Raw genomic sequence first — 115,343 nt, forward strand, 5'->3', positions numbered from 1 at the left:
AGAAGATTTCAGTGAATTCGAAGGCATACCGAGTTGGTATGTTTAGAATTTAATGGACATCTTCTAATCAGAAGGATGCAGCAGAATATTTAATTTTCTATGAATAATCTGGGATTATATATAAATTATATTAATTAACTCTCAATACTATGTACATTTTTTAAATATAATTTTATATTATTTATTGAAAATTTAAGTAAGGTAAAATTAAAACCCCATCACACTGACAGGGTTTTAATTTTATGTTATTTGAAATAATCTACTAATGCTTTACCTACTACTTCTGCAACTTTTTTACGATAAGCATCTGTACAAATCTTTTTTGCTTCTTCATAGTTACTCAAAAATCCTAATTCTAATAAAACTGCATCCATTTTCGTTTCTCTTGTAACTACTAACCCCGGTCTTCTAACAATCTTCTTATCTTCTACATTTAATCCACTTAACAAATGGTTATGCATATACTCCGCAAAAGGATATTGATTGTTTTGCTTCACATCACTTTTATATGATGGACAATAGAGTGTCTGAATTCCTTTTATTGATTTATTGTCATTATAATTATAATGTATGCTTATAAAAACATCTCCATCATTTCTATTTGCAATGTAAGCTCTCTCGTATAAATTAACTAAAGTGTCTGTTTTCCTAGTCATTACAACATTAAATCCTAACTCTTTAAGTTTCTTTTCAAGCTCTAAAGCTGTTTTTAAATTCAAGTCCTTTTCTATAGCACCATTTATTGGCGATATAGCACCTGGATCTTTTCCACCATGACCAGCATCTATAACTACCGTATATTTATTATTTTTTGTTGAATCTTTTTTTTCAAAATTAACATCAATTTGTTTTGAATTTGAAATAACACTATAAATCATATTTTGTTTGAATTTAATATATAAAACTCTATTATTATCTATTGTATCTATTATTATATTGTCTATAAAAGCATCACTTAATATTAGCGCACTATTCTTTATATTACTGTTGTATTTAGACATCGTTATCTTTAGCATATTATTAGTTTCATCATATACAACGCTAGCTTTAGAATTAGAAGAACTATCAATTGATAATTTTCCGCCTTCTTTTCCTTTTTCATAATTAAGACCATTTATTAATTTATTATCCGCATAAAAGAATATTTTGTCTTTATTTTGCTCAACTATTAAATTCGATTCTTCTGTACTCATCAAATCAAACACAACCCTAACAATATTATCATTAACATTGTATAAATCATCAGGCTTAAATTGTGATACTCTAACTCCTTTAACATTATTTGTTTTATAGTTATATTTGTCTTTAGCTTGTCCTATAAATGAATCCATTATATCAAGTATCATTCTATCAGGATTATTTAACTTAAGTACATTGTACTTAGGAATATTAGTAGTTTCAATTATTATTGCTTCCCTATCGTTTATTTTGTCATTAGAAATGTTTTTAATAAGGTTTGTAAAAACTATTTCAAGAGATTTTTCATTTTCTCCTTGAATTATTGTATAACCAGCATTTCTATCCATATCTAACACTAATCTTGTTATGTAAGGATTTTTTGAAAACTGAGAAGCTCTAATCATTTTAACAGGATATGTGTTTACATCTAACTTAAAGACACCATTTTCATCTAATCTATCCTTGTCTAATTCTAAATTAGTATTAGGAATGTCTATAACTAATCTACAAGGATTATCCAAGTACATTTCCCTGTGATACACAATCCCTGAAGCTTTGATTTCAATTTTAGGTAAAACGTTATCTGTATTAACAACTATATCCAAAATATCTTGTTTTGCACTGCTAATAATTCCTTTTCTCATTTTACTATCCCAGTCAACCTTAAAACCTAGTTCCTCAGCAGCAAATCTTAAAGGAACCATAGTTCTATCATTCATAATTTTAGCAGGAACACCGTAAGGTAATGATTTTTGTTTACCATCAACAATAATATCCTTACTATCGATTTTTATAGTAATATTTTTATCATTACTATATATATGCACTTCTCGATTTTTACTATCCCAATCTATTTGTGCATTCAAATAATCTATTATAAATTTTACTGGAACTAAAGTTCTGGATTCATATAGAACTGGAGAAACATCAGATATTAAAGGTTCTCCATTGATAAGTATATTAATTTTTTCTAAATTAATATTTTTTCCATCAATATTCATTTCAACATACTGTGGACTATAATCAGCATATACAAAAATAGAAAAAGCAAAAAATATAACTATCGTTAATGTTATAAATAAAAATAGTCTTTTCATATTATCACCCATTCTGCAATTTTTTAAATTATAAGTTGTTATCCTATAACTTTTTATTAATTCATTATAAAATAAGCATGATTTGTTCTAAATTATACTATTATGGGATAATATGTTTGTCTCAATTATTCTCATCTTTCACTGTTACATCAACAAGTTAAACTGTTCTACTTATTTATAACATTTATAATTTTTACAGTCAACTAATATAGACCTTTTGTAACGCTAACTTAATCCTTTTAAAATATTTGTAATGTAAATTAACCCTGATTATTCCTATAACATTTTTTCTAAGTATATATTGTATTTTTCCATTGTTTAATGCTCATTATTCTATGATCTGATACTATAGCCAATGGTATTATATCTTTAGGTTTAATTGAATGAAAAATCATTATTTCACAATCATAACCAACTTTCAAATCATTTCTCACTCTTAAATTATATTCATAACTACATGAAGTATCCCAATACATTTTGGCTTTAATAATACATTTTTTTATAATATACTCTTTTTTTATTTCAAAACCTTTAACATCCATAAGCATAATAGGTTCATAACATTCATTAGCTAAATTTTCATTTGCAATCCAACATTTATGCGGATTAATTTTCAAAGATAATATAACACTATGAGAATGCCAACTTGTATGCTTGCTCAAATCTAAACTTCCAAACACTGCTTTTTTTCTAATAACCCATTCTGGTATTTCAGAAGGTTTGTAGTTATCAAAAAAATCGTGAAATTTTTTATATTTAACATAATATGTGATTTTATCATCGTAAGCTATTCCTTTTTCCAATATCATATCCAAATCATGTATTGGAGCAATATGATATACAATATTTTCATTCAGTTTTTCTTCAAACAAGATACTCACCTCATTTATTTATCTTTACATACTATTATATTTTTCTTCTTTTCTTACATAATATAAGTTGCCAATAAATTTATTTAAGCGCTCAGTAGAATATTTTGATAATGGTTAATAATTCAAAATATTAACCATTATCAATTTATTTTTTATAGTAAAGTTACTTCAAAAAGCTTGGAAAATAGACAAAATGTCAAATCCAAGCTTTATTATTTTTAGTATTATCCCTGATTTTTCATATAACTTTAAATAATATACTGTAAGCTTCTGAATTATAATATTTCAGTATATTCGAAGGCATATCGAATAGGTATGTCGAAAATAAATCTCCTATTCAGTTACTTCATAGGAATAAGCGTGAGTTGTACCTCCTATTCATTTTCTAATATGAAACTCACTCCTCATTTCATTACCAAGAGTAAGTGATTCACAAAAAATCGTAGATTTCTGTTCTCTACTCATGAGTAAGCGACTCACATAAAATCATAGATTTTAGTTTACTTCTCAAAATCAAGATTTGGGTTCACTGCTCATAATTTTCTATGAATAATCTGGGATTATATATATACTTATATACAATATAAATCTTGCTAATAATGCTAATTGAGGAAGCAATCAGTTTACCCTGTCATTTATCTCTCAATTTCTAATGCTTTAATATGTAGCACCATTTGTATTCATTATCACATCCAACTGCATATCTAACAAGATCTTTAACATATGGTTTCTCCAATATATCTTTTACAGGATGATAAACAGGATGTATCGGAAGATCTTTTACTAATAATTCTTCTGCTTTAAGCATTGCATCTATCCTTTCATCACCTGTACCATTTACAGCAATATCTATCAATTTATCGTACTCAGTATTACTATAGTAAGCATCATTGTTTCCACCATTTGTTATGAATAAATCCATAAATGTCATTGGATCATTATAGTCTGCACCCCAACCAGCTAAACTAAGGGTATAATCTTTTTTATTATATCTGTCTAATCTTATGGCGTAAGATACATTTTCAACAACTATGTCCAATCCTAAATTTTCTCTCCACATTTGTTGAAAAGCTTCAGTCATAAGCTTCCAAGCTGAACTATCACCTGCTAAAAATGTAACTTCATTTTGAAGTTGTTCCTTAGTTATACCTAATTCGTTAAGACCATCTTCTAAATGTTTAGCTGCTGCAGCTTTGTCAAAAGTTAATGATTTACTTGTTCTTACTGCATCAAAAGTTTTATCATCTTTACCTGGCATACCAGGCGGAGTTAAACCGTTAGCAACCATACCTACACCGTTTAATACATTATTTACAAAACTTTCAGAATCTAACGCCCTTGCGAATGCTGCTCTTATATTATAATTTTTCATTATATTGTTTGTTAAATTATATTGTAAATACCAAGTAGTACTATCAGGTACAATCTTATACTCATCAGTATCGCCATATTTATCAACAAATTCCATTGGAACTACTATCGTATCTAGTCCACCTGTGTCATATAGGTTAACAGCTGTGTTAGAATCAAGTATCATGTCTCCTTCAATAGTTTGAATCTTCACATTTTCAGCATCCCAATAATTAGGATTTTTTTCTAGTGTAAGTTTTTGATCATGAGTCCACTCCTTTATTATAAATGGACCACTATAAACTATCTTTTCTGCGTCCGCAGCATAGTCATTACCAAATTTCTCGACAGCTGCTTTCTGAACAGGTACTAATGTAGCAAATGAAGTAAGCTCTAAAAATTGAGCTGTAGGTCTAACCAATTCTACTTCAATAGTTTTTGGGTCTGGTGTTTTTATAGCTACATCTTCTCTACTACCTTCATTTTTATTGTACTCTTCTGCCCCCTTTATGTGATATAGCATAGCAGCATATTCAGCAGCTGTTTCTGGAGCTAAAGCTCTTAACCAAGAATATTTTATGTCTTCTGATGTAATATCTGTTCCATCAGACCATTTAGCATCTCTTAAAGTGAATTTATAATTAATTCCATCTTCACTCATTTCCCAATCTTCAGCTAATCCAGAACCTTTTTTAATAAAACCCTTCTGATCTGGTCTTACAAGACCTTCCATAGTAGCCCTTATTATCTCTATAGAAAGTGCAGCTGTTGTAGTTTGTGGATCCAATCCTGGAGGCTCTGCTGCCCAATTAACTCTTAATATTTGTTCATCAGCTAACTCTTCACTAATATCGCCATTAGGTGTCTCATTTATCTCTCCTTTGCAGCCTGATAAGGCAATAGTAAATACCATAACAAATATTATCACTAAAACCATGAATTTGTTTTTTGTCATAATAATATTCCTCCTATAATTATTTTTAATTGTTACAACTTTGTAACTTTATTATATTGCATATTTGTAATATATGAGCTATTCACCCCCTCTATCTATTATTTGTTATTATTATTAATAATATAGGTAACTACTGCGGTTTTATCCTCAAAATCTCAATTTTTTCTATGTTATTATATGTCGAATTTTGTACTAGTATAAGAGCATATAGAATTATTTTGTAACAGTGTCGATATGCCACTTCATTTTTTGAAATTATCAAAATATTCGTTTTAATTAACTATTGATATATGCCCGTTTATATGGTATAAATATATTGTATCTATTTATTGAAATAATTATGAACTTAATATTTGAATTATTGAGTTTCGCTCTTGCAATATTGGACATTATTTCATTTTGTTAATAATTTATAATAAAATAGACAAGTTTTATTATAATTCTGTCTCAATAATTTTTTATTACATTTTGTTAATAATTAAATTGATTAAGAATTTATTGATATAAATTCACAATACATGTATGAATTCGTTTATCTTTTATTATTTACTATGCCCCTTAATTTAACAAGTTATATATACAAAATTTGTTAAAGTATTTCATACTCTTAAACACAAAAAAGATTCCAACTGCACATTGGAATCTTTTTTGCGTATTTTGGGAATATTGCATGTTGATATTAATGACCTCTTAACTTAGAGTAGAAATCCCTACTATAGCTTAAATGAAAACATTTATGTTAAAACATAAAACAAAATACACATAAATTTTGATATGCGTAAAAAAAGATCCCAACTTCACATTGGAATCTTTTCTACATTTCTTATAATTCTAAAATGGAAAATAAAATATTAATTTCCGTTTTATATTTCAGCAAAATCTACATTTCAATAATTAAAAATCAAAGATTTTGTTTTATTAGTGTTTTAATATATAAGCCCATTTATAGTCATTATCAGCACCACATAAAGGTCTTACAATATCTTTAACATATGGCTTAACAACAACGTCTCTAACAGGGTGATATACTGGATGAACTGGAAGTTCTTTAACTAATAATTCTTCAGCTATAAGCATAGCATCAATTCTTTCATCTCCCATTCCATTTACAGCTGTATTAATACAATCATCATATTCCTGACTGCTATAGTAAGCATCATTGTTTCCGCCATTTGTAATGAATAAATCCATAAATGTCATAGGGTCATTATAATCTCCACCCCAACCAGCTAAACTAATTGTATAGTCTTTTTTGTTATATCTATCTAATCTTATAGCATATGATGCATTTTCAACAAATATCTCTAGTCCTAAGTTTTCTTTCCACATTTGTTGGAAAGCTTGAGTCATATTTACCCAACCAGAGGTATCTCCTGCTAAGAAAGTTACTTCTTTCTCTAACTCTTCTTTAGTCATTCCTAATTCTTTAAGACCTTCTTCTAAATGCTTTTTAGCAGCTTCTACGTTAAAAGGAAGAGATTTGCTAGTTCTTAATTCATCAAATGCTTTACCATCTTTTCCTGGCATTCCTGGAGGTGTTAAACCTTCAGCAACTAAACCAACACCATTTAATACACTTTTTACAAAGCTTTCTGAATCTAATGCTTGTGAAAATGCTGCTCTTATATGATAATTACTCATAATTTTATTTGTGAAGTTGAATTGTAAATACCAAGTAGTTGCATTAGGTACTATTATATATTCATCAGTTTTTCCATATCTCTCAACAAACTCAGAAGGAACAGCAATTGTATCTAATCCATCAGTATCATATAAGTTTACTGCTGCGTTGGCATCAAGAATCATATCTCCTTCTATACGTTCAAGCTTAACAACTTCTGCATCCCAGTAATTTGGATTTTTTTCTAATATAAGGTTTTGGTCATGGTTCCATTCACTAATTACAAATGGTCCACTATAAACTATCTTATCAGCATCTGCTGCATATTCTTCGCCTAATTTTTCTACCGCTGCCTTTTGAGCTGGTATAAGTGTTGCAAATGAAGTAAGCTCTAAGAATTGAGCTGTAGGTCTTACTAAATCAACCTCTATTGTTTTTTCATCTGGTGTTCTTATTGCTACATCTTCTCTAGATCCTTCACCTTTATTATATGCTTCAGCTCCTTCAACAGCATATAACATTCCTGCATATTCAGCTGCTGTATCTGGATCCAATGCTCTTAACCAAGAAAATTTGATATCTTCAGTTGTAATAGGTGTTCCATCTGACCACTTAGCATCTCTTAAATAAAATTTGTAATGTAATCCGTCGTCACTTATTTCCCAATCTTTTGCTAATCCAGAACCTTTTTTAATGAAACCATTTTGATCTGGTCTTACAAGACCTTCCATAGTAGCTCTTATTATTTCTATAGAAAGTGCAGCTGTTGTAGTTTGAGTATCCATTCCTGGAGGTTCTGCTGCCCAGTTAAGTCTCAATATTTGCTCTTCTGCTAGTTCCTTACCATCATCAGTAGAACTAGGAGTATCACTAGAACTTGGAGTATCGCCAGAGCCTTGATTATCACTTGAACTTGGAGTATCTGTTGGTTCATCTCCTGTACATCCAGTGAAAGCAACAGTAAACAACATAATAAATATTAGCATCAATACCATAAGTTTGCTTTTCGTCATAATAAAATCCCCCTATAATTATTTTAAAATTTGTTACAACTTTGCAATTAAATTATGTTACAACTTTGTAATTTGAATTAATTTATTCACCTCCTAGCTTATTATTTGCTTTATTCATAAGAGTAGGTAATTACTGCGTTCATATCACTTTAGTCATATTATAGTATATTTTCTTACTTTATCTATTTATGTTTAATTATACGCTTATATATAAATATTATAGAAATATTTCGTAATGATGTCAAGCTTATGTTTCATTTTTTGCAATAATAAAAATATTTATCAAATCATATGGCATATAAATATACTGATATTTAGCTGTTTACAAGCCATTTTAATAATAGATATATTTTTGATGGTTCTCTATTTGAAGGATTCTATGGCATTCTTGCAATTTCAACAAATTATTGCATTTTTTTAACTATATCCACAGATTTATTTGAAAAATCTCTTATACATTATATTATATTACATTTTTTTAACAATTGCAAAGAACAATTTATTATTTTTATTTTATTAATTTTATAATAATGAAACTCCTACTTACTTTCCTAAGAGTAAATTAACAAATCCATTTTCAGGTTCATTCTTATAAGCATTTTTATTATAAAAATTCTTATCACTTTTTTAAATCACAAAAAAAAGATTCCAACTGCACATTGGAATCTTTTTTGTATTTCAATAAAATCTATATTTTCATTAATTTAAAATGAAAGATTGTTTTATTAGTGTTTTAGTAGATAAGCCCATTTATAGTCATTATCAGCACCACATAAAGGTCTTACAATACCTTTAACATATGATCTAGTAACCATATCTCTAACTGGATGGTATACTGGATGAGCTGGAAGATCCTTAACTAATATTTCTTCAGCTCTAAGCATAGCATCAATTCTTTCGTCTCCCATTCCATTTACAGCTGTATCAATACATGCATCATACTCAGCACTGCTATAGTATGCATCGTTGTTTCCACCATTTGTAATGAATAAATCCATAAATGTCATAGGGTCATTGTAATCTCCGCCCCAACCAGATAAACTTATTGTATAGTCTTTTTTGTTATATCTATCTAATCTAATAGCATAAGATACATTCTCTACAAATATTTCTAGTCCTAAGTTTTCTTTCCACATTTGTTGGAAAGCTTGAGTCATTAATACCCATCCTGAGCTATCTCCTGCTAAGAAAGTAACTTCTTCCTGTAATTCTTCTTTAGTCATTCCTAATTCTTTAAGACCTTCTTCTAAGTGCTTTTTAGCAGCTTCTGGGTCATAAGGAAGAGATTTGCTAGTTCTTAATTCATCAAATGCTTTACCATCTTTTCCTGGCATTCCTGGAGGTGTTAAACCTTCAGCAACTAAACCAACACCATTTAATACATTTTTAACAAAGCTATCAGAGTCTAACGCTTGTGCAAATGCTGCTCTTATATGATAATTACTCATAATTTTATTTGTAAAGTTATATTGTAAATACCAAGTAGTTGCATTTGGAATTATTGCATATTCATCAGTATCTCCATATTTCTCAACAAATTCAGAAGGAACAACAATTGTATCTAAACCATCAGTATCATATAAGTTTACTGCTGAGTTAGCATCAATAATCATATCTCCTTCAATACGCTCAAGCTTAACATTTTCAGCATCCCAATAATTAGGATTTTTTTCTAAATTAAGATTTTGATCATGGTTCCATTCGCTAATTACAAATGGTCCACTATAAACTATCTTATCAGCATCTGCTGCATATTCTTCACCAAATTTTTCTACTGCTGCCTTTTGAGCTGGTATAAGTGTTGCAAATGAAGTAAGCTCTAAAAATTGAGCTGTAGGTCTTACTAAATCAACTTCTATTGTTTTTTCATCTGGTGTTCTTATTGCTACATCTTCTTTAGATCCTTCGCCTTTGTTATATGCTTCTGCTCCCTCAATATGATATAACATTGAAGCATATTCAGCTGCTGTATCTGGATCTAATGCTCTTAACCAAGAAAATTTGATATCTTCTGTTGTAATAGGTGTTCCATCAGACCATTTAGCATCTCTTAAGTAAAATTTGTAATGTAATCCATCGTCACTTATTTCCCAATCTTTTGCTAGTCCAGAACCTTTTTTAATAAAACCATTTTGATCTGGTCTTACAAGACCTTCCATAGTAGCTCTTATTATCTCTATAGAAAGTGCAGCTGTTGTTATTTGTGTATCCATTCCTGGAGGTTCTGCTGCCCAGTTAACTCTTAATACTTGCTCCTCAGCTAATTCTTCCCCATTATCAGCTGGTTGATTTGAATCACCTTCTTGGTTTGAATCACCTGCTGGTTGCTTAGGCTCTTCAGGCTTATCTCCATCTGAACATCCTGCAAACGCAAATGAAAATACCATTACAAAACATAGCATTAAAACCATTAGCTTGCTTTTCTTCATAAAAAATTTCCCCCTTAATTTAATTTTTTTCTACTAATAGTCATACTCCCTCAATACTCTTTTTAAAGTCTAAATTTAAACTAAAAATGGACTTTACTTGCAAATATAATACCCTTTATATGTATTGTTGAACTATGTCTATTTTTGTATATAATTTTTATATTATATCAATATTATAGGTATTTTTTGTAATTATGTCAAGTCTATATTGCAACTTTCACAATTATCTAAATATTTAACATCTTAAGCATTACATTTTACGTATAAAATAACTATCATATGTAAATTATCGATAGATATTTTAAAATATTTTTGCATGTTATCGAAATACAGGTTGTAATAACCCTGTATTTCGATATTAATTATTTACTTTACCATATGACAAGCAACAAAATGTCCTTTTTCTACCTCTATTAATTCTGGTGCTTGTTTTTTACATATGTCACTACATAAACTACACCTTGCTTGAAACTTACATCCTGGTGGCGGATTGATAGGGCTCGGAACATCTCCCTGTAACATTATTCTATTTCTTGCTTTTGAAATTTTTGGATCTGGAATTGGTACAGCAGACAACAATGCTTTTGTATATGGATGCATAGGCTTATCATATAATGCATCACTGCTTGCTAATTCCATCATTGATCCAAGATACATAACCGCAATCCTATCAGAAATATGCTTAACCATACTTAAATCATGTGCTATAAATAAATACGTTAAACCAAGTTCTTTTTGTAGGTCTTCAAGTAAGTTAACTACTTGTGCCTGTATAGAAACATCTAGGGCTGATATAGGCTCATCACAAACTATAAATTTAGGTTCTATTGCTAAAGCTCTAGCTACGCCTATACGCTGTCTTTGTCCGCCACTAAATTCATGTGGGAACCTACTAGCATGTTCTCTACTCAATCCAACTAATTCAAGAAGTTCATAAATTCTTTTTTGTCTTTCCATTCCTGAATGTAAATTGTGAATATCAATACCTTCTCCAATTATATCAGTAACTGTCATTCTAGGATTTAATGATGCATATGGGTCTTGGAATATCATCTGTGCACTTCTGGTAAAATTTTTAAGCTGATCTTTATTAAGCTTACGAACATTCATATCATCAAAAATAATTTCGCCATCAGTTGCATCGTATAATCTGATAATAGTTCTTCCTGTTGTAGATTTTCCACATCCTGACTCTCCAACAAGACCTAATGTTTCTCCTTGTTTAATATCAAAAGATAGATTATCAACAGCTTTTAATTGCAATCCCCTTCCAACATTAAAATATTTTTTAAGGTTTCTAACTGTAACCAAAGTCTTTGCTTCTTTTTTATCTAAGTTAGCACTCATTATTTCGCCCCCTTACTAAATGGATTTTCAACATGTGGAGCCATATCATGCTTCAACCAACAACGAACATAATGAATATCTGTCAAATCAGTCTTTTCAGGCATTTGCTTGGAACAAATTGGCATTGCATAATCACATCTGGCAGCAAATGGACATCCCATTGGAGGTGCAAATAGATCTGGTGGTGTACCGTCTATAGGAACAAGTCTATGCTTTTCCATTTTATCTAGTCTTGGAACAGATTGAAGTAATCCCCATGTATATGGATGCTGAGGATTATAGAATATATCATCAGCTGTTCCTGTCTCTATTATTATACCAGCATACATAACTGCAATTCTATCTGCTATATCAGCAACAACACCCAAGTCATGTGTAATTATGATAATAGCTGTATCTAATCTTTTTTGTAAGTCCTGCATTAAATCTATAATCTGCGCTTGTATAGTAACATCAAGTGCTGTTGTAGGTTCATCAGCTATTAAAAGCTTTGGATTACATGCTAAGGCAATAGCTATCATTGCTCTCTGTCTCATACCACCACTATACTCATGTGGATATTGATTAATACGTTTTTCTGGCTTTGGAATACCAACAAGATGAAGCATCTCAACAGCCTTTTTAGCAGCTTCTGCTTTGCTCATTTTTTGGTGTTTTATTAAACCCTCCATTATTTGCTTACCAACTCTCATAGTAGGGTTTAAAGATGTCATAGGATCTTGGAAGATCATACTTATATCTCTTCCTCTTACAGCTTCCATTTGTCTATCACTAAACTTAACCAAATCTTTTCCATTAAAAATTGCTTTTCCTTCTTTTATTCTTCCTGGAGGCATAGGTATTAACTGCATTATTGTTTGAGCTGTAACTGATTTACCACAACCGGATTCACCAACTATAGCTAAAGTTTCAGCTACATCAACATGAAAGTCAACTCCTCTTACAGCCTGCACTTCTCCAGCGTAAGTATCAAATGATACCTTTAAATTTTCAACTTTTAATAATTCTCTACCTGTACTCATCTTTTATTCCCCCCTCCTTATTTTCTTAATCTTGGATCTAATGCATCTCTTAAACCATCACCGAACAAGTTAAACGAAAGCATTGTTACACAAATCAATAATGCAGGGAAAAATAATTGATATGGATGTATCAACAACATTTTAGTACCTTCATTTGCTAATGTACCCCAACTAGCCAATGGTACTGGTATACCAAGACCTAAATAACTTAGCATAGCTTCTGTAAAAATAGCACCTGGTACTTGGAATGTTAGATTTATGATTATAGGTCCCATAGCATTTGGTATTAAATGCCTTAATATTATCTTTGTAGAACTTGCTCCCAAAGTCTTTGAAGCTAATACAAATTCCATCTGTTTAATTTGGAGTACCTGACCTCTAACTATACGTGCCATTCCTCCCCAACCTGTTATTGAAATAGCTATAATTATTGTTTTTAAACCCGGCTTTAAAACAACCAACAGTAATATTACCCACAAAAGCTGTGGTATAGAATATATAATCTCTATAAAACGCATCATTATAATATCTGTGTATCCGCCAATATATCCTGAAATACCTCCATATAATACCCCGATAGTAACATTTAACACTGTTGAAATCAAGGCGATAAACAGAGATACTCTAGCACCTTCCCAACATCTTACCCAGATATCTCTACCAAGAACATCTGTACCAAAAAGGTGGTCAATAGAAGAACCTTCATTTTTGTGTGCAAAATCTTGATATGCATAGTCTACATCTGATACCATTGGTGCAATAAATGTAAATAATAATACTATTACTAATATAAGCATAGATATCATTGCCATTTTATTTTTCTTCAATCTTCTCCAAGCATCTTGCCAATATGTCATACTCGGACGAACTATTTTTTCTGCCTGATCAGCATCTTTACCAACTATCTTAAACATTTCACTAGTCAATTCAATTTTATCATTCATTCTAATAACCCCCCCTTTAATCCAATTTTATACGTGGATCTACTACACCGTAGAATACGTCTATCAAGAACATCATAACAACCAGTATAACTGCATAGAATATAGTTGTACCTAATATAACTGTATAATCATTTTGCTGTATAGACATAACAAGGTATTTACCCATACCAGGAACAGAGAATACTCTTTCAACAACAAACGATCCTACTAATATATTTGCAGCTAAAACCCCTACTATAGTTACTATAGGTAATATAGCATTTCTTATAGCATGTTTTGTAGTAACAACAAATTTTGATAAACCTTTAGCTCTTGCTGTTTTAATGTAATCTTGTCCAAGTACATCTAGCATACTAGTTCTCATCATTCTTGCCACATACGCTATTGATCTAAAACCAATCGCTAATACCGGTAAGACATAGTGCATATTTGTTCCCCATCTAGCAACTGGGAACCATTGTAGCTTAACTCCAAATGAATACTGGAATAAAGCTGCAAAAACAAAGTTTGGTACCGAAACACCAATTATAGCTAAGAAAATAACGAAAAAGTCAAAAAACTTTGCCCGATTGAGTCCTGCAATAATACCAAAAGTTACACCCAAGCCTACTCCTACGAGCAATGCCCAACCTCCTAATTTTGATGAAACAGAAAATCCATCAAACAACATCTCATTTACACTTCTAGTTTTATACTTTAATGAGTTTCCTAAATCTCCATGTAATAAATTCTTTAGATAAATACCATACTGTTGTATTAATGGTTTATCAAGTCCATATTTCGCTTTCATCAACTCCAATATTTCTGGTGCGATTTTTCTTTGATCTGTAAATGGATCACCAGGAATTGAATGCATCAAGAAAAACGTTATTGTTACTATAACCCAAATTGTTAAAATTGCAATAGCAGCCCTACGCAAAGTATACCTTAACATAACATATACACCCCTCCATTTTATTTTTATTTACTGCTAATTATAAAAATTCTGAATATTTTGCACATAATTTCCCTGATTATTTATATAATTCTGAAAAATATATCTTGAATCTCTGAATAGTATTTATTGGTATATCAAGAATATAATGAATTTGTTCATAAAAAACATTGATATAAATAAACTTTTTACACTAAACAAATATTTAGATTTATTTTTCATAATTTACTATGCCTAATCTGGGATTATTTATGTGTAAGCAAAATATTAGATTAAGATGATATATGTGACTGTATGCATTAAATAAAATAAGTATAAATAATACGAGAATTAGATATTTCAACTGTATATTTAATACCGAAACTATTTTTATTTACGAATAATACCATAAATTTCACATAATACAACTACCACATAATACATCTCCTATAAAATGTTATATTTAAATACATCTTTACATTAGAATACTTTATTTACAACTAATTTACAATGAAATAAATTTTAAAAAAGTATTAATTTTTCGTAATACATTCCAAGGCATTAAAAAATACTGTATTTATAGGTGGGTAAATACAGAGTTTCTAAAAAAATAATATTAAATATTTGTAATTTTTAACTTTTTAGTTTATTTATTAGCAATTTTTAACTTTGTTTGCTGTAAATAATATGATAAAATGGTTAATACAAAAAAACAAGCTTGAAGATAATTTATCTTGCAAGCTCATTTTTATATCATTTTCTATCTATATTTCTCATTATCCCAATAAAGTCATCAAAGTTGATGATTTTAATGCCTAGCTGTTCTGCTTTATCAAATTTGGAACCAGGATTGTCTCCTACTATGACATAGTCTGTTTTTTTACTTACGCTCCCAGTTACTTTTCCACCTAATTTTGTTACAATATTTTTAATTTCTTGCCTTGATATACCTTCGAGTGTTCCTGTAACAACTATTGTCTTACCTGAAAATATTGAATCTTGACTTTTTTGTAGTTCTTCATGCTTCGGCTCTACTCCTAATTGTAACAATTTATTAATATTATTGATTATTTTTTCATCGCTAAAAAATTCTAGTATGCTGTTCGCCACCTTATCTCCAATATCATTTATTGATATTAGCTCTTCGTAAGTAGCTTTTTTTATGTTATCTAATGTCTTATAGTATGCCGCCAAATCGCTAGCAGTCTTTTTACCTACATTTGGTATTCCTAATGAATAAATAAAAGCATCTAATGAACAATCTTTGCTTTTTTCTATAGCATTAACTAAATTCTGGGCTTTTTTTTCTCCAAAACGTTCTAAATTCACTAAATCTTCTAATTGTAATTCATATAATTGTGGTATATCTTTTAAATGTAATTCTTCGAATAATTGTTTTGCTGTTTTTTCACTAAAACCTTCAATATTCATAGCATCTCTGCTTGCAAAATGAACTAGTCTTGATATGAGTTGAGGTTTGCATGAAAGTGAATTTGGACAGAATATATGAACCCCTTCTTGAACTAATTCACTCCCACATGATGGGCACTCTTCTGGCTTTTCTATTTTTTTTATGTCTTCTTCATTTTCTTCAACTATTCCCATTATTTCAGGAATAACATCGTTAGATCTTCTAATCCATACACGTGACCCAAGCTTAACTTTTTTGCGTTGTATATCATCCCAATTATTTAGTGTAGCTCTCTTTACTGTAACTCCTCCTATGTCAACTGGCTCTAATAAAGCTGTTGGCGTCACTTTTCCTGTTCTACCAACATTCCAATTAATATCTAGAAGTTTTGTAGTTACTTCTTCAGCCTTGAACTTATAAGCTATTGCCCATCTAGGAAATTTTTGTGTATAACCAAGAACTTCTCTTGTCTTCATATCATTAATTTTAATAACTAATCCATCAGTTAATATATCTAGTTTTTTTCTTTCATCTTTTACATTTTCGATTTCTAATATTACATCTTCAATATTGTCAAACTCTTTAATATAATCACTGATTGGTAATCTGTTTTTTCTTAAAAAATCTATCATTTCAAGATGTGTTGAAAATTCTTTACCTTCAATATGTCCAACATTATAAAAAAATACACTTAATTTTCTTTTGGCTGTTACACTCGGATTTAGATTCCTTAAAGCACCTGCTGCTGCGTTTCTAGCATTCTTTAAGGGTTCATCTGCTGTTTGGTTATAAGCATCTAACACCGATAGAGGCATTACCCCTTCACCTCTTACTTCTATAGTGCCTTTAAAATCAATATTTAACGGAATTGATTTTATCGTTTTAATTTGAGGTAATATAGCTTCACCTATTACACCATTACCTCTAGTTGCTCCTTGAGAAAGTATCCCATCTTTATATGTTAAATTAACGGTCAATCCGTCAAATTTGTATTCCATTACATATTTGGGACGAGGAAGTTTATCTTCATTAGCCATATTATATTGATTTATAAGCTTATTTACCCTATTATCCCAATCTCTAAGCTCATTATAGCTTTTGCTCTTACCTAAGCTCCAAAGAGGCGATAAATGTCTATGTTTTTCAAATTTTTCAAGTACTTGACCTCCTATTCTCCCAGTAGGAGAATTAACCATTATATGACCTGTTTCTTTCTCTAATTCTGTTAGTTCATCATATAACGCGTCATATTCTTTATCACTAACCTTTGGATTATCTAATGTGTAATAATGATAACTCAATTCATTTAATTCTTTAACTAATTCATTTATTCTATCTAACTTATTAATATTCCTAACCTCCCTCTTTTATTAAACCCAGATTATTCATAGAAAATTATGAGCAGTGAACTAAATTCTATGACTTTAAGCAGAGAACTAAAATCTCTGATTTTATGTGAATCGCTTACTCCTAGGAAGAATGAGTAGGAGTTACATATCTTCACTTACTCTTATGAAGACACTGAGTAGGAGATTCATTATTAAGACTTCTGATTAGAAGATGTACATTAAATTCTCGATATACATAATATCTAATTTAAATGTACCTCAGACTCATTATTTCGTCTGAATAAGCGCTTTGCACTAGATTAAAATTTAGGTTCTCTGCTCATAATTCAGAAGCTTACAGCGTATTATTCAAAGTTATACGAATGATCAGGGTTAAATTATTTCTATCGGGGCAAAGGAAAGCATAAGTTTTTTTACACCCTTATTTTCAAAAGCTACCATGACTTCAGTTTTTTCTCCTTCACCTTTTACTTGAACAACCGTTCCTATGCCCCACGAACTGTGTTTAACTTTTGTTCCCACGCAGAGCTTCGTACTATTACTTACGGTATTAACCGGTTGTAATGGTTGAGGTTTATAAATATGCCCTCTAAATAGTTTATTTTCTTTTTTTTGCATATTTTCTCTTTTAGTTTTTCTCATCTTAGCCGCATTACCCATGTATTCTTCAATTAAATCTTTTGGAATTTCATTTATAAATCTCGATACTGAATTATATTGACTTTTACCATATAACATTCTTCTATCTGTATGGGTTAAAAATAGTTGTTTTTCAGCTCTTGTAATTCCTACATAGCATAGTCTTCTTTCCTCTTCTAGTTCATCTTCTTCAAACATCGCTCTTGATAATGGAAATACACTCTCTTCCATACCAGTCATAAACACTATAGGAAACTCTAAACCCTTAGCACTATGAATCGTCATTAACGAAACGGTATTTTGCATAGTTTCATCGGTTTTATCTACATCTGACAATAATGATATGCTTGCTAAAAAATCTTCTAATGAAGGCTCTTCATTTTTTTGTTCATAATTTACAGCTACTGATATAAATTCTTTTATATTTTCTATTCTGCTTTCTGCTTCTAAGGTCTGTTGTTCTTGAAGTTCTTTGATATATCCTATATCATTTATTATGGTTTCTATCAACTCTTTTACTCCCATTATTTCTTTCATAGCTATAAATTTACCAATTAACAGCGAGAAATTTTGTAACTTGGTAGCAACACCTTTTGATAATCCTGGAATATCCTCAGCATCCAATATAGCACTATACAATCTTTCACCTGTTATTTGACAAAAATTTTGAACCTTTTCTATGGTTTTTAACCCTATCCCTCTTTTAGGAGTATTAACTATTCTTCTAAAACTTACATTATCTAATGGATTCTGAATAAGCCTTAGATAAGCCACTATGTCTTTAATTTCTTTTCTATCGTAAAATTTCAATCCTCCTATGATTTTATATGGAATATCTCTTTTTATTAACGCTTCTTCAAGTACACGAGACTGAGCGTTTGTTCTATATAATATACAAAAATCATTAAAATCATAACCTTCAATATCACTAATATTTTGTATTCTGTCTGTCACAAAATAAGCTTCTTCAATTTCACTTTCAGCATTATATTTGCATAAAGATTTTCCTTCTTCTGCTTCAGTCCACAAGTCTTTTTTCTTTCTATTTAAATTATTCTCTATAACGCAATTAGCTGCTGCTAATATGTTTTTTGTAGATCTATAATTTTGTTCAAGTTTTATCAAAACAGTATTAGGATATTCCTTTTCAAATTCAAGTATATTTGTAATATCAGCACCTCTCCAACCGTAAATCGACTGATCTGCATCACCAACTACACATACATTTTTATTTTTCTGCCCTAATAACCTTATTAACTCATACTGAGCACCATTAGTATCCTGATATTCATCTACTAAAATATATTTAAATTTTTCTTGATAATAGCTTAAAATATCTTCATTATTTGAGAATAGTTCTATAGTTTTAATAATTAAATCATCAAAATCAAGAGCATTATTTGACTTTAATTTTTTTTGATATAATGCGTATAATTCACCTTTTTGTCTTTCTCTAAAATCACTATAAAAATCATTAATGTATTTATCAGGGCTGATAAGTTGATTTTTCTGGTTACTAATAAAACTAATCATTGCCTTCACTTCATAGTGCTTAGGATTTAAATTCATCTCTTTTATACAGTTGTTAACTACGGTTTTTTGATCAGAAGAATCAAATATTACAAAGTTTGTATTATAGCCTAATCTCTCAATATCTCTTCTCAATATTCGAACACATATAGAATGGAAAGTGCCTGCCCACAAACTACGTGTATCCATGTCCAACAATCTCTCAATTCTGTCTTTCATCTCAGTAGCAGCTTTATTTGTAAAGGTCAAGGCTAGAATATTACTGGGTCGTACTTTTTTTTCTTTTATCAAATATGCTATTTTATGTGTCAAAACTCTAGTTTTTCCCGAACCGGCCCCTGCGAGCACTAACACAGGACCCTCTGTTTTAGTCACTGCTTCAATTTGTTTATTATTTAGACCTTTTAAACAATCCATTATGATTCTCCTTCCTAACTCTTTGTTACTTTCTCAAATAAGTATATCATAACTATAGCTTAGAATTAATGATAAATTTTATGTTTTATCAAGTAAATATTTCTTATTTTAATCCCTGCTTATAGATAATTATTTTTTCACATTATACTATTATAATGAAACTCCTACTCGATTCTCTCCTAGCAGTAAACGATTCACTCCAAATTAAAATTTAGGTTCTCTGCTTAATGAAACTCCTACTCAATTCCCTCCTAGCAGTAAGCGATTCACTCCAAATTAAAATTTGGGTTCTCTGCTTAATGAAACTCCTACTCAATTCTCTCCTAGCAGTAAGCGATTTACACCAAATTAAAATTTGGATTCTCTGCTTAAAAAAACCTATAGACATGAATATATCGTCTATAGGTTGCATATTCCCGTCAATTTTTCACAATCCTTACCTTTTTCTTACTAAACGCTAATATACCACCAAGAGCTATTGAAAGACTTGCAGCAACTAAAATTCTGTATTCAGGTGGAAGTAAAAATGTTATTGTGTGTGCTGGAATCCAGAAAAATGGTATAGTTTTAAGTATAACAAAGGAAACAAATCCATTCCAATCTACTTTTGATACTACATCATTTAATGTGACTTTCCCTTTTTTTTCATATTTTAAGTCAATAAATGTATCAGTTATTCGATGAAAAGCCATCATAGTTGGTGCAAATGTTAGATTCATAATAGTACTTACCATGAATGCAAATATGAACTTCGACTCTCCACCAGGTAACATTCCTTTTACTATATTCCCTTGTACTCCTGTTGTAAATAAAGCAAACATTAAAACTATAATCATACCTAAAAATCCCCAAATTAGCGCCCTATATATCACTCCACGCGGAATTTTCCAATCTCCCGTTGTAATTCTTATAGCCAACAATTCTCCCATTGTTGAAAGTATTGAAAATTTTACGAATCCACCAATATACGCATGTTTGGTAGTAAGTGCTACAAATATCTCATGAGTTGCTGGCAATACCATAATTAATATAAATCCTACTAATGCTAAAAGCCATAAAAAATCCCCTTTTTTCATTAACAAATACCCCTTTCTTAATTAAGAAGTTATAAAAACTCCATCATAATATACCTGACACAGTTCAATATTTACATTATATAGGATTTTGATTTTGTTTTAAAGAACACTTTATTATATTTTTTAGTAACTATCCTTGATATCAAATAAATATAAACTAAAAAAATCACTATTTAAAAGTGACTTTTTATCTTGAATCTGTAAATTGATTTTTCTTTAATATTTTAGATATCGAAGCAACTATTATTATTCCCATAGAAATAGCACCTGCCATGGAAATTGTCTCTATTCCAACATCTAAAGCTTGATAATAATTTCCATTAATTAAATTGACCATAGACAGATACGTTCCATACCCTGGTACTATTGGAACAATTCCTGGTATAACAAATATAGTAACAGGTTTTTTATCAATTCTTGCAAACAATTCTCCTAATATACCAATCAGTACAGAAGCAACAAACGATGCAAATGTTGTATTGAATAATTCACTATAATAACTATATATTACCCATCCTATGCCACCTGTAATACCTGCATAAAAAATTGATTTCTTAGGTACATTGAAAAGTATAGAAAAACCTACAGTAGCAAAAACTGAAAATATAAATTCTTTGAAGAAGGTCATTAAACCACACCTCCCAATATATATACAGACAACTTAAGAATCGTACCAACGCCAACCGCTATCGATATAGCTATCATCAAAGCTTCTGCAACTCTAGTAACTCCAGCTACCAAATCCCCTGATATAAAATCTCTTAGACCATTAGTTAATGCTAATCCAGGCACAAGAGGCATTATTGCTCCAACTATTATCATATCAATGTTACTTACAATATTTAATCTTTTCGCTATTAATACTAAGCCTGCAATTGAAGCTCCGCTTATAATGTTTGCTATAAAATTAGTTTTACTTACTCCTTCAATTTTCCAATTTATAAGTATTCCCATCATACCTACTATAAAAGATACTATAAAATCTATTATATCTGCTCCATAAAGCAATGAAAAAAAAGCTGCTGCGAAACCTGTAAAAACCATCTTTGTTATATTAGGATATTTCTTTTCTTCATTAATTTCATCTAAAATCTTTATTGCATCATCTTGGTTTATTTCACCTGCAACAAATTTTCTAGAAAAATTATTTACTTTTGATATCTTGTCCAAATTTATAGTTCTATTTGTAACTCTTTTTATAAAACTAATTCCATCTAGTCTGTCATCAGATATAAATAAACCAGTAGGAGTCACAAATGAATTCACATGTTCCATATTTCTAGATTTACATATTAGATTTATAGTTTCTTCACTTCTATATGTCTCTCCACCATTTTTAAGTATGATTTCTCCTGCATATAATGCTATTCTTAATAAAGTCTTCTTCTCTTTTTCTGTCATTTTTAATATCCTCGTTTCTTTATACATTATTATGTTTTAGGGTATTTTTAAATAATTATATTTTATTAAGTATATTCTTTCATGTATTATTAATTCCAGATTATTCATAGAAGATTGTATGCTTTTTCTAAATGAACCTCATTCTTCAAATGAATAAGCGACAAATCAAAAACTCATTCCAAGAATGAGTAAGCGATTCGCACTAAATTAAAAATTTAGGTCCTCTGCTCATAGTTCAATTTTATATAGCATATCATTCAAAATTATATGAATAATCAGGGTTAAATACTATGAATTTATTCATTCTTAATTTGTATTCAAAGATATAATAACTTATTTTTTATATCTTGTATATAGTATTTTAGATATTTATTTTAGTATTTTAATGTATTAAAAATAATCTGAATTTTATAAGTATTATAAATATATTTTGTATAAACTTTTATCACGTACTATACATATATTTCTTTGGATTTTTATAACTATTATATGCTTTTTTAATAGGTTCAATTTATAGCAAATACCAATAATATTTTATTTATCATTACCTTTTGCTTTAAAAATAAAAATTTGCTTAACAATTTCGAAAAATTTATAGCATTTAACAATATAATATGATACTTTTTATATATGATTAATTTATTAGGGGGAATATATATGAATATTGCAATAGTTGGAGGAGGTAAAGGTGGTTGTTCTATATTACAATCTCTTTCCAAGTTAGATGATTTGAATATTTCTATTATTATCGATAAGAATTCAAATGCACCTGGATTTAAATGTGCAAAGGAACTAAATATTGCTCATTCAACAAATATAAATGATATAGATGGTCCTAATGTTGACATTATAATTGAAGCAACTGGCGTCGAATCAGTCGAACAAGAAATACATGATAATTTTGGTGCATCCTGTAAAATCATAAGCTCTAGTAGTGCATTTCTTATTATGAAAATGGTTGAAAATGATATACAAACGTTAAATAAACTTAATGCACAGATGAAAAAAGTTAGTGAAGCAACTTCCAGTATACAAAATCAACTATCTGAAATAACTACTTCGGTAAATAATGTGAGTAACGTAAGCAATCATTTAATAAGCACAGTTGAAATATCAAATAGATACATAGATGATACAGATAAAATAACTCAATATGTTAATAAAATTGCTCAACAAATTAAAATACTTGGATTAAATGCAAACATTGAGGCTGCACGTGCAGGCGAAAAAGGTAGGGGCTTTAGCGTTGTTGCAAAAGAAATCCAAAAACTAGCAAATGATAGTGAAAGTTTTGCAAAAGAAATAAACACTATACTCGTTAAACTTTCAGACGAAATAAAGAAAATTAACGCTGAAAGCGATACATTAAATGACCTTTCTAAGGTTCAAATTACTGCTTCAAAAGCTGTTGGAAAAGCTATCAATAAATTAAATGAAGAAACAAATATATAGTAAACTATTTTGATAAAATATAACACTTATAGCAGTAATATATTTCAAGATTTTGTCATCTAGAATCTAAAAAACTATTTTGAACAATTTTACAAATGAGAGTTTGAATCGTTAGTTTTTATGATTTGTTTTTTAAAGCTTGAAAAACAATGGATAACTTCGTTATTGTCATATATTTTGTCTAAATCAAATTATATGACCTATAATTATTGATAATTGAGCTATATTAAATTTTACATATTAGATATATAGGAGTACTATATAACTTAGTTTCAAAAACTATTATTTTTAAGACGCACCTACAGTTAGTATGATAAACACTTAGAATAACTAAGTGTTTATTATTTTGATAGATGTGCGTTATTTTTATTATTTAAATTAACGGTAAAAAAACAAAAGAGGTGGTATAAATGAATTCATTTTTATGCATTGGACTATCATTATTAATTGGTATTTTCATGGGACAACTTATGAATATGCTTAAAATACCCGCTGTTGCCGGTTATATAATAGCTGGTTTGATTACAGGAATATCAGGTTTAAAAATAATAGATAGCAATATGATTGAAAATTTATCTTTTTTAAGTAATATAGCTTTAAGTATAATAGCATTTAATATTGGTAGTGAACTTAAAGTTTCTACTCTAAAAAAATTAGGAAAATCTATTTTTATAATTGCTGTTTGTGAAGCTTTCGGTGCTTTTATACTAGTAACCGGTGTAATGCTTCTAATGAAATTAGACATATCTACAGCCATAATATTAGGAGCAGTATCTTCTGCAACAGCACCAGCGGCTACTGTAATGGTTATAAGACAGTACAAAGCAAAAGGACCACTTACTAGTACTCTATTAGGAGTTGTGGCTGTAGATGACGCAATATGCTTGATGATTTATGCAGTAGCGTCAGCTATTGCAAAAGTATTTATAAAACACCAAACAATAACTTTTTACAAGGTAGCTATTCACCCATTAATGGAAATTTCTTTTTCGTTAATTGCTGGAGCTATATGTGGTATTTTAATGGCCTACCTTATTAAAAAAGCAAAAACTGAAGCAGAATTATTAGCATTTATACTAAGTATAATATTATTGATTTCTGGTATAGCGCAAAAATTTGATCTATCAGCACTTCTTTGTTCAATGGCAATGGGAGTTATGGTGTCAAATGTATCTAGCAATAGTAGAAAAGCTTTCTCTATAGTAGATAATTTCTCTCCACCTATAATAACATTGTTTTTTATTTTAGCTGGCTCTAGATTAGATGTAAGCCTTCTTCCTCATATTGGTGTTATTGGTATAGCATATTTAGTATTTAGAATAATAGGAAAAGTTGCTGGAGCTTCTATAGGAGGTATCATATCTAAATCTCCAAAAGTTGTTACTAAAAACATAGGTTTAGGTTTGTTATCGCAAGTTGGTGTAGCTATAGGTTTAGCAATATCTGTTAGCAACGATTTTTCTTCATCCAATTTAGGACAAGTAGTTATAACAATTTTACTAGCTACTACAATAATTACAGAAATAATTGGTCCAATTGCTACAAAAAGTGCTATAATTAGAGCTGATGAAGTTAATTTATAAATTTATCGCTGATATTCATATTACGTTGAATGGTATGTTATTTTTTTAAGCAGATTACTTCACTGTTCTTTAATGTAAAACTCTTAATTAAGAACAATGAAATTTAATTTTACACTAGTTGTTATATTGTGAATGATTTAGTTTTCTGCTCATATTATTTAATTTTTTATGAATAATCTGAGGCTATATTACATTACAAGAGGAGGAGATGTTTTGTGAATAATATGTATGCACTTTTTCTTATTTTAAATGATGTTTATATGTTAGATGATATTCTTGAAATCTTTTATGAATTAAATGTAGGAGCAACTTCTTTTGACAGTATTGGAATGGGAAAAGTTTTGTTAGAACACAATGTTAGTGTACCGTTTTTCTCTAGCATAAGAAAGCTAATAGATGGAAATAAACCATATAATAAAACCATAGTCAGTGTCATAAAAGATAAAGATTTATTAGACACCGCAGTGAACAGAATTAATGAAAAATTAGATAATTTCCATAGGCAAGGCGTAGGATTTATGTTTGTTGTACCTGTAATAGATTGCTTTGGTTCAAAAAAAAATTAATAAATATATAAAGAATTAAAGGGCGACTCAAAATATTTTTTCGAGTCGCCCTTTGATTTTAAAGTTACTTTCAAAATAAAAACTGTAAGAGATAGATAAAACGACTAGGCAAACGTTTTCACATAAGTTTTAGTAATCCTATTATTATATCCAAAAACACTAAAACAAGCTAATTTATTTAATATTTGGTTTGTTTTCTTTAATACTCTTCTTCAATACCTAATCTATCTAAAATCAACCTATATCCATCTGCTCCATAATTTAAACATCTACTAACTCTGCTTATCGTAGCTGTACTTGCACCGGTCTCTTTTTCAATATAATTATAAGTTTTGTTCATTCTTAACAATTTAGCTACATATAGTCTTTGTGCAATCGATTTCAATTCATTCACCGTACAAATGTCATCAAAAAATTTATAACATTCTTCTTCGTCCTTTAGTATTAGTATTGCTTCAAATAATTCGTCAACCATTTTATCTTTTATTTTAGACTGATATACCATAAAAGCACCTCCATACAATCTATATTAAATTCTTTAACCCTGATTATTTTTAACTTTTTAGAATAAACTGGGTTTAATATTAAAACTCATTATTGCTCATACTATGTTTATAATAGTAAGACATTTTTTTATATTAATAATTTATCACTATATAACTTTATATTCAACTATTTTTGGAGGAGTTTATGAAAGATAAAAATAATTTAAAAAACCAAAAAGCGACAAATGGGTATGATATTATTATTGATTCTTATAATAAATATAAATATCCAATAATAGAAAATCAAATGAATGCTTTAGTCTTCCCTTGGAAATTACAGAATGGTACTGACATGATTGATTCAATGAAATTTTGTAGTGAAGAACTAAATGAAGAATTTAAAAATATGAATAATATAAAATGAATGTCGAAATTTGTTAATTATTGTAGTGCAATGCAGTGTTAAAAAAAATTAATATTCTTGCACTTAGAGTTTATTTATGAATATTGTTATTATTTATCACAATATGTTTATCCAATTTAATGATTTTATTATCAAAAAAGTCTATTCAAATTGAATAGACTTTTTTATAAGTTTCATATATTTTTTGCTATATCTTTTCTTAAATACATGTCTTCAAAATATATGTTCTTAATTTCTTGATAGACTTTTCCTCTAGCTTCTTTAATAGTATCTTCAATTGCTGTAACAGCTAATACTCTTCCGCCATTTGTTAAAGTTTTATTATCATACAATTTAGTTCCGCCATGAAAAACTATTACATCTTTAACATCATCAAGACCTTTAATTTCTTTGTTTTTTTCGTATTGTACAGGGTAGCCACCTGAAGCTAATATGACACAGACACTTTTTTTATCTGACCATTTTAAATCTTCAGGCTTTAAAGTTCCATCTATAGTTTTTAATAAAACATCTACCAAATCACTATCCAATCTAGGAAGTACAACTTCTGTCTCGGGATCACCAAATCTAACATTAAATTCTAATACCATTGGTCCTCTTTTAGTTATCATCAGTCCAATAAAAATTACTCCCTTAAAATCAATATTGTCTGCTTTAAGACCGCTTATAAACCTCTTTAATACTTTTTCATTTATATCTTTGTAAAGACTGTCTGTAAGTATTGGATTTGGCGAAAAGCAACCCATACCTCCTGTATTTGGTCCTTTATCATCATCATACACCTTTTTATAATCTCTAGCACTTTCCATAGGTATAACTTCTTTACCATTTACAAAGCATAATAGTGATATTTCAATGCCTTCTAAATATTCTTCTATAACAATATTACTTCCTGCACTGCCAAATTTCTTATCTTTAATCATAGACTGTATAGTTCTAACAGCAGTATTTCTGTCTTCACATATCACTACACCTTTGCCAGCAGCTAATCCATCTGCTTTAATGACTAATGGTAACTGGAAATCATCAAGTGCTTTTAAAGCGCTTATTTCGTCATTAAAAACAGAATATTTGGCAGTTGGCATATCATGTTTTTTCATAAAATCTTTTGCAAATATTTTGCTTCCTTCAAGCTGTGATGCTTTCTTGTTTGGACCAAAAATTTTAAGATTATTTTGATTAAATAAATCAACTATACCCTCTACTAATGGTGCCTCTGGTCCTACCACTGTTAAATCAATTGTGTTTTCTTTTGCAAAGCTACAAAGTTCCCTAATGTTATCAGCTTCAATATCTACACATGTAGCAAGCTTTTCTATCCCTGCATTCCCCGGCGCACAATAGATCTCACTGACCTTAGGACTTTTACTTAATTTCCATACTAACGTATGTTCTCTTGCTCCGCTTCCAATAACTAATATCTTCATTTTTCTACACCTCTTCAGCTATAAAATTACTTGCTATAATAAAATGTAAAGTATTGTCATTTCCCTGGAAATATGTCATACCAAAAATTAATATTTCTTATATTTCGTCATTAATTTAATATTTAACCCGCATTATTCATATAACTTAACATAGTATGCTGTATAATTTTCTATGAATATTCTGGATTTAGTATATTAATGCTTAAAATGTCGCATATTTGTGAAAACCATAGCAATGCCTAGTTTATCACAAGCTTTAATAGACTTTTCGTCTCTAACAGAACCCCCTGGTTGTATTATAGCAGTTATACCTGCTTTAGCAGCAGCTTCGACACAATCAGGAAATGGGAAGAAAGCATCTGATGCCATTACTGCACCATTTGTTTTTCCTTCAGACTGCTTAATAGCATTTTCTAAAGCCCAGATCCTACTAACTTGCCCCGGTCCTACTCCTATAGTGCCTTTATCTTTGGCTAAAACAATACCATTTGATTTTGTGTTTTTAACAGTTTTCCATGCAAATAGTAAATCTTCAAGTTCACTCTCAGAAGGTTTAACTTTTGTAACAACTTTCAATTCACCATCTAATAATTTATTATCTTTCTCCTGTACTAATAATCCTCCAAGTACTTTCTTTACATCATAAGTTTTATAATCATTTTTCTTTATATCATCAAGCTTTAATATTCTAATATTCTTTTTAGAAGTTAACACTTCTAAAGCTTCTTTACTATACTCTGGAGCAACTAAAACTTCAACGAAAATTTCATTTATTAATTTTGCAGTATCTTCTTCTATTTTACCGTTTGCAACTACTATTCCACCATATATAGATATTTTATCGCCTTCATATGCCTTTTTATAAGCTTCATGAATATTATTAGCACTACCAATGCCACAAGGGTTTGCATGTTTAACAGCTACCACTGTTGGTTCATCAAATTCTTTTAATATCTCTATTGCACCATTTGTATCGTTGATATTATTAAAGGATAACTCTTTACCATGAAGCTGCTGAGCCCTTACAAGGGTGCCTTCTGTGCCTGTAATTTGAGCATAAAATGCTGCTTTTTGATGCGGATTTTCTCCATATCTTAATTCTTGCTTTTTCTCATAACTTAATGTAATTGTTTCTGGTAAAATTATATCCAGTTTCTCATTAAAATAATCTGATATTAATGTATCGTAGTTACTAGTATGCTGAAATACTTTAGCAGCTAATTTCTCTCTGATTTCTAATGTTGTATTACCATCTGCTCTAAATTCATCTAATATCATATTATAATCTTCAGGATCTACAGCAACTGTAACAAATTTATAGTTTTTAGCTGCTGCCCTAAGCATAGAAGGGCCTCCAATATCTATATTTTCTATAACTTCTTCATGAGTCACTCCTTGCTTTAATACTGTTTGCTTAAATGGATACAAGTTATTTACAACTAAATCTATTGCATTTATATTTAGTTCCTCCATTTTTTCTACATGTGAATTATTGTCCCTTATTGCTAATAAGCCACCATGTATTCTTGGATGCAATGTCTTAACTCTACCATCAAAGCACTCTGGGAATTGAGTAATCTCTGAAATATCAATTACATCAAGCCCTGCTTCCTTTAAAACTCTTGATGTTCCCCCAGTTGATATAATCTCCCAACCTAATTTTACAAGCTCTTTAGAAAAATCTACTATACCAGTTTTGTCAAAAACACTTATCAACGCTCTTCTCATAATTCATACCTCCTGTATTAACCTTTCATTATTGCTTTATTGTTTTTAATAATTAACTTATCATCACAATACAGCTTTATAGCTTTAACTAGTATTTTATGTTCTATATTTAAAACCTTTTTCTTTAATGAATCTAAACTTTCATCATCATCTATTTTTACCACGTCTTGTAATATAATCGGTCCTGTATCAGTTCCTTCATCAACAAAATGTACTGTAGCTCCTGTTACTTTTACACCCTTTTCTAAAACAGCATTATGAACACGCTCTCCATAATATCCACCACCACAAAAACTTGGTATTAAAGAAGGGTGTATATTTATTATCCTGTTTTTATATTCACTTATAAACTCAGGGGTTAATATTTTAAGATAACCTGCAAGAACTACTAAATCAACATCTCTAAGTTTTAGTTGTTTTATGATTTCATCATTAAATTCTGTTATGTCCTTATATTCTTTGCTATTTATAAACAAAGCATCTATATCATTTTTTTTAGCTCTTTCAAGTCCATAAGCGTTAGATTTATTGGATATTACAACCTCAATTGATGCATTTATTTGACCATTATTTACTGCATCTATAATTGATTGTAAATTAGTTCCTCCACCAGATATCAATACACCTATTTTTATTTGTGACATAGCTTGACACCATCTTTGCCGTTTACGACTTCACCTAATAAATATACTTTTTCATTAATTTCTTTTAGATAGTCTATGATTTCCTCTACTTCATTTGATGGCACAGCCATAACCATACCTACACCCATATTAAAAGTTCTATACATTTCATCTAGTTCTATATCTCCTAACTCTCTAATAATATCAAATATAGGTGGTGTATCTATAACTCTTGTATTAATATTTGCCATGCAATTTTCAGGAAGCATCCTTGGTATATTCTCATAGAATCCTCCTCCTGTTATATGACTAATTCCCTTTATGTTAAATTTCTCTATTAATTTAAATACTGGTTCATAGTATATTCTTGTTGGCTTTAATATCTCTTCTCCTATAGTAGTTTCAAGATTATCAAATCGTTTATTTATATCTGTTTTATTAACATCAAATAGTACTTTTCTAACTAAGGAAAAACCATTACTATGAAGCCCAGATGAAGGTAAACCGATAATAACATCTCCAGCTTCTATATCAAAACCATTTATTATATTCTTTTTATCTACTATTCCAACACAAAATCCCGCTACATCATATTCTCCATCACTATAAAATCCAGGCATTTCAGCAGTTTCTCCACCTATTAATGAAGCACCACATTTTAAACATCCGTTAGCTACTCCCTCTACAATATCAGATACTACTGTTGGCTTTAACTTACCAGTTGCTATATAATCTAGGAAAAACAGAGGTTTTGCACCTTGACACAGAATATCATTTGCACACATTGCTACACAATCTTCTCCTATGGTATCATGCTTATCCATCATAAAAGCAATCTTTAATTTTGTTCCAACTCCATCTGTTCCAGAAACTAAGACTGGTTCTTCATATTTGTCTTTATCTATTGCAAATAATCCACCAAATCCTCCTAAATCTGATATTACATTTTTACTAAAAGTCTTCATAACACTTTTTTTCATAAGCTTTACTGATTCATATCCGGCTTTGACATCAACACCAGAAGATTTATAAGTTAAACTCATATTAATACCTCCTTTCAACTTACTTTAATTGTTCTTTCTTATTATTTCCTTCTAAAGGTACTTCCATTGGATAGTCTCCATCAAAACATGCTTTGCAAAAACCTTTATTACCTCCTGCTTTAGACAAACCTGCTATTGATAAATATGCTAATGAATCAGCACCTATTAATTCTCTTATTTCTTCAATAGATTTATTTGCACCTATTAACTGATTCCTATAAGGTGTATCTATTCCAAAATGACATGAATAAGCTACTGGAGGTGAACTAACTCTCACATGAACCTCTTTAGCTCCTGCTTTTTTTAACATCTCTACAAGTCTCTTGCTGGTAGTCCCTCTCACTATAGAATCATCCACCATAACTACCCTTTTACCTTCTACATTATGCTTTAATACATTAAGCTTTATTTTAACTCCTTGTTCTCTCATTTCTTGGTTAGGCTGTATAAATGTTCTGCCTATATATTTGTTTTTTATCAACCCTATACCAAATGGAATACCTGATTCTTCAGCAAAACCTATTGCTGCAGGAGTGCCTGAATCAGGTACTGATATTACAACATCTGCTTCAACAGGCGACTCTTGAGCTAATATTTTGCCTGTTTCACTTCTAAACAAATACATATTAATACCATCTATCGTACTATCTGGTCTTGCAAAATATATAAGCTCAAATATGCATAAGTTCTTTCTACACCATTTATCACTCTTAAAACTTTGTAATCCATTTTCATCTATAATTATTATTTCACCAGGTTCTACATCTCTCATATATTCAGCTCCAATAGTATCTAAAACACAACTCTCAGAAGCTAAAACATAACCTCCACTAATTTTACCTATACAAAGAGGTCTTAATCCATGTGTATCTCTAACACCAATAAGCTTGTTATCTGTCATCATTACTAATGCAAATGAACCTTTTACTACTTCCATGACTTTTCTAAGTGACTCTTCGATATTACTTTTATGATGTCTAGCAAGCAGATTTGCAATAACTTCTGTATCTATTGATGTTTGGAATACTACACCTGAATCTTCAAGCATATCTCTAATTGCCTGAGCATTAACTAAATTACCGTTATGTGCTAAAGCTATGTCACCTTTTTTATATTTAACAACCAATGGTTGTGCATTTTCTATATAACTTTCTCCTGTAGTAGAATATCGTACATGACCTATACCTATTTTTCCATTTAGTTTTTGTATAATGTCATCATTAAATACCTCAGGTACTAGACCCATGTCTTTGTAATATTCTATTTGATTATTATTACTAACAGCTATACCAGCACTTTCTTGTCCTCTATGTTGCAAAGCATATAGCCCATAGTATAAAAGATTAGCTATATCAGTTTTTTCCTCAGAATAAACACCAACAACGCCACATTCTTCATGTAATTTATCTTCCAACTTATTACCTCCTCTCATAACTCTCTGATACCATCTAGAACACGAAATATCGTAAACTTTTTAAAATATATTTTTCCACCATTAACCGTCATATCTAAGCATTCACTCTCTAGCTTAAAACCAACCTACCATTAAGTCTCTAGGAACCATGCAGAGTTTCTTTTAATAACGCCTTAATGCACGTGTTTTTCCTCTAATTTTTCAATCCTAAAAAACACATACATTACGAAGCCTTAAAAGATTCATGCATGGTTCTCACTATATTATGTCACGAGCTTAGTAATGCATTTAAACCATTAACCACATAACTAAGCATCCAAAAACTTTCTAGTCACAGATAGCAACCATTATGTCTATAGGAGACATGCAGGGTTTCTTTCTACAGCAACTTATGCAAGGTTCTCAGCCTAACTCAATCTATTCAAAACTTCTATATAAGCTTCTTCCACATCCCCTAAATCTCTTCTAAATCTATCCTTATCAAGCTTCTTGTTAGTTTGAATATCCCATAATCTACATGTATCAGGAGATATTTCATCCGCTAATACAAGTTTGCCTTGATGTAAACCAAATTCTAATTTGAAATCTATAAGATTCATTCCTTTTTGATTAAAGTATTCACATAATACTTCATTAACTCTAAAAGCATATGTTTTAATCATGTCAACCTGTTCCTGAGTTGCTAATTCAATAGCACTTATATGATACTCGTTGATCATTGGATCTCCTAAATCATCATCTTTGTAGCAAAATTCTAGTACTGTAGATTTCATTTTTGTACCTTCTTCTAAACCTAATCTCTTTGCTAAGGAACCTGCTGCTACATTTCTAACTATTACTTCTAGTGGAAGTATTTCTACAGCTTTAACTAACATTTCTCTGTCATTTAGTAATTCTATAAAATGTGTAGGTACTTTCATTTCTTCTAACATTTTAAATAACAATGCAGACATTTTATTATTTACAACACCTTTGCCTACAATAGTTCCTTTTTTCACACCATTAAAAGCTGTTGCATCATCTTTATATTCAACAATATATTTCATCTCGTCATCAGTTTTAAAAACCTTCTTAGCTTTTCCTTCATACAACATTTCTAGTTTTTTCATATTTAAAACTCCCCTCTGTATATTATTTATCAATTTTTTATAATCTTTCTTGAACAGCTTTATCTTTTTTCTCTACTTCCTCAGCCATTTCAACTCTGTATTGTTTTAACTTATCTCTTAACTCCTCATATTTAACAGACAAAATTTGAATAGCTAATAATGCAGCATTTTCAGCTCCATTTATGGCTACTGTTGCAACTGGAATGCCTTTTGGCATTTGAACTATTGATAATAGTGAATCTAATCCATCCATTGTGGATGATTTGATAGGCAAACCTATAACAGGTAATACTGAAACTCCAGCTAATATTCCTGGTAAATGTGCCGCCTTACCAGCTGCTCCAATAATCAATTCAAAACCCATATCTTCAGCATTATTTGCAAATTCAATGGCTTTAAACGGTGTTCTATGTGCCGATATAACTCTTACCTCAGTTTCTACTCCAAAGTCATGTAATATTTTTAGCCCTTTTTCAACTATTGGAAAGTCAGAATCACTACCCATTATCACTGCAATTTTCATATAACTTCCTCCTCTAACTAAAATAATTTACACCTGCTTTAAAAATACCTTGATCTTTGTTTCCAGAAACATTCTTACATATGTCTTTTCCAATTCTCTCTGAATGACCCATTTTACCTAATATTCTACCATCAGGACTTGTTATTGCTTCTACTGAGTAGTATGAACCATTCGGATTAATTTTACCATCATAGCTTGCGTTACCTTCAAAATCGACATATTGAGTAGCTATTTGTCCATTTTCAATAAGCCTATCCATTGTTGATTCTGGTGCTACAAATCTACCTTCACCATGTGATAGTGCAATATTGTGAATATCCCCTACTTTCACATTGTTAAACCAAGGTGATAAATTTGATGTTACTTTTGTCAATGCCATGCGTGAAATATGTCTGCCAATTTTATTAAATGTAAGAGTAGGACTATTTTCATTGATATTTTTTATTTCTCCATAAGGAAGTAATCCTAGTTTTATTAAAGCTTGAAATCCATTACATATACCAAGCATTAGACCGTCTCTTTTGTTAAGCAAACTCATAACTGCTTCTTTAACTTTAGGATTTCTAAATACTGCTGCTATAAATTTACCAGACCCGTCAGGTTCATCACCAGCACTAAACCCACCCGGTAATGCTACAATTTGACTTTCACTAATATGCTTTACAAAGACCTCAATAGACTCCTGTATATGATTAGCTGTAAGGTTCTTAAATACACAAGTGTCTACTATACCTCCAGCTTTCTCGAATGCTTTTTGAGTGTCATACTCACAATTTGTACCTGGAAATACTGGTATAAATATTCTAGGCTTTGCTACTTTGATACTAGGTGTTATTTTGTTACCTTTTGTATAGCTAATATTTTTAATTTCTCCACTGATATCTTCTTTTATTGGATAAACACTGTTTAATTTATCCTGCCAAACTATTATAGCTTCATCTATCGGAATACTTACTTCATTCATTTCTATTGAAGACTTATTGTTTGTCTTTCCTAATTTGATGTAATTTATATCACCAAATAAAGTATCTATATCATATTGACTATCAATTTCTAATATAAAAGAACCATCGTCGTTACTAAATAAATCATAGTTTAAGTCTTGATTAATAGTAACCCCAATTTTATTTCCAAAAGACATTTTACTAATCGTAGCTGCTGCTGCTCCAAACTTTATTGTTGATGCTGATAAAATCTTTCCTTTTTGAATAAGTGAGCTAATAGTTCTATATGTTTTGTCTAAGTTTTCAAAGTTAGGTACTTCATTATCATCTTTTTCTATAGGTATTAACAAAATATTACTATCAGTTTTTTTAAATTCTGTTGAAATTATATTTTTACAGCTTCCTATTCCTACTGCAAAACTAACTAATGTTGGAGGTACATGTATATCTTTAAAACTTCCAGACATACTATCTTTTCCTCCTATTGCAGCTATTTTTAATTTCTTCTGAGCATAAAAAGCACCTAATAATGCACTAAATGGTTTACCCCATTTTATTTCATCCTTACCGAGCTTCTCAAAGTATTCTTGAAAACTAAGGTATATTTCTTCATATCTTCCACCCATTAAAACTATTTTGGATACTGACTCTATTACTGCATATATCGCTCCGTGAAAAGGACTCCAACTTGATATATTTGGATTAAATCCATATGACATAAAAGTAGATGTATCAGTTTCTCCTTCTATTACTGGTAGTTTTGCAGCCATCCCTTCAGCAGGAGTAAGTTGATATTTTCCTCCAAAAGGCATTAATACAGTATTTGCACCTATTGTGCTGTCAAATCTTTCTGCTAAACCTTTTTGAGATGCTACATTTAGTTTTCTTAAATTAGCTAACCATTGTTCTCTTAGGTTATTGTAAGCTGTTTTATCTGCTCTTTTGAAATAATTACTATCTTCTATAGGTTTTTCTACAAGTACTTTGGTGTTTTGTTTTACCCCGTTAGTATCTAAAAAATCTCTACTTATGTTTAATATATTGTTATCTTTCCATATCATTTTTAATCTTCTATCATCTGTAACTTTTGCAATAACTGTTGCTTCAAGATTTTCCTCATCAGACAATTTTATAAATTTGTCTGCATCTTCTTTAGCAACTACTACAGCCATTCTTTCTTGAGATTCAGAAATAGCAAGTTCTGTACCATCTAAACCTTCATATTTCTTAGTAACCTTATCTAAATATATTTCTAAACTATCAGCAAGCTCACCTACAGCTACTGAAACTCCTCCAGCACCAAAATCATTACATCTTTTAATTAATTTTGTTACCTCTTTATTTCTAAATAATCTTTGTATCTTTCTTTCAACAGGTGGATTTCCTTTTTGAACTTCAGCACCACAATTTAATATTGATTCTTCTGTATGTGCCTTTGATGAACCTGTTGCTCCTCCACAGCCATCTCTTCCTGTTCTTCCACCTACTAATAACACTACATCTCCACATTTTGGCGTTTCCCTTACTACATTTTCTTTCTTAACAGCACCTATTACTGCTCCAATTTCCATTCTCTTAGCTACATATCCATCATTATATATCTCTGTTACCTGTCCTGTTGCAAGTCCAATCTGATTACCATATGAGCTGTATCCTTCTGCCGCTTCAGTACATATTTTTCTCTGAGGCAATTTACCACTCATAGTTTTCTCGATTGGCAGTGTTGGATCTCCCGCTCCTGTAACTCTCATTGCTTGATATACATACGCTCTTCCTGATAATGGATCTCTTATTGCTCCACCTAAACAAGTAGCCGCTCCTCCAAATGGTTCTATTTCAGTAGGATGATTGTGTGTTTCGTTTTTAAACATTACTAACCAATCTTCATTTTTACCATTTACAACTGCATTTACTACAACACTACATGCATTAATTTCTTCAGATACATCTAATTTATCTAAGTACCCTTTTTTCTTTAGCTCTTTCATTCCTAATGTTGCTATATCCATTAAACAAACATCTTTTTGTCTGTCTTCATATACATAACTTCTTGAATCTAAATACTCTTTATAAGCTTTTTTTATTGGTTCAGAAAACTTGTTTTCTTCAATTTTTACATCTTCTATATTAGTTTGAAATGTAGTATGTCTACAGTGATCTGACCAATAAGTATCTATTACCTTTAACTCAGTTATTGTTGGATTTCTTTTCTCAGTGTTTTTAAAGTAATCTCTACAAAACTCTAAGTCTTCAATGCTCATTGCAAATCCCATAGTATCTCTAAATTCTTTTATTGCTTCTAAATTCATATCTATAAATCCATCTATAGTACTAACAGTTTTAGGTTCATCATAATTGTTTATTAATGAATCAAATACCTCTAATGAAGCTTCTCTTGAATCAACTGGATTGATAATGTAAGCTTTTATTTTGTTTAAATCAGCTTCGTTAATATTTCCTTTTAATGCTATTAATTTTGCTGTCTTTACTATTGGTTTATTCTTTGTTAGTATTTGTATACATTGAGCTGCTTGATCTGCTCTTTGATCATATTGACCAGGAAGGTATTCTACAGCAAATACTGTGTAATCATTAAGTTTTTCTAATACATATTCACATACAGTATCTACATTAGGTTCAGATAGTATTGTATCTACTATATTTTGTAGATGTTCCTCACCTATCCCTTGAATATCGTATCTATTAATAACTCTAACATCCTCTAATTCTTTTATTCCTAAAGCTTTTTTTAAATCTTTAAATAAATGTTCTGCTTCATTTGCAAATTGAGATTTTTTCTCAACATAAATTCTTTTCACATCCAAAGTCATCACTAAAACTCCTTTGCTAAGATTGTAAAAAATTATTTTATATATTAACTCCGATTCATAGAATCAGAGATTTTTACGTTATTATTTCGTTTCTGTTCTATTGTTAATATTTATAAATTGCTATTTATTTATTCCTATTGTCAAAAATTAAACTTTGTTTTTAAAGTATTAATATTTCAGGGTACTTTTGTTTACTCTTGTTTGCTCCTTTTTAATAGGTAACTCAGACTTCGTCTGAGTAAGCGACTCACACTAAATTATAAATTTAGGTTCGGTGCTTAAAACAAAAGTCCGAATAGTTTATATGCTATTTCGGACTTGTTTTTTATTATTAATGAGGTAAGATAGTAAATCTTGCTATAAACAATATTGCAAGCACATAGATTGCTGGATGTACTTCTTTTCCTCTTCCAGTAGCTAATTTTGTTATTGGATAGAATATTAATCCAGCTGCAATACCATTTGCTATACTGTAACTAAAAGGCATAATAGCCATTGTTAAGAATGCTGGTAGAGCCTCAGTAAAATCTTCAAAATCTATATATTTTACAGATGTCATCATCAATACTCCAACAATTATAAGTGCTGGTGCTGTAGCTTCTCCCGGTACAATTCCCACAAATGGTGCTAAGAATAATGATAATAAGAATAATACTCCAACTGTTACTGATGTTAATCCAGTTCTTCCACCTTCACTTACACCTGATGTACTTTCAACATAAGTTGTTGTTGTAGATGTTCCTATTAAAGCACCTACAGATGTTGCTATTGCATCTGCAAATAATGCTTTTTCCATATTTTTAAGTTTACCTTGTTCATTAACAAACCCAGCTTTTTGTCCTGTTCCAATTAATGTTCCAATTGTATCAAACATATCAACAAGACTGAAAGATATTACTACAGTTATAACACTCATTATAGCTCCTATAAATGAAGCCTCTCCTAAATTTAATAATCCTTTAAAATCTAATGCAAATAATGTTGGCTTTAAGCTAGGAATAGACCAACTAAATGCATCTGGTATATGAGTTACTCCAAAAGGTATTCCTAATAAAGTTGTTACTACTATACCTATTAAAATTGCTCCTTTTACTCTTCTAGCCATAAGTATTCCCATAATTACTAAACCTATCAATGGTACAAAAGTACTAGCTTGTGTAAAGTCTCCGAATTCAACTAATGTAGCAGGATTACTTACTACTATATGTGCTGATTTTAAACCTATCAATGCTATAAATAATCCGATACCACCACCAATTGCTCTTTTAAGAGAATCCGGTAAAGCATTAACAATTGCTTCTCTTAAACCAGTAACAGTTAATATAATAAATAAGATTCCTGATATAAATACTGCTGCTAAAGCTTGTTGCCATGTATAATGTAATTGTAAAACAACTCCATAAGTAAAAAATGCATTTAAACCCATACCAGGTGCCAAAGCAAATGGTAGATTTGCATATAATCCCATTATCAAACAGCCTACAAGTGCTGCTAGACAAGTTGCAACAAATACCGCTCCTACAATTGGGTCTTCAAAACCAATGTTTGCAGCTTCAGCTGCATCTCCTAATAAACCAGCTTGATTCATTCCTGCTAATTTTAAAATGTTCGGGTTAACAAATATAATGTATGCCATTGTTACAAAAGTAGTTATTCCAGCCATTATTTCTGTTTTAACATTTGTTTTGTTTTCCTTTAATTTGAAAAATGATTCCATTACAGTAACCCCCTAAAATTTTTATTAATACTCTGAGCAAAAAACAAAGAAACCCAAATGGATAGGCTCTTTATAAGTGAAACCTACCATTTGGGTTTATGCCGCTACGGTGTGACAATACAAAAAATGCACTGCCAGTACCTCTAGGACTATACAATTACAGAAAATATCTATTCTCTGTAAACCCTAGGTACTATTTCACTCATAGTCAAGCAATTTACGGTTGCCTGGTAGAGACTTCTCAGCCATATTCTGAGAATTATATGAGTATTAATTTAAATTCTATAAATTATACTATTATAATAGCAAAGAGTTTTTTATAAGTCAATACATTTTTACGAATATTTAAGCCTTTATTTTATTTTTTTTATGTTATAACACGAACTTTATGTGATATTTCATTGTTTACGTTTGCATATATGATGTATTTACAAATAAAATAACTTTTGCTAATAATATTTTAAACATTTAAACTGTATAAGCACTCAGCTCATACAGTTTAACAAATTAATATTACTTCCACTTTGCTATAGTAGTTTATTTGGTTATAATAAATGTTGATTTTACTTTGTATTATTGCTTCTATTATAACTATTATTAATCATAAAATCTACCTTTTTTTAAATTAGAATCAAAATAGAATCACGAGCATAAAATTAACCAATACACCTTTCAAGGCTTACAGGGTTTCTCTTTACTATTCGCACTCTGTTTTTAAGTTTTTTTCTGTACTACAAACTATGTATTTAACTGCATTTAATTTCATATATCTATAAACCAAGCTCTACTATTCCAAATTGTATTTTTTTGGATTTAACATTATCAATAGTTTTATCTTTAAAAGTAATTTTTATATCCTCACATGTACTATCTTTAGCTAATATTAATGTACTCCTTTCGTAATGCTAGTTCTTTACTATCATCAAAATATAATCCTATAAAAAAGATATTATAACCCTCCATTTTCTTAGTATATAAATTTAGCCGATTTTTCTTTTTTATCAAATTCGATAAAAGCGCCAGTTGCCTCTGATATAAAGCGTGCCGGCAACATAAACCTACCTTCTTGAATCTCAGGTGCTTTGTCTAGTTTGATTTTTTGATCATTAACTATCATTGTTTTATTTTTGTGTTGAACTATTATATTTGTCTGTAAAGGCTGTAATGTACAAAATCCAACTCCATATTTTGTATCTGCTCCTGGTATGCCTAAGTCTTTAGTACTCATTTTAAGATTTCTCCACAAATAATCTTCTGGTATTGCTTCTCCAAGAGCTACTTTATGCTTACAAGCAATCAACGCTGCTATACCTGATACAATTGGTGTAGACATAGATGTTCCGGACATAACAGCATAGTCATATTCGCTTTGCTTATACCAGCAAGATAAGACATTTACTCCAATTTGGCATACATCAACGTGCTCACCTTCTGTACTGAAAAGTGCTTTTTTCTTTTCTAGATCTACAGCTCCTACACATATTACTTCCTTAAAAACTGCAGGATACCTAATTTCTTCTATAGAAGAATTACCTGCTGAGCAAATGACTGCTAAGTTAGACTTAACTAGTTCTTTTATCGATTCGTGAAATTCTCCTAAGTCTTTTTCGCTTTCTTTTTGCCCATTTGTGGATAGCGAAATTGAAACTATGCTGACCTTTCTGCCGTCTTTAGATTTATATTCTTTTATCCACTGTAAGGCTTTTATGATATCCTTGATATTTCCATCACCATCACCACTCAATACTTTGACAGGCAGTATTTGAGTCTTTGGTGCTATTCCTACATTAGTACCAGCTATACTTCCAGCAACGTGGGTGCCGTGACCGTTGTCGTCCTCTGTGTTTGTAGAACCTCTGTAGTTGCAAAAGTTTCTTCCTCTTAAAATTCTTCCTTCTAGTTCTGTATGATTTGAAACTCCTGTATCTACAACTGCAACAATTACGCCTTGTCCTAAAATTCCCTGAGAATGAAAAGCCTTTCGACCTGATAGATTTAAGAATCTTAAATCGTCTTCCTGAAGTTCGTTCTTCATATCATCTATATTAAAGCTATCTACCTTGAGCATTTATATACCTCCTTTTTATAATTTTACCATAATTTATGCGTAGAACAACACCTGTTTCGGGTTTAAATATATCCATATTTCCGTTTTTCAGCTATACCTCAGTCAATGTCACTTCCTTTCGTTTGGTTTTGTTATATTAAAAAAGAACCTTGTTATTGGCTCTAGTAATAAACAAACTGCCTAATCTTAAATGGCAGTATCAAAATACTGACGCATATCATTAAACAAGTAAAGAGGGGACATAATCTTTCTTAAATCTTCATCTACTGTAATTGATCTTTTAAGAATACTTTGATATAGCTTAATAGATTCCCATTCTTTATACCCTTTGTCAGGTACTTCAATTCAATCTTATCCTTATCTGTGGCTACCGCTTTTTTTAGATAATTGCAGATAAAGCTATTCTTGACATCTACTGTTGTTTCTGATAAATATCTTGTTTTATTTTCAGATGTAATATGGAGTTCATCTCTCAATTTCATAACCTACCTTTACACATTATCATTTATTATCTTGACTATATTTACTTAATAAAGTTAAGAAATCAATATATATGAAAAAAATGATAGTATATCGTTGTAATTTTTTGTAAAGTATTTTATTGACAGTTAATGCTTATTATGGTATTATTACTTTGGGTATTTTTTAAATAAATTACAAAAAAGGAGATGTAAGAATGTCCAAAAAATTATTAATTTTATTGTTATCAATTTGTCTTTGTCTATGTTTCATTGTGCCAAGTTTTGCAGCTACTTTATGTCCTGACTGTGGTGAATTGGGTATTTACCAATATTCAACTTGGTCTGAAAAAGATGGTGAACTAGTATGGACTAAAGTTTATAAATGTAGTGAATGCGGTAGTTATTTTCCTGTCTATTAATTAAAATGGGGCAGTCGGAAATAGTTAATTTCAGTTCCTTGAATAATAAAAAGTTAAAACCGCTGGATTTAGGTCTTATAAAAACCTTTTTCACTCCTAGCGGTTTCTTTTTTGGACAACCTGTACTGACTCTACAGTATGGAGCTACTCGAATGACACTGACTTCTTTACCTGTTGTTCTATCAGATTTATTCTTCTTAGGTTTTATGATTTCTACTTCTTTCATGTTGACCTCCTATCTTTAGATTAAATATTCTCCTAGCTCAATTCATCAGACACTGTCTGATGTTTTCTATGTTACCTTAGACACTTATCTAAATGAATTACTCGTAATTTCCGAAAAGTTATTTTATGTTCCTATTCCTTATTTATAATTTCATCATAGTATATACCAATGTACTATGGTAAAATCAACTATTATGAACTTATCAGCGTTACATACAAGTTCAATATATATCTGTTTCTCACAAAAGAATGAACTATCCAATAATACCGGATAGTTCATCTAAACATTCAAAATTCAATTATTCATCTGATCTTATCTTACATTATTAAAATCAACAATAGCTTTTATTCTCCTAACACCTGAAGAAGAGCTTTGCTCTTTAATTATTTTGAAATACCCAAGTTCAGATGTATTAGAAACATGTGGTCCACCACAAATTTCAAGTGAATATCTAGGTATTTCGTAAACCTTTACAATATCACCATATTTTGAATCAAATATTCCTATAGCACCACTATTTTTAGCATCATCTAAGTTCATTTCTACACATTTAACATCAATCTTATCATGTATCGCCCTGTTAACAATACTTTCAACCTGTGTTATCTCTTCTTCAGTCAACTTTCTATCAAAGGAGAAATCAAATCTTAATCGTTCTGAATTAATATGACTACCTCTTTGAAAAACCTGCTCGCCTAATACCTGTCGCAATGCGCCATTAAGTAAATGAGTAGCTGTATGCAGCTTTATACTATAATTGTTATGCTCTGTCAATCCCCCTTTGAATTTTCCAGCTGCCCCAGTTCTGGATTTTTTCTGATGCTCTTCAACCTTTGCTTTAAATCCCTCCATGTCAACAAGGATTTCTTTTTCCGCTGCAAGTTCTAATGTGAATTCAATAGGGAAACCATAGGTATCATATAATTTAAAAGCTTGTTGACCGTTCAAACATTCTCCAGCTTTTAGTTTCCCAAAATATTTGTTTGCCATTTTTAATCCACTTTGAAGAGTTTTATTGAATTTATCATATTCCTTTCTTAACTCTTCAATGATAGTTTCTCTGCATGACTTAACCTCGGGATATGCTTCACCATACATTTCAATAACTTCTTCAGCTAATTCAGGTAATATACTCTCTTTAACACCTAACTTATGAATCATCCGAATAGTACGTCGAATAAGTCGTCTAAGTATATAACCTTGTTCTGAATTTGATGGGACAATCTTTTTTGGATCAGCAAGAATAAATATAGCAGACCTAGTATGTTCACATATGACTCTATAACTCTTTTGATTGCTTTTATGATATGATATCTCACTTATTTCTTCCAATTTGTTGATTAATGGAACAAATAAATCTGTTTCATATACATTTTGTAGATTGTTTGCTAGGATTAGTAATCTTTCAAATCCTAATCCCACATCAATGTTCTTTTGCTTTAGTTCAGTAAGATTCCCATCTTTATCTTTGTTATATGTCATAAAAACATTATTTCCTAATTCAACATACTTTCCACAACTACAGGCTGGTCCACATTCCTCACAACAATCAGGTAAATCATTCACATAGAACATTTCTGAATCAGGACCACATGGACCTATCTCTCCAGCCGGTCCCCACCAATTTTCATCATCTCCATAATAAAAAATCTGTTCTTTACTTAATCCAAGCTCTAACCATGTCTGAGTAGCTTCAGCATCATATGGTACCTTATCATTTCCTTTGTGAACAGTTACTGCAAGTTTAGAAACAGGTATATTAAGTTGCTCTGTAAGAAACCCAAAACTCATGGTAATTGCCTCTTTTTTAAAATAATCACCTAAAGACCAGTTTCCTAGCATTTCAAAGACAGTTAAATGATAATCATCACCTACCTCCTCTATATCTCCCATTCTTACACACCTTTGTACATTGGCAAGACGTTTTCCCAATGGGTGTTCTTGTCCAAGTAGATAAGGAATAAGAGGTTGCATGCCAGCAGTCGTATATAATACACTAGCATCATTTTCAGGAACTAAAGATGCGGCGTCAGCTACTTCATGTCTCCTTTCTTTGTAATATGATACATAGAGTTTTCTTAATTCATTTGCTTTCATAGTCTTCTTCCTTTCTCAAAATTTGTATTAAAAAAGCCCTAAGCTTTAATTGCTTAGGGCGAATTCTTTATCCGTGGTACCACCTAAATTCAGAGATAAACTCTGCTCTCATCAAGTACAGGCAATTCATATTACCGATACTATATCCTATGATAACGGTGGATCTCCGTTGAAGCCTACTAATCATTTCGGTTCAAAGCTCCGAGACTGCTTCAATATACCTATTGTGAAGATTCGCACCAACCATCTTCTCTCTGAACAATACAACTATATTTACTACTTCTCTTCTTCGCCTTTATTATTAATTTCTGTAATGGTATCATTAAATCTTGTTTTTGTCAAATGTGATTTTACTCTTTGTGTTGTTAACTCTTTGTGATTTTACTCTTTTGTTGATTTTAATCTTTTGTGATCTTAATCTTTTAACTTCTACACTAGACTTTATATCTATTATAATTCCTATCCAACTCTGCTTTTATCTTCGCATATTCTCGCTCAGTAATATGCTTCTCATCAAGCAGGGTGGACAACATTGCCAATTGAATGGTATATTTCATGAGCTGGTCCATATAAACCTCCTGCGTAATCATCATTTACTATTCTCTTTTAATATTCATAAGACATATCAAGAAGCCTTCTAATTCCTTTGCATACTTGTTCATAAATAATTTCCTATTATCTTGGTAGCAAAGAATTACCAATTGTTGCAATCACCTCCTATCACTAAAAAGGGCGTGGAATTACCCATATTTAACCAATTTGTTTAACACTATATTTCCCGCTCTTCTAGCAGGATTAGACTTCAATTCATAAAATCTTACTGCATGATTGAAAATCGCACTGAGCTGGTTATGTGTGGTTTTAAGATAAGTAGGGGAAAATAACTTCCCCTGTTTATCCTTTAATGAAATAATAAAAGAAAATGGTGAATCTGAGAAGAGAATTAAGTTGCATTTGATTGGACTTGATCATCTGTTAGAAGAATGGTATGACATGAAAAAATCACTTGAAAGCGGCAAGGTATCTCAAAAAGAGTATTATAAGTGGAGAATGATTTGGCCAGAAAATCTGGATAGAAGTTAATAGATTCTTTTACTCTTATATGATATTTAATATCAAACTAATATCACTACAAACCAAAAAACCTCTGCAACCCTTAATATTAAAAGGATTACAGAGGTTTTATTTATTATTCCCACTCAATAGTCGCTGGTGGTTTACTTGTTATATCATAAACAACTCTGTTTACATTTTCTACATTATTGACAATTTCTCGTGATATTTTATCAAGAACTTCAAAAGGTATTCTTGCCCACTCACTTGTCATTCCATCAGATGATGTTACTGCTCTAAGTGCAATTGTATGAGTATGTGTTCTTTCATCTCCCATAACACCAACTGTTTTGATATTAGGAAGTGCTGCAAAGTACTGCCATATGCTTCTGTTTAAGCCAGCTTTTCTTATTTCCTCTCTAAATATCCAATCAGCTTCTCTAACTATTTTAAGTTTTTCAGGTGTTATTTCTCCCAATACTCTTATAGCTAAACCTGGACCTGGGAATGGTTGTCTCTGAACTATTTCATCTGGTATGTTTAGTTTATTACCTACACTTCTAACCTCATCCTTAAATAGCGATCTTAGAGGTTCAACAAGTTTAAAATCAACATCCTCTGGAAGTCCACCTACATTATGATGGCTTTTTATAACATCTGCTTTGTCTGTTCCGCTCTCTATTACGTCTGGATAAATTGTTCCTTGTACTAGAAAATCAATGTTATCATATTGGCTTTTTAGTTTAGCTTTTTCTTCTTCAAAAACTCTTATAAATTCTTCACCAATAATTTTTCTTTTCTTTTCAGGATCAACTACTCCTTTAAGTTTTGTTAAAAACCTTTCTTGAGCATTTACTCTTATAAGGTTTAGATTAAATTTATCTCTGAAAACTTCTTCTACTTGGTCACCCTCATTTTTTCTAAGTAGACCATGATCAACAAATATACAAATTAAGTTAGAACCAATTGCTTTGTGTACCATTACTGCTGCTACAGCTGAATCTACTCCACCTGAAAGTGCACATATAGCTCTCTTATCTCCTATCTCTTCTTTTATATTTGCTATCGTTTCTTTTGCAAAATCACCCATATCCCAATCTGGTGTTATTTCACATACGTTGTATAAAAAGTTTGCTAATATGTCTCTTCCTCTTTCAGTATGCTCTACTTCTGGATGGAATTGAACTGCTACAAGCTTTCCATCTATGCTCTTCATTGCTGCTACTGGACATGAAGATGTTTTAGCAGTAACCACAAAATTTTCAGGAGCCTCTCCTATAAAATTAGTATGACTCATCAAACATTTTATATCATCATCTATAGATTTAAATATACCATCATTATGAAGTATATTAAGCTCTGTTCTACCATACTCTCTAGTATCCGCTCTACTTACTGTTCCACCAAATACTTGTGCCATTAGTTGTCCACCATAGCATATACCTAATACAGGTATGCCCATTTTAAACAACTCATCGTTACATTTTGGTGCATTTTCTTCAAAAACACTTGATGGTCCTCCGGATAAAATTATTCCCTTTGGATTCTTAGCTTTTATTTTATCTAGAGAATAGTTATAAGGAAGTATCTCACAATACACATTTGCTTCTCTTACTCTTCTTGCAATCAGCTGACTGTATTGTCCACCAAAATCTAATATCAAAACCACGCTATTTTGCATCTTTTTCCCTCCGTTATTTAATACTGTAATTTGGTGCTTCCTTAGTAATACTAATATCATGTGGATGACTCTCTATTAATCCAGCACCAGTTATCTTAATAAATTGTCCTTTCTTTATTAGATCTTTTATTGTTGCTGCTCCACAATATCCCATACCTGCTCTTAATCCACCAACAAGTTGGAATATAGTATCACTTAGAGGTCCTTTATATGATACTCTACCTTCTACTCCTTCTGGTACAAGTTTTTTGCTATCTTGTTGGAAATATCTATCCTTACTTCCTTTATCCATAGCTGCCATAGAGCCCATACCTCTATAAACCTTAAATCTTCTTCCTTGATATAATTCTGTTTCTCCAGGACTTTCTTCTGTACCAGCAAGAAGTGAACCTAACATAACTACATTAGCTCCAGCCGCAATAGCTTTAACTATATCTCCTGAGTATTTAATACCACCATCAGCAATTACTGGTATATCATATTTTTTTGCAACCTGATAACAATTATAAACTGCTGTTAATTGTGGTACACCTACTCCTGCAACAACTCTTGTTGTACAAATAGATCCTGGTCCGATTCCAACTTTTACAGCACTTACACCTGCATTTATTAACTCCTCAGTAGCTTCTGCAGTAGCAACATTACCTGCTATTAACTCAAGCTCTGGATATCTTGCTCTTATTTGTTTTATTACCTTTATAACACCCATTGAATGTCCATGTGCTGTATCTATAACTACTACATCTACATTAGCCTTTACTAATGCATCTAATCTATCCATTACGTCATTTGTTACACCAACAGCTGCACCAGCTAATAGTCTTCCTCCTTTATCCTTTGCAGCATGAGGATATTTTATTGATTTTTCAATATCTTTTATAGTTATTAAACCAACCAAATATCCCTTATCATCAACTAAAGGAAGTTTTTCGATTTTATGTCTTCTAAGTATATCTTGAGCTTTTTCCATAGAAATGTTTTGCTTGGCAGTTACAAGATTTTCACTTGTCATAGCATCTGATATTTTTTTTGACATATCAGTTTCAAATCTTAAATCACGATTTGTTATGATACCTACTAATTTTTTTGAATTATCTGTGATAGGAACTCCTGAGATATGATATCTTTCCATTAATTCTAATGCATCCGCTATAGAATTTTCAGGATGTAAATAAAATGGATCTACTATAACCCCATGTTCTGATCTTTTTACTTTATCTACTTCTAGTGCTTGTTGTTCTATAGGCATGTTTTTGTGTATTATACCTACTCCACCTTCTCTAGCCATTGCTATAGCCATCTTTGCCTCGGTAACTGTATCCATACTTGCACTCATCATTGGTACATTTAATCTAATATTCTTTGTTAATTTAGTTGATAATTTTACATCTTTTGGAAGTATTTCAGACTTGGCAGGTACTAATAAAACATCATCAAATGTTAAACCCTCACTTAAAAATTTCTCCACATTAAAAACCTCCTCATTTATTTAATTATAATATTATTTCCGTGTTAGTTTTTAATAGATTAACAAAACTTATTTTTATTGTCAAGGAGTTTCTAATGTTTAATAATTTTCAAACTTTTCAAAAAATAAAGGCAAACGTTTTGCTAAAACTATAAAATTGATTCACCCACTCTTAAAAGTGGGCGTTAATAATTAATAAATGTGTTGATATACACGTTTAACTAGGTTTATATCAATTGCTATAAAATTCTTTTAATGCTTCATTATAAATATTAATTATCGAAACACCCTGTTGTTGTGCTAAAGTCTTACAATCTTCATATTCAGGAAAACATTTCAATAATTTATTATCCTTATAAGCTTTTTTTATTCTTATTGTTCCATACTTAGTTTTTACTTTTATAATTTCTCTATTCAAACTAATTCTATCTACTTCATATTTTCTTATACCTATAGTCGTAGTTTGTTCAAATATTATGTCCATTAAAGTTTCAACATCTTTATCATGACACAAAACACTCAGTTTTGTTGCTGGTCTATTTTTCTTCATAATAATATTTGTTAAAAATACGTCCAATGCACCTTCTTCAAAAAGAAAAGGCATTAAATAAGAATATACCTCTGGATTCATATCATCAATATTAGTTTCAAGCATTATAAGCTTTTGAGGTGTTTTTTTTTACCTAAAATAACTCTTAATACATTTGTTACTTCTAAATCCTTCTTTCCTAATCCATACCCTATTTTTTCTATTATCATCTCAGGCATATGAACAAACTCACTACTTATAGCTTTAACAATAGCTGCACCAGTAGGTGTTACAAGTTCACTTCTTATGCCTTTCGAATATACAGGAGTATCTTTTAATATTTCTATTGTAGCTGGCGCAGGAACTGGAATAATTCCATGAGCACATTTAACAAATCCAGTACCTAGATGAATAGGAGAAGAATAAACTTTATCTACATTTAACATGTCTAAACATATAGCAGCACCTATAATATCAACTATAGAATCTATAGCCCCTACCTCATGAAAATGAACCTGATCAATAGGTTTGTTATGTACTTTTGCTTCAGCGTTTGCTACATATTTAAATATTTTCTTACTTAATACTTTTACATTATCATTAAGCTCACTATTATCTATTATATTTTCTATATCATATAAATTTCTATGGTCATGGTGATGAGTATGTTGGTGCTCATGATTATGTTCATGGCTGTGTTCATGTGGATGTTCATGATTATGTGTAGGATGTTCAATATTTACATAAAAATCAGTACCTGTTATACCATTCTTTTGATTAGTTTTAATGTCTATACTGAAACCATCTATATCTATTTTGTTTAATTCCTTAATAAAACTATCTTTATCTATTCCTAAATCTAGTAAAGCACCAATAGACATATCTCCACTTATACCTGACAGACAGTCAAAATATAAAATCTTTTCTTCCACTTTGCATACCCCCGTATATTTTATAATCTATTTATTGTACTGGCTAAATAGCCTGCTCCAAATCCATTATCAATATTTACAACACCTATACCACTAGCACAGCTATTCAACATTGCAAGTAATGCAGCTATTCCATTTAAGCTTGCTCCATATCCTATACTAGTAGGCACTGCTATTACAGGTTTGTCAACTAATCCACCAACAACACTTGCTAAAGCACCCTCCATACCAGCCACTGCTATAATAACTCTTGCTTCATGCAATTTTTCTACATTGGATAATAGTCTGTGTATACCAGCAACCCCAACATCATATAACCGTTCTACTGTATTACCAAAAGTTTCAGCAGTTATTGCGGCTTCTTCTGCAACAGGTATGTCAGATGTTCCACCTGTTACAACCAATATCTTATGTTCTGATTTTTTAATATCTTTCTGATTAACTACTATTATTCTAGCCTCATTGTAATATTTAATATTTTCACATAAATCTTTTATAGCATCATATTTATCTTTATCAGCTCTTGTTGCCAATATACAAGTATCTTTTTTTAACATTCTTTCTACGATTCCTCTTACTTGCTCTGGCGTTTTACCTTCACAATAAATTACTTCAGGATAACCATTTCTTATCTGTCTGTGATGATCTATCTTTGCATACCCAATATCTTCAAATGGTAAATCCTTTAAAACATTTAGTGCTTCATCAACATTGACATTTCCTTCTTTAACATGTTTTAATAGCTGCCTGATACTATCTTCATTCATATTTTTCTCCCGTCCCCTTCAATTTATTGCAAAATGCTTCACTATTCATAAATACTACATTAAATTTATTGAAATAACTTAGTTTGCCTACCAATATAGTCACTAGGGAACTCTCTAATGTTTCTTTGAAAGCGTGACTTCAAGAGTTCGTTTCTTCATCGCTTCTAAGTAGAGAACCAAAATCTATAATTTTGAGTAAATCACTTACTCCTAGGAACGTAGTGAGTAGTGAGTTTCTTATTTATTTCAAGAAACGGGTTCTTGCCCAGCCGTCAAAGATTATACACATATTGAAAAAACTATATAATCACGTGCAGAGAGGGTTCCCCTCGCCAAAAACTTATGAGCTAAAACATTAAAAATTATCCACATTTTCAAATTTGCATTTTTCAATTACCTATTTCCCTATTCAAACTACCAGTTTTATAGCCCTCTAAATCTAAACATATATATTTAAAACCTATATCTTTAAGAGCAACTGAAATCTTATTTTTCAATTCTTTGTCTAATAGCCTATTCATATCTTCAGGTAAAACCTCTATTCGTGCTATAGTATTATGATGTCTTACTCTAAATTGATTAAACCCTAAATATTTTAAATATTCTTCAGCTTCTTCAATCATACTTAGCTTCTTTTCAGTTATTTCTTCGTTATAAGGTACCCTAGCAGCTAAACATGACATTGAAGATTTCTTCCACGTTTCTAGCCCTAGTTGTTTTGATAATACTCTGATATCTTGTTTAGTTAGTCCTGCTTCTAATAATGGACTTATCACGTTTAGTTCCTTTAATGCTTTCATTCCCGGTCGGTAATCTTTTGTATCATCCATATTCGAACCATCAACTATTGTAGAAATACCGTGTTTTAAAGCTTCTTCTTTTATTTTAGAAAAAATTATTTTTTTACATTTATAACATCTATCAATCGGATTAGCCTTTACACTTTTTAAGTCATTTATACTCAAATCAATAATAATGTGCTTAGTACCTATATTTTTTGCTAGCTTTCTTGCCTCATCAATCTCACTTTTGGGTTGAAACGCAGTATTTATAGTAATACATATAGCATTTTCATTTAATACATCTTTACATACTTTAGCCAAAAACGTACTATCTACTCCTCCCGAAAATGCAATAGCAACACTTTTAAGTTGTCTTAAACACTGTTTTAGATTTATTAGTTTTTGTTTTGCATCCAATTGAATCACTCCATAACTAATTTATTGGTTGTATTATATCATATACTAATGTCATTTTGTATTGATACATAAAACAAAAGCCTTATTTTCAAGTTGAATTTCAACGTAACTTTTTCCTTTTAAAAAAATTATATCCATTTTCAATATTTATATTGCATAAATTACTATGTAAAAAAAATGATTGTACAAATTATTAATGTACAATCATTTTTTAAAGTAATATATCTAAGTATATAGAAAATTTACTGCTACAAACAATATAGACCAGCATAACGATATAATTACTGTAGCATGATGATAGCTTGTCTCAACTTCCATACCTGAGAATTTAGTAACTAGCTAAAATTACTATAGTCATAAAATTACTCTATTATAATAAAACCAACGAAGAATATCTCTTCGTTGGTTTATAAATCATATTTTCTACATCATTGGCATTCCGCCTGGCATACCTCCTGGCATTCCACCTGGCATACCTCCTGCATTTTCTTCTTCTTCATCTGCAACAACGCTTTCTGTTGTTAATATCATAGCTGCTACAGAAGCTGCATTTTGTAATGCAGATCTTGTAACTTTTGTAGGATCAACAATACCTGTTTCTATCATGTTAACATATTTTTCATTCAATGCATCAAATCCAACGCCTACTTCTTGAGTTCTAACTTTTTCTACTATAACTGAACCTTCTAATCCTGCATTTTCAGCGATTTGTCTTACTGGTTCTTCTAATGCTCTAGCTATAATGCTAACACCAGTTTTAGCATCTCCCTCTTCTGTGTTTAATAACTCTTCAATTGCTGGTATTGCATTAACTAATGCTGTACCACCACCTGCTACGATACCTTCTTCTACAGCTGCTCTAGTAGCTGCTAATGCATCTTCTATTCTTAACTTTCTTTCTTTCATTTCAGTTTCAGTAGCTGCTCCAACTTCAATAACAGCAACTCCACCAGCTAATTTAGCAAGTCTTTCTTGTAATTTTTCTGTGTCAAATTCAGAAGTACTTTCTTCTATTTGAGCTTTTATTTGTTTAACTCTATCGTTGATAGCTTCTTGCTCTCCATTACCATCAACTATTACTGTATTTTCTTTGTCAATTTTTACTGTATTTGCAGTACCTAGCATATCTAGTGATATTTCTTTTATGTCATAACCTAATTCTTCAGATATTACTTGACCACCTGTTAGTATAGCTATATCTCTTAACATTTCTTTTCTTCTATCACCAAATCCAGGAGCTTTTACAGCAACACAATTAAATGTTCCTCTTAATTTATTAACTACTAATGTAGCTAAAGCTTCTCCTTCAACATCTTCAGCTATTAATAATAAAGCTTTACCTTGTTGAACAATTTGCTCTAATATTGGTAATATTTCTTGAATGTTTGCTATTTTCTTATCAGTAATTAAGATATAAGGATTCTGTAATACTGCTTCCATTTTCTCAGCATCAGTTACCATATATGGTGATAAATATCCTCTATCAAATTGCATACCTTCAACTACATTTAATGTAGTTCCCATTGTTTTTGATTCTTCTACAGTGATAACTCCCTCGTTACCTACTTTCTCCATAGCTTCTGCTATTAAATTACCTATTTCTTCGTCACTAGCTGATATAGAAGCAACTTGTGCAATAGCTTCTTTACTAGAGATTTCTTTTGAATATGATTTTATTTCTTTAACTGCAGTTTCAACAGCTTTATGTATACCTTTTCTGATAATCATAGGATTTGCACCTGCAGCAACGTTTTTTAATCCTTCTCTGATAATAGCTTGAGCTAAAAGAGTAGCTGTAGTAGTTCCGTCTCCTGCTACATCATTAGTTTTAGTAGCAACTTCTTTAACTAATTGAGCTCCCATGTTTTCGTATGCATCTTTAAATTCTATTTCTCTTGCAATAGTAACACCATCATTTGTAATTAGTGGTGAACCAAATTTTTTATCTAAAACAACATTTCTTCCTTTAGGTCCTAATGTAACTTTAACTGTATTTGCAAGTTTGTTTACACCTTGCTCCATTGCACGACGTGCTTCTTCACCAAATTTTATTTGCTTAGCCATTTATAATCACTCCTTTTAAACTCATTAATTATTCAACAACTGCTAATATATCATTAAGTTTTAAAATTGTATATTCTTGTCCGTCAATTTTTATTTCTGTTCCTGAATATTTAGAGAATATTACTTTATCTCCAATTTTTAATTCATTTTTTTTCTTATCATCTTCAGTTATAGAAGGTCCAACAGCTAGTACTTCAGCAACTTGGGGTTGCTCTTTAGCGGAAGTTGGAAGTACAATACCACTCTTTGTTTTTTCTTCAGCTTCAACCTTTTTAATTACTACTCTGTCTCCTAATGGTCTAATATTCATATTTCTTCCTCCTTAATAAAAATTTATTTGATTTTAATAAATTATCTAATTTAATTATTAGCACTCAGCAATACCGAGTGCTAACACTTACAAATATAATGTTACATAATACACCATTATCAATCAAATGCCGTATTGAACCAATATTTAGTATAATTGTCGATTATACTAAATTATATTCATTTTTATCTGTTTTTTATTTATTTACTCCATATTCCTTTAGTTTATGACAATTAAGCACCAAATCTAATCAATTACATATCAATCATACCTTTATTTTTTAATCTTTTATCAATAATTCTTTCAATTAATGTTTTAATTATAGCTATTAAAGGTGCCCCCAAAAACATACCCATTAATCCAAATAAAGCTCCTCCTATTGTAATTCCTGATATTATCCAAAATGGCTTTATTCCTACTTTATCTCCTAAAATCTTTGGTCCTAATATCCAGCCATCAAACTGTTGAAGCGCTAATATAATTATAGCAGTCCAAAACGCTTTGATAGGACTTACAAATAAAGTTATTAAAATTGCTGGTACCGCGCCTATAAATGGTCCAAAATATGGAATCATATTAGTAATTCCAACAATTGTACTTAAAACAAGTGCATAGGGGTTTCCTGTTATCAACAATAATATAAAGCATATAATTCCAATTATTGCTGAATCCAAAAGCTTTCCTATTAAAAATTTGGAAAAAATATCGTCCATCTCTCTTAAAACATCCAATATTTTATATGCACTTTTATTATCAATAAAGGCAAATAATATTTTTTTACTACCTATAACAAATCCTTCTTTGTTATATAACATAAATATAGCTATTATGAAATTAACCATTATGTTAAATAGTGAATGCGTAAAACCAACAGCCTTCAATGCTACACTGCCTAAACCTGGACCTACATAATCCATAATCTTTTGAATACTGCTATCAGCAAAATTTTCGATGTATGCTACTATATTATACTTTCTCAGAAACTCTATTTTATATATATCTGATTGCAAGAATTTTTTAGTGCTTCTCATGAAATCCGGAAAACTTTTACCTAAATCTACAAAGTTATTTACAATTTCCGGTGCTGCAATAGCTATAATAAATATTACTATTCCTAAAACTATTAAATATGCAATTGTTATGCTAAGAACCCTATTACATTTTAATTTTTTTTCTACAATTCTTATAAGAGGATTTAATATGTATGCTATTATGAACCCTCCTAAAAACGGATTTAATATTTTAAAAAACATAGGTGCTACACTATCATTATTAATAATCTTAAATAACAAAAGGATAATAATCGCAACTGGTACCAGATTAATGTAGGGTATTTTAATTTTTTTGTCCATTCTACTCTCTCCTAATCACTGTATTTACATAATTATAACATATAAAACCCAGATTATTTCATGAAAAATTAAATTATTATATGAAGCTCCTTCTTGAATGTGTAATCTATTAATATCAAATCATAATTTAGTTATTTTTTCCTAGTTTTAATTCTCTTGCATAATAAAATAAATACTGTTGAGCAAACCCTGCATATGCTCCAAATTTATCTTGAGCAAATTCCTGTATATCTTTTAATTTACTACCTTCAGGCAAATAAAAATATTCCATAACTCTTTTAACCCAAACATCTATTGGGAATGCATCATGCTTTTCCATAGAAAATAACATAATACAATCAGATACCTTAGGTCCAACACCAGCAAATAACATCAATTCTTTTCTAGCATCCTCTGTAGATAAATTCTTCATTCGATATATATTCATTTGTTTCTCACCTACAATAACAGCAGCATTAAAAATGTACTTAGCTCTAAATCCTACTCCACTTTTCAATAATTCTTCTATTCTCATTTCTTTTAAAATTTCAGGTTCAGGAAAACTATAATATGTTTGACCTTTATATTCACCAATTTTTTTGCCATAACTTTCACTTAATGCTTCTATACATTTCTTTATTCTTGGAATTCCATTATTAGCTGAAATAATAAATGATATTAAAGTTTCCCAAGGATCTTGATTTAAAATTCTCACACCATAACCAAACTTTATTGCTTTTTCAAGTATTTTATCATTTCTTAATTTCATTTTAATATGGTCATAATCTCTATTCAAATCGAAATATTTATACCAAATATCGTTGAAGTCTTTTAAATTACAATTATCTATATATAAAACATTATCAGCAGACTTGACGTTGATAACTTTATTATATGCTACACCAGTATAACTACCATCTTCTTGTTCATTCCACCTAAAACATTGTCCACAGTCAAATATATGCTTTGCTTCGAAATTTTTAATGTTTTTTATTATAAGTCCATTATTTTTTTCTGCTATATCTAAATTTTCCAATTTATCACCTCACTATCAATATTTATATTATGATTATACCCAAAATATTTAAATTAGAACAAAATCTTCATTATAAATAATTTAAAATGTAATTTTATTTTAAACACCTAAATATATTTTCATAGTAGAAGCAATAAAGCAACCTATATTTATTCAGAATTCAATATATTTTATGATTCCTTGGTATAAAAAAAACCGTCATTATAGACGGTTTTTTTGTTTATTCATTATTTATTTTAATAGCAACCTTGTTTATACATTGCATCTGCAACTTTTGCAAAACCTGCTATATTGGCACCTGCAACTAAGTTGTATCCAAATCCATAATTCTCTGCTGCTTTCATAGCATTATTATGGATATCTATCATAATCTGATGTAATTTTGCATCTACTTCTTCAGCTGTCCAAGAATATCTCATGCTATTTTGACTCATTTCTAAAGCTGATGTAGCAACTCCACCTGCATTTGCAGCCTTAGCAGGTCCTACTATAACATTATTATCTTGTAAATATTTCAATGCTTCATTTGTTGTAGGCATATTTGAAACCTCTGTAACATATTTAACACCATTAGCTACTATTTTCTTAGCATCTTCTAATCTAATCTCATTTTGAGTAGCACATGGCATAATTATATCAACTTTAACTCCCCAAGGTCTTTCTCCTTGGAAGAATTCTACGCCGTATTTATCAGCATAGTCTTGGATTTTATCTCTACCTGAAGCTCTTAATTCAAGCATGTAATCTATTTTTTCACCTGAAATTCCATTTGGATCATAAATGTATCCGTCTGGACCAGAAAGTGTTACAACTTTTCCACCTAATTCAGTAATTTTTTGTACAGCACCCCAAGCAACGTTACCAAAACCAGATACGGCAACAGTTTTACCTTCAAAAGTTTCACCTTCATGCTTAAGTATTTCTTGGCAGAAATATGTTGCACCAAAACCAGTTGCTTCTGGTCTTATTAAACTACCACCATAAGATAATGCTTTACCAGTAAGTACTCCGTTTTCAAATGCTCCTCTTATTCTTCTATATTGTCCATATAAGTATCCTATCTCTCTTGGTCCAACTCCCATATCTCCTGCTGGTACGTCTACATCAGGTCCAATATGTCTGTAAAGCTCTGTCATAAAGCTTTGGCAGAATCTAAGTATCTCAGCATCAGATCTTCCTCTTGGGTCAAAATCTGATCCACCTTTACCTCCACCTATTGGAAGTCCAGTTAATGCATTTTTCAATATTTGTTCAAATCCTAAGAATTTAATGATTCCAATATAAACTGATGGATGGAATCTTAGTCCTCCCTTATAAGGTCCTATTGCTCCATTAAACTGTACTCTAAATCCTCTGTTTACATGAAGTTTACCATTGTCATCATACCATGGAACTTTAAACATAATTTGTCTCTCTGGCTCACAGAATCTGTCTAATAAATTAGCTTCTACATACTCTGGATGTTTTTCAATAACAGGCCCTAAAGAATTTAAAACCTCTTCAACTGCTTGTAAAAACTCTGGTTCATGTGGATTTCTTTTTTGTACTCTCTCAAATACTTCTTTAATATAAGCTTTGGACATGTAAAGACCTCCTTATAAATTGTTAATTTTTTAACTTCCTGGAAACTTAAAATTATTTTCCTAAAAATTAGGACTCCCCTCTTCACACTGTAATAATAACACAGGCAAATTTTTTTGTAAATATATTTATTAATCAAATTCATAATAAATCTACAAAATAACTTGAATCTGCAAGGTTGATTTACACTTGAGTCGTGTAAAAAATTTATAGCTACCTTCAATCAATTTTTATAAACAAAAAGTGAACTAACTTTATTGAAGTAAAACACCTATACTTTGTACGAAAACTTACTTTAACCTTAAATTAAAAATTTTTTTCTTATATTTATAGGTGTAAGGTTTTAAAAATTACAAAAATAAAAATATCCTATTTGAAACTATGATAACGTTTTCTTGCAAATAACAGAATTATTAAAATTTGTTTATTATTATTTAAATCTTAACTTTTTTACGCAAACATTTACAGACAATATATTTAATGAAGTCATATGTTCAATTTCCTTTATTATTCTCTTTTGAAGTATTCCCATCAGAAAACAAATATTTTTGCCATATTGCATAATTACATCTAAATTAATAATAATTCCTTGCGCTTTACTTTCTATATATATATTACTGCATTTATCTATATCTTCTGTTTTTTCACATGAATATTTTACTAGGTTTTTTAATACATTTTGAGATATTGTATATTTTCCAAGATAACTATAAGTAGGTCTCACTACAGATTTTTCAATAAATTGCTCTTTTGTACTACCCTTTTTCTTAAATATTTTAAGTTTATCTATAAAATATCCTGAAAAATCCTTTTTTATTTCAAATGTAGGAACAGGTATAACATGCTTACCTTCCTGAAATCTACAATTATTTGCTATATCAATTTCATCTCTAGTAGATATGTCTTCTATTTTAATATATTTATCAATTTTATCTAATTCTAAAGCTTCTATTATCCTATTAATCATTTTTGTTGATGTACCTAAAATAAGCAATTTCTGCGGGTTTTCTTTTCTTAAAGCATTAATTACGTTATATTTATGATTATCCTCTAAAAACAATGCTCTTTTAACTGCGCTTATTGTAGTTTTCTCACTTTTGGCTGATTTTCCAGTTAAAATTTTATTACCTTTTATCAATAAACCATCGTCTATAATGTATTGTATATTATATTTTTTTGCAATTAGCATAGATTTATAACTTTTACCGGTACCGCTTTTACCTACTAATGCCAAAACCTTCATATTATCCTCCCATTAGAATAAATCTTTAATTGTAAATATTTTTCAATATAGATTTACACTCCACAAAACGAAAATTATACTTATCTTAAGTTTTATAATTTCCTATGCATTACAAATAGACCAGAGTTTGATTACTCTGGCTTTGAATTATTAATCATTATTTCTTTTCATTAGAAAAGATAATGTATATAAACTTTCATTAAGATGAACATTTTCTATAACAACTTCTTCAGGAACTTTTAAATCTGCTGGGGCAAAATTCCAAATCGCTTTGATTCCACTATTAACTAGAATATCGGCGATTTCTTGACTTCCTTCTTTTGGAGTACAGATAATCCCTATTTCAACTTCATTATTTTCAATATAATCCTCTAGTTCATCCATATCATGGATTTGAATACCTCTTATATTCAAACCTACCATTTTAGGATTTTTATCAAATAATGCAGTTACTTTAAACCCTGCAAGTGCAAATCCTTTATAATTAGCAATTGCTTGACCTAAATTCCCCGCACCTACAATAATAGTTTCATACACCTTGTCTAAGCCAAGTATTTTCCCTAATTGAACCTGCAAGTCTTCTACATTATATCCATAACCTTGTTGACCAAATCCTCCGAAATTATTTAGATCTTGTCTTATTTGTGAAGCAGTAAACCCAGTTAATTTACTTAATTCTTTAGAAGATATCCTCATTATTTCTTTCTCTTTAAGTTCTGACAAATACCTATAATATTTTGGCAATCTTCTTACAACTGCCATAGAAACCTTATTATTTTTAGCCATACATATCCCTCTCTATTTTTAAAATGCAACAATTTATATTTTTCAGTTTATTATATTCATATTATACACTAAATAATCATGATTAAAATATAATCTTCTTTATATAAAACTATATCATATAATTAGTTTATATTAAATAGTAAATAAAATACTAAATACATTCAATATCAGAAAATTTAATCAATTAATAACTTGTTGTGTTAATTATAAAACAATCTTTATATTATCGTCAATACTTTAAGCAAATAAATTCGCCTAAAAGCTTCTTATTAAAATAAAATATATACTTACTATTATATCTCTACCTATTATGAAAATACGCTTTATAACGCAAGCTATCATTTTACATAAATACTACAATAGATACAAAATTAATTAAAATTCATTGTCAAAATTATATCAATATTTATAAATTAATCCTCAGCCCAAATTTCTAATATGGTGTGAATCGCTTACTCAGACAAAGTATAGGTTATTGATTACTTAATATTATAGCATTTTATAGCATTTCATAATAAATAGGATAAAGTATATTATAATATAAATTATTAATATTTACTACAAGATAATTTTGAAAATTGCAGATAGTACTAATATAAAACAAAATAATTATGTTGTTTATTAAGAAATATATATTGACACATAATTTATTTTACCCAAATCATTGAAAAATCGTGAGAATTCATACTATCTCTAAAAATATAAAAAATCAGAAATCCATGTTTTTAATATGCTAACCTCCCCTTGTTATGTTATAATTTATAGAATTATCATAGAATATATGATATAAATAAATATGAACTAAATATTTTATATAATAATCCCAGATTATTCATAGAAAATTATGAGCATTAAACCCAAATCTTGATTTGGCGTGAATCGCTTACTCCTATAAAGTAACTGAATAGGAGATTCATCAATATGTTCCTTCCGTTTATAAGATATCCATTAAATTCTTTTAATTCAGAACTATACGCATATTATGGGGAGCTATATGAATAATAAGGGATAATATGTAATGTTTTCTGGCAAGGAGGAAATTCTCATGATTGTTTTATCATGTACTAATATAAGCAAAACCTATGTAACTGACAAAATACTTGATGATGTTAGCTTCTCTATTAACTCTAGCGAAAAAGTTGGCTTAATTGGCATAAATGGTGCTGGAAAAACCACACTTTTTAATATATTAATGGGTAAAATTTCCAAAGATTCTGGGCAAGTTTACACTTCTAAAACATCTAAAATAGGTCATTTAGAGCAACATTCTAAAATGAATAGTAATAATAATATTTATCAGGAACTTTTAGAAATATTCGAGCCTATCATTAATATGGAAAAAACGCTGAGAAATTTAGAGCATGAAATAAGTAAGGAGAGCGTTAATCCTGATTCTAAGGTTTTAAAAAAGCTTATGAATAAATATTCTAACCTAACTGAAGAATTTGCAGATTGTAACGGTTATGGCTATGAAAGTGAAATTAAAGGTGTTTTAAAAGGCTTAGGCTTTAATGAAGAACAATTTTCACAACCAATAAACGAGCTAAGTGGTGGACAAAAGACAAGGATTTTTCTTGCAAAACTATTGCTTAAAAAGCCTGATATTCTGCTACTAGATGAACCTACTAATCATTTAGACTTAGAATCTATTGATTGGTTAGAAAAATTTCTTAAAGATTATAAGGGTTCTATAATAATAGTATCTCACGATAGATATTTCTTAGATAATGTTGTGACCAGAATTTTACAACTAGAAGATTCCAAGTTGAAATCATATAATGGCAATTACAGCACATATATAGATAAAAGAAAAAAAGAGCTCGAATTAATGAAGAAAAAATATGAACTTCAAAAAGATGAAATAAACCGCCAAAAAGAAATAATTAAAAATCTTTCTCTTGGTGGTAAAAGAGCTATTAGACAAGCTCAAAGTAGAGAAAAAATGTTGAAGAAAATGGATGAATTAAAAAAGCCACCTTCCGAAAGGAAAAAAGCAAATATAACTTTTACGCCTAGTATTAAAAGTGGTAATAATGTACTTTTTGTTGAAGCTTTAGCTAAAAGCTTTAATAATAAAAAGCTTTTTAATAATATAGGCTTTAATATTTATAAAAATGAAAAGGTAGGTATTATTGGTCCTAACGGTATTGGAAAATCAACCTTATTTAAAATAATAATGGGCAAACTAGATTTTGATAGCGGAAACTTTAAATTAGGTCATAATGTAAATATTGGATATTTTGATCAAGAGCAAGAAAATTTAAATTATGATAAAACTATTATGGATGAAATATGGGATGAACATACTTATTTTAACCATTATGAGATTAGAAGTATCTTAGCTCAGTTCCTTTTTACTGGCGATGATATTTTTAAAGAAATTTCAACATTGAGCGGAGGAGAAAGAAGCAGATTAGCTCTACTTAAATTGATGCTTTCAAAAGCTAACTTTTTATTAATGGATGAGCCGACTAATCATTTGGATGTAGACTCAAAGGAAGTACTGGAAGACTCTCTCCTAAAATATGAAGGAACAGTTCTTGTTATTTCTCATGATAGGTATTTTTTAAACAAAGTTGCAAATAAGATACTGTACTTTGACAAAAATATGATGCAAGAATATCTTGGTAACTATGATTATTATGTTGAAAAGAAAAACGAACTTAATTCTGTGGAAACTGAAGAAAATGATCAAATCACAAAAACTAAAATGAAATTAGAAAGAAAAAAACAAAAACAGCTACAAAAAGAACAGCGTATGCTTAAAAAGCAAGTTAAAGAAACTGAAGCCAAAATATTAGAACTAGAAAATAAAATAAATGAATATGAACAGCTTCTCTGTAAGCCAGATGTTTATAATAATCCACAAACAAGCTCTGATCTTAACAAGGAACTTGTTAAAACAAAAAACAATCTAGAAGCTGTATATGAAAAATGGGTAGAATTGAACGACTAAATTGAACATATTATGTTTACAAATAAATAATATGTTCTTATAACAACGGAAGCAATTACATAGTAATTGCAACACACCGTTTCAACAAGGTGAGAGATATGCACACCTCCTATTAAACTTAATCGGTATGCGCCACATATATATCGGGATAGGTGTAATCTTGCGCCTTGTTATTTTATTTTGATTATAAAATAAATATCCACAATATACACTTATCATCCACAAGATCATCTACTTTTTTTCACTTTTTTATCCACAGGGGAAAAAGGTTTCTTCTAATAAAATCAAAAGTTATGCACAATTATTCAATGTTTTGTGAATAACTTGTGCATAACTTTGTTAATATAATGTTTATTTTTCATACTTTTGTGTTCAGCATAATTCTATTAATAAACAATTTATGTTAACTTACTCACCTAATTTTAAATTCGGAACTCCATTTAAATCTAAGTCTGATATTTTACCATTTAAGTAATTGTAATACGCAGCGCATCCGATCATAGCTGCATTATCAGTACATAGTATTTTTGAAGGATATATTAGCTTATAACCTTCTTTTATACATCTTTCTTCCATTTGTTTTCTGAGACCATCATTAGAAGCAACTCCTCCCGCTAATGCTATAGTAGATACTTTTTTTAATTCTGCTGCTTTAATAGTTTTATCCACAAGTACATCTACAACAGCCTTTTGAAAACTAGCTGCTACATTTTCAATATTTATTTCAATACCTTTCTGTTTGTTAGTATTTAAATAGTTTAAAACTGCAGATTTTAATCCACTAAAGCTGAAATCAAAACTCCCTGCTTCCAAATACGCTCTTGGAAAATCAATAGCCGTGTAATCTCCTAGTGCTGCTAATTTATCTATTATAGGACCTCCTGGATAGCCCAAGCCCATAGCTCTTGCTACTTTGTCAAACGCTTCACCTGCTGCATCATCCCTTGTTTTCCCTAATAGTTCATACTGACCATAATCTTCGACATATGCAAGGTGAGTATGTCCTCCTGATACAACTAAACACAAAAATGGCGGCTTTAGTTCTAAATCCGCTATATAATTTGCACTTATATGTCCTTCTATATGATTTACACCTACTAGAGGTTTTTCTAAGGAATATGCCAATGCTTTTGCACTTGATAGTCCTACTAATAACGCACCTACTAGCCCTGGTCCATATGTTGTACCTATTATGTCTATATCTTCAAAATTAACATTTGCTTCATCTAAAGCCTCTTGTATAACTATATCTATTTTTTCTATGTGTTTTCTTGATGCTACTTCTGGTACAACTCCTCCAAATTTTTTATGTAAATTTATCTGTGAAGCAATTATATTAGATAATACCTTTCTTCCATCTTCTAATACTGCTACCGAAGTCTCATCACATGAAGTTTCTATTGCAAGTGTAATCAAATTTATCACCCCTAAAAGCTTTTAGCTCAAATTTTTATGTGTTTTATTATATACTTTTAATTATTTTATGTAAAGAAATTGATGCTCCATCTCTAAATATCACTAAATTTGTAATAACTTTCTCTAATAGATTTTAATATTTAGTTAAAAATAAACACAAGCCTTTCTTTGGGAGTGAGTTTATGACAATTCTAAATGACTTATCTAAAACAAATGTTATGCCTGTTGGTATGTTAAGCACCGTAAGTGGTACAGATGAGGCTTTTATCAACATTTTAAGAGATAAACCTATACCTTCAAGCACTAACTTTTTAACAAAAAAAGGCGATCATAGAAAAAGAGATTAGGGCATAAATGCCCTAATCTCATCTTGTGAGATGATAGGCTGTTTCTAATCATTACCCTCATCCATATTAACCATTATTTCATCTACTAAATCTAAGTTACACTTGTTATTAATAAAATGACTACAGTTATTACATGTAATTTTATTATTTTCTACTCCTGTACTAGACGTTAAACCAGATGATCTAAGGAAATTATATTTACTACATCTACGTGCTACTCTTTCTAATTGATCATTACTTGCCATAATATTACCTCCTAAATAGAATTATATATTTATTTTTTCAATAAATATAAATACTATTCATGTTTGGTATATATTTTTGGTCAATATCTATGCTCCATAAGCTGATACAAGCAAGGTATTAACACCTGTATAAATTAATATCCATGTAATCCAAGAAAGTAATACTGCAATAGCAGCAAGTTTCTTTTCTAATTTGTACATATAAGATATACCTATTATTGCTAATATTTGATACCATATAACAAATATATCAAATTGCTGTAATATAGTATACCAAAAAGTGCCTGCCATTGAGTTAGGCATAAGTACAGCTAAACTAAAATGAATATTTAGATTTCCAACAGCTAGTGCTAATATGGAAATTAATATTTGTCCTAGAAAAACTGGCAAATATGCATATGCTAAAACTGAATAGGTTTCCTTAAATTTCTCAACTTCTCCCCCAACAAATGAACCAATACCACTAACAATAAATCCTTTAAACAGTAAAAAGATCAAAGGACCTAAACCGGTAACTAACATATTTGTATAATACTGTGTTGATAATGCATCCATAGTAGGTGGTGTAACACCCATAGTGTTATACTGATTTATCATATTTTGAATGTACTGTTCTTTTCCTTGAATTAAAAAGCCTAAAATAGGAAATCCAATTACAATAATTAAAATTGGCAAAAGTACATTTGGAAAAGTTGCTAAATTCCTGAATGCTTTATCTGGTTTTACAAAAACATTAACTATCATTTGAATAGGATTAAGTTTTTCATCTTCTTCAAATACAAAATCTTGGGGAATATCTTGTTGATCTTCTAATTGTAATTTGTCGTTATCCTTATTCTCACTCACTAACATCACCTCTCCCTTCAATAGTTATAATATACCATTTATTAATATTTACAGTCAATGTAATATTATAAAAAACAAAAGCATTTGTCCATTTATTAATAACCCATCTCCTTAAGTATTCCTGATAAAGTGTTCAAACGCTCGGAAATAAGTTCATCGTCATCACTAAGAGCTCGGCTAAATAATTCAATATCTTCATTAATTCTATCATTATCAATACATACAGATACTGTCATAGCATCACCCTGTAATCCTACTCTTTCTATAATGGGATTTTTTGTATCATATGATTTTTCATATCTATAAGCCTCTTTAAAATGAAGTTTAGTTCTACAAATAAGAATTGCAAGGTCTAGTACTCGATGAAGTGGCATTTCCTCAGATTGCCTTGACCATTTTTCGCCTGTATATCTCCATATTTTTGCTGAAATATCTACCTTTCCCCTGTCATTCCACTGAGCTAAGCCTAATGAAAGACCTTTAGCATCTGAGTCATAAGCATATCTGCCATCAATATTTTCATAGTTTTCTGATACAATAACGGGTTTATGTTTTAAATTAGTTGGTATTCTCATTATTTATCCTCCTATTATTTTTATAAATTAGTAAATTAGTAAATTACTAATTTACTAATTAAATAATAACCCAACATACACATTTTGTCAACATATACTACTAAATCTTAAATATTACTATAAATATACTTATGAGTTCAAAATAATATTAACAGATGAATATATACCTTACTGGAAATGGATTTAATATAAAAACAATAAGCAGCATATGCTGCATTAATATTGATTTTATACTATCTATTTATTTTATAGCTATTTGATATATAAAAAATATCTATAAGCTATTTGTTGTAATTCTATTAAGCTTTACAATAAAAATACTTGTTTATTTTCTTTATTTCACTAATCCTGGATTTTTCTATATAGTCAATCATATAGTTTTTTCAATCTATGTATCTTCTGTGGCTCCGTAAAAAACTTGTTTCTTTTATTTTATAAAAACATTGCCAAAACTATAATAAATAGTCTTGGCAATGATAAAAAAATATTAAATTGTAATTTTTATACAATTGGATGATTATTGTTGGATTATCGGTAGCTATTATCTCTAAAACGAAATATTATATACTTATTCGTATCTAAGTGCATCTATAGGATCTAATTTGGCAGCTTTATTAGCCGGATATAAGCCAAAAGTAATTCCAACAGCAGCTGAGAATGATACCGCTATTAAGACAGTTGTAACTGATACAGCAGGTGGAATATCTAACTTCATAAATACTATCCCTGCAACCAAATACCCAAATACAGTACCAATAATTCCTCCTATGCCTGAGATAATCATTGATTCTACTAAAAACTGTGAAAGTATATCTCTTCTCCTTGCACCTATAGCTTTACGTATACCTATTTCCCTCGTTCTCTCAGTTACAGATACCAGCATTATATTCATTACTCCAATTCCTCCTACAAGTAGTGAAATTGCAGCTATAGCTCCTAATACTGCTGATAGTGTACCCATAATACTATTGAGCATATTCATAGCCTGCTCTGAACTCTCAACCATGTAAAAATCTTTTCCAACATTTCTATGAATTCTTTCAACAAGTTTAACTATTTCATTGCTATATTTATTTTGATCTATGCCTTGAATGAAATTTATTGCCAATGTACTAAAATTAGAACCATAACCCAGCTTTGTTATTACCGAATAAGGAATATAGCAATAAGGTACTCTTTCTCCCATGTTCATTTTATCAAAAGTTGATTCTATATATTTAAAAACACCAACTATAACATAAGAATGTTTTGTCCAGCCCGTATCCACTAATAATTTTTCTCCTACTACATCTGATCGTCTGAATAGCTTTAGTGCAACATCCTCATCTATAACTATTGCATCCCTTTGGGACTTAATATCAGATGTTAGCAAAAATCTTCCATGTATTAATTGTATATCTTGTATTTTATTATAATCCTCACTTACTCCTATAGCGTATATATTATTATCTTCTCTTCCATTGACAGCTTTGCCGTTAATATATTGAAATGGTGATACACCTTTTATAACATCTCCATAGGACTTTCTTATAGCTTCTATATCTTTATCGTTATATCTATCTTTATACAATGGATTGTTACTCCAGTTTAATCTTAAACTTACGCTGTTTGAACCTATTTTTTCAAATTCTTTTCCTATTTGTTTCTTACTGCCTTCTCCTAAAGCAACTATCGTTATAACAGAGGATATTCCTATGATTATACCAAGCATTGTAAGAAAAGAACGCATTTTATTAGACCACAAGCTAGTTAACGCTACAGTAATACTTTCTAAAATACTCATATTATATCACCCCCGAATTCCTTGGTATTAAACCCAGATTATTCATAGAAAATTAAATACTCTACCGCATCTTTCTGTTTAGAAGATGTCCAGTGAATTCACGACGTACCAACTCGGTATGCCTTCGAATTCAATTATAGATTATAGCTGTATCTCAGACTCATTGTTTGTTTCGTCTGAGTAAGCGATTCACACTAAATTAAAATTTAGGTTCTCTGCTCATAATTCAGAAACTTACAGTATATTATTCAAAGTTATATGAATAATCAAGGTTAAAGAATTATTTGATTTTCTATTGTTTTATCTTCAATTAATCTTCCATCTCTAAATACAACAATCCTTTTTGTATGCTCTGCTATCTCCGGTTCGTGAGTAACAAGCACTATAGTAACGCCTTCATCATTTAGTCTTTGAAAAATTTGCATTATTTCTTCTCCTGATTTTGTATCAAGATTCCCTGTAGGCTCATCTGCTAAAATAATTGATGGATTATTAATAAGCGCTCTAGCTATTGCAACTCTTTGCTTTTGTCCTCCTGATAATTCATTTGGTTTATGATGTACCCTATCACTAAGTCCTACTTTATCCAATAGTTCAATAGCCTTTTTTCTTCTCTTATTTCTTGAAGAACCGGCATACATCATCGGAAGCTCAACATTTTTTAATGCGGTAGTTTTTGAAAGTAAATTATATGATTGAAATACAAATCCTATCTTTTTATTTCTAATAGCTGCTAATTTATTTTCTTGTAAACCTGCTATATTTTGTCCATCCAAAATATAGTCACCTTTTGTAGCTTTATCAAGGCATCCTAATATATTCATAAGTGTTGATTTACCAGAACCTGATGTCCCCATTATAGATACAAATTCTCCTTTTTTTACTTCAAAATTTACATCTTTTAATGCTTGTACTTCAACAGTTCCAGTTTTATAAATTTTATATAAGCCTTTTACTTTAATCATTTTGTTTCACCTACATTTGTAATTTGCACTTCCATTCCATCCTTATACTTTTCACTAGGATTATTTACTATTTTATCGCCTTCTTTGATATTTTCAGATAGAATCTCTACTTTTATATCTCCCTTAACGCCTTTAGTAACTTCTATTTCTTTCAGCTTACCATCTTCTACTTTAAATACAACATCTTTTCCATCTTTTCTTTGGTAAATTGTTTCATAAGGAACTACTAATGCACTCCCTTTCTCAGCAACTCTTATAGTTATATCCGCTGAAAATCCTGGCTTTAACTCATTAGTTGGATTTATTATGTCTATTTTTATCTTTACATTAGTTTCAACACCTGTACTTGTTTGCCTAACATTAGCAGACGGTGCAATATATGAAACAACACCTTCAAACTCAGAATTTTTAAAAGCATCTCCAGTTATTTTAACTTTTTGTCCTATACCAATATTATTAACATCAAACTCACTTATACTAGCACTAATCTGTAAAACATCCATATTATCAATAATAAACAATGGTGATACAGTTGATGCTGAAACTCCAATTTTAGCATTGTTAGTAACAATAGTACCATCTAGAGTACTTTTAATATTTGATTTTTCTATCGCATTCTTTTGTTCTTGTAAATTTAATTCCTCAATTTCAATTTTCTTTTTTTGAGCTATGATTTCTACATTATTATTTGGATTTTTAGCATCTTCTAAATCCTTTTTAGCAATTTCATAGCTTGATGACGCACTTACATAAGCTGTATAATCAGCATCCAACTGAGTCTCACTTATTGCTCCTGCTTCATGTAATTGTTTTGAATTCTGATATTTCGTTAAAGCATTTTCATATGTGTTTTTAGCATTTTCAACATTTTTTTCTAATTTATAAGTATCTACTTCTTCTAATAGTTTTTTTAATGTATTCTTCTGTATTTCTAAATTTATTTCTGCTGTCTTTGTATTTAATTTTAAATTTTTTGTATCAAGCTTGGCTAGGATATCACCTTTTGATACTTTATCTCCTTCTTTTACTAGTATCTCTTCAATAGTATACGGCAATATTGAAACTATATTTCTTTCTTCTACTACACTTATAATGCCTTGAGACGTTATATCTGAATTAATACTATCAGTTATAACATCAACAGTATTAACAAATACAGCACTACTATTTCCTTCATTGTTCTTAGCTTTAATTACTCCTAATACAATTATTGATATTGCAATAATTATTGATAAAATAATAAATAACTTTTTTTTCTTAGATTTTGCCACTTAATAAACCCCCCCTAGTATATATTTAATTACAGATAAAATGATCTACATATAATATGAGACTATATCATTTTTATATCTACTTCAAAAAAACTAAAAATTTTTCCACATTATAATCGCATCTTCATTTGTGTCTGAATAATAACCTAATCTCTTCCCACATTCCTCAAATCCATATTTTTTATATAATGCTATAGCAGTATGATTAGACTCTCTAACTTCTAAAGTAATCTTCAAAATATTCTTTTCTCTACATCTGTTAATAATTCCTTCAACAATATAATTTCCTAAGCCTTTACCTCTAAAGTTAGGATGAATTGCTATATTGGTTATATGTGCCTCATCTAATATAAGCCACATACCCCCATAACCTACTACTTTGCCTTGGTATTCTACTACTAAATAATCCGATAGCTTGTTACTTTCTATTTCATCAACAAAAGCATTCTTTGACCAAGGAGTTGAAAACGATTTGACTTCAATATCACAAACTAAATCTATGTCATTAATATTCATTTGTCTTACCAAAATATTTTCCATACCCATCACCTATTCTTTTTTTCATACTCTCTTTCTGCCTGTGATTTTCTCAAATATTCAGGCACCAAATCGTAATATGATTGTAATTCATTTTTTTGAGCCTTCTTAAAAGCTAATTGAGCAACTGACGATGCTTTTGGCATATTTACACATGAAGGTGCAAAAACAGCTTTACTGTCAAGCTTTTTAGTAATTATTTCTCTGTAAACATCACAGCCATCTCCATTGAATATTATTGCTTCTTCCCTGTCTTGTAATTCATCTAATAAAGTCTCTATTTCAATTACATCTTGAGCTTTAACGACTTCAAATTTATTATCTGACCATTTATACATTCCTGTATATACTCTATCTCTCCTTGCATCCATAATAGGAACTATTAAATTACTGCAATAATTTAAGTTATATGCTAATGCATCTATAGTAGGTATGCCTACAACAGGCTTATCTACACTATGAGCTAAAGCTTTTATAGTTGCTACACCTATTCTTAATCCAGTAAATGATCCTGGTCCTATAGATGCTGCAAATATATCAATATCTTTTGTTTTAAGCTCACAAGCGTTTAATAATTCTTTAATCATAGGAAGTAATGTTTCTGAATGTGTCCTCTTATGATTTACAGTATATTCTCCAATTAATTTATTATCATCTAAAACTGCAACAGATGCTACTATACTAGATGTATCAACTGCTAATACTTTCATAATTATCCTCTCCTAATTAAACATGTAATTCTTCAATAATCTTCTTGTTTTGTTCTCCATAAGCCTCTATATTCATAATTCTTTTATCATCTTTATCCTTACTTATGTATATTTCTATTCTTTCCTTTGGTAATATATCCTCTATTAGATTTGCCCATTCTATTATAGATACACCGTCAGAATAAATATAATCTTCATAACCTATATCATACATTTCATCTATATCAGATATTCTGTATACATCAAAATGATATAAAGGGTACCTGCCCATATATTCATTTAAAATTGTAAATGTTGGACTTGTAACATAGTCTTTTACTCCTAAACCTTTAGCTATGCTCTGTGTTAGGGTAGTTTTACCTGCACCTAAATCTCCCATTAAACACACTACACACCCTTGTGTTAAAAGTTTTCCCAATTTGTATCCAAAATCTATAGTTTCATTAGGACTATTTGATGTAATTTTCTTCATTTGTTTCATTCCTTTCTAACAAAACTTTCTACGGTAATACTATATCTTTATTAGTTTTGACATATTATAATCATTATATAATGGTTATCAAAGTTGCACAAGTAACAAAACTTATTATGCTATTGCATATATTTTATGATATTATTAAACCCAGATTATTCATAGAAAATTAAATATTCTACTACATCCTTCTGATTATAAGATATCCATTAAATTCTCGACATACCAATTTGGTATGCCTTCGAATTCACTGAAATCTTCTAATTCAGAATTATACAGCATACTATTCAAAGTTATATGAATAATCAGGGTTAAATTTATAAAAAATGAAAGGGGTATATTATGAACAATATTCTTTTAGTTGAAGATGACTTTAATTTATCATATGGCATAGAATTTGCTTTAAAAAATGAAGGCTTCAATGTTACCGTAATGAATAATATAGAAAAAGCTAGAAATGTATTAGCTAGTAATGATTTTGATTTAATTCTATTAGATGTAATGCTTCCTGATGGTAATGGTTATGAATTGTGTCAAGAAATAAGAAACTCATCTGATGTATCAATAATATTCTTAACAGCTTGTGATGAAGAAGTAAATGTTGTAATGGGGCTAGATATGGGTGGTGATGACTATATTACAAAACCTTTTAGAATAAGAGAATTGATATCTAGAATAAAAGCTGTTCTTCGTCGTAACATAACTAATGATAGTAAGAAACAGGTACTAGTTTCTGGTGATATTGCGATCAATATTTTAGAAGGTAAGGTAAAAAAGAATAATGAAGAAATACTTCTTACTGCACAAGAGTATAAATTACTGCATATGCTTATGGAAAATGCAAAACATGTCCTAAGTAGAAAGGTATTACTTGAAAAACTCTGGGATGTAGAATCTGATTTTGTTGATGATAATACTCTGTCTGTTTATATAAGAAGACTTAGAGAAAAAATAGAAGATAACCCTCAAACACCTAAATATATTGCAACAGTTAGAGGAATAGGTTACAGATGGGAACTTGATTTAAGGAGATGAAAAAATGAAAATTGCATATAAAAACTCTGAATTCAAATCATTTGCGTGGAAATTAGTATTATTTCAAATTATATTTTCACTTTTTATGTATTCTTACATGAGTATTATATTTGATAATTTTAATATAAGGATTATAAATCAAAATTCAGCTTTAACTGGAAAGATATTGATAAATCACCCTGAACTAATAGATGAACTCCCAAAATTGATCACTAATACAGCAACTATAGGTGAAATAGAATTTGGCAAAAAAATATTAAGTGAGTACGGATATAACGAGCAAATGGAAATTTTGACTCAACCTATTTTAGGTAGATTTTATACAGGCATTAAAATCAAAACTCTTCTAATAGTACTATTCATGCTTATTCCATTACTTTGTTTAACTAGTTATGAATATAAAAAAATATATAAAAAAGCTAGAAGCCTGTCTGTAGCTGCTGAAAAAGTAATAGATGGAGATTTTTCATGCATTCTCCCTGTAGAAGTAGAAGGCGATTTTGGTGTATTATATAACAACTTCAATCAAATGGCAAATAGACTTAAACTCAGCCTTGACAGACTAAAACAGGATAAATTATTTTTAAAAAATATAATCTCAGATATTTCACATCAACTTAAAACTCCTTTATCTTCATTAATAATGTTTAATGATATTTTGATGAGTAATGAAAATATGGATAAATCTAATCAACAAGCATTTTTAAATAAAAGCAGCTCACAGCTTGCTAGAATGGAATGGCTGATAATCAGTCTTTTAAAAATGACTAGGCTTGAAGCAGGTGTAATTAACTTCAAAAACAAAAATACACCATTACTAATACCAATTAAACATGCAATTGATTCTTTATCAATAATGGCAAATGAAAAGCATCAAACAATTAACGTTATTGGCAATGCCAACAAAGTATATTTTAATGGTGATAGTGAATGGCTAAGTGAAGCTTTAATCAACATAATAAAGAACTGCATTGAACATACAGATAAGTATGGAGAAATTGAAATAAAAACAAGTGAAACCCCTTTGTTTTCAAGAATTGTAATAAAAGATAACGGAGAAGGAATCTCTCAGAAAGACTTACCACATGTATTTGAAAGATTTTATACAGCAAATAGCTGTGTAAAAACTAACAGCATAGGTATAGGACTTGCTTTATCAAAACTTATAATAGAAGGACAAAACGGTTCAATAACAGTATCAAGCATAAAAGGTATTGGTACAAAATTTACAATAACATTCCTAAAAACTATTATTTGATCAATCTTACTAAAATGTAAGAAAAGTTTTCACTGTCTAGTAAGCTTTTAAATTTAAAATAGTATTAAGATTAAGGTAAATTAAAAACTTTCTATTAAAAATTATCGATTCAACTTAAACCCTGATTATTCATATAACTTTGAATAATATACTGTATTTCTGGATTATGAGTAATCTGAGTTGAAAATATTAGGAGGATAAATATGGATATTTTGAAAACAATTGATTTATGTAAAAGCTATGGGACAGGTGAAAATAAGATTGATGCTATTAAAAATTTAAATTTAACCGTCAAACAAGGAGAATTTGTTGCTATTATTGGACCAAGCGGCTCCGGTAAAAGCACTCTACTTCATCTATTAGGAGGAGTAGATAAGCCAACCTCTGGAAAAGTTATTATAGATGATGCAGATATTTATAATTATAATGAAAAACAGTTAGCTATTTTTCGCAGAAGAAAAGTAGGATTTATATTTCAATTCTATAACTTAATTCCTGTACTTACAGCAGAAGAAAATATAGAATTGCCATTACTTATGGATAATAGAAAAATAGACAAATCCTATATAGATGACCTTATGAAAATACTAGGACTTGAAAAAAGAAGAAGTCATTTGCCTTCAGAACTTTCTGGAGGTCAGCAGCAAAGAGTTTCAATAGGAAGAGCGATGGCTTATAAACCTTCAATTATTTTAGCAGATGAACCAACAGGTAACCTTGACAGTAAAAACAGCAGAGAAATAATCGATTTATTAAAACTTTCAGTTAAAAGATATCATCAAACACTAATTGTTATTACTCATGATTTAAGTATTGCTTCTCAAGCAGATAGAGTAATCTCTATAGAAGATGGTATGATTACCAAAGAAGAGGTGATGAGTAATGAACATCGCTTCTAGGTATTTAAAAGTACAAAAAAAGAGGACTTTATTAACGATACTTGGAGTAATACTATCTGTTGCACTTATAACAGGTGTTTTCACTATCATTGTAAGTGTTAGAGACAAAATGATTAATGATACTATCAGTAGAAATGGTAGTTATCACATTGCTTTTAGAGATACTCCTAAAGACAAGATTGATAAACTTTGTAACCATGTTAATGTAGATGAATTTAACATACAAAGCAATGAAGGTTTGGCTATAATCTCTGAAACTAACAAAAAAGGCAAAGATGTTCCCAAATATTGGACATTTTTCATTAACGGTATTTCAAATCCTTCATCAGATTTAGATCCAATTTCTCTTAAAGAAGGTAATTTGCCAACTTCACCTGATGAAATAGCGGTAGACTATTGGAGTCTAGACTATTTACCAGGTAACCCTAAAATTGGTGATACTATTAAACTTGATATAGGAACTATGGAAAACGAAAGTGATATATTTACAAAACAAAAATCAAAAGAATACAAAATTGTTGGTCTTTTAAACCCAAAATATATGTCTTCACATAGCTATACAGCATCAGCTATAACATTTTTAGACATTAACAATTTACAAAAAGATCAGGATTACTATGTATCTTTAAAATTAAAATCACCAAAAAACATTAACAACAAGATTGATAACATAGTAAATGATGTAGGTGTATCAAGAGAGAATGTTAAGATTAATAATTACCTATTAGCATTATCAGGTGAAAGTTCAGATGATGAAGTAAATAAATCACTAATATCTCTTGTAGGGTTTATAGTAGCTTTAATAATTATAAGTACCATAGCGGTTATTTATAATTCATTTAATATATCGGTAATTGAAAGAATTTCTCAGTTTGGGATCTTAAGATGTGTAGGTTCTACTCCACAACAGATAAGAAAAATAGTATTTAAGGAAGCATTGATAATCAGCGCTTTTGGAATTCCTTTAGGATTATTCAGTGGAACTATAGCAATGAAAATTGTATTTTACATCATTGGACACATAGGGGCTGATAAGTTTTTTAATGATATACATGTAGTTATATCTCCTCTAGTTATTATTGTTAGTACAATACTAGGATTATTGACCGTATATGCTTCAGCCTATATACCTGCTAGAATGGCTTCAAAAATCTCACCACTGGAGGCAGTTAGAAATACAGGTCAATTTAAAAAAGATAATATAAAGAAATCAAAAAAAGGTAATATGATACAAAAACTATTAGGCTTTGAAGCAAGCTTAGCTTGGAAAAATCTAAGAAGAAATAGAAAAAGATTTGTTATAACTGTTTTTTCTATGGTTATAAGTATTGTGCTTTTTATAGTTTTTAATAACTTTGCTAGTTTAATATTTATGGGAGATTTTATTGATACTTCTGAAAAGCCAGAATTCATAATTTATAATCATAATTCTACGATTACCGAACAAGACTATGAAAGTATGTCTAGTATAGATGGAGTAGAAAAAATCTATAAACAAATAAATACAAACGTTAGTACTCTTTTAAATAAAGACTTATTAACTAAAGAATATTTAGAATATTATTCTAATGCTTTTACAGAAAAGGAAAACAACATTGTCAATATGCCCAATAATAAAATCCTCTGTTATGGAGATAATAACTTAGCTCAATTTAAAGACACACTTATTTCAGGTAAAATAGACATAGATGCTATGAGTAAAAATAATGGTATTATACTAGTGAAACAAACAACCATGAACGTAAGAAAAGCTGATTCGGGAAAAAGTATACGTGTATTCTTTGATTTAGCTGATGTTAAGGTTGGTGATACAATACCCCTATTAAGTTTTGATGATGAAAAAACAAAGCTTGGAGAAGTTAATGTTTCAGCTATTGCAGAAACAGGGATACTATATGATAATAAGTATTGTTACAATGGTGGTTTATTAATGATAACAACTGAAGATATATATAAAAAAATTATTGGAAACAATAATTACTCTTCAATGTATTTAAGATTATCAAATGATGCTGATTATGAAACAGTCTCAAAACAAATACAGAAATATTGTGATAGTAATAATTTTGAATATATTGATTATGTTAAACAAGCTAAACAAATGAAGAAAAATGCTATTGTTGTTAGTATTTTCTTGTACGGTTTTGTTGCTGTAATAACATTAATAAGTTGCTTAAATATAATTAATACAATTAATACAAACTTGTTATTAAGAACTAGAGAATTTTCGATTCTTAAGGCAGTTGGAATGTCTGAATTTAATGTTAAAAAGATGGTTTGTTACGAAGGGTTATACTACGGTATTATATCATCCTTTTATGGCATAATTGTAGGAACAGGTCTAAGCTATGTATTATTCAGTATAATAACAAATATGCGTGAATTTGGTTGGATTATGCCTTGGAAAGATATTGTAATTGCTACAGTTGGTATTTTAGTCTTTACATTATTATCAGCATATCTGCCACTTAAGAAAATGAATAAACAAAGCTTAGTAGATAATATTAGAATGGAACATTAATATAAAACAATACTCAAAATCCTTAACTAAGCACCTTTTATTTAATAGAAAACAAAAATCACAGAGTGCCGACAAATAATCTGCCTCTGTGATTTTTATTGCATTTTCGTAATTAAAATATAAATTTCCTTGTAATTTATTGACCAGTCAGTCTGTTTTATGTTAAACTATAAAACAGACTAACTAGTTTGTTTTTTTAGGAGGAATGTATTTTGAAGCAGAAATTGAAAAATGAAAAAAGCAGAAATAGAATATTACAAGCTGCACTTGTAGAATTCGGAACAAAAAATTATAATTCTGCAACGCTTAATAACATTTGCAGTCAACATGGCATTTCAAAAGGATTAATATATCATTATTATGATGGAAAAGATGAACTTTTTCTTATTTGTGTTAAGGAATGCTTTGACAAACTGGCAAATTGTTTGAAAAATAATATTGTTTTAGATGCAGATACGGAAGAAAGTATAAAAAGCTATTTTCAAGCACGCAATAAGTTTTTTGAAGAAAAAAAAGAGTTTAAGCAAATTTTTATGAGTGCGGTACTTCAACCCCCTATTCATTTAAAATCACAAATAAAGGAGCTTCATAAAAAATTAATTGAAGTAAATCATATGTTTGCAAAAAGCATATTTGAAAAGATAACTCTACGCCAAAATGTGACTCCGCAGGAGGCTATGGATTATTTCATCGCTTTTGAAGAATTTTTTGGTGAATATTTTGGCAGACAGCAAATAAACCTTACCAACTCGGAGCAACTTGTAAAGTTGCACGAAAATACAATATATAAAATTTTTGATATGATGCTTTACGGTATCGCTAAGCAGGAGGAAACGCTATGATAATTACTGACATAATTAGATTGACTTTAGTGGTTTTCACTGCAATACTCGCAGGAAAACTAATGATGAAAATAAAAATGCCGGCAATATTGGGCTGGCTGATAACTGGAATGATTATGGGCCCTCACGCTGTAGGTCTTTTAAGTCAAAGTATTCTTGATCAACAATGGTACAAGGTCACACTTAATATATTTGAATGCTCTATGGGGCTTATGATTGGTACAGAACTCGTTTGGAATAAAATAAAAAAACTGGGCAAACAGATTTTTATCATTACTTTAACTCAATCATTGGGTACTTTTTTTGTTGTTAGTGCTGTTTTTGCACTTATATTCTGGTATATGAATATACCTATTACTCTTGGTTTGATCTTTGGAGGAATTGCCCTTGCAACAGCACCTGCACCAGCACTATCAATAGTTAATGAATATAAAACAGATGGTCCTGTTACAAAAACACTTATTCCAATGGCGGCTCTTGATGATATTATAGCCATTATTGTATTTTTATCTGTTATGGCTTTTACCTTTAAAGAGACAGCCTCTGTAGACCTTCCGTCTTATATTATATTTTTGATTGTGCTTATTCCTGTAGGCATAGGTATTACAGTAGGATTTACCACAGGTATGATGCTAAAGAAAAAAAATCCAAGAAATATCACACTTTTGATTATTGGTATTTCCATACTAGTCGCTTCGTCTATCACTCTGTTTATGAATTATAAGGTAATGCCTGCTCCAATCTTAAACTTTATGCTTGTAGGTATGGCTTTTTCTGGGACATTTTCTAATATAGTTAGCGAAGAACGGTTACAAGAAATAATGGATAATGTAAAACCTATTTTAGGTTTTTGCTTTGTCGTAATGATATTAAATCTAGGAGCACCGTTAGATTACCATTTAATTTTAGGTGCAGGAGTTTATACCGCTGTTTACATTCTTTCAAGAGCAGCAGGCAAAATAGGAGGCTCAGCATTTGGTGCACATATTGTCAATGCTCCTACAACAGTAAAGAAATATTTAGGATTTACCTTGCTACCTCATTCTGGTGTATCACTTGTATTGACAGGCATTGCAGTATCATCCTTAAAATCTACGTCCCCTGACTCTGCTGTTATAGTTCAAGGTACAATTGCAGCTGCAGCAGTTATTAATGAAGTTTTTGCGGTAATATTGTCAAAGCAAGCCTTTAAAAAAGCAGGGGAGTTTAATAAGTAATGTTTTAGATTATAAGCAATTGCAATACACCGTTTCAACAAGGCATAAAATCTGTATACCGCCCGTTAAATATAGTCGATACCTGACACCTATAAAGGTTGGGAGACATCTTTTGCCTTGTTTTAAATCTTTTTTGTTCAATAATCAGAAAATTACATGGAGGGACAACATGACAAATCTTAAGATTTTTTCAGACAGCACTTGTGATCTGTCTCAATCCGATATAGAACAAATGGACATAGGAATAATACCATTAACCGTTACATTTGATAATACATCATACAAAGATAAAGCAGAAATTAATACAAAAGAGTTGTTGACAACTGTAAATAACACTGGGATACTTCCTACTACTGCATCACCATCACCAAACAATTTTTACGAAAGCTTTCTACCTTACATAAATAACAATATACCAGTTTTATATATTGGCTTATGTTCAAAGCTATCATCAACTATTGCTAATGCACATATTGCAGCTTCTATGCTTCCGCAAGGCTCTGTTTATATTGTTGATTCCCTTAACCTGTGTGGAGGTTTAGGAGCATTAGTTCGTATAGCTTATCGTTTAAAAAAACAAAATATGCATATAAATGATATAGTTTCTTATCTAAATAAAATTGCTCCAAACTACAAGCTGTTTTTCATTATGAACAAGCTTGATTATCTGTATAAAGGCGGTAGGTGCAGCGGATTAGAATATACTGTAGGTTCATTATTGGGAATAAAGCCTATTATTCAAATGTCACCTAACGGACTTCAAGTTTTTAAAAAAGTTAGGGGTAAAAAAAAGGCAGTTAAATATATGGTAAGTGAACTATTAAAGGATATTAATCGTATACTATTTTCTGAAATACATATAGCCTCAATATATGGTAGTAATAAACAAAGAGAAGAATTAAAACAAACACTCAAAGAAGCAAGCAAAGTAGAAATTTTCCATGAATACGATATAGGCTGTACTATTGCCAGTCACTGCGGTGATGGTACATTTGGATTTGGATATTTTATTGATACAGAAAAAAATTAAACATAAAAAGATAAAGAGTGAAGTTTAAACTTCACTCTTTATTTATGTAACGTTATTACCTATTTATCCCCTATAAACAACTTCCCCATCAATAATAGTAGCAATAGTTTTATAGTTAATGTCTTTTATAGGATTTCCTTTACATACTAATATATCAGCGTCTTTTCCAACTTCTAAGCTACCCACTTTGTCGTCTATACCTAATATCGTAGCAGGATTTATTGTAATAGCCTTTAATGCTTCCATTTCATCTAGACCTGCTTTTACTGCAAGTCCTGCACATAATGGTAAAAATTGAAGTGGTATAACTGGAGAATCTGTTGTTATTGAAAACTTAACTCCTGCTTTATTTAATACAGCGGGTGTTTCAAAGCTTTGATTTTTTAATTCAAATTTTGTTCTATGTCCTAAACTAGGTCCAGCTATAGCATATCTACCTTCCTCTGCCAAATAATCTGCTATAAGATGACCTTCAGTACAGTGATCTAAAGTTATATTTACATCAAATTCTTTTGCTATTCTAAGAGCTGTAAAAATATCATCTGCTCTATGTGCATGAGCCTTAAGTGGTATTTCTTTTCTAATAACCTTAGCTAATGCTTCCATTTTCATATCAAATTCAGGTTCTTTATCAATACCATTTTTAGCAGCTTCTTGCTTGTTAACGTATTTTTTTGCTTTAAATAATGCTTCTCTTAATATAGCAGCTGTTGCCATTCTAGTCATTGGTGATTTCTTTTGATCATGGTATACTCTTTTTGGATTTTCTCCAAAAGCTATCTTCATAGCAGCAGGTGCCTTAACAACCATATCATCAATTCTTCTACCATGAGTTTTTATTATTGCAAACTGTCCACCTATTACATTTCCACTTCCAGGACCTGTACACACACATGTAACTCCACCTTGCACTGCTTCGTCAAAGCATCTATCAATTGGGTTTATACAATCAATAGCTCTCAAGTGAGGTGTCACAGGATCAGTCATTTCATTTACGTCATCACCTTCAAAACCTATACCATCTTCTTCTAATCCTATATGGCAATGTGCTTCAACGAATCCAGGCATAACATAACATCCATCTGCATCGATAACATCTGCATTAAGCGGCACAACTAAATCTTTTCCTACTTCTTTAATCTTTCCATTTTCAACAAGAATGTCTGCATCAATAACACCATTCTCAGTCATAGTGAATAATTTACCGTTTTTTATAAATAACAATTCCAAACCCTCCTGTCAGAAAAAATACAATTCAAATTTTTACTATCAATGATATCATATCAAATTAACAGATAAAATCAAGAAAAAAAGCTAAAAAAAGGACAACTCAAATGAATAAATTTCAAGTATAAAAATTCGTCATTTTGAGATGCCCTCATATAGTGTAATAATATTGAGTTTTATAGATATGGATATATTAAACCCAGATTATTCAAAGTTATACGAATAATCTGGGTTTAACTATTTTTTATTTATTTTTGATTTCTTTAGCTTGCTCTATAAATTCTTCTTTTGTTATTTCGCCTTTCTTAAGCTGTTTCTGCAAATCTAAAATTTGTATTTTTTTATCTATGTTATCTGAATAAATTTCACTTAATTCCTGCTGTAATTCATCTTTTGAAATTTCATCATTTAAATATTTTTTACATGCATCAAACATCTGCTTGCTATTTTCACCTTTCATGATGTTCTTAATTTTTTTTGTTCTTGTACCTAATTTACCGTTTAAACGTCCTTTAAACTCATTAGGCAATAATTCTTTTGCTTCTTCTTTAGTTATTTCACCATCTTTTAACTGTTTTTTTACCTTTAGAATTTCTGTTAATTTAGCTTCATCTTTTATTTCACAACCTGCAGCTTTAAGCTTATCTATACACTCATCTATTGTTATATCTCCATTTAAGTATTCATCATTAATCTCTTTTCTTACTTCAAAATCTTTCATTTTTTCTTTTGTTTTGTCTAGTCTTTCTTTCATTTTATCAAAATCTATTTTCTTATCTTCAGGCAGTAATTTTGCTGCTTCTTCTTTAAAATCATCAAATGTAATTTCGCCTTTAAAATATTTTTGTGATAGTTCTCTCATTTCTTTCATGTTTCCTTTAGCAACTCTTTCTATTTTTCCTTTGAAATCACCTTTGAAATTTCTTTTTTCATTAGCTTGATTATCTGTTGCAGCTCCGGCTATTGTTGGCACTGTTAATGCTGCTATCAATGCTCCAGTTATTATTAACTTTTTCATTCTTATACCTCCTAATTTGTATTGTTTGTTTCCTTGAGTTAATTATAAGATATAGTTATAGAATAAATATCTAATAAATATGTGAAATTGTGTTTTTGAAATATTTTTAAATTTTAAAAATTGCATAAAAAATGAGATGTCTCTAGTTTTTTTAGACATCTCATTCTATTTGTTTTTATGTCAATCATTTAAACTAATTTTTTTATGATTTCAAATATCTCTTTAACCATAGAAACCTCAGTCATTCCTGTTTCTTTGTTTATAATTGAACTATATACATGAGGTATTATTTTTTGACAACCTGCATCTATACATACTTTTAAGATTTGTTCAAAATTATCTACTGTTATTCCTCCTGTTGGTTCAATAATTGGAATACCTATCTTCACACTAGCTTCAGCCACAACCTTCAGGTTTTCTAGATATTTTGTACCTTTCATATGAAAGAATTTTATTGAATCTACTCCCGTATCTTTTAGCATATTTAAAGCAGCTTCTACGTCTACCACACCTCCTTTAGAGCCTACTGAGCTATAAGGTCCTGTTGTTATTTTAACCTTGTTCACATCATCTGTTGGGCTAATAAGTGCATTTACTACTGTATCGGAATATCCTCGGCTCATTAAAAATCCTTTCGCATAGGGAGCTGTTGTAAAAACCTGATTAACATGTCCAGGATTAGTCCTACCAGCAATCTCTAATGCCATTTTCCATTGAGCTGGATCTCCTGCTCCCAAACCAACAGAAACAACTCCGAGCTCTTTTAGAAATTCATTAGTATAATCAACTGCACTATCTACGTCTCTAAAGTTTTTAGATAATACACCTATGATTGCATGTCCATCTAGAGCTTTACTTACTTCTTTTGCATTTTCTAAATTACCTGCCAATAAATTGACAGCAACTTTATCTTTATAAAAATTTATTTTACTCATTATTATTCCACCTTATTAGTAAATTTGTTTTCATATTATTTGATTAAATATTATTGACAATTTCAGCTATTCTTTCGTATATAATATCTTCTTCTTTATCCTGTAATGGTCTAGGATCAATATTTATTATTCCTAAGTTGGAATAATGTTCTCTAACATATATTTGTACCGAACCTTTCTTTAACTCATTTATAATATACTCTGCATTAACTCCTAAAACTCGTTCGTCTACTTTAATTGCTGCTCTATATATTTCTCTACCCGCTTCATCTTTGACTACAGAACCTTTTAGTCCTTTAATTTGGTTAATATTTTTAATAAATACTTCCATTCTTTTTTTATTTTCTAAAGCTTGAGTAGTTTTATCTTTATTTTGATATATTTGTAAAGCTCTTAAAAATCCCATAATATTTTCTTTTCCTACCTTCATAGCTCTACCTATACCTTTATACTGCAACTTACACCATTTAATTTTTTCACTTTTTCCTGTTATAAAACCTGATGTTGGTCCTTCTATTGCTTTAGCTCCACTATAAATAACTAAGTCAGCTCCTATAGCTAAATATCTTTTTAAATCTTCCTCAGCTGCTGCATCCACAATAACCGGTATGTTCTTTTCACTTGCAATTTCACAAACTTTTTCTAAAGATAACATTCCTTTTTGTACTGTGTGATGTGATTTTATATAAAGTATAGCAGCTGTATTTTCATTAATAGCATTTCCAATATGAAAATCTTCAGTCTTATTAGAATGACCAACTTCTTTTACAACACCTCCACCAAGTCTAACCATTTGATTAACCGGCGCACCAAAATTTACGCAATGTCCTTTTTGTATTATAATCTCATTTGCTAATCCTTCACTCAAAGGTAATCTCTCAACTATATCCATTTGACCTTTTGAAATCATAGAAGCAACTGATATTGCTATACCTGCTGAAGCACCTAAAGTAACACAGCTGTCTTCCCCACCTGTATACTCAGATATCACCTGTCCTGCTTTATCTATTAAAGCTTCAATATTTACAAAACTCATTGCTGCTTCCAGCATATATTTTCCTGTATCAGCATGTATTGTAGACACACCTAATGCAGTCATCTTACCACTTGCATTTATAACTTTTGCAAGTCCTAATTCTTCATATATAGTCATGTTATTCACTCCTTAAAATTCAACCTATTCATCATATACTTGAAAAAAGTCCAAGTTCAGCAAAGCAGAAATTGGACTTTTTTTATAACAACGGAAGCAATTACATAGTAATTGCAACACACCGTTTCAACAAGGCGTGTGATATGTACACCTACTGTTAAATCTAATCGGTATCCTCCACCTATAGAGGTAGGAGACATCTTGCGCCTTGTTATAGTCTAAAAGTTACTATTATGCTACTACTGGAAAACAACTTGCAAGTATCATTGCTCCTAATATAGCTCCTCCTGCTATTGGTTTATCTAATTTATAGAATATAGCTGCTCCAATAAATGCTCCTACTCCTGCTGGTATATTATAGTTGATAGCTGATATTATTATCAATGGTCCTAAGTATCTTCCTGTTGCATTACCTGCTCCCATCATTATGTTAGTACCTGCTGATGCTATACCTGAAGGCATTAACTTTCTAATTAATATAATTACAAGACCTATTACAATCCCTATCCCAAGACCTGTTAATAAAGAAAGCACATAGTTATTAACAGGAGCAGTTATTCCTGATGCTAAAAACAATGCTGGGATTCCTATACCTACACCTGTCATTAGAGAACCACCTATATCCAATACCCCAACAAGCGGTCCTTCCAATATCCTTGCTACTAAAAATCCTGCTGCAAATCCCGCAGCTGCTGCATAATCTCCACCAGAAAGTCCTTGGTCTAACATGTTAACTACAAATATTTCATTAAAAGCACCTACATGATGAACAACATACATATGAGTACCTGCAAATATAGCAGAACAAGCTAAAGCTACTAAAATTGGAAATGTATAATCTTTTAAGAGAATCTCTCTAAATCTATTCATTAACCTCTCACCTTTCTTCTTAGTTTTTTAGAATAATGCTAATATTTTGTCTTGAAAACCTCTAAAGTAAGCAATAACGATAAATAATATAACAACTAAAGCAATCATTGTTTTTGTTGCTTTTGAGTATCCATTTTCTTCAGTAGATTGTCCTATTAATATACCAAGTACAATACCAGGTACAGCATTACCCATAACCATTTGAGCTAATCCACCTAATACAGTTCCCCATATTCCTGTTATTTTACCTGCATCTAGTGCTGCAAGCCAGAAAATTATAGGCATTACAGGATTTATCATAAGCCCTGCTGCGGGTGATAGTATATTTTTAGCAATTATAGATGTAGATTCAGGTATTATTGAAGCTATAGTGTTCAAGAATGCAACTACTATAGCACCTACAATAGCACCAGCTACGCCCATTTTAGCTGGGTCATGTAAAGTATTTTCTACTCTTTTATCTTTCATTAAAAGTGTTCCTGCTGCCCAGTTTGGTACTATACGATGAAAAACATCTTGAGTTAATGCACCTGCTGCAACAACAGAAGCAGCAGCATTAAACAAAAATCCCAAACCAAAAGAAAAGTGAGTCACTGCATCTCCTTTACATGCATTTATCTCTCCTAGCGTCCTAAATGCACCCATTGATTGAACTTCAGGAGCATGAAACATTCTTGCAGCACCGGCTGCTATAGCAAATCCTCCAATAGCACCAATAATTAATGATTTAATTAATATAATCAACAAAATTATTCCTCCTCTGCTAAATCCAAATATTTAATAGCTACTATTACTTTAGCCTTTATCTTGTACTGAGTTTTCTCTCTTTTCATAAAAAACCATAAAAAAGCTTCGTTAATTTTATTAACTTCTTCTGATAATATATATACTTTGGTAGGTTCCATGTGTAAAATTAAGCCTTGAACCTCGCTATATATTTGTTTTCTAAGTTTAGTGAATATAGCAGCAAAAACATCTTTTTTTGTTTTCCCACTGCCTTCTATAATTAGTTCAACTTCTTTACTTTGTAAATACTGCTTATCAGACACTGTTTTATTATCCTTTCTTATGAATTTTAAGATATTCCTCAACAATTCTTTTTCCAAGTTCTTCACTGTCTAAAAATCCAAACCCTAAAACCTGAGCACCTTCTTTTAATGCAGTCACCCCTGCATCTATACTCCTCAAATGATGTTTAACCTTATAACCATACTTATTGGCTGCCATTAGTGCACCTGCACCTCCACTACCACAAAAACTCAATCCTATATCTGCATTATTTTCATGCATCACATCTCCTAGTTTCATATCAGCTGCCATACCTTCTATCAATATTGCTTTACCGCCTGCTGCTTCAATACCTTTTGCAATTTTTTGTCCTTTTCCTAATCTATCACCTATAGCTATAACTACTTTATCTGACATTTTCTTCACCTCCTCTCATATTAAATGCTATTTGAATGTGTGTAGCTACTAATATAATTTCAGATAAATTTTGCTTAGTTTTATATTTATCAAAAAATGGAGCTACTATTTTTTTTGCAATTTCTAATACTTTTTCATCTATTTCATCTAGAACTTTCATATCAACTTCATCTATTTTTTCATTATTTTTTAATCTCATAAATAAACTGATCATATGTGAATAAAATCCTATTTCAAATTGTTCTCCAAATTCAATTTTTTCATTATTAATTGTCTCTTTAACACTTAATAGGTTTTTGCTGATTTCTTTAAAATCATCATCACTTATATCTAGCTTTTCCTTTAAACTTAAGAATAAATCCATCTAATATTCCACTCCTTGCAATTCATAAATTTCACCATTTTTAACTGTATATAATACCTTAATTCCCATATTCGATGTAATTTCATTTCCATCAGAATCGTTATATATAAGTTTTTTATTTTCAATTTTAAAAACTGTCAAATCAGCTTTATAATCAATCTTTATCGCTCCAACATTATTTAAATTGAATACTTTAGCTGGATTTGAAGTTACTTTTGTAATACATTCTTCTACACTAAGCCCTAAAGAAATTATTTTATTTATAGTATCTGCTAGACTTTTTACCGGGTATTTATAGTTTTGTTTATAAATATCTGTACTTATTGTGTCAGGATAAAAACCTTGATTAAAGGCTTTATTAGCAGTATTAAAGTTAAAACTAGATGTACCATGCCCCACATCCCAGAATACGCCACGACTTTTTGCTTCTATAGCTTTTTGAATTATCTTTGAGTCATTCAATAATCCATTTACTTTACCATGATAAGTATGGGTTACAACATCACCCTTGTCCAACAAATTTAAAACATCATCCAATTTTGGAGGATAGTTCCCAATATGAACCATAAGGGGCAGTCCAGCTTTTATTGCTATTTTCTTAGCAATTTCTATTGGCGTTATTCCCAATGTTCCAACCGTTGAGGCACTCGCTCTAGCCTTTATTCCCTTTATCAGATTAGGATATTTTTTAACAGTCTCATAAATCAATTCTTCATCAATATTATTTAAATCAGCTATCTCATATCTTTCTTTTATTAAGCCTGTTTTTGCAATATTTAATAAAACATAAGTATCTGTAGTATTATTAATAATATTTTTTTTATAAAAATCATCGATATTTAAAGGCCCACAGCTTCCTGCATCAAAAATAGTTGTTACTCCAGTACTTATTCCTACAGTGTCTGCATCTATTCCTAAGCTAGTAGCTGTATATAAATGCGAATGAATATCTATGAAACCCGGTGATACTATATATCCTTCTGCATCAAAATATTTTGCTCCATCAATTAAAATTTCTTTATCTAATATTTTTTTAATTTTGCCATTCTCAATATATATGTTTCTTTTCTCATATTTGTAACCACTATCAATGTCTAATATAGTAGCGTTTTTTATAATTAATTTTTCCTTCACTATAACTCATCCCCTATATTAAATATCTCATTATTGCAATTATTTCACTATCTGGTATTATCAAATTATATTTACTTGCTATTTTTTCAAGGTGCTTTTTTACTATATTGAATATATCCAAATTATCTTCTTTATACTTATTGATATTCAATTCTTCATTATAAGATTTACGTTCCCATCTAGGAATTGCCATTATTATATGAATTACAATACCCAATACATTTGAAAAATTATTAACACTATTAATATCAATAATCTCCTGTATCATAACTCCTAAATCCGCTATTATCATAGCTATTTTTTGTGAATACTCCTCTAATGCTTCATTATATATAAAATTCTTATTATACATTCCTATGAAAAATCCAAAAAAATTGTTTAATTCTTGTTCGAGTTTAATTTTTTTATCTGATTCATCTACATATTTATCTAAAATATTCATTAAAGAGCTTACTATATATTTTTCATCTTTGATTTCTTCATAATTTTCTTCATTTTCAAAATTACTTTGAGTTATAAAGCTTTTTATTTTACTTAATTCTCTATTAGTAATAAGTGGGCTGACTTTAATTACCGGTCTTTTTAATCTTTTTAAACTTACTGTACTTATTATAAAATCAATATCTTCTAATAATTGATCATTATCCTCTATATCAAACATAGACACTATACCTTTAATTTGTATATCTGATATTGTATTTTTAATTCTCGATGATAATATTTTTGCTGAACCTTTTCCAGTTGTGCAAACAACTAAAATCTTCTTTTTTTCTATTTGCTTTGAAATTTCTGAACATGCTCCTAAATAAAGTGTAATATAGCCTGCTTCACTTTCATCTAAGGTTACGTTTTCATATTTCTCAAAAATAGATATCATTTCTTTAGCAATTTGAAAATGCTTTGAATATTTAATTTTAATTTGATCAAGTAGTGGATTTTCATCTATAACCCCAAGTCTACGTTTTTTTAATGTTAACTGAATATGAGAATATAAATCATTTTCTAATTTTGTCAATGAACTACTTTCCAATTTCATTTTCTTTCTTGCAAAGTCAATCATTCTCCTAATACTATTTATTAAGCTTTTATCAGTATTATATATACTATCATCATTAAAAAAATTAAGTCTCATATTAGCGGATATTAAATGTATTGTAATATTTACTATTTCCGCCTCAGGTATAACTATTTCATAAATTTTTGAAAGTTCTTCAGCTATTTTTTGCGCTATTAAAAATTCTTTATTCTTTTTAACAAGCTCTTTTTTATTTTTAGATAAGACAATTTTTTGACCTTTAATAAGCCTATCCATTGCAATAGCTAAATGCACTATTAATGATGCATAAGAACTATCAGGCATCCAAAAATCATATTCCTTTTTACTATTCTTAATTGCCTTTTTTATATCTACTATACTTATTGTCACTGACAGATTATTAAGTGTATCTATGGTTATGTTTTGATGTTTATTGTATGCTGTACTTAATAAATCTAGCATGTCATGGTTATTGGTAGCTTTTATTAAAATATCGCTTAACAATCTTCTGATATTTTGTTCTTCACCACTTATGCTGTGACCAATTCTTGGTTTACTTATTAAAGCTATATTATACTTTTCTAGGTATACCTTGATGCTTTTTAAATCCTTGATTATAGTGCTTTTACTTACTTTTAAACAATTTGCAAGATATTCAATGGTTATAGGTTTTTCTGTCTTAAAAAACTCTATTAAAATATAATTAATTCTCTTATCTTTACTAAGTAATACATAGTAATTATTACTACCTTGTAAATAACTCAATGTTTCTTCTTTCAAGTTATTATCAATATCTAACCAAATACCTATCTTGCTTTTCTGATTAAGTTTTATGTTTTTTTGTTTTAGCCAGTATTTAATATCTTCAAGATCATATCTAACTGTTCTAGCGCTGATATTGAACTTTTTCGCTAAATCTTTAATCAGAATAGGTGTATTGTTATTGATAATATTTAATAATATAGCCTTTTGTCTTTGGGTTAGTAGTAACACAATAAAATCTCCTTTACAAATTACGCGATATATATACTATTATGTTATTTGATGTAGTTTATTGTATGATTCCCTTGATTTAATTATACATAAAGAAAAGCTATTAAAAAATGACATGTTCTTTCATAAAAATAATTGCAAAAGTACATGATTAAAAAAGAGCATATATAAAGGGATGTTTCAAAATTCATGCATTCTGAAGCATCCCTTTATATTACTTAACCCTATTAACTTTAAACCTAAATATATTTGAATTAAAATAATCGTCTGAATATATTATTGGCTTACCTTCTTTGTTATAATGTATTTGCTTTAATAATAAAAACATATGATTTTTATCAATATCAAGCTTGTCTAGCATTTCTTTTGTAGGTGTAGTAGGTAATATTTCTGTTATAGCATATTCAATTTCAATATTATAGTTATTTTTAAGGTAATTAAACATACTAAATTTAGATTTATTGTCTAATTCCTCATATGTTATTTCTTTTATTATATTTGTTGGTATTGAATCTACACAAAATACTGCTACTTTGTCACAAGCATTTATTATTCTTTTAAATGTAATTACATTAACATCAGGCGTTATTTTTAACTGCTTTATCATATCATCAGTAGGAGCATTAACACTAATATCTAGCCAAACTACATCAGGTTCATTTCCAAAACTTCTAATTATTTCGCTAATACTCTCTAGCTTTTCTAAGCCGCTTTCTATTTGTATCTGTTTTTTATTTACAAATGTACCTTTACCGTGAATTTTAGTTACATATTTTTCCTGTTGCAATAGTGCTAAAGCTTCTCTTACTGTATACCTGCTTACTCCTAGCATTTCTTGTAATTTTTGCTCAGAAGGAAGTTTTTGACCTGATCTCAATTCATGTATTTTGATATATTCGAGAATCTTTTCTTTTGCTTTTTGACTTAAAATTACTGATTCATTTTTAATTTTCATAGGCATCCCCCTAAGACATAAGATGTCTGATATCTTTTGATATGTTTATATCTTTATTTATAACAAATCTAGAACAAGACATCTTTAAGATATTCCACAATTTTCGCTCCTATTAGTATACCTACTATACCTGCAACTCCTGCTACTGTGGGAGGTGCTGGAATTGGCAGCTTTACAGCTGTAAATATCATTCCGGTAACAATTCCAGTAATTAGAGCTAAAACAACTAATTTCACATTATGACCTCCTATTCATGCATATATAAATTGCACATTAAACTACATATACTAGAACTTTGTGTTTAGTTTCTTTTTAAATAATAGCTTCATATTTTCAATCATTCAAACAAACTATAATGAAAGACTAATTTCTTATCTTTATAACATTGGAGGCAATTACGTAGTAATCGCAACACACCGTTTCAACATGGCGGGTGATATGCACGCCACTTATTAAATCCAATCGGTACCCGCCAACTATGGAAATTGGGGACATCTTGCGCCTTGTTATATGTTTGAAAGAGCATTTTCTAAGTCTTTAATTATATCTTCTGAATCTTCTAATCCAACTGATATTCTTATCATGCTTTCTGTTAACCCAAATTTAACGAGTTCTTCCTTAGGATAACCACTATGAGTCATAGCAGCAGGTAATTCAATAAGCGTTTCACAATCACCTAAACTAACAGCTAATTTTATAAGCTTAACATTATCAACAACTCTTATAGCTGTTTCCAAATCTCCATCTATTTCGAAGCTTATCATTGCTCCATATCCTCGCATTTGAGATTTTGCTACTTCATGACCTTCAAATTCTTCTAAACCTGGATACATAACTGATTTAACTTTAGGATGTTTAGAAAGAAATTTAGCAACCTTCATAGCATTTGCTTCATGCTGTCTCATTCTTACACCTAATGTTTTCAAACCTCTTAATAATAACCATGCATTAAATGGACTCATTACTCCACCAAATTCACACATATAGTCAAATTTAAGTGTATTTATATAGTCTACATCCTTAGATACTGCAATACCAGCTACTACATCCCCATGACCACATATATATTTTGTAGCACTATGAACAACTACATCTACTCCCATTTCAAGTGGATTTTGAAAATAAGGAGTAGCAAATGTATTATCTACAACTACCTTTATATCATTCTTTTTAGCTACTTCAACTACTTTTTTAATATCTACAATGCTCAAATTTGGATTAGAAGGTGTTTCAAAATATATAACCTTAGTATTTGCATCTATTACCTTTTCTAATTCATCAGTTTTAGTCATGTCAACTACTTTATAATTCACATCATATTGTGGTAATACCTTTGTAACTACATTAAAACTAGAACCATATAGTGTTTTATGAACTATAACAGTATCTTTAGGTTTCAAAAAGGAAAATAATGTACTGCTTATTGCTGCCATCCCAGATGCAAATGCTACTGCCGCATTTCCACATTCAAGTTCTGCCATTCTATTTTCAAGTAACCTTAGTGTTGGATTATTTCCTCTGGTATAAACATAGTCATCACTTTCAAATGCCATAACCTTTTTAACTTGATCTATGCTGTCAAATACAAACGTAGATGTTTGAAATATAGGCGGATTAAGTGCATTATTAGGGTTGTTTCCATTAGCTCCTGCATGTATAGACTTAGTATCGAATTTCATAATATACCTCCTTATCTTTGGCCGTATTTATTTAAGTAAAAATCTCTCATAAAGTCAACATCTTTTTGTTCTAATTCAACAACTCCGCCTAGAATATTTGCATAAATAGTAGCTTGAGCTGATTTTTCAACTACTGAAACTATCTTTAATGTTTCTTTTAAATCTTTTCCTGCTCCTAAACAACCATGGTTTGCTAATATAACGGCATTTCTTCCTTTTAAAGCCTCAGTTGCAGAATGTGCTAATTCTTGTGAACCTGGTAAGAAATATTCACTTACTCTGACATCTCCTCCAACTATCTGAACCATATCTTCTGCCGCTGCCGGAATAGGTTTTCTTGCAATAGCCATTGCTGTACAGTAAGTGCTATGTGTATGTATCACAGCATTTACATCTTTTCTATCTTTATATACAGCCAAATGCATGTGGCTTTCAATTGAAGGCTTTTTGTCACTGTCAATGATATTTCCTTCCATATCTAGTATTACTATATCTTCAGGTTTAATAGCATGATAATCAACACCACTTGGTGTAATAGCTATATAATCTTCTCCCGGTACTCTAGCACTTATGTTACCCCAAGTTCCTACTACTAATGCTGAATCAGCCATCTCAATTCCTATATCAATAATACTTTGTCTTATTGCTTCATATTTCACGCTCATTTCATAATCCTCCTAATATTAATTTTTTTATTTATTATAAAGTAGTCTTCAAAAAAAATTGTACCTCATGATAGCATTATAAGCTGAAGGAAATAAAGCTTCCTTCAGCTTCAATAATTTCAATTATTGTAAAATTCCAGATATTATTAGCATTGCACTTGCTATACCTGATACTGCTCCAACAGATGCTGTTCCTGCTCCACCTGCCGCAAAACCAGCACTAAAAGCTGCCTGACCAGCACCTAAAGCTAAAGCAAGACCTCCACCTAAGCCTATTACAATAGTTAAAACCATAACCATTGCTCCAATCTTAGCTAATCCCCCTTCTCTAGGAAGATCTCTTTTATCCATTATATCTGTATATAATAAATCCCATTTTTTAATCCTAGGATATAGTAACATCAATACAGGTATACCTAAAACTATTGAAGGTATTGAATTATTAAGAGTTATTATAGTACCTAAAGCTGCAAATGGAACCATATTTAGAATATCTAAGCCTGCTGCAATAACTAATGCACAAGACATACTTCCTAGTATTGAAACAATAACAAATGTAACAATTTTTTTACCTGATTTTAAATCTGGTTCTTTGTCTTTCTTTACTAATCCTAAATTATTCCATAGTTTATATGGAACATATGCAAACATAAAATTACCAACAAATCCAAAAATACTTCCTACTCCTAATGAACCAAAAAAATCTCCTATTAAGTTACCTATTGCTGCTCCCCACGCTCCAGCAGGACCAAATAATAATCCCATAACTACTGGTAGAGCACTCGCAGGTCTTACTTCTGTTATACCAGGTATCAAAACAAGACTCTTAAAAGGTATTAATAAAGCTGCATATAATCCTGCACAAAGAGCTACTAAAACTACCATTTTTGTATTATTCCACATTCTAAATACTTCTTTCATGTCATAAACACTCCCTTTTTAGATTTTACAACTGGATGACTGCTTTAGTACACATACAATTTTCTTGACTTAAGTCACTACTTAAAATTTCCATAAATGCTTTTGTAATCTTATCTTTATTACTTACTAATGCTCCCTGTATGTCATGCAAAGTAATTTCTTCACTTTTAAAACCTGTACACCAGTTAGTTATAATTCCAATTGTACTATAGCACATACCTAGTTCTTTTGCTAAAACTACTTCTGGAACATTAGTCATTCCTACAACATCACCTCCAATTTTGTTATAGTATTTTATCTCAGCTCCTGTCTCAAATCTTGGTCCTTCTGTGCAAGTATAAACTGCATCCCCTTTTATATCTATATCATATTTAGGAGCTATTTCACTAAATAACTTTCTTAGATTCTTACAATATGGATCACTCATGTCCGTATGTTTAACAGGATCTTTGCCACCTTCAAAGAATGTCACTGGTCTTAATTTAGTAAAATCTAAAAAATCATTTATAATTACAACATCACCTGGAGCATAATGCTCATTACAAGAACCAACTGCTGCTGTTGAATAGATATATTTAACTCCAACTTTTTTTAATGCCATCATATTAGCTCTATAATTAATTAAATGCGGTGGTGTTGAATGATCTTTACCATGTCTAGCTAAAAACGCTATCTCACTGCCATTATACTCTACAACATTTAATTCAACACTTCCATATTTAGTTTCTACAATTTTAACGTAACTATTTGCACCAGCATCATAAACGCCTGTTCCTCCAATTATAGCCTTCTCTATCATTTCATCACCCCTAGATTAATTTTACTTTTGCATATATAGAAAATATCATTATTGCTAAAGTCATAAATACAAACAGATAGTCTATAGTTCTAAACTTACAATCTAAATAGCTTGTTCTATTGACATCATAACCAAATCCTTTTGATTCTAATGCCATTGCAAAAATGTTTGTCCCTCTAATAACTGAAATTAAAGTAGGTATTAATAATGGAATATATTTCTTCATTCTTTCTAAAATTGAACCAGAGTCTAAATCAAGCCCTCTTGATTTCTGTGCTTGTGTTATAGTCTGTGCAGTTCCAACAATCATTGGTACTAGTCTTATTGCTGTTGAAAAAGCAAATGCACCTCTATAAGGCACTTTAAGTTTAACTAAGCCCAAAGATATTTCTTCAATCTTTGTAGAACTCAAAAATATCATACCTGAAATTATCATGACATCAAATTTAACGCCTATAGTAATACCATAAATAAAACCTTCTAAGGTAATAGGTCCTAATAATTTTGTCGGACCACCTTTCATTAAACTCCACATTATAATCGATATCAAAGCAATCATGAAAAGTATAACTCTTATTCTTTTAAGGTTAGATAAAACCTTACCTGATAAACCATATAAAATTATTACAGCACCTAATATTCCTAAAATCACTAAGGAATTAAACATTAAAGCAACAACAAAACTTCCAAACATAATAGCTAATTTAGTTCTTGGATCTAATTTGTGTAAAAAAGTATCCTTGTCTAAATATAAAAACATATCCATATTTAAATTCCCCCTTTAGTGCACTTAATCATTTCGTCTATAGATAATAGTGTTTTTCCAATTTTGTTGCTTAAACTCACTATATGAGGTGTTTTTAAATATAAATCTAATAGTTCCTTTTCCTTACTAAATACATCTCTAGTTTTACCATACATTTCAATCTTGCCATCTTTAACAACTGCAACTCTATGAGCATACTCTGAAACAACCCACATTGTATGAGTAATCATTATTATAGTATGTCCTTCTTCGTTAAGCTTTTTAATCAATTCCATCATAGCTCTTTGCTCTTTATAATCTAATCCAGTTGTTGGTTCATCTAGTATAATAACCTTTGGTCTTGCTGAAAGTATTGAAGCAACTGCTATTCTTTGTCTTTCCCCTTTTGTTAAAGTAAATGGATCTTCTTTTTCGTAACCTTCCATTTCAACAGCCCTTAAAGCTTCTTTTACTCTAATGTCTATTTCTTCTTTACTACACCCTCTTATCTTAGGGCTAAATGCTACTTCATCATAAACAGTATCTGCAAAAATTTGATGATCAGGATTTTGGAACACATATCCTACTTCTTTGCCAATTTCAAAAATACTAGACTCTTTCGTATTTTTCCCACATACTACTACATCTCCATCAGTTGGCATCAATAAACCATTAAAGTGTTTAACCATTGTTGTTTTACCGCTTCCATTGTGACCAAGAACAGCTAAAAATTCACCTTCTCGGATTTCTAAACTAGCACCCTTTAATGCTTTTTTGCCATTAGGATATTGATGTTGTAAGTCTTTAACTTTTATAACAGCTTCACCATATTTAGCATCTCTTTCTTGATCTTGCTTTAGAAGCTTATTGTACATATCATCAGCAATTTCCAAACTATTTTCATTAAAGCTTTTAAAACCTTGTTCAGGATTCAGAGGAAGCTTATCATTATCTAATTTTAATACTTCACTAAAATATTTTGGTACTTGTAGTGACATTATACCTATTCTATCAGTAGTTTCAATATCTCTTAAAATATTTTCTGGTTTTCCATCTCGTATAATCTCACCGTTTTCCATAATTATCAATCTATCAGCATTTAAGGCTTCTTCAGTTTCATGCTCTATTATTATTAATGTTATATCTTTATTCTGATGAAGTTCTTTAGCTATATTAAATATTCCTAATTTACCCGCTGGATCTAAATCTGTAGTCGGCTCATCCATACAAAGCACATTTGGCTCACATGCCAATACAGAACCTACTGCTAAACGCTGTTTTTGACCTCCTGATAATGTAGCAGGTTGTCTATTCTCAAAGCTTTTTAGATCAACGATACGTAACACACGTTGTATTCTCTCCTCTATTTCATCCTTGTTTACATTAAAATTTTCTGGTCCAAAAGCTATCTCTAATTTAGTGTTTGTGGAAAAAAGTTGAGCTTCAAAATCCTGAAACACTAAACCGATATCTTTAGCCATTTTACTTACTGATTCTTCCTTAGCATTTTTCCCGTGTATCCATACTTTGCCTTCATATTCACCTTTTATGAAATGTGGAATTAATCCATTTAGACAATTTGCTAAAGTAGATTTACCAGCTCCACTTGGTCCCATAATTACTACAAATTGTCCTTTTTCTATTTCAAGATTAATGTTACTAATTGCTTTAGTTTCTTCCTGATCCTTATACTTAAATGATAATGATTTTATTTCAACAGCATTATTATGGACATTATCTTCATTTGTAATAGACATTCATATCCTCCTCTACTTTAATAAAACCCAGATTATTCATAGAAAATTAAATACTTTACTACATCCTTCTGATTATAAGATATCCATTAAATTCTCGACATACCAATTCAGTATGCCTTCGAATTCACTGAAATCTTATAATTCAGAACTATTCAGCACATTATTCAAAGTTATATAAATAATCAGAGTTTAAGCATATTGTCTTTGAATGGAGCTTTTACTATTCCCTTTTCAGTTATAATACCTGTAATATTTTCATTAGGTGTTACGTCAAACGCTGGATTGTAAACATCTATACCAACGGGTGCTACTCTATTTCCATATACATGGGTCACTTCATCAGAGCTTCTTTCCTCTATATCAATTTCCTCTCCTGTTTCTATATCAAAATCAATAGTTGTAACAGGTGCAACTATATAAAAAGGTACATTGTACTGCTTTGCAATAACGGACAGCATAAATGTTCCTATTTTGTTAGCTGTATCTCCATTTAATGCAATTCTGTCAGCACCTACTAATATCAAATCTATCTTTCCATCTCTTATTAATGTGGCTGCTGCATTATCAGCAATAAGCTTTGCAGGTATTTCTTCTTTAACCAATTCCCATGCTGTAAGTCTACCGCCCTGAAGTCTTGGTCTAGTTTCATCAGCATAAACAAATATATTTTTTCCAGTGTAATGAGCTTCTCTTATAACCCCTAATGCAGTACCATAACCTGCAGTTGCTAAAGCTCCCGTATTACAATGTGTCAATATAGTTGCACCATTAGGAACGATTTCATTACCATTCTTAGCCATTTGCTTGTTTGTTTCTACATCTTCTTTTAGAATTACATCAGCCTCTTCTTTAATCTTCGCATATATTCCAGAAGGTTCTAAGTCTGAATTTTCAGCTATAACATTTTTCATTCTTTTAACTGCCCACATTAAATTAACTGCTGTAGGTCTTGATTTATTTATTAAATCAAGAGCTTTTTTCATTTCTGCTAAAAAAACTTTTTTTTCGTCTTTTACAAATTCTTTAGCTGCTAAAACTGCTCCATATGCTGCTGTTGCTCCAATAGCAGGTGCTCCCCTAACGACCATTTCTTTAATAGCATATTCTACTTCCTTATAGGTTTTACACTCAAAAATCTCTTCATAAACAGGTAATTTTCTTTGGTCAATCAAATAAAGTACTTCATCTTTAAATTCAATTGCTTTAATCATGAAATTTCCTCCTTTAATAAAATGTGTAAAGCAGTTTATACTCTTTTAACTTTTAATATATATTAGTTTATTATCTTCAAGGTTAGCATAGGGAATAGGAAACCTTAAATATCCCTATGCATTGTGTATGTGTATACTACACATTTTAAAGCTTTATTAATTCATTTGCACACCTAGAAGCATTAAACATAATCTTTTCAACATCAAGTGTTTTAAACTCATAGCTTTCCATTAATATTTTCCCATCAACTATAACTGTATCAACATCTGAAGCTTGTGCACTATAAGCCATAGCAGATATTAAATTATGTCTAGGATAAAAATGAGGCTTATTTAAATCAATAAGCACTATATCTGCCTTTTTACCTACTTCAATAGTTCCAACTTCATTTTCTAACATTAATGCTTTTGCACCATTTTTTGTAGCCATTTCTAAAGCTGTATAAGCTGAAACAGAAATTGGATCTTGGTTTATACCTTTGTTAATTATTGCAGCTAAATTAATTTCTTCAAACATATTTAAATTGTTATTACTTGAAGATCCATCAGTTCCTAAAGCAACGTTTATTCCTCTTTTAAGTAATTTGTCTACCTCTGCAAACCCATTACCTAACTTCAAATTGCTTCCCGGGTTATTTGCTATGTTAACATTTTTTTCAGAAATTATTTCTATATCTCTGTCTGATAGATGAACACAGTGAGCAGCTAAAGTATGTCCATCAAATAATCCTAAATCATTTACATGTTCTATAGGTGATTTACCAAGAGCATCATAGCTGTCTTTAACTTCTTTTGCACTCTCTGATAAATGAATATGCAAGCCTGTATTTAGTTCTCTTGCAAGCTCTATAGTTTTTTTCAAATAGTAATCGTCACATGTATATGGTGCATGTGGACCTACCATAACATTTATTCTTTCATTTGCTCCCCTATGCCATTTTTTATATAATTCTCTGTTGGCTTCCAATTTTTCTAAACCATTTTCCTTGTCTCCAATTAAACCTCGACAAATACTAGCTCTTATACCTGACTGCTCAATTGCCTTAGCTGTTTCGTCCATAAAAAAGTACATATCTGCAAAGCATGTTGTACCTGATTTAATCATTTCAACAATGCTAAGCATTGAACCCCAATAACAATATTCAGGTGTTAATTTTTCCTCTAAAGGCCATATTTTTTCTGTCAACCAAGACCATAATGGTAAATCATCCGCATAGTTTCTAAACAAAGACATAGCTATATGTGTATGTGAGTTTACTAACCCTGGCATAGCCAATTTATCTTTCCCGTCAATAACTTTATCGGGCTTAAATTCCTCTGGAATATCACCTATAAATTTTATAATATTCCCTTCAATAGCGATATCTCCCTTTATTGTATTATTCTCTTGTGTCATAGTTAAAAGATTTGTATCCTTGATTAATATTTTCACAACAATACTCTCCTTCCTTTTTTTAGAACATGAATTTATTTTTTCTTAAAAGCATGTATAATTATGTACTACTTCTCATCCACCCATAATATGAATCCATAATTACTCAAATCATCAGAAAAAATATTGTCTGATAATTCAAAATATTTTACTTTTATCTGTACGCCTAAATCATTTTTATAGGTGTATGTCCTATGATGTCAGACATCTTATATCTATAGAATATAACATCTATAATTTTTTGTCAAATTATATCAAAGCTTATGTTTATATTAAAACATATTTTTTCATTCGTTGCAATACGAATTTATAATTATTATTCTTTTTTATAATTCGTGTATTTAGTAATAAAACGCTAAAATACTCAATCATATATTGCTATTTTATTTATAAAAATTTATAAGACGTCAACAAAATCATAAACATTTTTTATATAATACCTACAATTGTATGACAAATACAAAACCTGTACTATAATAGGGTTTATTATCGTACAGGTTTTAATATTGTTTATTTTATTTTAACCCAGATTATTCATAGAAAATTAAATACTCTACAGCATATTATCGGGAGTTATACGAATAATCAGGGTTTAATTATACTATGCTTGCTTAATACTCAACGATACTTTCTTTCTCTCTAAATCTAAATCAATGATTTTCACTTTTACTTCATCACCAACTGAAACTACTGTCATTGGATTTTTAACAAATTTTTTACTTAACTCTGAAATATGAACAAGTCCATCTTGTTTAACACCTATATCAACAAAAGCTCCAAAATCAACTACGTTTCTTACCGTACCTGTCATAATCATTCCTATTTGCAAATCTTCCATTTTGAGCACATCACTTCTAAATATAGGCTTGGGCATATCTTCCCTTGGGTCTCTGCCAGGCTTTGTTATTTCTTTTATAACGTCCTTTAATGTAGGTATACCAACCTTTAATTCATCAGAAAGTACTTTTAATCTCTTATTCATTCTTATTGTCTTTGATTCTACTGGCTTTGTTTTAGCTTTCATTAATGCCTTTAGCTGCGATAAATCCTTAATTGTATCTTGTGTAGTTTGCTCTATAACTTCTTCCTTAATATCTATATCCAGTACTCTTTGCTCTATATCGCTCAATTTTTTATTAGTTATATCATCTTTAAAATAATTTAGCTTTTGCATTAGTTCATTGGTTATATCATAAGATTCTGGATGGACAGATGTATTATCCAATATATTTTCTCCATCTAAAATTCTAAGGAAACCTGCTGCTTGCTCATATGCCTTTGCTCCTAATCTTTTTACTTTTAATAGTTCTTCTCTGTTATTGAATTTTCCATGTTCTTCTCTGTAAGCTACTACATTTTTTGCTATACTTGCATTTATACCTGATATATATTTGAGTAGTGATACAGAAGCTGTATTCAAATCAACACCTACATTGTTAACACAATCCTCTACAACATTTGTCAAAGCTTCACTTAAATTTTTCTGATTTAAGTCATGTTGGTATTGTCCAACTCCTATACTCTTTGGATCAATCTTTACTAGCTCTGCTAATGGATCTTGAAGTCTTCTAGCTATTGATATAGCTCCTCTTATTGATACGTTAATATCAGGATATTCTTCATTTGCTAGCTTTGATGCTGAATATACAGATGCTCCAGCTTCACTAACTATTGTATAATAAACTGTTTTATCAATTTCTTTAAGCATATCCGATACAAACATTTCGGACTCTCTTGAAGCTGTCCCGTTTCCTATCGCTATAATATCTATATCATGTTTTTGTATTAGTTTTTTTAAAGTTTTTTTAGCTTCTTCAACTTTATTTTGAGGTTTGGTTGGATATACTGTTGTATAATCCACCAACTTACCCGTAGCATCAACTACAGCAATCTTACAGCCTGTTCTATAAGCTGGGTCAAAACCCATTACTACAGATGTCTTTACAGGAGCTTGCATTAATAATGGTTTTAGATTTTTAGCAAATACTTTTATTGCCTCTGTTTCTGCTCTTTCTGTTAGACTACCACGTATATCTCTTTCAACTGAAGGGAGAAGCAGCCTTTTATAACCATCTTCTATACTATCTATTAAGTATTTTGTTGTTACAGCTTCTTCATTAACTATGACATTTGATTTGACGTAATTTAATATCTTATCATCTGGTGATTGTATTTTAACTTTTAGGAATTTTTCTTTTTCTCCTCTATTAACAGCTAATATCCTATGATTTGAAATATTCCTAACTAATTCTTTGTAATCATAATACATTTCATAAACTGATTTTTCTTCTTTCTTTACAGCATTTACTATAATTAAACCCTCTTTAAATATTATATCTCTAATTTTTTTTCTAAACTCAGGATTATCCGATATTCTCTCTGCTATAATATCCATAGCTCCTTTTAAAGCTTCTTTGCTATTTTTTACGCCTTTCTCTGCATCAATATACGTGGACGCTATCTCTTCAATAGACCCGTCTATCATTTCTTGATTATGTATAATGTCTGCTAATGGATCTAACCCTTTTTCCTTAGCCTTTGAAGCTCTTGTACTTTTCTTTTGCTTATATGGCCTATATAAATCTTCTACTCTTTGCAGAGTCTCTGAGACTGTAATCTCTTTCTTTAACTCTACTGTAAGCTTTCCTTGCTCTTCTATTAATCTTATAACCTCTTCTTTTCTTGCTTCTAAGTTCCTTAAGTATTGTAATCTATCATTCAGCTCTCTTAATACAACATCACTTAATTCACCTGTTTTTTCTTTTCTGTATCTTGCAATAAAAGGTATAGTATTACCTTCATCTATTAGCTGTAAAGTATTTACAACTTGAAACTTTTTTAGATTAAACTCTTTTGTTAATTGATCAACTAAATTCATTTACATAAATCACTCCTCATTGTATTCCTGATTATTCATATAACTTTGATTAACTTTATAATCCGAATCTCCTATTCATTTTATTCATAACTCACTACTCATTTTTATTCCTAGCAATAAGTTAATTTGCAAGAAATCATAGATTTCTATTTTCTACTCATGAGTAAGCAATTCACATAAAATCACAGATTTGGGCTTTCATTTCTCATAATTTTCTATGAATAATAGGTTTATTTTTATATATAAAATTGCCTAAATTACCTAACGTTCTATAATACTTAGAAAATTAAAGGCAACTTTTAAAATCCGATCACATAATACTACCCCTACTATATAATCGAATAAATAACATTAAACTTTAATTGTTTTTCTCATTAAACCTTTTATAGTGAAAAATTAGGAATATGTTCTTAGTTAAGATGAGCTAAAATCTGAATAGGGTGTATCAGAATGATAGAATTTCAACGTCTTGACCTCCATTCATTTTGAAACACCCCCTTAGGACTATTTTGAGACAGCCCCTTTTTTTAGATATTCATTGATAAATGCATCTATATCTCCGTCCATAACACTATTAATATTTCCTATTTCTAAATTTGTTCTATGATCTTTTGCCATTGTATATGGATGAAATACATAGGACCTTATTTGAGAACCCCAGGCTATTTGATTATAATTGCCTTGCAAATCCTCTATTTTTTCTTTGTTTTCAAGTTCTTTTAACTCAATCAGTTTAGCCATCAACATCTTCATAGCTGTAGCTTTGTTGCTATGCTGTGACCTTTCATTTTGACATTGTACTACTATACCAGTAGGTATATGTGTAAGCCTTATAGCCGAATCAGTTTTATTAATATGCTGACCACCTGCTCCACTTGCCCTATAAGTATCTACTCTTATATCATTTGGATTGATTACTATATCGATATCATCACTTATATCTGGCATCACGTCAATTGATGCAAAAGATGTATGTCTCTTACCTGATGAATCAAATGGAGATATCCTAACTAATCTATGAACTCCTTTTTCTGACTTCAAATATCCATAAGCATAATCTCCCTTAATCATCATTGTTACACTCTTTATACCACCTTCTGTATCAGATAGTATATCTAGAATATTTACCTTGAAACCTCTTCTCTCGCACCACCTAACATACATTCTCATAAGCATTTCTGCCCAATCTTGAGCATCCAAACCTCCTGCACCTGAATGTATAGATAGTATTGCATTATTCTTGTCATATTCTCCATCTAATAATGTTTGTAACTTTAAGGCTTTAATAGTTTTTTCTAACTCTTCAATACCTGTTTTAACGTCACTTAAGGATGCTTCATCCTTTTCTTCTATAGAAAGCTCAAGTAGTATATTTAAATCTTCATATTGTGTTTTTACATCTTCTATGCTTTTGACCTTCTCTTTTAAACTACTTGCTTCTTGAACTATCTTCTGTGCCTTCTGATTATCATTCCAAAAACCATCTTCTAGTATTTTTTCATCTAGATCTCTAATATCTGCCTTCATTTTTTCAAGGTCAAAGAGAAGCCCTCAATTCTATGATTTCATTATTTAATTCTATTAAGCTGCTCTTTAATACCTCAACTTGAATCATAAATACACTCCTTTATTTAAATGTCTTTACCGCAACATTTTTTGTATTTTTTACCACTTCCACATGGACATGGATCATTTCTTCCTATTTTTTTACCTTTAACCACTGTTTTAGGTTTATTATTACCAGCTCCATGACTAGTACCAGTAACTTGTGCTACTCTTTCTCTCTGTACGTTTTGTTCTAAAGATATATTAAATAAGTGTTTGATTGTATCTTCTTGTATTGATTTAATCATATCTTGGAACATGTCAAATCCTTCGTTTTTATATGCTAAGACTGGATCAACATTACCCATTGCTCTAAGACCAATTCCTTGCCTTAACTGATCCATAGCATCTATATGATCCATCCATTTGCTGTCAACTACTTTTAGTAATATAATTCTTTCAACATCTCTCATTCTTTCAGATGTTATTTCTTCCTCTTTTTTATCATATACATCTTTAGCTATATTTTTTATGTGTTCATTTAAAGATTCTATGGTTAAATCTTCTACATTATCAAATTCAAGCGAACCTTGTGGGAGGAAAATCTTAGCTAAGAAGCTTTCCAAGCTTTTTAAATCCCATTCTTCAGGATATTTTGATGACGAAGTATATATACCAACAGCATCACTTATTAATTCACTTACCATATTAGCTATATGGTCTTTTAGATTTTCTCCCTCTAAAACTTTCTTTCTTTCTGCATATATTACTTCTCTTTGCTTGTTCATAACATCATCATACTGCAAAACATGTTTTCTTATTCCAAAGTTTCTTGACTCTACCTTAGTTTGAGCACTTTCTATAGATTTTGTTAGTAGTTTATGTTCTAATGGCTCATCATCTGGCATTCCTAAGCTATCTACTATACTTTTTATTCTTTCACTACCAAACAATCTCATCAATTCATCTTCCAAAGAAATATAGAATCTTGATGAACCCGGGTCTCCTTGACGACCAGAACGTCCTCTAAGCTGATTATCTATACGCCTTGATTCATGTCTTTCAGTTCCTATTATATGAAGCCCGCCAGCTTCTACAACTTTGTCATGCTCTTGTTTTATATCAAGCTTTGATTTTTCTAGTATTTTATTAAAAGTCTCTCTTGCCTCTATTATCTCTGGATCAGTAGTATTAAAATGACTGTCTGCAAGAGATAACATATGCTCATTGTAACCTTTTTTTCTCATCTGAGCCTTAGCTGTAAATTCAGGATTACCACCTAATGCTATATCAGTACCACGACCTGCCATATTAGTAGCTATAGTTACAGCCTTATATTTACCTGCTTGTGCTACTATCTCTGCTTCTCTCTCATGGTGTTTGGCATTTAACACTTCATGTGTAATTCCTGATTTTTTAAGCATCTTACTTAATTTTTCAGAGTTTTCTATTGATATTGTACCTACTAAAACAGGCTGACCTTTTTCATTTTTTTCTTTTATCTCATCTATTACTGCTCTAAATTTAGCTTCCTCATCTTTGTAGATAACATCAGTTGAATCTTCTCTTATAACAGGTCTATTTGTCGGTATTTCAACAACATACATATTATATATATGTCTAAATTCTTCTTCCTCAGTTTTAGCTGTACCTGTCATACCTGCTAATTTGTCATACATTCTAAAATAATTCTGAAATGTTATTGTTGCTAAAGTTTTTGATTCACGTCTTACGTCAAGGCCTTCTTTAGCCTCTATAGCTTGATGTAACCCATCGCTATATCTCCTACCAAACATAAGTCTACCAGTAAAATCATCTACAATAACAACTTCGCCATCTTTTACTACATAATCTTTGTCCTTAAACATTAAATTATGTGCTTTCAATGCTTGGTTTATATGATGTGATATTTCCATATTTGCTGAATCTGCCAAGTTTTCTATACCAAAGAACTTCTCAGCCTTTGCTACTCCTTTTTCACTTAGTATAGCTGTTTTAGCTTTTTCATCAATTGTAAAATCTGCTTTTTCTTCTACGTATTCAGTGCTAAATTTATCAAAGGTCTTCTCATTCGGATCAATCTTCCTACCTTTTATAGTTTGTACAAAAGAGTTAGCTACGAAATATAGTTGAGTAGATTTCTGACCTGCTCCAGAAATAATCAATGGAGTTCTGGCTTCATCTATAAGAATACTATCAACCTCATCAATTATAGTATAGTTTAATTCTCTTTGAACCATTTCATTTTTATATATAACCATATTATCTCTTAAATAATCAAACCCAAATTCATTATTTGTACCAAAGGTTACATCACAGTTATAAGCTTCTCTTCTTTGCTTGGTATCAAGACCATGAGTTATACACCCAACAGATAATCCAAGGAATTCATAAACTTTTCCCATCCATTCTTTATCTCTCTGTGCAAGATAGTCATTTACAGTAATTACATGAACACCCTTACCTGTAAGTGCATTTAGATATACGGGAAGCGTAGCAACCAACGTTTTTCCTTCACCGGTTCTCATCTCAGCAATATTACCCTCATGTAATACTACACCACCTATAAGCTGTACTCTATAATGCTTAATTCCTAAAACTCTATCTGCTGTTTCTCTTACAACAGCAAATGCTTCTGGCAAAATATCATCTAATGTTTCACCATTTTTAAATCTATCTTTAAACTCATTTGTTTTATTTTTTAAAGCATCATCACTTAATGACTGCATGTCTTCATCTAATTCTTCTATTTGATTTATTATTGGATTTAGTCGTTTTATCTCTCTATCACTGAATGTACCGAAGACTTTCTCGAATAACTTCTTCATATAATTTACTCACTCCTTATTCCTTTATCTGAAATATTTATTATTCCTAATCATTTATCTATATCCATCATCTATAATTCTACTCTTTATCATAATATTTTATCACTATTATACATTTGGCACAAGGAAAGGGTCAATATTTTACATGACACCACTTACACCATTGACTTACTGCAATTAATATCTAGGTTTTCTACTAATTAATCTATCCATATCACTGTTTAACATAACAACTTGAACTAGTACAAATATCCCAATATATATAATAATGTCTCCAATACTCAATATTTGTGGTAAAGGAAAAGGTTTTTGAACAGTTATCAATTGAGCGAATTGTCCATAATTTGTAGCCCCATTTAATGGAGTATAAAGAGCTATTTTACCATTTTGAATTAATCGAATCAAATTATCAAATCCCGCTAATTTTAAACCCTCTATTGATATAGGCATTTTACCATCATTAGCCATAAAGCAAAAAACATTCATTAATCCACCTAACATTATTATTATTATTGGCTTGTACTTGATATTTATAATTAAACCTATAAATAATAAAACGTATGAACCTATATATAATTCTTTAATATACTTCAAAATATAATAGCTGCCTGTTGCTCCAAAAACAACAATAGAAAGCTGTATAACCATAGCTAATATGAACAACCATATACTTCTAAATTTTAAATATGAAAGTCTTTTAATTTTACCATTTCTAAGTAATGCTGTTATTATTGATAATATGAAAAAAATTAAAATCACATTTACCACTCCTTATGTGTATTTTATTTAAAATATCATAGCTTATTTATACAAAGATTATTCATAAATGATAGATACAACATTCATCCAAGTTATATGAATAATCAGTATTGTATTATTCAATCTTAATATGTACCATATACAATTTTATCATAAATATGTAATGAATTATATATTTTAAATTAAATTTAATAGTTATCGTGCAAGAAGTTATTTTTTATGATTAGTTTTCATGTTATTTATTGTTAATTAGTTTAATAAGTGACTAATAATTTTTGCAAATTATTAATTGTTTTGGTTTGGTTTTAATGTGAATTTAGGCTTCTAGATGGTATGTTATTGATTGTTTTAAGTTTTGTATTCTAAAAGAAAACTCAGACTTTGTCTGAGTTTCCGATAAAAAGATTAACTTAGATTAATCAATAAATAATTCTTTACTTAGAATATCGGTTCTATTAATCCATAGTTTCCATCTTTACGTTTGTACACTACATTTACTTCGTCTGTCTTTGCATTCATGAATACGAAGAATGCGTGTCTTAATAACTCCATTTGGAGTACTGCTTCTTCTTCATACATTGGCTTCATTGCAAATTTCTTTGTTCTTACAATTTTTGCTTCTTTTTCTATAATTCCATTTGGTATGTTTTCAAATCTTATTGTTTCTCCATTATGAACCATCTTTTGAAGCTTTGTTTTGTGCTTTCTAATCTGTCTCTCTAATACATCAACAACCCTGTCTAATGATGTATACATATCATCAGTTTCTTCTTCTGCTCTAATTATTCCTTTAGCTAGAGGAATTGTTACTTCAATTATCTGACGATTCTTTTCAACACTTAAAGTAGCTGTAGCCTCTACATCATCAAGAAAATATTTGTCTAACTTACTCAACTTCTTCTCAACCGTATTTTTCAAAGCATCTGTTATAACTATAGTTTTACCACTAATTATTGTTTTCATAAACTTCAGCTCCTTCTTTTTAGTGTTTATTAACTTATATTAATTATTTCTACAAATAATACACTTTTACCTTCTAATTTTAAAAATTTTATTAAACGAATTACTGTAAAAATACTTGTTACTTTAATATTTTTTACTACTATTATTTTATTATATTACCCACAATATTTATGTTAAAACAATTCATTTTTTTATAATGTTTATACTAAACTATAGACATTATTTTAGTTAGATTCATGTATCTTTTTCTTTTATATATATTTATTTTTATCTAATCTCATTTAAAATATTAGATTTCAAGATTATTTTTTTTATATCTCAAAATAAATTTCAAAGTTATCCACAAATATGAATATTTACATTACTCTATAAAACTTATATCTTTATATTTTTTTAAGATTTTATCTAATATTATAATAATGCACTAACATAATTAAGTAATAAATATATTTCTTGTCATTGTGTAAAATACAATAGCCATAAAGAAAAAATGCAAAACAATAAATGTTACATGATTTATTAAAAATGTTTAAATATCACGAAATGCATAAATATTAATATGTTTTTACACACAATTTATTCACTATACTTGTTGATAATTAATGCATGTTTCTGTGGATAATGTTAATAACTCTGTGGAAAACTGAAAAAAGTACAAGTTTCTTTTGTGGAAAACCTTGTGAATATCATGTTTATATTTAAGTACAAAATATCAATACTATTAAATAATTTTTCAGACATTTATATTTATAACTCTAATAGTACTCCGTTATTACTGCTACACAAGATATAGTATGCTATAATGTGCTCACTTAAACTTAAAATGTTAAAAAGAATACATTTACTTTAAAAGAATATAAAAAGAGTCTTCATTTTAAAAATTCAAATGAAAACTCTTCATATCCTCATGTAATATAAATTTATCTACTAATTTTATTTCTTTTGATCAATTATAACAGAACTGTTATTATACACATTTTTATATGTATTATATCCTGATACCATCTTTTTACCTGCATTTATGTTCCTTAACTCACTCTTTACATTTTCTAGGGTTGATTTTAATGCTACAGAATTTTTCTGCTCTAAGACTTGTATTTGTTTAAGCAAATTAAAAATTTCAGTAGTTAAGCTTTTTAGCTTTTTAGCCTGTGGATATTTTTTGACTTCTAAATTCTCTAATTTTAATATGTTTTCTTTTTGTTTTAATTCATTGAATAAGTTATAGAACTGTATGTCTAATTTATCAATTTTATTAATTTCAATTTGCTTTAATTTAATGAATGTCTCAATATCTACAACATTATCATTTGTTACTACTTCCTCTTGCCTTTTTGTATATTTAAAAATATTATTCAATAGCTTTAATTTTTCTTCTAGTATTAAGTTCATTTCATTCATTATTTTTTCAGACATATAATCCCCTATCTCTTTTGTTTCTTTTTAGCTATATTCATAGCCTCCTGCCAAGTATCTCTCATTTCTTCCACTATAGTTATTGCATCTTCTATTACTGTATCATCTTTTTTCATATTTGAATCTATTAAACATCTCAATATAAAATCATACAAATCCTTTAAACCTTGTGATACCTCATATTTCATGTTTAATGTAGCACTAAGCTCATTTATTATATTCTGTGCTTTAATATTAGCATTATGTGCATTCTCTATATCCTTTTGCTGCAAAAATATCTTTGCTTGCTTCATAAACTTAATTGCTCCATTATAAAGCATAAGTGTAAGTTCTTCAGGACTAGCTGTCATAACTGAGTTTTTTTGATATTTAGCATAAGCATTATTTAATACCATAATACCATCCTTTTCTTCTATTTGTTAGCCACCTATTTGCTGCATTAACCAATCGCTTTGTGATTGCATATTCTGCAATGCTTTCTCCATAGCTGTGAATTTTTGCCAATAGCTATCTTCTTTGTTTTGTAAATATTTTTCCATATCAAATATTTCATCGTCAATTTCCTGTATGTTTTTTTCTATATCAGCTATATTTTGGTGCTCTGTTACAAAATCTATTAATATGTTTATTTCTACCTTTCTAAACATATCATTATTGCCACCGGGACCGGCTTTGTCGATTACTTCTTTCATTCCTTCAGTAAAATCACTATACATCCTAGTAATAATACCACTCTGTTTACGTTTAATCTCATCAGTTTCTAAAGGATCAGGCTGTTTAAACAATACCTCTAAAACACCATCAACATTATCCTTAATAGCATTTTTTAACTTGTCATCATTTATTTCCAGTTTACCTGCTACATTTTCGCTATTGTACCTTTCTGTAGTTATCCCTATGTCAAATAAAAATGATATCCCATTTGTAGAACCTTCAACCTCTTGATATAATCCACTTCTTACATTAGTAAAGCATCTAGAAAACAATTCGTCATTACGTAATAAACCACTCTGAGCTTTTTCATTCCACATTTTCTTTTCATCATCTGACATTGCAGCTTTTTGCTCTTCAGTTAAAGGTGCAAAATCTTTATATCTTTTTTCTCCAAGCTTTCCAGCAAAATCTTCTACTAATGCATTGTATTTATCTACAAAACCCTTTATTTTATCATAAACTTTATCTATATCAGTTTTTACTTCTACAGTAAAGTCTACATTTTCAGCTTTTAAATTCATATCTATGCCGTTTATTTTGACGTTGTTACTGCCTATTTTAATATTATTTGCACCAGCAAAATTTATTTCTCCATCTTCACCACTATTTACATCATCATAATTTAATGCTAAATTAAGCTTGTTATCTGTTCCAGCTAAAAAGTTTACAGTTGAATCTACACCTTTTGTAATTTTAAAGCTTTCCTGTGCACCGGTTTCCTTTGTTTGAAAGAAGAATCGATTTATGCTTTCATCGTACACAGCTTTTACTCCCAAATCTTTACCGTTTTCATCTCTATATGAGTTAATGTGACTTGCTATATCTCTTATAGTGAGGTTGCTTAAGTCATCACCACTATATTTAAAAGTATGTGAAACACCATCTCCACTTTCTATAGTAAACTCTATAACATCTGTATCAGCTAAATTAAATTGGTTTCTCAACATGCCGTATTCATTTGCCAAGTCACCAGTACTAGCAACTGCAAAATTAGTTGCTAATTTTTCCACATGAACGTTATAAGTACCTGTCACTGCTTCTGCTGTAGTGGATACTTCTGCGCAATCTTCATCAGATGATGTTGCAGATTTTACCCAATCAAAGCTACTAATGCTATTTCTATTTAATACTCCTGTTGAAGAATATGAGTCAATACCAAATTCTTTTCTTGTCTCTAATATAAAGCTGGCAAGTTTTTTATTGTACTCATTGTATTGCTCTAGCCTCCACTCATTTAATATCTTATCTTGTTTATAAGTATCTAATTTTTTACTTTCAGCTTTCATCAAATCTTTTACGATTTGATCAGTA

At 30.0% G+C, this 115,343-nt stretch carries 93 protein-coding genes, 2 pseudogenes, 1 riboswitch and 1 other annotated feature (1 of these 97 running past the window's edge); of the genes and pseudogenes, 14 read left to right on the forward strand and 81 right to left on the reverse strand.

Features of this window, described 5'->3' with window-relative positions; all coding sequences use genetic code 11:
- Positions 1–245 precede the first annotated feature (245 nt).
- The 14 genes from AYC61_RS17195 to AYC61_RS17260 all read right to left on the reverse strand — a co-directional run bounded on the left by AYC61_RS17195 (position 246) and on the right by AYC61_RS17260 (position 22,565).
- On the reverse strand, positions 246–2,276 hold the full coding sequence (locus AYC61_RS17195; protein ID WP_066505630.1) for an N-acetylmuramoyl-L-alanine amidase family protein: 2,031 nt from the start codon (positions 2,274–2,276) through the stop codon (positions 246–248).
- A 290-nt stretch (positions 2,277–2,566) separates the two neighbouring features.
- Positions 2,567–3,148 carry a hypothetical protein gene (locus AYC61_RS17200; RefSeq protein ID WP_242866829.1) on the reverse strand — a complete coding sequence of 194 codons (582 nt, stop codon included), beginning with the start codon at positions 3,146–3,148 and terminating at the stop codon, positions 2,567–2,569.
- 649 nt (positions 3,149–3,797) lie between these two features.
- Positions 3,798–5,453 (reverse strand): peptide ABC transporter substrate-binding protein, encoded by a 1,656-nt coding sequence (locus AYC61_RS17205; RefSeq protein WP_066505638.1) that lies wholly within the window; start codon positions 5,451–5,453, stop codon positions 3,798–3,800.
- A 918-nt stretch (positions 5,454–6,371) separates the two neighbouring features.
- Positions 6,372–8,087, reverse strand: coding sequence for a peptide ABC transporter substrate-binding protein (locus tag AYC61_RS17210; protein ID WP_066505648.1), 1,716 nt, complete (start codon positions 8,085–8,087; stop codon positions 6,372–6,374).
- A 725-nt stretch (positions 8,088–8,812) separates the two neighbouring features.
- Positions 8,813–10,516 (reverse strand): peptide ABC transporter substrate-binding protein, encoded by a 1,704-nt coding sequence (locus AYC61_RS17215; RefSeq protein WP_066505651.1) that lies wholly within the window; start codon positions 10,514–10,516, stop codon positions 8,813–8,815.
- A gap of 366 nt (positions 10,517–10,882) precedes the next feature.
- Positions 10,883–11,863: an ABC transporter ATP-binding protein gene (locus AYC61_RS17220; protein WP_066505653.1), complete on the reverse strand. Its 981-nt coding sequence runs from the start codon at positions 11,861–11,863 to the stop codon at positions 10,883–10,885.
- The gene (locus tag AYC61_RS17225) at positions 11,863–12,885 is read right to left on the reverse strand and encodes an ABC transporter ATP-binding protein (RefSeq protein WP_066505655.1); all 1,023 of its coding nucleotides are present in this window, start codon (positions 12,883–12,885) and stop codon (positions 11,863–11,865) included. The genes AYC61_RS17220 and AYC61_RS17225 overlap by 1 nt, the downstream gene beginning before the upstream one ends.
- Positions 12,886–12,902: 17 nt before the next feature.
- Entirely contained in the window at positions 12,903–13,829 is a 927-nt protein-coding gene (locus AYC61_RS17230) for an ABC transporter permease (protein WP_066505657.1), read from the reverse strand.
- Between the two features lie 16 nt (positions 13,830–13,845).
- Positions 13,846–14,763: an ABC transporter permease gene (locus tag AYC61_RS17235; protein ID WP_066505660.1), complete on the reverse strand. Its 918-nt coding sequence runs from the start codon at positions 14,761–14,763 to the stop codon at positions 13,846–13,848.
- 732 nt (positions 14,764–15,495) lie between these two features.
- On the reverse strand, positions 15,496–17,502 hold the full coding sequence (gene ligA / locus AYC61_RS17240) for an NAD-dependent DNA ligase LigA (RefSeq protein ID WP_066505662.1): 2,007 nt from the start codon (positions 17,500–17,502) through the stop codon (positions 15,496–15,498).
- A 372-nt stretch (positions 17,503–17,874) separates the two neighbouring features.
- Positions 17,875–20,088, reverse strand: a complete 2,214-nt coding sequence (pcrA, locus tag AYC61_RS17245) for a DNA helicase PcrA (RefSeq protein WP_066505664.1) — start codon at positions 20,086–20,088, stop codon at positions 17,875–17,877.
- 419 nt (positions 20,089–20,507) lie between these two features.
- Positions 20,508–21,164 (reverse strand): hypothetical protein, encoded by a 657-nt coding sequence (locus tag AYC61_RS17250; RefSeq protein WP_066505673.1) that lies wholly within the window; start codon positions 21,162–21,164, stop codon positions 20,508–20,510.
- 187 nt (positions 21,165–21,351) lie between these two features.
- Positions 21,352–21,792 (reverse strand): threonine/serine exporter family protein, encoded by a 441-nt coding sequence (locus AYC61_RS17255; RefSeq protein WP_066505674.1) that lies wholly within the window; start codon positions 21,790–21,792, stop codon positions 21,352–21,354.
- Positions 21,792–22,565: a threonine/serine exporter family protein gene (locus AYC61_RS17260; protein WP_066505675.1), complete on the reverse strand. Its 774-nt coding sequence runs from the start codon at positions 22,563–22,565 to the stop codon at positions 21,792–21,794. Before AYC61_RS17260 ends, AYC61_RS17255 begins: the two co-directional genes overlap by 1 nt.
- Positions 22,566–23,222: 657 nt before the next feature.
- Here AYC61_RS17260 and AYC61_RS17265 point away from each other — a divergent pair.
- The 3 genes from AYC61_RS17265 to AYC61_RS17275 all read left to right on the forward strand — a co-directional run bounded on the left by AYC61_RS17265 (position 23,223) and on the right by AYC61_RS17275 (position 26,166).
- Positions 23,223–24,017 carry a methyl-accepting chemotaxis protein gene (locus tag AYC61_RS17265; protein ID WP_066505676.1) on the forward strand — a complete coding sequence of 265 codons (795 nt, stop codon included), beginning with the start codon at positions 23,223–23,225 and terminating at the stop codon, positions 24,015–24,017.
- Positions 24,018–24,427: 410 nt separating this feature from the next.
- Positions 24,428–25,600, forward strand: coding sequence for a cation:proton antiporter (locus AYC61_RS17270; RefSeq protein ID WP_066505677.1), 1,173 nt, complete (start codon positions 24,428–24,430; stop codon positions 25,598–25,600).
- 224 nt (positions 25,601–25,824) lie between these two features.
- Entirely contained in the window at positions 25,825–26,166 is a 342-nt protein-coding gene (locus AYC61_RS17275; RefSeq protein WP_066506437.1) for a hypothetical protein, read from the forward strand.
- A 199-nt stretch (positions 26,167–26,365) separates the two neighbouring features.
- Here AYC61_RS17275 and AYC61_RS17280 read toward each other — a convergent pair whose 3' ends face one another.
- Positions 26,366–26,671, reverse strand: a complete 306-nt coding sequence (locus AYC61_RS17280) for a YerC/YecD family TrpR-related protein (protein WP_066505679.1) — start codon at positions 26,669–26,671, stop codon at positions 26,366–26,368.
- A 185-nt stretch (positions 26,672–26,856) separates the two neighbouring features.
- Here AYC61_RS17280 and AYC61_RS17285 point away from each other — a divergent pair, with 185 nt between their 5' ends.
- Positions 26,857–27,075 (forward strand): hypothetical protein, encoded by a 219-nt coding sequence (locus AYC61_RS17285; protein WP_066505680.1) that lies wholly within the window; start codon positions 26,857–26,859, stop codon positions 27,073–27,075.
- 173 nt (positions 27,076–27,248) lie between these two features.
- On the opposite strand, the gene purD is transcribed toward AYC61_RS17285, so the two are convergent.
- The 15 genes and pseudogenes from purD to AYC61_RS21905 all read right to left on the reverse strand — a co-directional run.
- A complete protein-coding gene (purD, locus tag AYC61_RS17290; protein WP_066505681.1) occupies positions 27,249–28,502 on the reverse strand; it encodes a phosphoribosylamine--glycine ligase in 1,254 nt (417 codons plus the stop codon).
- A gap of 195 nt (positions 28,503–28,697) precedes the next feature.
- Positions 28,698–30,230: a bifunctional phosphoribosylaminoimidazolecarboxamide formyltransferase/IMP cyclohydrolase gene (gene purH, locus AYC61_RS17295; protein WP_420806817.1), complete on the reverse strand. Its 1,533-nt coding sequence runs from the start codon at positions 30,228–30,230 to the stop codon at positions 28,698–28,700.
- Positions 30,231–30,247: 17 nt separating this feature from the next.
- Positions 30,248–30,874 carry a phosphoribosylglycinamide formyltransferase gene (purN, locus tag AYC61_RS17300; RefSeq protein ID WP_066505688.1) on the reverse strand — a complete coding sequence of 209 codons (627 nt, stop codon included), beginning with the start codon at positions 30,872–30,874 and terminating at the stop codon, positions 30,248–30,250.
- Positions 30,862–31,896, reverse strand: coding sequence for a phosphoribosylformylglycinamidine cyclo-ligase (gene purM / locus AYC61_RS17305; protein WP_066505691.1), 1,035 nt, complete (start codon positions 31,894–31,896; stop codon positions 30,862–30,864). The genes purN and purM overlap by 13 nt, the downstream gene beginning before the upstream one ends.
- 19 nt (positions 31,897–31,915) lie before the next feature.
- Positions 31,916–33,310, reverse strand: a complete 1,395-nt coding sequence (purF, locus tag AYC61_RS17310; protein WP_242866830.1) for an amidophosphoribosyltransferase — start codon at positions 33,308–33,310, stop codon at positions 31,916–31,918.
- 407 nt (positions 33,311–33,717) lie between these two features.
- On the reverse strand, positions 33,718–34,419 hold the full coding sequence (gene purC, locus AYC61_RS17315; protein ID WP_066505695.1) for a phosphoribosylaminoimidazolesuccinocarboxamide synthase: 702 nt from the start codon (positions 34,417–34,419) through the stop codon (positions 33,718–33,720).
- 37 nt (positions 34,420–34,456) lie between these two features.
- Positions 34,457–34,942: a 5-(carboxyamino)imidazole ribonucleotide mutase gene (gene purE / locus AYC61_RS17320; RefSeq protein ID WP_066505699.1), complete on the reverse strand. Its 486-nt coding sequence runs from the start codon at positions 34,940–34,942 to the stop codon at positions 34,457–34,459.
- A gap of 13 nt (positions 34,943–34,955) precedes the next feature.
- Positions 34,956–38,717, reverse strand: a complete 3,762-nt coding sequence (locus tag AYC61_RS17325) for a phosphoribosylformylglycinamidine synthase (RefSeq protein WP_066505702.1) — start codon at positions 38,715–38,717, stop codon at positions 34,956–34,958.
- A gap of 331 nt (positions 38,718–39,048) precedes the next feature.
- Positions 39,049–40,434, reverse strand: coding sequence for an NCS2 family permease (locus AYC61_RS17330; RefSeq protein ID WP_066505706.1), 1,386 nt, complete (start codon positions 40,432–40,434; stop codon positions 39,049–39,051).
- A gap of 185 nt (positions 40,435–40,619) precedes the next feature.
- Positions 40,620–40,721, reverse strand: a riboswitch (purine riboswitch).
- 680 nt (positions 40,722–41,401) lie between these two features.
- Positions 41,402–42,502: a S8 family serine peptidase gene (locus tag AYC61_RS17335; RefSeq protein WP_066505708.1), complete on the reverse strand. Its 1,101-nt coding sequence runs from the start codon at positions 42,500–42,502 to the stop codon at positions 41,402–41,404.
- A 263-nt stretch (positions 42,503–42,765) separates the two neighbouring features.
- Entirely contained in the window at positions 42,766–42,984 is a 219-nt protein-coding gene (locus tag AYC61_RS17340) for a hypothetical protein (RefSeq protein WP_156456514.1), read from the reverse strand.
- A gap of 348 nt (positions 42,985–43,332) precedes the next feature.
- Positions 43,333–43,608, reverse strand: coding sequence for a hypothetical protein (locus AYC61_RS17345; protein WP_066505715.1), 276 nt, complete (start codon positions 43,606–43,608; stop codon positions 43,333–43,335).
- Positions 43,609–43,920: 312 nt separating this feature from the next.
- A complete protein-coding gene (locus AYC61_RS17350) occupies positions 43,921–45,705 on the reverse strand; it encodes an alanine--tRNA ligase (protein ID WP_066505717.1) in 1,785 nt (594 codons plus the stop codon).
- Between the two features lie 51 nt (positions 45,706–45,756).
- Positions 45,757–46,004 (reverse strand) — a binding site (T-box leader).
- A 135-nt stretch (positions 46,005–46,139) separates the two neighbouring features.
- Positions 46,140–46,298, reverse strand: coding sequence for an SHOCT domain-containing protein (locus tag AYC61_RS22205; RefSeq protein ID WP_338026069.1), 159 nt, complete (start codon positions 46,296–46,298; stop codon positions 46,140–46,142).
- Positions 46,299–46,475: 177 nt separating this feature from the next.
- Positions 46,476–46,586, reverse strand: a pseudogene (locus tag AYC61_RS21905) (site-specific integrase); the annotation flags it as partial.
- A 73-nt stretch (positions 46,587–46,659) separates the two neighbouring features.
- On the opposite strand from AYC61_RS21905, the gene AYC61_RS22135 reads away from it, so the two are divergent.
- Positions 46,660–46,788, forward strand: a complete 129-nt coding sequence (locus AYC61_RS22135) for a hypothetical protein (protein WP_275935264.1) — start codon at positions 46,660–46,662, stop codon at positions 46,786–46,788.
- Positions 46,789–46,894: 106 nt separating this feature from the next.
- Here AYC61_RS22135 and guaA read toward each other — a convergent pair whose 3' ends face one another.
- The 12 genes and pseudogenes from guaA to AYC61_RS17415 all read right to left on the reverse strand — a co-directional run bounded on the left by guaA (position 46,895) and on the right by AYC61_RS17415 (position 61,685).
- The gene (gene guaA, locus AYC61_RS17355) at positions 46,895–48,439 is read right to left on the reverse strand and encodes a glutamine-hydrolyzing GMP synthase (RefSeq protein ID WP_066506440.1); all 1,545 of its coding nucleotides are present in this window, start codon (positions 48,437–48,439) and stop codon (positions 46,895–46,897) included.
- Between the two features lie 13 nt (positions 48,440–48,452).
- Positions 48,453–49,907 (reverse strand): IMP dehydrogenase, encoded by a 1,455-nt coding sequence (gene guaB, locus AYC61_RS17360; RefSeq protein ID WP_066505720.1) that lies wholly within the window; start codon positions 49,905–49,907, stop codon positions 48,453–48,455.
- 232 nt (positions 49,908–50,139) lie between these two features.
- Positions 50,140–51,317: pseudogene (gene larC / locus AYC61_RS20815) on the reverse strand (nickel pincer cofactor biosynthesis protein LarC).
- A 71-nt stretch (positions 51,318–51,388) separates the two neighbouring features.
- On the reverse strand, positions 51,389–52,135 hold the full coding sequence (larB, locus tag AYC61_RS17375) for a nickel pincer cofactor biosynthesis protein LarB (protein WP_066505726.1): 747 nt from the start codon (positions 52,133–52,135) through the stop codon (positions 51,389–51,391).
- Positions 52,136–52,524: 389 nt separating this feature from the next.
- Positions 52,525–53,334 (reverse strand): ATP-dependent sacrificial sulfur transferase LarE, encoded by an 810-nt coding sequence (larE, locus tag AYC61_RS17380; protein ID WP_066505727.1) that lies wholly within the window; start codon positions 53,332–53,334, stop codon positions 52,525–52,527.
- A 423-nt stretch (positions 53,335–53,757) separates the two neighbouring features.
- On the reverse strand, positions 53,758–55,398 hold the full coding sequence (groL, locus tag AYC61_RS17385) for a chaperonin GroEL (protein WP_066505729.1): 1,641 nt from the start codon (positions 55,396–55,398) through the stop codon (positions 53,758–53,760).
- A gap of 28 nt (positions 55,399–55,426) precedes the next feature.
- A complete protein-coding gene (locus AYC61_RS17390) occupies positions 55,427–55,708 on the reverse strand; it encodes a co-chaperone GroES (RefSeq protein WP_066505732.1) in 282 nt (93 codons plus the stop codon).
- A gap of 254 nt (positions 55,709–55,962) precedes the next feature.
- Positions 55,963–57,060 (reverse strand): AI-2E family transporter, encoded by a 1,098-nt coding sequence (locus AYC61_RS17395; RefSeq protein ID WP_066505735.1) that lies wholly within the window; start codon positions 57,058–57,060, stop codon positions 55,963–55,965.
- A 127-nt stretch (positions 57,061–57,187) separates the two neighbouring features.
- Complete coding sequence (locus AYC61_RS17400) at positions 57,188–58,075, reverse strand: DNA-3-methyladenine glycosylase family protein (RefSeq protein ID WP_066505737.1); 888 nt, start codon at positions 58,073–58,075, stop codon at positions 57,188–57,190.
- 236 nt (positions 58,076–58,311) lie between these two features.
- Positions 58,312–59,658 (reverse strand): NADP-specific glutamate dehydrogenase, encoded by a 1,347-nt coding sequence (gdhA, locus tag AYC61_RS17405; RefSeq protein ID WP_066505740.1) that lies wholly within the window; start codon positions 59,656–59,658, stop codon positions 58,312–58,314.
- A 428-nt stretch (positions 59,659–60,086) separates the two neighbouring features.
- Positions 60,087–60,899, reverse strand: coding sequence for an Asp23/Gls24 family envelope stress response protein (locus AYC61_RS17410; RefSeq protein WP_066505743.1), 813 nt, complete (start codon positions 60,897–60,899; stop codon positions 60,087–60,089).
- Positions 60,900–61,049: 150 nt separating this feature from the next.
- Entirely contained in the window at positions 61,050–61,685 is a 636-nt protein-coding gene (locus AYC61_RS17415) for a redox-sensing transcriptional repressor Rex (RefSeq protein WP_066505746.1), read from the reverse strand.
- 1,045 nt (positions 61,686–62,730) lie between these two features.
- Between AYC61_RS17415 and AYC61_RS17420 the strand changes: the two genes are divergently transcribed.
- The gene (locus AYC61_RS17420; protein WP_066505756.1) at positions 62,731–64,641 is read left to right on the forward strand and encodes an ABC-F family ATP-binding cassette domain-containing protein; all 1,911 of its coding nucleotides are present in this window, start codon (positions 62,731–62,733) and stop codon (positions 64,639–64,641) included.
- Positions 64,642–65,049: 408 nt separating this feature from the next.
- On the opposite strand, the gene tsaD is transcribed toward AYC61_RS17420, so the two are convergent.
- On the reverse strand, positions 65,050–66,063 hold the full coding sequence (gene tsaD, locus AYC61_RS17425; RefSeq protein WP_338026073.1) for a tRNA (adenosine(37)-N6)-threonylcarbamoyltransferase complex transferase subunit TsaD: 1,014 nt from the start codon (positions 66,061–66,063) through the stop codon (positions 65,050–65,052).
- Positions 66,064–66,239: 176 nt separating this feature from the next.
- Between tsaD and AYC61_RS21440 the strand changes: the two genes are divergently transcribed.
- Entirely contained in the window at positions 66,240–66,404 is a 165-nt protein-coding gene (locus AYC61_RS21440; RefSeq protein ID WP_156456515.1) for a hypothetical protein, read from the forward strand.
- Positions 66,405–66,448: 44 nt separating this feature from the next.
- On the opposite strand, the gene AYC61_RS17430 is transcribed toward AYC61_RS21440, so the two are convergent.
- The 9 genes from AYC61_RS17430 to tsaE all read right to left on the reverse strand — a co-directional run bounded on the left by AYC61_RS17430 (position 66,449) and on the right by tsaE (position 73,817).
- The gene (locus tag AYC61_RS17430) at positions 66,449–66,649 is read right to left on the reverse strand and encodes a hypothetical protein (protein ID WP_066505761.1); all 201 of its coding nucleotides are present in this window, start codon (positions 66,647–66,649) and stop codon (positions 66,449–66,451) included.
- Positions 66,650–66,736: 87 nt separating this feature from the next.
- A complete protein-coding gene (locus AYC61_RS17435; protein WP_162265485.1) occupies positions 66,737–67,495 on the reverse strand; it encodes a Yip1 family protein in 759 nt (252 codons plus the stop codon).
- 95 nt (positions 67,496–67,590) lie between these two features.
- A complete protein-coding gene (locus AYC61_RS17440; RefSeq protein ID WP_066505767.1) occupies positions 67,591–68,070 on the reverse strand; it encodes a DUF6530 family protein in 480 nt (159 codons plus the stop codon).
- A gap of 568 nt (positions 68,071–68,638) precedes the next feature.
- Positions 68,639–69,853, reverse strand: a complete 1,215-nt coding sequence (locus AYC61_RS17445) for an ABC transporter permease (RefSeq protein ID WP_066505771.1) — start codon at positions 69,851–69,853, stop codon at positions 68,639–68,641.
- 272 nt (positions 69,854–70,125) lie between these two features.
- Positions 70,126–70,818 carry an ABC transporter ATP-binding protein gene (locus AYC61_RS17450; protein ID WP_066505773.1) on the reverse strand — a complete coding sequence of 231 codons (693 nt, stop codon included), beginning with the start codon at positions 70,816–70,818 and terminating at the stop codon, positions 70,126–70,128.
- Positions 70,815–72,089: an efflux RND transporter periplasmic adaptor subunit gene (locus AYC61_RS17455; RefSeq protein WP_066505778.1), complete on the reverse strand. Its 1,275-nt coding sequence runs from the start codon at positions 72,087–72,089 to the stop codon at positions 70,815–70,817. The genes AYC61_RS17450 and AYC61_RS17455 overlap by 4 nt, the downstream gene beginning before the upstream one ends.
- A 93-nt stretch (positions 72,090–72,182) precedes the next feature.
- Positions 72,183–72,629 (reverse strand): ribosomal protein S18-alanine N-acetyltransferase, encoded by a 447-nt coding sequence (gene rimI, locus AYC61_RS17460; RefSeq protein ID WP_066505781.1) that lies wholly within the window; start codon positions 72,627–72,629, stop codon positions 72,183–72,185.
- A 5-nt stretch (positions 72,630–72,634) separates the two neighbouring features.
- Positions 72,635–73,336 carry a tRNA (adenosine(37)-N6)-threonylcarbamoyltransferase complex dimerization subunit type 1 TsaB gene (gene tsaB, locus AYC61_RS17465; RefSeq protein WP_066505783.1) on the reverse strand — a complete coding sequence of 234 codons (702 nt, stop codon included), beginning with the start codon at positions 73,334–73,336 and terminating at the stop codon, positions 72,635–72,637.
- A gap of 16 nt (positions 73,337–73,352) precedes the next feature.
- Positions 73,353–73,817 (reverse strand): tRNA (adenosine(37)-N6)-threonylcarbamoyltransferase complex ATPase subunit type 1 TsaE, encoded by a 465-nt coding sequence (gene tsaE / locus AYC61_RS17470; protein WP_156456516.1) that lies wholly within the window; start codon positions 73,815–73,817, stop codon positions 73,353–73,355.
- Between the two features lie 333 nt (positions 73,818–74,150).
- Here tsaE and AYC61_RS17475 point away from each other — a divergent pair, with 333 nt between their 5' ends.
- From AYC61_RS17475 to AYC61_RS17505, 7 genes are all read left to right on the forward strand, one after another.
- A complete protein-coding gene (locus tag AYC61_RS17475; RefSeq protein ID WP_066505787.1) occupies positions 74,151–74,843 on the forward strand; it encodes a response regulator transcription factor in 693 nt (230 codons plus the stop codon).
- 4 nt (positions 74,844–74,847) lie between these two features.
- Positions 74,848–76,101, forward strand: a complete 1,254-nt coding sequence (locus AYC61_RS17480; protein WP_066505790.1) for a sensor histidine kinase — start codon at positions 74,848–74,850, stop codon at positions 76,099–76,101.
- 203 nt (positions 76,102–76,304) lie between these two features.
- Positions 76,305–77,000, forward strand: coding sequence for an ABC transporter ATP-binding protein (locus tag AYC61_RS17485; RefSeq protein ID WP_066505792.1), 696 nt, complete (start codon positions 76,305–76,307; stop codon positions 76,998–77,000).
- Positions 76,984–79,521: an ABC transporter permease gene (locus tag AYC61_RS17490; RefSeq protein ID WP_066505794.1), complete on the forward strand. Its 2,538-nt coding sequence runs from the start codon at positions 76,984–76,986 to the stop codon at positions 79,519–79,521. Before AYC61_RS17485 ends, AYC61_RS17490 begins: the two co-directional genes overlap by 17 nt.
- Before the next feature lie 212 nt (positions 79,522–79,733).
- Positions 79,734–80,363: a TetR/AcrR family transcriptional regulator gene (locus tag AYC61_RS17495; RefSeq protein ID WP_066505796.1), complete on the forward strand. Its 630-nt coding sequence runs from the start codon at positions 79,734–79,736 to the stop codon at positions 80,361–80,363.
- Positions 80,363–81,580: a cation:proton antiporter gene (locus tag AYC61_RS17500; protein ID WP_156456523.1), complete on the forward strand. Its 1,218-nt coding sequence runs from the start codon at positions 80,363–80,365 to the stop codon at positions 81,578–81,580. The genes AYC61_RS17495 and AYC61_RS17500 overlap by 1 nt, the downstream gene beginning before the upstream one ends.
- A 169-nt stretch (positions 81,581–81,749) precedes the next feature.
- Positions 81,750–82,610, forward strand: a complete 861-nt coding sequence (locus AYC61_RS17505) for a DegV family protein (protein ID WP_066505802.1) — start codon at positions 81,750–81,752, stop codon at positions 82,608–82,610.
- A 63-nt stretch (positions 82,611–82,673) separates the two neighbouring features.
- Here AYC61_RS17505 and AYC61_RS17510 read toward each other — a convergent pair whose 3' ends face one another.
- The 29 genes from AYC61_RS17510 to fliD all read right to left on the reverse strand — a co-directional run.
- Entirely contained in the window at positions 82,674–83,834 is a 1,161-nt protein-coding gene (locus AYC61_RS17510; protein ID WP_156456517.1) for an amidohydrolase, read from the reverse strand.
- Between the two features lie 247 nt (positions 83,835–84,081).
- Positions 84,082–84,855: a hypothetical protein gene (locus AYC61_RS17515; RefSeq protein ID WP_066505805.1), complete on the reverse strand. Its 774-nt coding sequence runs from the start codon at positions 84,853–84,855 to the stop codon at positions 84,082–84,084.
- Between the two features lie 188 nt (positions 84,856–85,043).
- Positions 85,044–85,790: a 2-dehydro-3-deoxy-phosphogluconate aldolase gene (gene dagF / locus AYC61_RS17520; RefSeq protein WP_156456518.1), complete on the reverse strand. Its 747-nt coding sequence runs from the start codon at positions 85,788–85,790 to the stop codon at positions 85,044–85,046.
- Between the two features lie 43 nt (positions 85,791–85,833).
- Positions 85,834–86,943, reverse strand: coding sequence for a DgaE family pyridoxal phosphate-dependent ammonia lyase (locus AYC61_RS17525; protein ID WP_066505812.1), 1,110 nt, complete (start codon positions 86,941–86,943; stop codon positions 85,834–85,836).
- Positions 86,944–87,174: 231 nt separating this feature from the next.
- Positions 87,175–87,813 (reverse strand): DUF4310 family protein, encoded by a 639-nt coding sequence (locus AYC61_RS17530; protein WP_066505814.1) that lies wholly within the window; start codon positions 87,811–87,813, stop codon positions 87,175–87,177.
- A 27-nt stretch (positions 87,814–87,840) separates the two neighbouring features.
- Positions 87,841–88,560 (reverse strand): DUF4311 domain-containing protein, encoded by a 720-nt coding sequence (locus AYC61_RS17535; protein ID WP_066505815.1) that lies wholly within the window; start codon positions 88,558–88,560, stop codon positions 87,841–87,843.
- 2 nt (positions 88,561–88,562) lie between these two features.
- Positions 88,563–88,862: a DUF4312 family protein gene (locus AYC61_RS17540; RefSeq protein WP_066505817.1), complete on the reverse strand. Its 300-nt coding sequence runs from the start codon at positions 88,860–88,862 to the stop codon at positions 88,563–88,565.
- Between the two features lie 7 nt (positions 88,863–88,869).
- Positions 88,870–89,238: an SFCGS family glycine-rich protein gene (locus tag AYC61_RS17545; RefSeq protein ID WP_066505819.1), complete on the reverse strand. Its 369-nt coding sequence runs from the start codon at positions 89,236–89,238 to the stop codon at positions 88,870–88,872.
- Positions 89,228–89,602 carry a PRD domain-containing protein gene (locus AYC61_RS17550; protein WP_066505821.1) on the reverse strand — a complete coding sequence of 125 codons (375 nt, stop codon included), beginning with the start codon at positions 89,600–89,602 and terminating at the stop codon, positions 89,228–89,230. The genes AYC61_RS17545 and AYC61_RS17550 overlap by 11 nt, the downstream gene beginning before the upstream one ends.
- Complete coding sequence (locus tag AYC61_RS17555) at positions 89,603–90,736, reverse strand: amidohydrolase/deacetylase family metallohydrolase (protein WP_066505823.1); 1,134 nt, start codon at positions 90,734–90,736, stop codon at positions 89,603–89,605. It lies immediately after the preceding gene.
- A 13-nt stretch (positions 90,737–90,749) separates the two neighbouring features.
- Positions 90,750–92,765 carry a BglG family transcription antiterminator gene (locus AYC61_RS17560; RefSeq protein WP_066505825.1) on the reverse strand — a complete coding sequence of 672 codons (2,016 nt, stop codon included), beginning with the start codon at positions 92,763–92,765 and terminating at the stop codon, positions 90,750–90,752.
- A gap of 214 nt (positions 92,766–92,979) precedes the next feature.
- Complete coding sequence (locus AYC61_RS17565; protein WP_202906868.1) at positions 92,980–93,720, reverse strand: GntR family transcriptional regulator; 741 nt, start codon at positions 93,718–93,720, stop codon at positions 92,980–92,982.
- Between the two features lie 68 nt (positions 93,721–93,788).
- The gene (locus AYC61_RS17570) at positions 93,789–93,956 is read right to left on the reverse strand and encodes a XapX domain-containing protein (protein WP_066505828.1); all 168 of its coding nucleotides are present in this window, start codon (positions 93,954–93,956) and stop codon (positions 93,789–93,791) included.
- A gap of 270 nt (positions 93,957–94,226) precedes the next feature.
- Positions 94,227–95,399 (reverse strand): trans-sulfuration enzyme family protein, encoded by a 1,173-nt coding sequence (locus tag AYC61_RS17575; protein ID WP_066505830.1) that lies wholly within the window; start codon positions 95,397–95,399, stop codon positions 94,227–94,229.
- Between the two features lie 11 nt (positions 95,400–95,410).
- A complete protein-coding gene (locus AYC61_RS17580) occupies positions 95,411–96,064 on the reverse strand; it encodes a class II aldolase/adducin family protein (protein ID WP_066505833.1) in 654 nt (217 codons plus the stop codon).
- A 123-nt stretch (positions 96,065–96,187) separates the two neighbouring features.
- Positions 96,188–96,985: a QueT transporter family protein gene (locus AYC61_RS17585; RefSeq protein WP_066505835.1), complete on the reverse strand. Its 798-nt coding sequence runs from the start codon at positions 96,983–96,985 to the stop codon at positions 96,188–96,190.
- A 25-nt stretch (positions 96,986–97,010) separates the two neighbouring features.
- On the reverse strand, positions 97,011–97,784 hold the full coding sequence (locus AYC61_RS17590) for an S-methyl-5'-thioinosine phosphorylase (protein ID WP_242866831.1): 774 nt from the start codon (positions 97,782–97,784) through the stop codon (positions 97,011–97,013).
- Positions 97,785–97,794: 10 nt separating this feature from the next.
- Entirely contained in the window at positions 97,795–98,550 is a 756-nt protein-coding gene (locus AYC61_RS17595; RefSeq protein WP_066505842.1) for an energy-coupling factor transporter transmembrane component T family protein, read from the reverse strand.
- A 2-nt stretch (positions 98,551–98,552) separates the two neighbouring features.
- On the reverse strand, positions 98,553–100,286 hold the full coding sequence (locus AYC61_RS17600) for an ABC transporter ATP-binding protein (protein ID WP_066505845.1): 1,734 nt from the start codon (positions 100,284–100,286) through the stop codon (positions 98,553–98,555).
- 182 nt (positions 100,287–100,468) lie between these two features.
- Positions 100,469–101,497 carry an S-methyl-5-thioribose-1-phosphate isomerase gene (gene mtnA, locus AYC61_RS17605; RefSeq protein ID WP_066505851.1) on the reverse strand — a complete coding sequence of 343 codons (1,029 nt, stop codon included), beginning with the start codon at positions 101,495–101,497 and terminating at the stop codon, positions 100,469–100,471.
- 145 nt (positions 101,498–101,642) lie between these two features.
- Positions 101,643–102,929 (reverse strand): amidohydrolase, encoded by a 1,287-nt coding sequence (locus AYC61_RS17610; protein WP_066505854.1) that lies wholly within the window; start codon positions 102,927–102,929, stop codon positions 101,643–101,645.
- A gap of 601 nt (positions 102,930–103,530) precedes the next feature.
- Positions 103,531–105,807, reverse strand: a complete 2,277-nt coding sequence (locus AYC61_RS17615; RefSeq protein WP_066505864.1) for a Tex family protein — start codon at positions 105,805–105,807, stop codon at positions 103,531–103,533.
- Positions 105,808–106,311: 504 nt separating this feature from the next.
- Positions 106,312–107,422 (reverse strand): peptide chain release factor 2 gene (gene prfB, locus AYC61_RS17620; RefSeq protein WP_202906869.1). Its coding sequence is split into 2 segments (ribosomal slippage): positions 106,312–107,346 and positions 107,348–107,422, totalling 1,110 coding nucleotides; the frame shifts between segments, so codons are not numbered across the junction.
- A 16-nt stretch (positions 107,423–107,438) separates the two neighbouring features.
- Positions 107,439–110,180 carry a preprotein translocase subunit SecA gene (gene secA, locus AYC61_RS17625; RefSeq protein ID WP_066505866.1) on the reverse strand — a complete coding sequence of 914 codons (2,742 nt, stop codon included), beginning with the start codon at positions 110,178–110,180 and terminating at the stop codon, positions 107,439–107,441.
- A 177-nt stretch (positions 110,181–110,357) separates the two neighbouring features.
- Complete coding sequence (locus AYC61_RS17630; protein ID WP_066505870.1) at positions 110,358–110,939, reverse strand: DUF5317 family protein; 582 nt, start codon at positions 110,937–110,939, stop codon at positions 110,358–110,360.
- A 438-nt stretch (positions 110,940–111,377) separates the two neighbouring features.
- A complete protein-coding gene (gene hpf / locus AYC61_RS17635; protein WP_066505873.1) occupies positions 111,378–111,902 on the reverse strand; it encodes a ribosome hibernation-promoting factor, HPF/YfiA family in 525 nt (174 codons plus the stop codon).
- Between the two features lie 933 nt (positions 111,903–112,835).
- Positions 112,836–113,318 carry a flagellar export chaperone FlgN gene (gene flgN, locus AYC61_RS17640; protein ID WP_066505885.1) on the reverse strand — a complete coding sequence of 161 codons (483 nt, stop codon included), beginning with the start codon at positions 113,316–113,318 and terminating at the stop codon, positions 112,836–112,838.
- A gap of 8 nt (positions 113,319–113,326) precedes the next feature.
- A complete protein-coding gene (gene fliS, locus AYC61_RS17645) occupies positions 113,327–113,713 on the reverse strand; it encodes a flagellar export chaperone FliS (protein ID WP_066505888.1) in 387 nt (128 codons plus the stop codon).
- Between the two features lie 24 nt (positions 113,714–113,737).
- On the reverse strand, positions 113,738–115,343 hold the 3' portion of the coding sequence (gene fliD, locus AYC61_RS17650) for a flagellar filament capping protein FliD (protein WP_066505890.1). Its footprint extends 44 nt past the window's final position; the window shows 1,606 of its 1,650 coding nt (coding positions 45–1,650); its start codon lies beyond the right edge, outside the window; the stop codon is at positions 113,738–113,740.

It is taken from the genome of Abyssisolibacter fermentans (assembly GCF_001559865.1).
Taxonomy (GTDB): Bacteria; Bacillota; Clostridia; order Tissierellales; family MCWD3; genus Abyssisolibacter; species Abyssisolibacter fermentans.

Bases quoted from the DNA above. Each gene is read 5' to 3' on its own strand.
- AYC61_RS17450 (WP_066505773.1), bottom strand. From the start codon at position 70,818: ATGATTAAAGTAAAAGGCTTATATAAAATTTATAAAACTGGAACTGTT.
- groL (WP_066505729.1), bottom strand. From the start codon at position 55,398: ATGGCTAAGCAAATAAAATTTGGTGAAGAAGCACGTCGTGCAATGGAG.
- AYC61_RS17210 (WP_066505648.1), bottom strand. From the start codon at position 8,087: ATGACGAAAAGCAAACTTATGGTATTGATGCTAATATTTATTATGTTG.
- AYC61_RS17615 (WP_066505864.1), bottom strand. From the start codon at position 105,807: ATGAATTTAGTTGATCAATTAACAAAAGAGTTTAATCTAAAAAAGTTT.
- purE (WP_066505699.1), bottom strand. From the start codon at position 34,942: ATGAAAATTGCAGTGATAATGGGTAGTGATTCTGACTTTCCAATAGTT.
- AYC61_RS17590 (WP_242866831.1), bottom strand. From the start codon at position 97,784: ATGATAGAGAAGGCTATAATTGGAGGAACAGGCGTTTATGATGCTGGT.
- AYC61_RS17325 (WP_066505702.1), bottom strand. From the start codon at position 38,717: ATGACTTTGGATGTGAAAAGAATTTATGTTGAGAAAAAATCTCAATTT.
- AYC61_RS22205 (WP_338026069.1), bottom strand. From the start codon at position 46,298: ATGATGATTACGCAGGAGGTTTATATGGACCAGCTCATGAAATATACC.
- AYC61_RS17575 (WP_066505830.1), bottom strand. From the start codon at position 95,399: ATGAAATTCGATACTAAGTCTATACATGCAGGAGCTAATGGAAACAAC.
- hpf (WP_066505873.1), bottom strand. From the start codon at position 111,902: ATGAAAACAATAATTAGTGGTAAAACTATAGTTATAACAGATGCTTTG.
- AYC61_RS17480 (WP_066505790.1), top strand. From the start codon at position 74,848: ATGAAAATTGCATATAAAAACTCTGAATTCAAATCATTTGCGTGGAAA.
- AYC61_RS17335 (WP_066505708.1), bottom strand. From the start codon at position 42,502: ATGCTCAAGGTAGATAGCTTTAATATAGATGATATGAAGAACGAACTT.
- purD (WP_066505681.1), bottom strand. From the start codon at position 28,502: ATGAAGATATTAGTTATTGGAAGCGGAGCAAGAGAACATACGTTAGTA.
- AYC61_RS17545 (WP_066505819.1), bottom strand. From the start codon at position 89,238: ATGTCAGATAAAGTAGTTATAGCTATAGGTGATAGATTAGGAAAAGGA.
- AYC61_RS17415 (WP_066505746.1), bottom strand. From the start codon at position 61,685: ATGGCTAAAAATAATAAGGTTTCTATGGCAGTTGTAAGAAGATTGCCA.
- AYC61_RS17230 (WP_066505657.1), bottom strand. From the start codon at position 13,829: ATGAATGATAAAATTGAATTGACTAGTGAAATGTTTAAGATAGTTGGT.
- AYC61_RS17260 (WP_066505675.1), bottom strand. From the start codon at position 22,565: ATGACAGAAAAAGAGAAGAAGACTTTATTAAGAATAGCATTATATGCA.
- AYC61_RS17270 (WP_066505677.1), top strand. From the start codon at position 24,428: ATGAATTCATTTTTATGCATTGGACTATCATTATTAATTGGTATTTTC.
- AYC61_RS17395 (WP_066505735.1), bottom strand. From the start codon at position 57,060: ATGGACAAAAAAATTAAAATACCCTACATTAATCTGGTACCAGTTGCG.
- AYC61_RS17410 (WP_066505743.1), bottom strand. From the start codon at position 60,899: ATGAAGGTTTTGGCATTAGTAGGTAAAAGCGGTACCGGTAAAAGTTAT.
- AYC61_RS17600 (WP_066505845.1), bottom strand. From the start codon at position 100,286: ATGTCTATTACAAATGAAGATAATGTCCATAATAATGCTGTTGAAATA.
- gdhA (WP_066505740.1), bottom strand. From the start codon at position 59,658: ATGTCCAAAGCTTATATTAAAGAAGTATTTGAGAGAGTACAAAAAAGA.
- guaA (WP_066506440.1), bottom strand. From the start codon at position 48,439: ATGCAAAATAGCGTGGTTTTGATATTAGATTTTGGTGGACAATACAGT.
- AYC61_RS17265 (WP_066505676.1), top strand. From the start codon at position 23,223: ATGAATATTGCAATAGTTGGAGGAGGTAAAGGTGGTTGTTCTATATTA.
- larB (WP_066505726.1), bottom strand. From the start codon at position 52,135: ATGAATGAAGATAGTATCAGGCAGCTATTAAAACATGTTAAAGAAGGA.
- AYC61_RS17475 (WP_066505787.1), top strand. From the start codon at position 74,151: ATGAACAATATTCTTTTAGTTGAAGATGACTTTAATTTATCATATGGC.
- AYC61_RS17345 (WP_066505715.1), bottom strand. From the start codon at position 43,608: ATGAAAGAAGTAGAAATCATAAAACCTAAGAAGAATAAATCTGATAGA.
- AYC61_RS17285 (WP_066505680.1), top strand. From the start codon at position 26,857: ATGAAAGATAAAAATAATTTAAAAAACCAAAAAGCGACAAATGGGTAT.
- AYC61_RS17275 (WP_066506437.1), top strand. From the start codon at position 25,825: ATGTATGCACTTTTTCTTATTTTAAATGATGTTTATATGTTAGATGAT.
- AYC61_RS17220 (WP_066505653.1), bottom strand. From the start codon at position 11,863: ATGAGTGCTAACTTAGATAAAAAAGAAGCAAAGACTTTGGTTACAGTT.
- AYC61_RS17515 (WP_066505805.1), bottom strand. From the start codon at position 84,855: ATGAAAAAGTTAATAATAACTGGAGCATTGATAGCAGCATTAACAGTG.
- secA (WP_066505866.1), bottom strand. From the start codon at position 110,180: ATGAAGAAGTTATTCGAGAAAGTCTTCGGTACATTCAGTGATAGAGAG.
- AYC61_RS17585 (WP_066505835.1), bottom strand. From the start codon at position 96,985: ATGAAAGAAGTATTTAGAATGTGGAATAATACAAAAATGGTAGTTTTA.
- AYC61_RS17250 (WP_066505673.1), bottom strand. From the start codon at position 21,164: ATGAAAAAAGGGGATTTTTTATGGCTTTTAGCATTAGTAGGATTTATA.
- AYC61_RS17505 (WP_066505802.1), top strand. From the start codon at position 81,750: ATGACAAATCTTAAGATTTTTTCAGACAGCACTTGTGATCTGTCTCAA.
- AYC61_RS17195 (WP_066505630.1), bottom strand. From the start codon at position 2,276: ATGAAAAGACTATTTTTATTTATAACATTAACGATAGTTATATTTTTT.
- purM (WP_066505691.1), bottom strand. From the start codon at position 31,896: ATGAGTTTAACTTATAAATCTTCTGGTGTTGATGTCAAAGCCGGATAT.
- AYC61_RS17205 (WP_066505638.1), bottom strand. From the start codon at position 5,453: ATGACAAAAAACAAATTCATGGTTTTAGTGATAATATTTGTTATGGTA.
- AYC61_RS17390 (WP_066505732.1), bottom strand. From the start codon at position 55,708: ATGAATATTAGACCATTAGGAGACAGAGTAGTAATTAAAAAGGTTGAA.
- AYC61_RS17525 (WP_066505812.1), bottom strand. From the start codon at position 86,943: ATGACTATATATGAAGAATTAGGACTTGCAAAAGTTATAAATGCAAGT.
- AYC61_RS17340 (WP_156456514.1), bottom strand. From the start codon at position 42,984: ATGAAATTGAGAGATGAACTCCATATTACATCTGAAAATAAAACAAGA.
- AYC61_RS17565 (WP_202906868.1), bottom strand. From the start codon at position 93,720: ATGAAAATTAAAAATGAATCAGTAATTTTAAGTCAAAAAGCAAAAGAA.
- AYC61_RS17420 (WP_066505756.1), top strand. From the start codon at position 62,731: ATGATTGTTTTATCATGTACTAATATAAGCAAAACCTATGTAACTGAC.
- AYC61_RS17485 (WP_066505792.1), top strand. From the start codon at position 76,305: ATGGATATTTTGAAAACAATTGATTTATGTAAAAGCTATGGGACAGGT.
- AYC61_RS17530 (WP_066505814.1), bottom strand. From the start codon at position 87,813: ATGAATAGATTTAGAGAGATTCTCTTAAAAGATTATACATTTCCAATT.
- dagF (WP_156456518.1), bottom strand. From the start codon at position 85,790: ATGAGTAAAATAAATTTTTATAAAGATAAAGTTGCTGTCAATTTATTG.
- tsaB (WP_066505783.1), bottom strand. From the start codon at position 73,336: ATGAAAGTATTAGCAGTTGATACATCTAGTATAGTAGCATCTGTTGCA.
- AYC61_RS17330 (WP_066505706.1), bottom strand. From the start codon at position 40,434: ATGGAATCATTTTTCAAATTAAAGGAAAACAAAACAAATGTTAAAACA.
- fliS (WP_066505888.1), bottom strand. From the start codon at position 113,713: ATGGTATTAAATAATGCTTATGCTAAATATCAAAAAAACTCAGTTATG.
- pcrA (WP_066505664.1), bottom strand. From the start codon at position 20,088: ATGGATTGTTTAAAAGGTCTAAATAATAAACAAATTGAAGCAGTGACT.
- AYC61_RS17440 (WP_066505767.1), bottom strand. From the start codon at position 68,070: ATGAGAATACCAACTAATTTAAAACATAAACCCGTTATTGTATCAGAA.
- AYC61_RS17350 (WP_066505717.1), bottom strand. From the start codon at position 45,705: ATGAAAGCAAATGAATTAAGAAAACTCTATGTATCATATTACAAAGAA.
- rimI (WP_066505781.1), bottom strand. From the start codon at position 72,629: ATGGAAAATATTTTGGTAAGACAAATGAATATTAATGACATAGATTTA.
- AYC61_RS17580 (WP_066505833.1), bottom strand. From the start codon at position 96,064: ATGAGCGTGAAATATGAAGCAATAAGACAAAGTATTATTGATATAGGA.
- AYC61_RS17550 (WP_066505821.1), bottom strand. From the start codon at position 89,602: ATGGATTTATTCTTAAGTTTAAAGGAAAAGCTAGATATAAGTGATGAT.
- AYC61_RS17445 (WP_066505771.1), bottom strand. From the start codon at position 69,853: ATGAGTATTTTAGAAAGTATTACTGTAGCGTTAACTAGCTTGTGGTCT.
- AYC61_RS17280 (WP_066505679.1), bottom strand. From the start codon at position 26,671: ATGGTATATCAGTCTAAAATAAAAGATAAAATGGTTGACGAATTATTT.
- purH (WP_420806817.1), bottom strand. From the start codon at position 30,230: ATGAGAAGAGCGTTGATAAGTGTTTTTGACAAAACTGGTATAGTAGAT.
- AYC61_RS17595 (WP_066505842.1), bottom strand. From the start codon at position 98,550: ATGGATATGTTTTTATATTTAGACAAGGATACTTTTTTACACAAATTA.
- AYC61_RS17490 (WP_066505794.1), top strand. From the start codon at position 76,984: ATGAACATCGCTTCTAGGTATTTAAAAGTACAAAAAAAGAGGACTTTA.
- AYC61_RS17255 (WP_066505674.1), bottom strand. From the start codon at position 21,792: ATGACCTTCTTCAAAGAATTTATATTTTCAGTTTTTGCTACTGTAGGT.
- purN (WP_066505688.1), bottom strand. From the start codon at position 30,874: ATGTCACAAATAAAAATAGGTGTATTGATATCTGGTGGAGGAACTAAT.
- mtnA (WP_066505851.1), bottom strand. From the start codon at position 101,497: ATGATTAAAGCAATTGAATTTAAAGATGAAGTACTTTATTTGATTGAC.
- purC (WP_066505695.1), bottom strand. From the start codon at position 34,419: ATGAAAAAACTAGAAATGTTGTATGAAGGAAAAGCTAAGAAGGTTTTT.
- AYC61_RS17430 (WP_066505761.1), bottom strand. From the start codon at position 66,649: ATGGCAAGTAATGATCAATTAGAAAGAGTAGCACGTAGATGTAGTAAA.
- AYC61_RS17235 (WP_066505660.1), bottom strand. From the start codon at position 14,763: ATGTTAAGGTATACTTTGCGTAGGGCTGCTATTGCAATTTTAACAATT.
- flgN (WP_066505885.1), bottom strand. From the start codon at position 113,318: ATGTCTGAAAAAATAATGAATGAAATGAACTTAATACTAGAAGAAAAA.
- tsaE (WP_156456516.1), bottom strand. From the start codon at position 73,817: ATGAAACAAATGAAGAAAATTACATCAAATAGTCCTAATGAAACTATA.
- AYC61_RS17225 (WP_066505655.1), bottom strand. From the start codon at position 12,885: ATGAGTACAGGTAGAGAATTATTAAAAGTTGAAAATTTAAAGGTATCA.
- AYC61_RS21440 (WP_156456515.1), top strand. From the start codon at position 66,240: ATGACAATTCTAAATGACTTATCTAAAACAAATGTTATGCCTGTTGGT.
- AYC61_RS17215 (WP_066505651.1), bottom strand. From the start codon at position 10,516: ATGAAGAAAAGCAAGCTAATGGTTTTAATGCTATGTTTTGTAATGGTA.